The sequence below is a fragment of the Bradyrhizobium sp. SSBR45G genome, assembly GCF_030159255.1.
In the GTDB taxonomy this organism is placed as follows: Bacteria; Pseudomonadota; Alphaproteobacteria; order Rhizobiales; family Xanthobacteraceae; genus Bradyrhizobium.
Genome location: NZ_BSCT01000013.1, coordinates 1 through 115,343 on the forward strand (window position 1 = coordinate 1; position 115,343 = coordinate 115,343).

Here is a 115,343-nt window from a genome sequence, read left to right on the forward strand (position 1 = left end):
CCGCCTCACTGCGGAGGGGCGTTGCGCGCGATCGTCACGACACGCGAGGCGGGGATGCGATGGCCGCGAGAGATCGCAGCGTCCTCTCACGAGGGCGCCGACGAACGATATCTTGCGGACGTGAAGTCGCAGCGTCCTGACACCCCGACGCTGGTGTCAACTCATGACGAAGCTTCGCTTCGCGTGGGGATGGTGGCCAACAAGCCCGGCGCACCAGGGAGACTGCGTATAAGCGTGAAGACCGTCGCGCAGGGAATGCCGGCTACGGCAGCACCTGTGGTACCTGCCGCCTGCATTTTTTTCAGCAGGCGGGCCATGGGTGAGGCCTTCACCCGGCATTCCCTGCGCCCTCTGCACTCTCGCGAGGGACGAACTGATTGAGCCACTCGGGCGCGATGCGTCGCGAGAACGAGCTGGTATGCCTCTTGCTGTTTGAGCCGTGAATTCGCCCCCCACCCACCGCCGTAGTCCCGGGCAAGCCGTGACACGCGAAGCGCGTCGCGGCGCCGACCCGGGATCCATACTCCGCGGCGGAGGTGATGTGCGGGCTCCTCATGACGAGCCTGCCTCAAACTCCTCCGAATGGTTATGGGTCCCGGCGCCGCGTGCCACACCCGTCATTGCGAGCGCAGCGAAGCAATCCAGGGTGGTGTGCGGGACTCTGGATTGCTTCGCTGCGCTCGCAATGACGAAATCGGCAGACGAGTCCTGGCTACCAGCGTCGTCCATGGAGAAGTGTATCAGGCCTGATCCGACGGTACGTCGCCCGACCGCTTCCCCGCCTCGCGCTCTCCGGCCTCGCGCTCGGCGCGCTGGCGGTCGAGGCGGCGGCCCTGCCATTCCAGCACCTGCCAGACGGCGACGCACATCGCGACGATGACGAATTCGAGCAGGCCGCCCATCTCGCTCATGGCGTCTCACGCATGTCTGACCAATGGCACTCGCTCATCACATGGCATGTCGTGACGTTGGCGGTCGTGCCAACGCAGTCGTGACGTTGGCGATCTCCGCCATCGCCCTTCGGCCAGCGCGCGCGCGACGACTTGCCGCGCTACGACATCCGTCCCGGGCGCGACAGCTGGTCGCGCCGCTCCAGCCGCTCGAACAGGTCGATCACCCACAGCGCACGGTCGTGCATGGTCCGGCGCGGCGGCGCGATGGCGTGCGGGCGCTGCGCATCCGCCGTGGCAACGGCATCGATCAAAATACGGGCTTCGGGCCGCAGCGGCGCCAGCGACGGCTGCTGCTGCAGCAGAGACACCGCCGCCGCCTTGCCGAGCAGCTGCAGCTTGCGCGGCATCGAAACGAATGCACGCTGCGAAAGCGAATCGAATTCGGCGCGTGCGACCTCGCGGCCGATCTCGGCATAGATCAGCCGTGCCGCGTGAATGCCTGGACGGCAGGTCCATGGCAGGTCGGCGATGCCGGCGGCGGCACGCGCGTAGAACACGTCGGCGACCGCGAGCAGCCGCGCGGTGACGCGGCCGATCCGGTCGTCGAAGAACGGTGCGACCAGCCAGGTCTCGACGTCGAGCCCCGCCTCGCGCAGCCATTGCCGCGGCAGATAGAGCCGGCCGGCGCGGGCGTCCTCGCCGACATCGCGCGCGATGTTGGTGAGCTGCATGGCGATGCCGAGATCGCAGGCGCGCCCGATCGTCTCGGGATCACGCCGGTGCATCAGCAGCGACATCATGACGCCGACCGTGCCGGCGACGCGGACGGCATAGGCAAGCACGTCGCTCAAGGTCTCGTAGCGGCGGCCCTGGGCATCCCAGGCGAGGCCTTCGAGCAGCGCCTCCGGCAGCGCGCGCGGAATCGCGAAGTGGACCACCACGCCGGCGAGCGCGCGATCGACCGGACTGTCGTCCGGCGCACCGTCATAGATGCGGTCGAGCCGATCGTGCAGCACCTCGACCGCATCGACGCGGCGGCTGGGACCATCGATGGCGTCGTCGGCCTCGCGGCAGAACGCATAGAGCGCGACGGCGGGATCGCCGACCGCGCGCGGCAGGACTTTCGAGGCGGCGAAGAACGTCTTCGATCCGCCTCGCATCAACCGACGACAGATCGCGATGTCTTCCATCCAACTCATCGCCGCTCCAGCTCATGCGGCGCGGGCACGAGATCATCGAGCACGCGCGCCGAGGACAACACACCCGGCAGGCCGGCGCCGGGATGCGTTCCCGCCCCGACCAGATACAGCCGCTCGACCTCTTCGCTCTTGTTGTGCGGCCGGAACCAGGCGCTCTGCATCAACACCGGCTCGAGCCCGAAGGCCGCGCCGCGATAGGACGACAGGCGATGCTCGAAATCATCCGGCGTCAGCAGCCGCGAGGTCACGATCTCGCTGGCGAGATCCGGCAGCAGCGTCTGGCTCAGCTCCTGCTCGATCCGCTTGCGGAACGGCTCGGCCGCGGCCGACCAGTCGATGCCGCTTTCCTGATGCGGCACCGGCGACAGCACGTAGAAGGCATCGCAGCCCTCAGGCGCGAGCGACGGATCGGTCGCGGTGGGACGATGCAGATAGAGGCTGAAATCATCCGCCAGCACCTTGCGGCGGAAGATGTCGTCGAGCAGCTCGCGATAGCGCGGGCCGAGCAGGATGGTGTGATGCTCGACATCGTCGTAGCGGCGCTTCGTCCCGAAATACCAGACGAACAGGCTCATCGAATAGCGCGCGCGGTCGATGCGCGCATCGGTCCAGCGCCGCCGCGGCACTGATGGCAGCAGATGCTTGTAGGTCCAGGCGGCGCAGCCGTTGGAGACGACGACATCGGCGGCGATCGTCTCGCCGGATTGGAGTCGCACGCCGGTGGCCACGCCATTGCTGGTCGTGATTTCAGCGACGGGCGTCGAGCAGCGCACTGCGCCGCCGAGCCCTTCGATCAGGCTGACGAGGCCGGTCACCAGCGCGCCGGTGCCGCCCATCGCGAAATGCACGCCCCAGCGGCGTTCGAGATAGGCGATCAGGCAATAGATCGAGGTGGTCGTGAACGGATTGCCGCCGATCAGCAGCGGATGGAAGCTGAGGATCACGCGCAGCCGCTCGTCGCGGACGTGCTGCGAGACGAGGCCATAGACCGAGCGGAAGCTCTGCAGCTTGATCATCGCCGGCGCGATCTTGGCCATGTCGAGCAGCGACGAGAACGGCACGTCGCCGAGCTCCTCGAAGCCGATCTTGAAGATCGCCTCGCTCGCCTTCATGAAGCGCTCGTAGCCGTCGACATCGCCGGGCGAAATTCGCGCCACTTCGGCGCGCATCGCCGCCGGATCGGCCGAGCAGTCGAACACGGTGCCGTCGTCGAAGCGGATGCGATAGAACGGCGAGATCGGCTTCAGCGTGACGTCGTCGGACATCTTCCGTCCGCACAGCTGCCAGAGCTCCTCGAACAGGAACGGCGCGGTGACGATGGTCGGGCCGGCATCGAAGGTGAAGCCGTCCTGGCGATGCACATAGGCGCGGCCGCCGGGCGCATCGAGCTGTTCGAACACGGTGACGCGATAGCCGCGCGCACCGAGCCGGACCGCTGCGGCAAGGCCACCAAAACCGGAGCCGATCACGACCGCATGCGGCCGGTCTCCGAGCGCAGCCGGGACAGCGGCCTTGATGGTGGAGACGTCGAGCATGACCGAAAGCGTAAATCGGAATTGACGCTTTCGCCAGTCAAAAACGTCAACTCAACTGGACATTTCCTGCTGCACTGCGAGGAGGCCCACCCGTCCGGCGGCAGCAACGATCAGCTCCGCGATCCGCGCCGGCTGCTCCTCATGGGCCAAATGACCAAGGCCCTCAATGAGTTCGAGCTGCGCCTGCGGCACCAATTGGCGCACCCGACGGGCCACGTCCGGGGTGATGGCATGGTCGTGAGTCGCGGCAATGAGCAGCAGCGCGGTCTTCAGCCGCGGCAGGTCGCGCACCAGCGGATTGAGGTCCCAGTTCGCCATCATCTCCAGCGCGGCGCCGACATGGCCCGGGCTGCCGACGAGCCGGCGGTAGAGCCGCTCGCCATTGGAATCGAGCGTCGATCCGGTCGCCTTGAGCAGGCGGTGCACCGCCGCTGGATCGCGGCCGCGCCAGGCGAACAGCCGCGGCACCAGCGGGTTGAGCGCCATCATCTTGGCGAGCGGCGACAAGAACTGCGCCGCCACGCCGCCGAACGGCAGATAGGCGCCGTTGAGGCTGACGATCAGCTTCGGCGCGATCAGGCCGTCGAGCGTCATCCGGGTGAGGATCGCAGCCCCCGCCGAGTGGCCGATGACAATGTCCGGCGTGATCGCCAGCTGCTCGCACAGAGCTGCGAGATCGTGCGACATTCCCGGCAGCGACAGCCGCTGCCAGTTCGGCGTGGAGGTGAAGCCATGGCCGGACAGATCCGGCGCGACGATGGTGAAGTGCGTCGCCAGCAGCGGCGCGAGGTCGCGCCAGGAATGGGTGGCCGCGCCGGTGCCATGGGCCAGCAGGGCGACCGGCCCCTGCCCCATCACCTGGACGTGCCAGCGAATCCCGCCGGCGTCGACGAAGCGGCTCGCCTCGCGGTTCGGCCAAGTGCGGCCGTCGATGCTCCAGCTCGGCTTGTCGCTCATGCCGTCGACCACTGCAGATGGCGCTCGAGCCCGCGCCGAAACGGCTCACGCGCCGGCGGCGCGTGCCAGGAAATCATCGTAGCTGGCGACGACTTTATCAAGCTGCTCGAAATGCGGCATGGCCCCGGTCTGCATCACCTGGATGCGCCAGTTCGGCAGGCCTTCGACGGCATGCTTGCCGTTATAGTCGACGAAATCGCCGCGCACGCCATGCACCATCCACACCGGCATCGCCAGCGCCTGGTACAGCTTCAGCGCATGGACGCTGAACATGTAGCCGGACACGAAGGAGTACGGCGCATTCTCGGCGCCCGGCTGGTGGGTGGTGATGTAGTCGTATTCGAGAAGACCCTCGTCGATCTCCTTGCGGCCGAAGGTCTTGCGCAGGAAGAAACGGATGCTGGCCCGCGACGTCAGCAGCGAAAAGAAGCGGTGCTTCCACAGCGGCACGGTGAAGATGTTGCGCAGCCACGGCATCGCACGGGTCGCATTCCTGTCGCCGCCCGTCTTGGCCGCGGCTTCCGCACGGCGATCGAAGCCGGTCGGGCTGATCAGGCCGAGGGTCCGAAACAGGTTGGCGGCCTCGGCGCCGGCGCGTGCGGCGAATTCGCAGCCCAGCGACACGGCGATGGCGTCGATGCCGGCCCCGCCATGACGACGGCTGATCTCGTTGGCGGCAAGCAGGATCGCATCGGTCATCAGGCGCGGCGTGTAGATGCGGTCGGCGCGGTCCGACAGCCCGAAGCCGGGCAGATCCAGCGCGTAGACCTGCCGGGTCCGGCGATAGTGCTCGAACAGCGGCTTGATCTCATAGGCCGAGGCCGCCGCATTGACGCTGTGGATCAGCAGCAGCGGCGGCTGACCGGAGGGACCTGCCGGCCCGTCGGCATAGCAGGTAATGCGGCCGACCCGGGGGTCCGCGAGCTCGAAGCGCGGCGCCGACAGCGGCGGCGGCATCGTCGGCTCGCGCATCATCGCGTCACGATCGGTCGGTTCGGCGGTGGCGAGCTGCATGAATTGCTCCTTTGGGGACATCGCGTCGAACGGCCGAACAAGCGCGCAGCAGCGGACGGGCCACCATAACCGTGACGGCTCATCTTGTCAGGCACTCCTCGGAACGCGCTCCGACGGGCCCGGTTCCACGCATCTCAGTTGCGGCCGGCCTGGTCCATCACGGCCTGCGACAGCCGCGCGGCGTCGGCGTAAGGCAGCGCGACGTAGCGGGCCTGCATCGCGCCGGCGAGCTGCGCCGCCTTGTCCTGCGGCCGCGGCGAGGTGTCGACCAGCACGACGGGGATGCCGGTGAGCGCGAGCTGCCTGGCAGCGACCAGCGCCTCCGCCTCGGCCTCGCTGCGCCCGCCCAGGCCGTCGCGTGCGACGTTGGCGCGGCCGTCGGTCATCAGCACGATGGTCGGCGTCTGGCCCTTGGCGCGCACGGCGAGCGCGAGCTCGGTGGCAGCCCAGATCGCCGCCGACAGCGGCGTGCCGCCGCCGCCCGGCAAGCCAGCGAGGCTGCGCTTGGCCCGCGTCAGCGAACGCGTCGGCGGCAGCAGCAGCTCGGCGCTCCTGCCACGGAACGCGATCAGCGCCACCTCGTCGCGGCGGATGTAGCATTCGGCGAGCAGCAGCTCGACGGCGCCCTTCGCTTCGGCGAGCCGCTGCAGCGCCGAGGAGCCGGAGGCATCGACGACGAAGATCGTCGTGGTGCCCGAGCGCTGCTTGAAGCGCGTGATGCGGATGTCGTCCATGTGGACGATCAGCCGGCCGCTCTTGCCCGCGCGCTGCGTCCGCCGCCGCAGCGGCTGCCACGGCGCCGCCGCGCGCAAGGTTTCGAGCACGTTGAGCCGCGCACCCGCCCGCCATTCGCCACGGCGCGCACCGATCGGGCGGCCGCGCTTCGGCGCCTTCTGCGCCGTGCCCTGCTTGCTGGCGCTGCTGCTGCGGACGCGGGTGGCGCGCTCCTCCTGCAGCCGCTTCAGCAGGTCGAGTGGAATGGCCGCCTGCGCCGCGTCGAGCACGCGATCCTCGAGCGGACCGTCCTCGATCGGCTTGTCGCTCTCGTTCTGCTGATCGTCCCCCGGGGGCTCATCGGGCTGCGAGTCAGGCTCTGCATCCTCTGTGGCCGGCACACGGGTGGCACGCGGCGCCAGCACCAATCGCGCTGCGCAGGCGATGTGCGGCTCGTTCACCGTGCTTGCGCCATCGAGCGCCGCAGCGATGCGCGCGACGCGGCACGCCAGCAGCGGCGCCCGCAGCGAATCGATGCCGAGCGCGCACGCGGTCGCGGTCAGCGCCGTGATGGCTTCGTCGGACAGACGAACCTGCGGCAGCAGCGCACGCGCGGCCGCGATGTCTGACGATTTGAACAGGCTCTCGGCGAGATCGGCGCGCGCAACCCTCCCGAGATCGAGATGGCAGGCGAGCCGATCAGCCAGCGCGGCGGACACGTGCTCGTCACCAATGCCTTCGTCGAGCGCGATCAGGCCGAACCGCGCCGGAGCGCGCAGCGACAGGCCATCGCGCTCGATGCTGACCGTGCCAGTGTCGAGCGCGACGGATAAATGCGCCACGGTCGACGGCGCCATGCGCTCGGCCATCACGGCGATCAGCACGCCGCCATCGGCCTCGGCGAGCAGGCCGCGCTGCGCCGCCGGGCGGCCGGCCTGCAGAGTCGCCGCAAGATCGAGCCCGCCGAGCAGCCGGTCATCCGAGATCGACGCCGGAAGCTTGCGCAGCGGCGTCGATGGCGGCATCAGCTCGCGCAGCAGATCGAGCCACTGCTCGCGCACCGGCCCCGCTCCTGCGCGCAGCAGAATGGAAGCAGCAGGATCGATCGCCGCCAGCGCCGCCGCGATGACAGCATCGGTCCAGATCGCAGCGCCGCCGCTCACGATGCGAACAGCTCGTCGAGCGCGCGCTCGACCCGCACCGACGAGCCGGAATCGTCGAGCGGGTTACGCCTCAGACGGTGCCGCAACGCCATTGCAGCCACGGTCTTCAGATGCCCGTCACCGACCGCCTTGGCACCATCGAGCGCCGCCGCGGCGCGTGCCGCGCGCATCAGTGTGAGCTCGCCGCGCAGGCCGTCGGTGCCGAGCGCCATGCACAGCCGCGCCGTCTTCTCCAGTTCGCCATCGGAGACCTTCACCGAACCGATATGCTCGCGCGCGGCGAGGATGCGCTTGCGCGACTTCGCCTCCTCCTTCTCCCAATGCGCGACGAAGGCCGACGGATCGGTCTCGAACGCATCGCGCCGCTTGATCACCTCGATGCGCGTCGGCAGGTCCCCCGGCGTCTTGACCTCGACCGACAGGCCGAAACGATCGAGCAATTGCGGCCGCAGTTCGCCCTCCTCCGGGTTGCCGGTGCCGACCAGCACGACGCGCGCCGGATGACGAATGCTGAGGCCGTCGCGCTCGACCACGTTCTCGCCGGACGCCGCGACGTCGAGCAGGAGATCGACGAGATGATCCTCGAGCAGATTGACCTCGTCGATATAGAGAAAGCCTCTGTTGGCACGCGCCAGGAGACCCGGCTCGAACGACTTCTCGCCATGGGCCAGCGCGCGCTCGAGATCCAGCGCGCCGACGACGCGATCCTCGGTGGCGCCGAGCGGCAGATCGACGACGGGGACCGGTACCTGATGCGCCTTCAGCGCGGCCGGCTTCTTCGCCTTCCCGCTCGGCTTCGAGCGGGCGCGGCATTCGGCGCATTGCGCAGCCGCATCGGCAGGATCGCATTGATAGGGACAGCCGACCACGGCGCTCATCGGAGGCAGTAGTGCGGCGAGCGCCCGCACGGCGGTGGACTTGCCGGCGCCACGATCGCCGAAGGCCAGCACGCCGCCGACCTTCGGATCGACGGCCGCAATCATCAGTGCCAGCTTCATCTCGTCCTGACCGACGATGGCCGAGAACGGAAACGCGATTCCCATAGGCTTCCCTCTGCGCCGCGACGCGTACCGGTCGCGTTCGGCGCATGAGACCACAATCCGGGGGCGCTGTTCAACCCATCAACGTCAGCGCGCCAGACTCGGCAGGTCGAGCCCGTTGGCCTCAGCGCAGGCGATGGCGTCGTCATAGCCGGCATCGGCATGGCGCATCACGCCGGTCGCCGGATCGTTCCACAACACGCGCTCCAGCCGCCGCGCGGCGTCATCGGTGCCGTCGGCGACGATCACCATGCCGGCATGCTGCGAATAGCCGATGCCGACGCCGCCGCCATGATGCAGCGACACCCAGGTCGCGCCGCTCGCGCAATTCAACAACGCATTGAGCAGCGGCCAGTCCGACACCGCATCCGAGCCGTCCTTCATCGCCTCGGTCTCGCGGTTCGGGCTCGCGACCGAGCCGGAATCGAGATGATCGCGGCCGATCACGATCGGCGCCTTCACCTCGCCGCGCGCGACCATCTCGTTGAAGGCGAGACCCAGGCGATGGCGATCGCCGAGCCCGACCCAGCAGATGCGCGCGGGGAGGCCCTGGAACTTGATGCGCTGCCGGGCCATGTCGAGCCAGTTGTGGAGGTGCTTGTTGTCCGGCAGCAGCTCCTTCACCTTGGCGTCGGTCTTGTAGATGTCATCGGGATCACCCGACAGCGCCGCCCAGCGGAATGGGCCGATGCCACGACAGAACAGCGGGCGAATATAGGCCGGCACGAAGCCTGGGAAGTCGAAGGCATTGGCAAGGCCCATGTCCTTCGCCATCTGACGGATGTTGTTGCCGTAGTCGAGCGTCGGAATGCCCATGGCGTGGAAATCGAGCATCGCCTGGACGTGGCCGACCATCGAGGTCTTGGACGCCTGCTCGACCGCCTTCGGCTCCGACGCACGCTTCGTCTCCCATTCAGCAAGCGTCCAGCCTTTGGGCAGATAGCCGTTGATCGGATCATGCGCGCTGGTCTGGTCGGTGACGATGTCCGGCCGCACACCACGACGCACCAGTTCGGGAAAGATGTCGGCTGCGTTGCCGAGCAGGCCGACCGACACCGCCTTCTTCGTTGACGCGGCCTCCGCCATGACAGCCAGCGCCTCGTCGAGGGTGGCGGCCTGGCGGTCGAGATAGCCGGTGCGCAGCCGCATCTCGATGCGGCTCGGCTGGCATTCGACCGCGAGCATCGACGCGCCGGCCATCGTCGCGGCCAGCGGCTGCGCGCCGCCCATGCCGCCGAGGCCCGCGGTCAGGATCCACTTGCCGGCGAGACCGCCATTGTAGTGCCGGCGGCCGACCTCGACGAAGGTCTCGTAGGTGCCCTGCACGATGCCCTGGCTGCCGATATAGATCCAGGAGCCGGCCGTCATCTGGCCGTACATCATCAGGCCCATTTTATCGAGCGCATTGAAATGATCGAGCGTCGCCCAATGCGGCACGAGGTTGGAGTTGGCGATCAGCACGCGCGGCGCATCGGGATGGGTGCGGAAGATGCCGACCGGCTTGCCGGATTGAACAACCAGCGTCTGATCCGCTTCGAGCTTGCGCAGGGAGGCGACGATGCGATCAAAGCTGTCCCAGTCGCGCGCGGCGCGGCCGATGCCGCCATAGACGATCAGCTCGCTCGGTTTCTCCGCGACATCAGGATCGAGATTGTTCATCAGCATGCGCAGCGGCGCTTCGGTGAGCCAGCTCTTGGCGCTGATGTCGCTGCCGTGGGGGGCGCGGATCACCCGTTCGTTGTCGAGACGTCGGTTCATGGGTCCCTCTCATCCAAGCCTGGGAAACGGATCGCGTCCGAGTGCATCGGCGGCAGCGCGGGCCAGCACGCCGCCGGCCACCAGCGCGGCGGCCTTCGCGAGATCGTCGGCCATGTAGCGGTCGTCCTCCAGTGCCGGCACATGCATGCGCAGCGCGCCGATGACGGCCGAGAGCGCCGCGCTGGTGCCGTGCGGCACGCGCAGCTCGATGCCTTGCGCGGCGACTAATAGCTCGATGCCAATGATATGAGCGAGATTGTCCGCCATGTCGTGCAGCCGCCGCGCCGCATGCGCGGCCATCGAAACATGATCTTCCTGGTTGGCGCTGGTCGGCGTGGAGTCGATCGAGCACGGCAGCGCGCGCTGCTTGTTCTCGGCAAACAGCGCCGCGGCCGTCACTTCCGCAATCATGAAGCCGGAGTTCAGGCCCGGCTGCGGCGTGAGGAACGGCGGCAGGCCGAAATTCAGCGCGGGATCGACGAGCGTTGCGATGCGCCGCTCGCTGATCGCGCCGAGTTCGGACAGCGCCAGCGCGATCTGATCCGCAGCGAACGCCACCGGCTCGGCGTGGAAATTGCCGCCGGAGATGATCTCGCCGGTCTCGACCAGCACCAGCGGATTGTCGGTGACGGCATTGGCCTCGGTCACCAGCGTGCGCGCGGCCTGTGTCAGCAGGTCGAGCGCAGCGCCGGCGACCTGCGGCTGGCAGCGCAGGCAATACGGATCCTGCACCCGCTCGTCGCCGTCGAGATGCGACAGGCGAATCGCGCTGCCGTCGAGCAGTTCCGTCAGCACGCGACCGGCTTCGATCTGGCCGGGATGACCGCGCAGCGCCTGAATTTCGGGCCGGAACGGCGCGGTCGAGGCCATCGCGGCGTCGACCGACAGCGCGCCAGTGACAAGCGCAGCGTTGAGGAGATCATGCGCACGCAGCAGGCCGGCGAGCGCATAGGCGGTGGAAAATTGCGTGCCATTGATCAGCGCGAGTCCTTCCTTCGGCCCGAGCGTGACCGGCGTCAGACCTGCGCGGGCCAGCGCTTCGCGACCGGGCACCAGCCGGCCATCGAGAAACGCCTGGCCCTCGCCGATCATGACGGCCGTCATGTGCGCGAGCGGCGCGAGATCGCCGGACGCACCGACCGAGCCCTGCTGCGGCACGAACGGCGAGACACCCTGCGCCAGCATCGCCTGCAGCTGTTCGATGATCTCACTCCGCACGCCCGAGGCGCCGCGGCCGAGCGAAATGATCTTCAACGCCATCATCAGCCGCACGACGGGCTCTGGCGTCGCCGGACCGACGCCGCAGCAATGCGAGAGAATCAGATTGCGCTGGAGCTGCGTGGTCTGGTCCGGCGGGATGCGCTTCGAGGCCAGCTTGCCGAAACCGGTGTTGATGCCATAGACCGGTTCGGCGCCCTGCGCCGCCTTGGCGACGATCGCCGCCGCGGCGTCGACACGCGGCCAATAGGAAGGCTCGAGCGAGAGGGAGGCTCCGGCATAGACTTTTGCGAGATCATCCAGACTGACGCGGCCGGACGCTGCAATGATCGTGCTCATCGGCCTCTCCAGACGCGCTGATGCAAGGGATTGAAGCCCATGCGGTAGACGAGCTCCGCGGGACGGCCGATGTCCCAGATCGCGAGATCGCACCATTTGCCGGCATCGAGCGTGCCGGCCTCCGCCAAAACGCCGAGCGCGCGGGCGCCCTCGCGCGTCACCGCGGCCAGGCATTCATCAACGGTCAGGCGGAACAAGGTCGCGGCCATGTTCATGGTGAGAAGCAGCGAGGTCAGCGGCGACGAGCCGGGATTGCAGTCGGTCGCGAGGGCCAGCTTCACGCCATGCTTGCGAAACAGCTCGACCGGCGGCTTCTGCGTCTCGCGGATGAAGTAGAACGCGCCGGGCAGCAACACGGCCACCGTGCCAGACCGCGCCATCGCGACAGCGCCAGCCTCGTCGGTGTGCTCGAGATGATCGGCCGAGAGCGCGCCGAACTCGGCGGCGAGCGCAGCACCACCGAGATTGGAGAGCTGGTCGGCATGCAGCTTGACCGGCAGTCCGAGCGCCTTGGCCGCAGCAAACACGCGCGTCGTCTGCGCGGCCGAGAAGGCGATGTTTTCCATGAAGGCATCGACGGCATCGGCAAGACCTGCCTTGGCGACCGCCGGCAACATCTCGGTGCAGACGAGATCGACATAGCGGTCCTTGTTGCCCGCGGCTTCCACGGGCAGCGCATGCGCGCCGAGAAAGCTGGTGCGCACAATGACCGGCCGTTTGTTACCGAGGGCGCGGGCTGCGGACAATTGTCGCAGCTCCGTCGCCGTCTCCAGGCCGTAGCCGGACTTGATCTCGATCGTCGTGACGCCTTCGGCCATCAACGCATCGAGCCGCGGCAGCGCTGCAGCGATCAGCGCGTCCTCGCTGGCGGCGCGCGTCGCCGCGACGGTCGAGACGATGCCGCCGCCGGCACGTGCGATCTCCTCATAGCTCGCACCGGCCAGCCGCAACTCGAACTCGTGCGCGCGGTCGCCGCCATAGACCAGGTGGGTGTGACAGTCCACGAGGCCCGGCGTGATCCAGCGGCCCTCGCAATCGATGCGCTCAGCAGCATCGGCATCCCCCGGGAAATCCGCTTGCGGACCGGCAAAGGCAATGCGGCCGTCGCGCGCGGCGATCACCCCCTGCTCGATCACGCCGAGGCCCGGCTGTCCCTCGCGCAGGGTCGCGAGCTGCGCATTGTGCCAGATCCGGTCGAAACGCTGGGACATGCGGCCTCCCACCTTCACGAAAGCTTGACGGGCGATATGTCTATACATAAACTTAAGCTCGCCGTCCTGTCCAGCGGGCTGATCGATCATGGCGTCACTGCACTTCGCATCCGCGCTTCTGCCCACTGGCTGGGCCGAGGACGTGCAGGTCGTCATCAGCAGCGGCATGATCGCCTCAGTCTCCGCCGGCGTGCCTCCGACCTCCGACGACGAGCAACACGAAGTCGCAATCCCCGGCATCGCCAGCCTGCACAGCCACGCGTTCCAGCGCGGCATGGCAGGGCTTGCCGAGATCAGCGGCCCATCCACCGACACGTTCTGGACGTGGCGTGAGACAATGTATCGCTTCGCGCTGTCGATGAGTCCCGACGATGTCGAGGCGGTCGCGACGCTGCTCTATGTCGAGATGCTGGAACGCGGTTTTACGCGGGTCGGCGAATTCCATTATCTGCATCACGATCGCGATGGCACGCCTTACGCCGATATCGCCGAGATGGCGGTGCGCATCGCCAATGCCGCGCAGTCATCCGGCATCGGCCTGACGCTGCTGCCGAGCTTCTATGCGCATGGCGGGTTCGGCGGCGCCGCGCCGCATGAGGGACAGCGGCGCTTCATCTGCGATGTCGATCAGTTTGCCAAACTGCTGACGGCCTCCAGCAAGGCGATCAGCTCGCTTCCCGGCGCAAATCTCGGCATCGCGCCGCATAGCCTGCGCGCGGTGGCGCCGGACGAACTGAGCGCGCTGTTGCCGCTTGCGGACGGCGGCCCGGTCCACATTCACGCCGCCGAGCAGGTCAAGGAGGTCGAGGACTGCCTGGCCTGGTCGGGGCAGCGTCCCGTGCAATGGCTGCTCGATCATCATGCCGTCGACGCGCGCTGGTGCCTGATCCATGCGACGCATATGACGGCGGACGAAACGGCGGCACTCGCTGTGAGCGGCGCGACGGCCGGCCTTTGCCCGATCACCGAGGCCAGCCTCGGCGACGGCATCTTCGCGGCGCGCGACTATCTGCGCGCGCACGGCCATATCGGCATCGGCACCGACTCCAACATCCTCGTCGGCGTCAGCGACGAGTTGCGCCAGCTCGAATACGGCCAGCGGCTGACGCATCGCGAGCGCAACGTGCTGACGTCAGGAGCGAGTGCGTCGACAGGTCGCACGCTCTATGATGCCGCTCTCGCCGGCGGCGCGCAAGCGCTGGCACAGTCGCACGCGGGCCTTCAAGCCGGAGCCCGCGCCGACATCGTCACGCTCGATCTGACGCATCCATCGCTCGCGGGGCGGACGCAAGATGCGCTGCTCGACGGCTGGATCTTCGCGACGTCGCACGACGTGATCGACTGCGTCTGGGCCGGCGGCGCCAAGGTCGTCCAGGGCGGCCATCATCGGTCGCGCGAAGCGGCCCGGCGCGGCTTCAACAGGGCGGTGCGGAGGCTGCTCGCATGAGCCTCGCCGATGACAGCGCCAAGCAGGCAACCGGCACGCTCTACAAGACGATCCGGCAGGACATCGAGCGCCGCATCCTCACCGGCGAATGGCCCCCCGGCCATCGCATCCCGTTCGAGCACGAGATCATGGAGCACTATGGCTGCTCGCGCATGACCGTGAACAAGGCGCTGTCGGAGCTCGCCCAGGCCGATCTGATCGAGCGCCGGCGACGCGCGGGCAGCTTCGTGCGCCGGCCGCAATTCCTCTCGGCCGTGCTGAAGATTCCGGATATCCGCGCCGAGATCGGCGCGCTCGGCCGCGCCTATGGCTATGAGCTGATCTCATCGACGCGCCGCACCGCCAACGCGGCCGATCGCGAGCGCCTCGGCGTCAAGACGCCGTGCAAGGTGATCGCGATCCGCTGTCGGCACAGCGCCGACAATCTGCCGTTCGCCATCGAGGACCGCCTGATCGATCTCGATGCCGTGCCCGACGCGGCCAAGGCCAACTTCAAGGTCGATCCGCCCGGCTCCTGGCTGCTGCACCACGTGCCCTGGACCGAAGCGGAGCATGCGATCAGCGCCATCGTCGCCGACGAAGTGATTGCCGAAGCTCTCGACATTGCTGTCGGTGCGCCGTGCCTCGTGATCGAGCGGCACACCTGGCGCCAGAACCAGCCGCTCACGGCTGTCAGGCTGGTCTATCCCGGCGAGCAGCATCGGCTTGTGGCGCGGTTCAGGGGCAGCGAATGAAACGATCAAGCGCGCCCGATCTGAGCACGAGATTTGCAAGCAAGCTGCCAGCCCTTGCAGAGACATGTGGTCACCGCGGCAGACTGCGGAACCGCTCCGATACCTTCTTTCAACAGCAAAGGATGATGACGATGCGCCAATTGGGACTTCTCGCCGTAGCGGCCGCGCTGCTGGCCTCCACCACGGCTTTCGCCGATGACGTCAAGGTCGGCATCGGCATTTCCGGCTGGACCGGATTCGCGCCGCTGACGCTCGCCAAGGAAGCCGGCATCTTCAAGAAGAACGGCCTCGACGTCACCATCAAGAAGATCCCGCAGAAGGACCGTCACCTCGCGATCGCCGCCGGCGACGTGCAGTGCGCGGCGACCACGGTCGAGACCTGGATCTCCTGGAACGCCAATGGCGTCGCCACCAAGCAGATCTTCCAGCTCGACAAGAGTTTTGGCGCCGACGGCATGGCGGTGCGCAACGACGTTGCCTCCATCAAGGACCTGAAGGGCAAGACGGTCGCCGCGTCCGCGCCCGGTACCTCGCCCTATTTCGGGCTGGCCTGGATGCTCAAGAAGAACGGCCTGACGGTGAAGGACGTCACCATCGTGAACCTCGAGCCGGCCGCCGCCGCGCAGGCCTTCGTCGCCGGCCAGAACGATGCGGCGATGACCTACGAGCCGTATCTGTCGACAGTGCGCGCCGCGCCGGACAAGGGCAAGATCATCGCCACGACGCTGGATTATCCGATGGTGATGGACACCTTCGGCTGCACGCCGAAGTTCCTGACCGAGAACCCGAAGGCCGCCAAGGCGCTCGCTGACAGCTATTACGAGGCGCTGGAGATGATCGGCAAGGACCAGGCCAAGGCCTATGAGATCATGGGCGCCGACGTGAAGCAGAGCGGCGAGCAGTTCGGCAACTCGGCGAAGTATCTGCGCTGGCAGGACAAGGCCGCCAGCCAGAAGTTCTTCGAGACCGAGTTCAAGACCTTCAACAAGGAAGCGGCGGAGCTGCTGCTCGAGGTCGGCATCATCAAGCAGATCCCGAACGTCGAGGATCTGTATGATGCGAGCTTCATCAAGTAGCCGCGAAGTTTGCTCTTTGTAGAGTCGTCATTGCGAGCGAAGCGAAGCAATCCAGGGCTCAGTATGCGGCTCTGGATTGCTTCGTCGCTTCGCTCCTCGCAATGACGGTGTTGATACATTCTGCTCAAGACTGCGTCCGCCTGCTCTGAAGCAAGCCTGTTCGAACTGCCCGCACCAGCCCACGAAAGCCCTTTTCCGTGATGCGTCCCCTCGACCCCGTCAGCGCCAGATCGAGAACCGCGCTCGGCCTCGCCTTCTTCGTCGTGTTCGTCGCGGCGTGGTCGCTGGCGACGTTCGGCGGCTATGTGCCGAAGACGTTCCTGGCCGATCCGCTCACCATGCTGCGCGAGGGCTGGGACCTGCTGACCAAATTCGGCTTCCTCACCGACATCGGCATGACCGTCTGGCGCGTCGTCGGCGGCTTCGTGCTCGCTTCCGTGATCGCCGTGCCCCTCGGCCTGTTGATGGGCGCGTACAAGCCAGTCGAGGCGTTCCTCGAGCCGTTCGTCTCCTTCGCGCGCTATCTGCCCGCCTCCGCCTTCATTCCACTCTTGATCCTCTGGGCCGGCATCGGCGAGCTGCAGAAGCTCTTGATCATCTTCATCGGCTCGGTGTTCCAGATCATCCTGATGATCACGGTCACCGTCGGCAATACCAGGCGCGACCTCGTCGAGGCCGCCTATACGCTCGGCGCCAGCGATCGCGGCATCATCGGCCGGGTGCTGCTGCCGTCGGCGGCGCCAGACATTGCCGAGATCCTGCGGCTGGTGCTGGGCTGGGCTTGGACCTACGTCATCGTCGCCGAGCTGATCGGCTCGTCCTCGGGCATCGGCCACATGATCACCGACAGCCAGGCGCTGCTCAACACCGGGCAGATCATCTTCGGCATCATCGTCATCGGCCTGATCGGGCTGATCTCGGATTTCCTGTTCAAGGCATTCAACGCCTGGCTGTTCCCGTGGAAGCTGGCATGACCACGCTCGTCATCGACAAGGTCTCACGCACGTTCCCCGCCCGCCAGGGCCACGCGCCGACACGCGCGCTGGAGCCGGTCGCGCTGACCATCGGCACCAACGATTTCGTTACCATCCTGGGCCCCTCCGGCTGCGGCAAGTCGACCCTGCTGCGCATCGTCGCCGGCCTCGACCATCCGACCAGCGGCAAGGTGCAGCTCGACGGCCGCGAGGTGACAGGCCCCGGGGCCGACCGCGGCATGGTATTCCAGTCCTACACGCTGTTCCCCTGGCTCACCGTGCGCGAGAACATCGCCTTCGGCCTGCGCGAGCGCGGCGTATCGGAGGCCGAGCGCAACGCGGTCGCCGACCGCTTCATCAATCAGATCGGCCTGAAGGGCTTCGAGAACCACTGGCCCAAGCAGCTGTCCGGCGGCATGCAGCAGCGCTGCGCGATCGCGCGCGCGCTCGCCAATGATCCAAAGATCCTGCTGCTCGACGAGCCGTTCGGCGCGCTCGACAACCAGACCCGCGTGCTGATGCAGGAGATGCTGCTCGGCATCTGGGAGCGCGACCAGAAGACGGTGCTGTTCGTCACCCATGACATCGAGGAGGCGATCTTCCTCGGCAGCCGCGTGCTGGTGATGAGCGCCCGCCCCGGCCGCATCAAGGCCGACATCAAGATCGAGCTGCCGCATCCGCGCTCCTACAAGGTGAAGACGTCGCCGGAATTCGTCGCGCTGAAGGAGCGGCTGGTGGAGGAGATCCGCGCCGAAGCGCTGAAGGTGGCGGCGGAGGCGTGAACGCTCGCCGTTGGCTTTGCGCTGGTTCGGCTGTGTGCTCTCTCGGCAGTGGTGCACGCGGAAGCATACCCCTCACCCAAGCGAGTTAGACGCGCTGTCCTACATGCCCTCTCCCGCAAGGGGAGAGGGCGCAGTAACGACTACCGCGCTGGCTCAAACTATGCGTACGTCGAACAGCGCCGCAGCAAGACTGCCCGATACAGTGCCCTCGCCCCTTGCGGGAGAGGGCATCGCCGGCCCATCCGCGGGCTCGCTCGGGTGAGGGGTCTCTTTCCGCAAGCGATGCTCGTGGATACGTCACTAACTCTCCGGCTGCTGCTATCGAGCCTTGTTGGAACGCGCCCGCAGGACGTTCCACCGCATCCGCTTCAACCACGGCACCATGTGAAACGCACTCATCAGCAGATACATCACCGTCATGCTGCCCAGCGGTGCGCCGGCCGGCATGGTCGAGCAGATCAGGTCTGACCGGCCATCGCGGGCCATGGCGTTCAGGACCGCCATCAGCGCGAAGGTCGGCGCCGCAGCGAAGCGGAGAGCATCGGCAACGTCGGGCACCACGCGCCGTCTGGAAGCAAAGAACGCCATGGCCATGCTCCGGAGTGTCAGCGCGTGCCGTATTCGTCGCGGCGGCGCCACCACACGCCCTGCTCGTTGCGTCCCTTCGGCGCGCGATCGAGCCACTGATAGGCGCCCCACAGCCCGTCGAGGCCGCGGGCGTAGCTCGAATAGGTGTGGTAGACGATGCCGTCCTCAAGGATGAAGGCGCTCATGCCCGGGCGATCGCGCATGAAGGTCGCGCCGTCCGTGCCGGTACCGGCGGCGACCTCCGCCACCATGGCCGGGACGTCCGATGGCGTCATCGGCGGGCTGTTGCGATAGTTGTACTCCGTGCCACCCTGGCGCTGCTGCTCCTCGGTGATCGCGACGTTGAAGTCGAAGTTGAAGTCGCTGCTCGCTGACGACGCCCAGGGGAAGCTCCAGCCCATGCGCGTCTTGTAGGACTTCAGCTTTGCCAGCGGCGCGCGCGACACCGCCCACAGCATTACGTCGTGATTGGCGAGATGGACCTGGAACCCGTTGAAGCCGTCGGCGATCATCGAGCAGGACGGGCAGCCGGCCTGGAAGTCGGGCCCGAACATGAAGTGATAGACGAGCAGTTGCGAGCGGCCCTTGAACAGGTCGGGCAGCGTGGCAGGCCCCTCTTCGGTGTCGAAGCGATAGGCCTTGTCGACGCGCACCCAAGGCAGGGCCTGGCGTTGCTGCGCCAGCTCATCGCCGCGGCGGGTGAAATCCTTCTCGGCCTGCAGCAGGTCGAGCCGTGCCTTGAGCCAGTCTTCGCGAGTTCCGGTGAGATGCATGGTCATGTCTGTGTTCCCTTTGCGTGTTGACCGCGAGACAGACTAGGATCGGCGCGGGAGGAGCCGGGAGTGACAAGTGTGGCGGGATTGGCATGGACTCGCTGATATCAGCCGCAGCGCAGGCGCTCGCGGCGGGTGATCCGCTCGGCGCATTGAACCGCGTCGCGCTGCGCGATGATCCTCCGGCGCTGGCGTTGCGCGGCATCGCCATGGCTCGGCTCGGCGATGTCGTGCGCGCCAAGGCGCTGCTGCGGCGGGCGGCGCGGAGCTTCGGTCCCAAGGCGGCGCTGGCGCGCGCCCGCTGCGCCGTCGCCGAAGCGGAGATCGCGCTGGCGGCGCGGGATCTGTCGTGGCCGACAAAGGCGCTGATGGAGGCGCGCGAGACTCTCGAGCAGCATGGCGACCGCACCAATGCCGCCTATGCGCGCAGCCTCGAAATCCGCCGCATGGTGCTCATTGGTCATCTCGATGACGCCGAGCGCGGACTGGCCGATCTCGATCCCTCGCCGCTGCTGCCGGCGGCGCGCACGATCTACGAGCTGATCGTCGCGGGATTGGCGTTGCGCCGCCTGCAGACCAAGGCCGCGCAGGCCGCGCTGGAGCGTGCCGCGCGCACGGCCCGGCAGGCGCGCAGTCCGGAGCTGCATGCGGAGGTCGAGCGGCTCTCGACGGCGCTCTCCGCGCCGGCGGCGCGCCTGATCCAGGGACGCGAGGAACGGCTGCTGCAGCTCGATGAGGTCGAGGCGCTGCTCCGATCGGACAGGCTGATCGTCGATGCCTGCCGTCTCGTGGTCCGACAGGGCCACCGGATCGTGCCGTTGGCGCGGCGTCCGGTGCTGTTTGCTCTCGCCCGTAGATTGGCCGAGGAAGCCAGTCATGACGTGACGCGGTCGGAGCTGATCGCGGACGCGTTCCGCGGCAAGGAGGCCGACGAGTCGCATCGCGCGCGTCTGCGTGTCGAGATCGGACGGCTGCGCCATCTGCTGAAGGGCATGGCCGAAATCAATGCCACGCGCGACGGCTTTGCCTTGGTGCCGTGCGACGGCCGTGATGTCGTCGTGCTGGCGCAGCCGATCGAGGACGAGAACGCAGCCGTGCTCGCCTGCCTCGCCGACGGCGAGGCCTGGTCGAGCTCCGGCCTTGCGCTGGCGCTCGGCGCGAGCCAGCGCACGGTGCAGCGCGCACTCGACGCGCTGGCGTTGTCGGGCAAGGTCCAATCGTTCGGACGTGGGCGCGCGCAACGCTGGACCTGCCCAGTGGTGCCGGCATTCGCGACCAGCTTGTTACTCCCGGGCTGGTCCTCGCTCGACTAGCGTGACGCTGTCACAACCCAGAACATGGACGGCCCGCAATGACGAGAGCACCGGCAGAGATCATCCGCGAATACGGCCCCTTCGATGGCGCCGATCGCGTCAATGGGGTCAGCTATGACGGCAAGCAGGTCTGGATCGCGACCGGCGGCAGCATCAAGGCGTTCGATCCCGCCGACGGCGCGGTGCGAAAATCGATCGAGCTGCCCTCTCATGCCGGCACCGCTTTCGATGGGCAGCACCTGTACCAGATCGCCGAGGATCGCATTCACAAGGTCGATCCCGACAGCGGCCGCGTGCTGGCGACGATCCCGGCGCCCTCCGGCGGCGGCGATTCCGGGCTGGCCTGGGCAGAGGGCTCGCTCTGGGTCGGCGCCTATCGCGATCGCAAGATCCATCAGATCGATCCCGCGACGGGAGAGATCCTGCGCAGCATCCCCTGCACGCGCTTCGTCACCGGCGTGACCTGGGTCGACGGCGAACTCTGGCACGGCACCTGGGAGGACGATGTCAGCGACATCAGGCGGATCGATCCCGCGACCGGCGAGGTGCTCGATCAGCTCGACATGCCCGCGGGCACCGGCGTCTCCGGCATGGAATCCGATGGCGGCGACACGCTGTATTGCGGCGGCGGCGGCAGCGGCAAGGTGCGCGCGGTCCGGCGTCCGAAGCGAGCGCGGGGGTAAGCGACCCGTTTAGAAGAACTCATGACCCATACGATTGCGACCCGGTACAGCCAGTGCCGGACGACGATGCTGTGTACCGCGACGAACGCCGCCATTGATGAGTTACTCGTCATGACCGGGCTTGTCCCGGGCATCCACGTCCATCTCCAGCGCTTCAAGACGTGGATGGCCGGGACAAGCCCGGCGATGACGGCGTGATGAGCAGAGGTGGCCTATTTCCCAATCGACGTGTAGGCCGCCTTGCGGAAGTTGGCGTTGGCCTCTTCGCGGGTCTGCAATTGCTGGCCACCGCCGCCGCCGACCGGCTTGGTCGGCGTGATCACCGAGAACAGGATGAAGCCGCCAGTCTTGCGCGGGAAGATGAAGTACTCGGCGATGTCGGACTTCTCGCTGTCCTCGCAGGACGACATGCCGCGGAACACCACCGCGCTGTCGACCAGCTCGCTGTTGCGCGCCGAGATGAACTTGCCTTTGCAGTCGCGGGCGTCGTTGCCGATGATGGTGGCGGCGACCTCGAGGCCATCGACATTGCGCTGCGGCGGCACGATCCGGACGAAGCCGGTGGCATTGTCCGCTTTCCAGGCAACGCCGCCCGCCGTCAACCACACCGGCCGCTCGCCGCCGCCCAGGATCGCGGGATGCGCCAGCGCGGCCTTGAGAATGAAGTTGGAGGCGATCTGCATCGCTTCGAGCTGCAGCTCGGGCGAGTCCTCCGACGGGCGCGACGGCTGCACGCTGGCGGTCGAGGCCGGCGCGGCCGCTGCCGGCGGCGGGGCCGGACGCTGCGCCGAGGCGGCGCTTGGCTGCGCCGTGAAATTGGTCGCAGCAGCCAATCCGCCCGCATTGATCATGCGCACGCAATTGGCAAGCGACGGCAGCAGCACGGACGTGCCGTTCAGATCGAACTGGAACAGATTGCCTTGCGCAAAGGCCGACATCGTCCGCGCTGCCCTGAACGCCTTGATCAGGCTGGAGTCGTTCGGCATCGGCACGACGACCATGTTGGCCGACCAGACCGAACCCTCGACGTTGTAGGAATTGCGACCGTCGAAGCTCAGCACGATGGGAAACTTCTGCCCCTGCGAGAGCGACCAGCCGGGATGGATGAAGGCAAGAGCCCAGTTGAACGTCGGCAGCGCGAGCACGCCGAAATTGATGCCGCTCTTGTAGCTCGCGGACGCGATGCAGCTCGAGAATTTGCCGGTGCTGTCGTCAGTATAGGCGCCGCCCGACCAGCCGGCGACGGAGATGGACCCGTAAGGTCCCTTTGCATGCGCCGGCCCATTCAGCGCGGCGATTGTCAGCACCACGAGCGACAAGATCGTTCCAAGGATGGTACGCCGTACCGTCATCCCACTTCCCCTTCTTCGCCGCATTGTTGCAATTCCCGCGGCTACGTCAAGTAGAAGCGAGGGATGATCGGCGACCCCAGCGATACGACGGATGGCGGTGGCGACAGACGCCAGCCACGACATGTCGCGGCGACCATCCACAGCCCTTCATGGGGCCGTCATCGAACTCCGCTAGCGCTCACGAGGTCTCAAGAAGGGATCTCGCCATGTCCGCCACGCTGCCCGTCCTCGGTGCCGCCCTGTCCGTCAAATCCATTCCTGCCCACACTGACTGGCTGCTTGCGCGCCAGCGCGATCTCGAGATCCAGGATTTCTTCCGCGCCGACCTGCTGGACAGCGACTGGCGCGGCACCGCCCGGGAGATCAAGTCGATGCTGGACGGGCACACTGGCCGGCTCGGCATTCACGGCCCGTTCTGGGGCTTCACGATCGCCAGCCACGACCCGATGATCCGCCGCGCCGTCACCAAGCGGCTGCTGCAGGGCCTGGAAGTCGCCGAGTTCCTCGGCGCCACGCAGATGGTGATCCACTCGCCCTACACGACCTGGGACGCCAACAACATCGACATGCTCCCCGATGCCCGCGAGGCGCTGATCGAGCGCGTCCGGGCCACGCTGTCGGACGTCATCGCCTCGGCCGAGCAGGCCAATTGCGAGCTCGTGATCGAAAACATCGAAGACAAGAATCCGCAGGATCGCGTCGGCCTCGCCAAGGCGCTGGGCAGCAGCAAGCTGCGGGTGTCGCTCGATACAGGCCACGCCAACTACGCGCACCATTCCACCGGCGCGCCGCCGGTCGACTATTACGTCGACGCGGCCGGCGACATGCTGACCCATGTCCATCTGCAGGACACCGATGGCTATGCCGACCGCCACTGGGCGCCGGGCGAAGGCAATATCCGCTGGATCGCCGTGTTCCGCGCGCTGTCGAAGCTCACATCCAATCCGCGCCTGATCCTCGAATTGCGCAACCACGATCACGTCAAGCTCGGCGCGGCGCATCTCGCCTCGCTCGGCCTCGCCGAATAGGCACGTCCGTTTCCGTTTCGCATTCGTCGACAACCTCAAGAGAGATTGCCATGACCAAGCTCACCCGCCGCGGCCTGCTCGGCGCCGGCGCCGCCATCGGCGGCAGCTTCCTCCTGCCGCGCGTGTCGATCGCCCAAGCCGACAACCGTCCCTCGGTCACGATCGCCGTGCAGAAGATCACCAACTCGAACGTGCTCGACGTGCTGCGCGAGCAGTCCAATGTCGGCGAGCGCGTGTTCTACTCGTCGCTGTGGGAAAGCCTGATCTCGAAGAATTTCCGCGGCAATCTCGAAGCCGTGCCCGGGCTCGCCACCGAGTGGAAGCGCATCGACGACCAGACCGTCGAGCTGAAGCTGCGCCAGGGCGTCAAGTTCCACAATGGCGACGAGATGACGTCGGAAGACGTCGTATTCTCGTTCAGCCGCGAGCGCATGTTCGGCGACAGCGAGGCCAAGAGCCGCTCCACCATCAAGGCGTTCGAGAAGATCCCGACGCCGCGCCCCGGCAAGGAGCTGCCGCCGGACGTGATCGGCGTCGCCCGCCGGATGTGGCCGGATCTGGTCCGCGTCGATGCGGTCGACAAATACACCGTGCGCTTCGTCAACGCGACGCCGGACGTCACCATCGAAGGTCGCCTGATGCGCTACGGCTCCGACATCATGAGCCGGCGCGGCTGGGAGGAGGCGGCGAGCTATCTCGACTGGGCGCGCAAGCCGATCACCACAGGCCCCTACAAGATCGTCGAGTTCAAGCCCGACGTGTCGCTGACACTCGAAGCGCATGACGAATATTGGGGCGGCCGCCCGCCGCTGAAGCGCATCCGTTTCCTGGAGGTGCCGGAGGTCGCGAGCCGCATCAACGGACTGCTGTCCGGCGAATACCAGTTCGCCTGCGACATTCCGCCGGACCAGATCGCCGGCATCGAGAAGAACGCGGCGTTCGAGGTGCAGGGCGGCACGATCCTCAATCACCGACTCACGGTGTTCGACAAGAATCATCCGCAGCTCGCCAATCCGCTGGTGCGGCGCGCCTTCACGCACGCGATCGACCGCCAGGCGATCGTCGACAGCCTGTGGGCCGGCCGCACCCGCGTGCCGAAGGGCCTGCAGTGGGAATTTTACGGCGACATGTTCATCGCCGACTGGAGCGTGCCGGCGTTCGATCCGAAGCTGGCACAGGACCTGCTCAAGCAGGCCGGCTACAAGGGCGACCCGATCCCCTACCGCCTGCTCAACAACTACTACACCAACCAGGTCGCGACCGCGCAGGTGCTGGTCGAGATGTGGCAGGCTGTCGGCCTGAACGTGCAGATCGAGACCAAGGAGAACTGGTCGCAGATCCTGGAACGCGCGCCGACCCGCGCCGTGCGCGACTGGTCGAACTCGGCGGCGTTCAACGATCCGGTGTCGTCGCTGGTCGCCCAGCATGGCCCGAACGGTCAGCAGCAGCAGGTCGGCGAATGGAGCAATGCCGAGCTGAACACGCTGTCGGAGTTCCTGGAGACCTCGACCGATCGCGACGCGCGCAAGAAGGCGTTCCGCCGCATGCTGGAGATCGCCGAGCGCGAGGACCCGGCCTACACGGTGCTGCACCAGAACGCGACCTTCACCGCCAAGCCGAAGTCGATCAGGTGGAAGGCCTCGCCCGCGTTCGCCATGGACTTCCGCAACGGCAATTACGGAGCGTGATGCCGTGGCGCCGCTGGTCAGCATCTCCGGCCTCAAGGTCGCGTTCGACGGCACACCCGTGCTGCATGGCATCGATCTCGACATCGGCAAGGGCGAGGCCTTGGGCCTCGTCGGCGAGTCCGGATCCGGCAAGTCGGTGACCTGGCTCGCGGCGCTCGGCCTGTTGCCAGTCAAGGCGAAGGTCTCCGGCTCGGTCCAGCTCGAGGGGCGCGAACTGCTCGGCGCTCCCGGTACCGAGCTCGATTCCGTGCGCGGCCGGCGAATCGCCATGATCTTCCAGGATCCGGCGAGCGCGCTCAATCCAGTGCTGACGATCCGCCGCCAGCTGTGCGAAAGCCTCGCGCTGCATCGGGGCCTGCGTGGCGAGGCCGCGCGGGTCGAGGCGCTCAGGCTGCTCGATCTCGTCGGCATTCCCGATGCGAACAGGCGGCTGTCCGCCTATCCGCACGAATTCTCCGGCGGCCAGGTCCAGCGCATCATGATCGCGATGGCGCTGGCCGGCCAGCCTGACCTCCTGATCGCGGACGAGCCGACCACAGCGCTCGACGCCACCATCCAGGCGCAGATCCTCGATCTGTTGTCAGCCATCCGGCGCGAGTTCAACATGGCGATGGTGCTGATCAGCCACGACCTCGGCGTCGTCGCCGAGAATTGCGACCGCGTCTGCGTGATGTATGCCGGCCGCATCGTCGAGCGCGCGCCCGCGACGCGGCTGTTCGATGATCCCTGGCATCCTTACGCGCAGGGCCTGATCGGCGCGCTGCCGCCGCTCGATGGCGTCAGGCGGAAACTGCAGGCGATCCCTGGCACCGTGCCGGATCCGCGCGCGCTGCCGAGCGGCTGCGCGTTTGCGCCGCGCTGTATGTTCGCTGGCGATGGCTGCCATGCCGGCGTGCCGCCGCTCGCTCCGCTCGAGGACGATCGCGCGGTGGCCTGCCTGCGGCCGCAGCGGCTGCCGGTGGAGCTGGCCGCCGAATGACAGCCGCGCTCGTCGAGGTCCAGGGGATCTCGCGCACCTATCGGATGCGCTCCGGCCTGTTCGGGCGTCCGACATCCGTCCACGCCGTCGATGGCCTGAGCTTCTCGATTCTGAAAGGCGAGACGCTCGGCATCGTCGGCGAATCCGGCTCCGGCAAATCGACCACCGGCCGCATGGTGCTCGGGCTGGAGCCGCCGGACCAGGGCCACGTTCGCTTCGACGGTGCGCCGATTGCCCCGGTCGGCACGGCGGCGTGGCGCGCCCAGCGCGCGCGCATGCAGATGATCTTTCAGGATCCGCTCGGCGCGCTCGACCGCCGTCTTCCGGTTGCCGCGCAGATCCGCGAGCCGCTCGACATCCACGACATCGGCACCAAGGCCGAGCGCGACGCGCGTGTGCACGAGCTGTTGCAATCCGTCGATCTCAGCGACAGCCATGGCCGCCGCTATCCCGGCGCGCTGTCCGGCGGCCAGCGCCAGCGCATCGTGCTGGCGCGCGCATTGGCGACGAAGCCCGACTTCCTCGTTTGCGACGAGCCGGTCAGCGCGCTCGACGTCTCGATCCAGGCGCAGGTGGTGAATCTCCTGATCGATCTGCAGGCCCGGCTCGGATTGACCATGCTGTTCATCAGCCACGACCTGCGCGTCATCAGGCAGATCAGCAGCAAGGTCGCGGTGATGTATCTCGGCCGCATCGTCGAGCATGGCGATGCCGACGATCTGTTCGCGCGGCCGCAGCACCCTTATACGCAGGCCTTGGTGTCGGCCTCGCCGGCTCCCGGCCGCCGCAGCACGAACCGCATCGTGCTGACCGGCGATCCGCCGAACCCCGCTGCGCGCCCGTCGGGCTGCGCCTTTCATCCGCGCTGCCGCCATGCGATCGCGCGCTGCGCCGTCGAGGTGCCGCAGCTAGCAGCGCTCGACGATCGGCGTCAGGTCGCCTGCCATCTGGTGACCGGACCGCAATCGCAGACCCAGGACGCCGCGTGATGCTCCGCTTCTTCGCGATCCGCTTCGCGCGCGCGTCGCTGACGATCGCGCTCGTCGTCACCTTCGCCTTCATCGTGCTCAGGCTGTCGGGCGATCCCGCACTGATGATCATGGGGCCTGAAGCGCCGCCCGAGGTGATCGCCGCGTTCCGCAAGGCCTGGGGCCTCGATCATCCGATCTGGATGCAATATCTCGACTACTTCAAGGCGATCGGCCAGGGCGAGCTGGGACGCTCGATGCGCGACGGCCGCCCTGCCATCCAGCTCGTCATCGAACGCATCCCGGCGACCCTGGCGCTGACCATTCCCGCGTTCCTCGTCAAGGTGCTGCTCGGTATTCCCGCCGGTATCTATGCAGCTCTGCATCGGGGATCGGCGATCGACCGCGTCGTGATGATCACCGCCGTGGCCGGCTTCACCGTCCCAAGCTTCGTGCTCGCTTTGATCCTGGTGCTGATCTTCGCCGTCCAGCTCGGCTGGCTGCCGTCCGGCGGACAGGACTCGTGGCGCCACGCCATCCTGCCGATCGTCACGCTCGGCTTTGGTGGCGCCGCCGTGCTCGCCCGCTTCACGCGCAGCGCGATGCTGGAGATTCTCGGCCAGCCTTACATCCGCACGGCGTCGGCCAAGGGCGTGCCCTGGCGCAGAGTGATCACCGATCACGCGCTGCCCAATGCCGCCATCCCGACCGTCACCATCCTCGGCTTCATGGTCGGCAGCCTCATCGCCGGCGCCGTCGTGGTGGAGAGCGTGTTCTCCTGGCCCGGCGTCGGCCGGCTGCTCGTCGTTGCGGTGGCCAACCGCGACCTCGCGGTGGTGCAATGCATCCTGCTGCTGGTGGCGATGACCATGGTCACGTCGAACCTGATCGTCGATTTCCTCTATGGCCTGCTCGATCCGCGGCTGCGCAGCAAGCGAGCCGAGGCATGACCGATGTTGCAATGAAAGCGCCCGCAGCACGGCGGCTGCGCTGTCCCAATATTCCCGTCTCCGTCGTGATCGCGGCCGGCTGGATCGCGGCCATGCTGCTGCTGGCCATCTTCGCCGACCAGATCGCGCCGTACGGCTACACCAAGTTCGACCTGCGCAATCGCCTCTCTCTGCCGGGCAACCCGGCGCATTGGCTCGGCACCGACGAGCTCGGCCGCGACGTGCTGTCGCGCCTGATCGTCTCGATCCGGATCTCGCTCCTGATCGCGTTCGGCGCAACCGCGATCTCCGCGGTGGCCGGCACCACGCTCGGCTTCCTCGCCGCGCATTTCCGCGGCCTGGTCGAACAATCCGTGCTGATGCTCGCCGACTTCCAGGCCAGCATGCCGTTCCTGATCCTGGCGCTTGCCGTGCTCGCCTTCTTCGGCAACTCGCTGCCGTTGCTGATCGGGCTGATGGGGCTGTTCGGCTGGGAGCGCTACGCCCGCATCGCACGCGGACTTGCGATCTCAGCCAATGCGCAAGGCTATGCCGCAGCCGCGCGCCAGCTCGGCGCGACGCCGCAGCGCGTGTATCTCAAGCACATCCTGCCGAACATTGCCTCGACCCTGATCGTGTCGATGACGCTGGTGTTTCCCGAGGTGATCCTGCTGGAATCCGGTCTGTCGTTCCTCGGGCTCGGCGTGCAGCCGCCGATGACCAGCCTCGGCAACATGGTCGGCTATGGCCGGGAGTATCTCACCCGCGCGCCGTGGATCATGCTGGCGCCGGCCGTCACGATCGTGGTGACCACGCTTGCGGTGTCCGTCATCGGCGACTGGCTGCGCGACAGGCTCGACCCGACGCTGCAATAGGGCATGCTCTCAACGGCGGGCCCGCGCCTGGTAGTGACCCGCTGCCGCATCACAGCTGGGGATGTCGGCCGTGTCGCAGACGATCAAGGCCCGCCCCGCATGCTCGCACGCCAACGCCGCCCATTTGGAGGCTTCCCGCAGCCACAGCTCGCGGCGAGCCGGATCTCGCTCGGCCTCCTCGCGACAGCTCGACGCCGCCGTCAAACATGCCGATTTCCTGTCCATGCCGGACGGTCCATCATCTCAACGCAGGCGACACTAACATAGGATAAAACGATTTTGGGTTGTGATCACGTTTTGCGACGACATGCTCATGCGTGCGAGGATACGTAGTGCATCGGCAAGGAGTGATGGGCGTGGCAGGCGGCAACGGCCGCGTGGCCGAACGCGACCGAGATCTGGTGCAGATCGGTGACCACGTCACCGATGCCATAAAGCCCATCGACACCGCAGCGCTGCTTGGCATCGACCTCCAGAAAATCCTCGTCGGTGTGCCGCGCGCCCATCCGGATGGCGAGGTCCGAGCGGACCTCAGCGCCCATCGCGGGATACACGATTTCGAAGCGCTCGCTGCTGGCGCCGTCGGCAAACGCGACCTCAATGGTCCCGCTGCAGCGCTGCAGCGCTGCAGCGCATGCAGACGCGGCATCACGCGGACCCCGGCCTCGGCCAGCTTCTGTCGCGTTGCATCATCCTGCGCGTCATCCGTGGGGATCAGTGTGACATCGCGGCTGTAGACGCGCATGAACAGGGCCTTGCCGGCGGCATGACCGAGCGGGCCGATGATCGCGATCTTGCGGCCAGCAGCCTCGAAGGCGTCGCAGACGGGACAGTAGCGCAGCTCGCCCTCGTGCACCGCCTCGATCCAATCGGGCAGTGGAAACTGCTTGTCGACGATCCCCGTGGCCAAAATCACCCGTTGTGCCGCGACTTCACCCTCCGAGAATGACGCCAGGAGGTCGGCTCCGGATCTTACAAGCGATGTCACCTTGTCCCTGATGATGGGAACGCGGAGGTCCTCGACCTGACGCTCCATCCGCTCCAGCAATTCAGGTCCCGAAATGCCGCCGGGAAAACCCGGCAGATTGTGGCTGCGCGGAATCCAGGCAGCCCGGGACGCGCCACTATCGATGATCACGACGTCGCGCCGGAACCGGGCCAGGTAGATCGCGGCCATCAGGCCAGCCGGCCCACCGCCAACGATGAGAACCTCCGTGCGCATTGCCGCCACTCGCCCTTCCTGACACCTCAGCCAATCTGCTTTGGCGGTTCGATCGGAACAAAGCCGTCCCGTCGCATGACTCAGCGCTGCTGAGACCGAAGGCTCTACGCTGCCGATGCCGCCAAGTTCCTGGCGCAAGGCAAGAGGGAACAAATTTGCGCGCCGTAATCGGAACACGGATGGAACTTTTTTATGTCAATCCAGCTTAACTTATGTCGCTGCCATGTCGGCGACATCGTGCAAACTAATTGGGGACCAGAGGTTGTGTCGCGGGGAGCATCGATGCGATTTGTGAATTCGACTGATGAGAGTTTGTTGGCCTATTATGAAAGCGTGAGGAAGCAGGTCGCAGCCGACAGCCGGATCGGGGGACCTTATCGGCTCATCGGCGATCGGGCCAAGCAGTATGCCCAGGAGCTGCAGTCCGAGATGCAGCGGCGGCAGATGCGCTTCACGCCGATCGAGTGGCCGCACTGATCAGGCCGTTCCAACGCTGATCCAAGCACGCTGCGCATGATTTGAGGCGCCGCGGGGGGCTGCTTCTGCGCGCCTCTCCCGCAAGGGGAGAGGACGCCGTACCTGCCGGTCCCGCTACGAACCGTATCGAAGGATCGCCGCGATCATTCCCACGACCAGCTCGCAAAATCGTTCTCGAATTGCGGCACGTCCTTCCAGACGCCTTTCAGCTTCTTGTTGATGACCGTGATCCATTGCGGCTGGAACAGGAAGCCGGCGGCGGCGTCGGTGGCCAGCAGGCGCTGGGCGTCGCCGAGCAGCTTGGCACGGTCGGCCTCGGCCGGTGTATCGACGATCTGCTGATAGAGCTTGTTGAACGCCTCGGACTGGTAGCCGAAGTAATAATTCGGCTCGGTAAACTTCACGAGATCGAACGGCTCGACATGCGAGACGATGGTCAGGTCGAAATCATGCGGGCCGTTGAAGACCTGCGACAGCCACGCCGCCCATTCGAGATTCTCGATCTTGGCGACGATACCGACCTTGGCGAGCTGAGCTGCAACAACCTCGCCGCCCTGGCGCGCATAGGATGGGGGCGGCAGCCGCAGGCTGAGCTGCAGCGGCGTGGTGACGCCCGCTTCCGCGAGCAGCTTCTTGGCCTTCTCCGGATCGTAGGGGTTGATGCCGGTGGTGTCGACATAGCCGAGCGAGCCCGGCACGTAGAAGCTTCCGATCTCGCTGCCCAGCCCGTCGACGGCGCCCTCGATCAGCGCCTTGCGGTCGATCGCGGCGAGAATGGCGCGGCGGACGCGGACGTCGTCGAGCGGCTTCTTCTTGTTGTTGATGGTGAGAATGGTCTTCGCCTTGGAGCCACCGACCAGCACGGCAAAGCGCGGATCGGCCTTGAACTGCGCGATCGTGCGCGCCGAGGTGCCGCGCGGGAAGGCATCGACGTCGCCTGACAGCAGCGCTGCGACCTGGGCCGCCGGATCGGAGATGAAGCGGATCGTCACCTTGGACAGCTTGACGGAAGCGGCGTTGCGATAGTCGGGCCATTTGTTCAAGGTCAGCGACGAGCCCTTGGCCCAGGCGCCGAGCGTGTACGGTCCGGTGCCGACCGGCTGCGTCGCGTTGGTCGGCGCGCTCTTCGGCTCGACGATCGATGCCGTGGCCTGGCCGAGCAGGAACGGCAGGTTCGGCTCGGAATATTTGAGCTTGACCTCGATGGTCTCGGCGTCGGGCGCGTTGACCGCCTCCATCGCCTGGAACAGCGCCTTGTCCTTGTTGGTGCTGGTTGCAGCGCCGGCCTTGTCGAACGAGAACTTCACGGCGGCGGAATCGAACGCCTCGCCGTTCTGGAATTTGACGCCCTTGATGAGCTTGAACGTGTAGCTCTTCAGGTCGGACGAGGCCTGCCAGCTCGTGGCCAGCAGCGGCGACACCGAGCCGTCCTCGTTGATCTTGGTCAGCGTCTCATAGACGTTGTAGAGCGTGACCTCGGCGATGGCCGCGGCGGCCGCGCTGGTCGGGTCGAGCCCCGGCGGCTCCAAGGTCATGCCGACGACGACACTGTCCTTCTTGCTTTGTGCCGAGGCGGGCACAGCAGCAGCCGCGACGAGCGCGGTCAAAGCGATGATGGATAGTCTTTTCAACATTGTTCGTTTCTCCCGGACGGAACCAAATTACGCGTCAAAGCGGCGTCGAGACAAGAGGCGCGTGTTCTCCCGCGGCCAGCGGCGGCAGCGCCATCACGCTCTCCGCCTTGTGGCAGGCAGCAGAATGTTGCGGCGTGAGCGCGCGCAAAGCTGGGGCCGTCTCACGGCAATGCGCATCGGCGAGCGGACAGCGCGGCGCGTAGGCGCACCCCGTCGCTGCGACCGATTGCGACGCGATCACGGCGCCCTCGCGCCGGCGCCTGATCGCGCCGGCCTGCGCCCGCGGCACGGCATCCAGCAGCGCGCGCGTATAGGGATGGGCGCACTGGCCGAACAGATCCTCCGGCCGCCCGCGCTCGACGATGCGGCCGAGATACATCACCGCCACCTCGTCGCAGAGATAGTCGACGACCGCGAGATCATGGCTGATCAGGACGTAGCTCAGTCCGAACTGTTCCTGCAGGTCCTGCATCAGATTGAGCACCTGCGCCTGCACGGAGACGTCGAGCGCGCTGACCGGCTCGTCGGCGACGATCAGCTTCGGCTGGGTGATCAAGGCGCGTGCGATCGCGATGCGCTGGCGCTGCCCGCCGGAGAATTCGTGCGGATATTTGTCCATGTCGGCGTCGCGCAGCCCGACCTGCCGCAGCACGCTCGCAACCCGCGCCCGCAAGGACTCGCGATCCGGATTTTCCAGAACCGTGAGCGGCTCGGCGACGATGCGCGCGATGGTCTGGCGCGGATCGAGCGAGCCATAGGGGTCCTGGAACACCATCTGGAAATCGCGACGGGCCCGCCGCAGCTCATCCGCCGAGAGACGATCGAGGTCACGCCCCGACATGAGAACAGATCCCGAGGACGGCCGCTCCAGCGCCATGATCAGCCGCGCCAGGGTCGACTTGCCGGAGCCGGATTCGCCGACTATGCCGAGGCTCTTGCCCGGCATCAGCGTGAGCGACACGCCATTCAGCGCCAGCACTTGGCCGGGCGAACGCAGCAGGCTTTCGCGCGGCAACGTGTAGCGCTGCACGAGATCCCTGATCTCCAACAGCGGCGTCTCGGCCGACATCTGCGCTGAAGTGCTCACGCGACCACCCCCACCGGATCACGCGCGAGGGCAACGTCGGTCCGGATGCAGCGCACGCCGTGACCCGCGCCGATCTCGACCGCCGGTGGCAACGCCGTGCGGCAGGCGTCGATGACCAGCGTACAGCGCTCGGCGAACGGGCAGCCGGCCGGCAGGTCGGCAAGCTCCGGCACGGTGCCGGCGATGGTCGCGAGACGCGTGCCCTTGCGGGCGCCGAGCCGCGGCCGCGCCCGGAACAGGCCCTGCGTGTAGGGATGCCCCATGCGTGAGAACACGGCGTCGGTGGTGCCGCTCTCGACCACGGTGCCGCCATACATCACGATCATGCGCTGGACGTTCTCGGCGATGACCCCGAGATCATGCGAGATCAGGATCATCGCCATGCCCTGCTCCGCGACGAGATCGGCGATGAGGTCGAGGATCTGGCGCTGGATCGTGACGTCGAGCGCCGTGGTCGGCTCGTCCGCGATCAGCACGTCGGGCTTGCAGGCCAGCGCCATCGCGATGGTGACCCGCTGGCGCTGGCCGCCCGAGAACTGATGCGGATAGGCGTCGTAGCGCCTGGCGGCGTCGGGCAGTCCGACGCGGTCGAGCAGCGCGATCGCCTGCCGTTTCGCCTCCGCCACCGAGCAGCCGGTGTGCCGCAGCAGCGGCTCGGCGACCTGATGGCCGATCGTGTGCATCGGGTTCAGCGCCGTCATCGGCTCCTGGAAGATCATGCTGATGCGGTTGCCGCGCAGCTTGCAGTAGTCGGCATCATCCAGACCGACCAGCTCGCGGCCATCGAGCTTGATGCTGCCGCTGACGACCGCGCTGTCGGGCAGCAGCCCCAGCAGCGCCAGCGCCGTGATCGACTTGCCGCAGCCGGATTCGCCGACGATGCCGAGCGTCTCGCCGCGCCGGAGCGCGAACGACACTTCGCGCACGGCCTTGGCCGGGCCGCGGCTGGTGTTGAGCTGGATGCCGAGCCCCTGGACGTCGAGCAGAGTCTGGTCGCTCGCGCTCATCGCTGCCTCGCCAACCGTGGATCGAGCAGATCGCGCAAGCCGTCACCGAGCAGATTGAGCCCGAGCACGGCGAGCGCAATCGCGGCGCCCGGATAGACCGCAAGGCTCGGCGACTGGAACAGCAACGTCTGCGCGTCGTTCAGCATGCGCCCCCAGGACGGCTGCGGCGGCTGCGTGCCGAGGCCGAGATAGGACAGCGCTGCCTCCGCCAGGATCGCCAGCGCGAACTGGATCGTCGCCTGCACGATCAGGATCGACAGGATGTTCGGCAGCACGTGCTCGATCGTGATGCGGAAGCGGCCCTTGCCGGCGGCGCGCGCGGCGAGGATGAACTCGCGCGCCCAGATCGCACCGGCCGAGCCGCGAGTGACGCGGACGAATACCGGGATCTGGAAGATGCCGATCGCGGTGATCGATGTCACCATGCCTGGCCCCACGACCGCGGCCAGCATGATCGCCGACAGCACCGCGGGAAACGCAAAGGTGAAGTCGCTGAAGCGCATGATCAGCTCTTCCGTCCAGCCGCGCTGCGCCGCCGCGATCAGCCCGAGGCAGACGCCGCAGGTCAGGCCGATGCCGACCGCGATGATTCCGACCAGAATGGTTGCGCGCGCGCCGACCAGCAGCAGCGAGACGATGTCGCGGCCGAGCACGTCGGTACCGAGCCAATGCGCCGCCGACGGCGGCCGCAGCTTGGAGGCGACGTCGATCTCAGTGGCCGACCACGGCGTCCAGACCACCGACAGCAATGCGGCGCCGAGCACCACGAGGCAGAGCAGCGCACCGACGGCGAAGCTGCGATGACGCAGCGCGCGGCGCCAGAACACGTTCGGCGCAGGTGCGACGCCGGCCTGAATGGTCACGGACGAACTCACAGCTCATGCACCTTGATGCGCGGATCGATCACGGCATAGAGCACGTCGACCACGAAGTTGACGATGATGACCATCGCCGCGAGCAGCATCACGCAGTTGCGCACCACGATCAGGTCGCGATTGGCGATCGACTGGAAGATCAGCCGTCCCAGCCCCGGCAGATAGAACACGTTCTCGATCACGATGGTGCCGGCCAGGAGATTGGCGAATTGCAGACCCATCACGGTCAGCACCGGGATCATCGCGTTGCGCAGCACGTGCTGCCACAGCACCTCGCGCTTCGTGAGGCCCTTGGCGCGCGCGGTGCGGACGAAATCCTCGCGCAGCACGTCGAGCACGGCCGAGCGCGTCACCCGCGCCAGGATCGCCGCCTGCACCACCGCGAGCGCAACCGCCGGCAGCAGCAGCGAGCGCAGGCCGGGCCAGATGCCATCCTCCCAGCCGGGGAAGCCGCCGGCCGACAGCCATTGCAGCTTCACGGCGAACAACAGAATCAGCAGGATCGCGAACCAGAAATTCGGCAGCGCGATGCCGATCTGGGTCAGCGACATCACGCCGACATCGCCGATGCGATTGTGGTTCGCGGCCGTGTAGATGCCGGCCGCAAGCGCCAGCACCGTCGTGAGCGCCATGGCCATGATCGCAAGCGGAATGGTCATCATCAGCCGCTCGCGGATCAGTTCGGCTACCGGCGTACCATAGGCGTAGCTGTTGCCGAGATCGCCGACGAGAAGACCGCCGATCCAGCGCAGATAGCGCGTGACCAGCGGCTGATCGAGCCCGAGCTTGACCGTCAGCGCCCTGACCGCGTCAGGCGAGGCATCGGCGCCCATCAGCGTCTGGGCGGCGTTGCCCGGCAGGGCATCGAGCACCAGGAAAATGATCAGCGACGCACCGACCAGGGTCGCAAGCAGGGTCAGGCACCGCCGCAGCAGAAACACGCTCATTCAGGCCGGGGCTCCGTTTCTCGGCGGCGGCACGTTCCACAGCTTTCGCTTCCGATGCAAGCCCATTGCCTGCATGATGATCCCTGTCCCGCGCAGGACCGGGCTCGCCCGCCGCTTGATCCGGGTCAAGCCTCAGCCAGCGCGGCTCTGCATCATGTCGTCAGCGCAACCGAGCAGGCCGTCTCGCAGCATGACCATCCGTCCGGGCTTCCTCTGGGGCGCTTCGACATCCAGCTTCCAGATCGAAGGCGCGGCGCATCTGGGCGGCCGCGCCGACAGCATCTGGGACGTGTTTCTGCGCACGCCCGGCCGGGTCAGCCACAACGACACCGCGGAGGTGGCCTGCGACCACTACCATCGCTATGCCGAGGACGTCGCGCTGATGCGCAACCTCGGCCTCAACGCCTATCGTTTCTCGATCGCCTGGCCGCGGGTGCTGCCGCAGGGCCGCGGCGCCGCCAACGAGGCTGGCCTCGCCTTCTACGACCGCCTGATCGATGCACTGCTCGCCGCGGAGATAGAGCCCTGGCTGTGTCTCTACCACTGGGACCTGCCGCAGGCGCTCGCCGACCTCGGCGGCTGGCAGAACCGCGACATCGCCGGCTGGTTCGCCGACTATGCCGCGCTGGTGGCGCGGCGCTATGGCGACCGGGTCAAGCGCTTCGCCACCTTCAACGAGCCCTGCGTGTTCACGCTGTTCGGCTACGGCCTCGGCTGGCATGCGCCGGGCATTGCCGACAAGGCGGCCCTGCACAAGGCCATTCATCACGTCAATCTCAGCCACGGCCGCGCGGTCGACGTGCTGCGCAGGGACGTCGCCGGCGCCTCGATCGGCGCGATCCACAACCGCCAGCCCTGTTATCCCGCGACCAGCAGTCCGGCCGATGCCGCGGCGGCGCTGCGGCTCGCGGCCTATTGGAACGACGCCTTCCCGTTCCCGCAGGCCTTCGCCTGCTATCCGCCGGATCTGACGGACGCGGTCGCGCCGCATGTCCTGCCCGGCGACATGGCGCAGATCGCCCGCCCCGTCGACTGGTTCGGGCTGAACCACTACTCGCCGCATTACGTCAAGGCCGACACCAACATGATCGGCGCCAGCTTCGGCCCGGCGCCCGCCTCCGTGCCGCGCAGCGCGATCGGCTGGCCGGTCGTGCCCGATGCGTTCCGCGACACGCTGCTGGATATTCACAACCGGTTCCACCTGCCGATCTACGTGCTGGAGAACGGCACCGCGGCCAACGACGTGCTCGATGCCGCGGACCAGGTCCAGGACGGCGACCGGATCGCCTACCTCTCGGCCTATACCGCGGCGATGGAACAGGCGATGTCCCAAGGCGCCGACGTGCGCGGCTATTTCGTGTGGTCGCTGCTGGATAATTTTGAATGGGGCGCGGGCTATTCGCAGCGCTTCGGCATTGTCTATGTCGACCACGCCTCGCAGCGCCGCATTCCCAAGGCATCTGCGCGGTGGTATGCGAAGATGATTGCGGCACGGCGGAACTCCAACGATCCAGGCGCTGCGTAACCGGGCGGAAGACTGAGGCATGAGCGATCGCGTTCTTCTGGGCGACATCGGCGGCACCAATGCACGCTTCGCGCTGCTCGATGGTGGCGCGATCGGCGAGGTCGCACACCTGAAGGTCGCGGACTTTCCCACCATCGCTGACGCGATCACGGATTTCCTGGCGCGACACGCGGCCGGCGGGCCTCCCTCCGCAGCGGTGCTCGACATCGCCGGTCCCATCGAGCGCAATCGCGGCATGCTGACCAACTCGACCTGGGTCATCGACGGCGCCGCGCTGGCGGCGCAATTCAATCTCCGCTCGGCGAAATTGCTGAACGATTTCGAGGCGGTCGGCTGGTCGCTGCCGGCGCTGCATCCAGACGATTTGTTTTCGCTCGGTGGCAGCGCGACGGTCGACGGCGCGCCGATGCTGGTGATCGGCCCGGGCACCGGGTTCGGCGCGGCCTGCTATCTTCCCGGCGATGGCCGTCCCACGGTCGCGGTCACCGAAGCCGGCCACGCCACCTTGCCGGCGACGACGGCGCGCGAGGCCGCGGTGCTCGCCAGGATGCGCGAGCGCTTCGGCCACGTCTCGATCGAGCGCGCGCTGTCGGGCATGGGAATCGAGAACGTCTACGAGGCCATCGCCGCCGTCGACGGCGTCACCGTGCCGCCGCGCAATGCCGCGGCGATCACCAGCGCTGCGCTCGACAGCAGCTGCGCCACCAGCCGCGCAACGCTCGACATGTTCTGCGCCTGGTTAGGGGCGGTCGCCGGCAATCTGGCGCTGACCTTCTGCGCCCGCGGCGGCGTCTATATCGCCGGCGGCATCCCGCCGCGCTTTCCGGACTACTTTGCAAGATCCGATTTCCGGAGGCAGTTCGAGAGCAAGGGGCGCTATGACAGCTATCTGCGGCCGATCCCGGTGCACATCGTCACCAAGCCCGACATCAGCTTCCTCGGTCTCAAATCCTTCCACGATTCCGGCGTTAACACGAGCGGCTGATCTGCCGCCCACTGACCGATGAGCGACATCGTCACGATCACGCCGAACCCGGCCGTCGACGTCTCGACGGCCGTCGAGAAGATCGTGCCGATCGCCAAGCTGCGCGGCACGACGCAACGCCGCGATCCCGGCGGTGGCGGCATTAATGTGGCGCGCGTCATCACCCGCCTCGGCGGCGACGTCATTGCGCTCTATCCCGTGGGTGGACCGACGGGACTGCTGCTGCAGCAGCTCGTCGAGAAGGAAGGCGTTGCCAGCCAGACCTGGACCACCGCCGAGGACACCCGCGAAGACTTCTTCGTCCAGGAGCGCGCAACCGGCCAGCCCTATCGTTTCATTTTGCCGGGACCGACGCTCAGCGAGGCCGAGTGGCAGGCGGGACTCACATTGCTCGCGGGCCTCGATCCATTCCCGCGCTTCGTGATCGGCAGCGGCAGCCTGCCGCGCGGCGTGCCGACCGACTTCTACGCGCGCGTCGCCACGCTGGCACGATCGCGCGGCGCGCAATTCGTGCTCGACAGCTCGGGCCCGGCTTTGGCCGCGGCGGTCGACGGCGGCGTCGATCTGATCAAGCCGTCGCTGCACGAGATGCAGGAGCTCGTCGGCGGTGAACTGTCCGATGCTACGGCCTGGGAGGCCGCGGCGCGGGCGTTGGTCGCGAACGGCAAGGCTGAAACGGTCGCGCTGACGATGGGCCATCTCGGCGCGCTCGTGGTGACATCGGAGCGCGTGCTGCGCGCACAGCCGCTGACGATGGTGCCCGTCAACGCGGTCGGCGCCGGCGACAGTTTTCTCGGCGCGCTGGTGGCGAAGCTCGCCGCAAGCGAGTCGCTGGAAGACGCCTTCCGCTTCGCGGTAGCAGCCGGCGCGGCCGCCTTGTTGCGCACCGGCACCGCGCTGTGCGATCCCGCCGATGTCACCCGTCTGCTGGCTGACGTGCGGCTGGAGACGGCGTAGCTTTCAACGCGGCGTCGCCGTTGAGCCGATCGAGCGACAGCAGCAAGCCGCCGACGCGCTCGAGCGACGACATCCACTCGGCGAGGCGGCTGAAATTGTCCACCATCCAGTTGAACGAGCCCTGCACCAGCGTGAACGCCGCCGCCGCCTGGGTGAGCTCACCCAGCGTCATCTGATCGCCGAGGAACTTCGGCGCGCACAGCACCAGGCCGATGATCGGCGCGACCAGCGTGTTCAGGTGCGACACCAGGGTGTTCTGCATCAATTGCCAGCACAGCCGCTTCCATTGCTGGATGGTGCGGTCGAGCGCCTGCCAGATGCCGGCAATGACGCCGCGCTCCTCCTGCTTGGGCGTGATGCCTTCGCCGATGTCGCGCAAATGATGCGCCGCGGTGATCAGCTCCGACTCGGCCTGATTCTTGATCTGGATGACGCGGGTGAGCGGCGAGCCGACCCACAGCATGGCGCCGGTGACCAGCCCGGAATAGACGACCACGCTGACCACCAGATAGCCAGGAATCACCAAATGCTGGCCGGCCACGGCAACCTTGATGGACCCGCCGACCTGCCACAGCACCTGGACAAACACGACCGCCGTCAGCAGCGCGGAGATCACGCTGACCACGAAGTCGACCGGCGCATCGGTCGCGAGGCGGATGTCCTCGGCAATGCGGTACTCGGGAATCTTCTGGTCGCCCTGCACCGTCGCGAGCCGCGCATAGCGGTCGTTCTCGACCCAATAGTCGATCACCTTGGCGCTCAGCCATTGCCGCCAGTTGCGCTGCATCGCCATGCGCCCCCACACCGAGACGATCGCCAGCACGACACTGGACAGACACAGCGGGATGAGCAGAACGGCCTGCTGCCGCAGCCGCGCCGGATCGCGGCCTTCCAGCGCATCGAAGAAATCGCGGTTCCAATAGTTGAAGCGGAACTGCACATAGAGCTGCAGCACCACGAGAACGACCAGGGCGGCGCAGAGCAGCCAGACCCGCCACGCTGCCGGTCCCAGCCAGAATTGCCGTGCCGTGAGCCAGAATCGCGACCATTCGCGATTGCCGTCCTCATTCTCGTCGTCGGGCATCATCGTGCGTCCGGAGTCCTCCGGTTCATGGCTGGAACTTCTAGCATGAACTGATCTAAGTAGCTCCCGCGTCCTCACGCTTGATCTTCCGCAAGGCATCCGCCCCGCAACACGACAAACTCGGCGTCCACGCTGCGATGCGGGAGAGCACCGATGACGGCACCCGGGTACATCCGCTGGTTCAAGGATCTGCGCATCGAGGACGTCCCCGGCGTCGGCGGCAAGACCGCCTCGCTCGGCGAGCTGTATTCGGCACTGGCATCGCAGGGCGTGCGCGTCGCCAACGGCTTCGCACTGACGGCATCAGCCTATCGCGACGCGCTGCGCGCTGATGGCGCCGACGACGCGCTTCGCGAGCTGCTCGCCGGCCTCGACAAGCGGCGCATCGCCGATCTCGCCAAACGGGCGGCCAAGGCACGCGCGATCGTGTTCGCGGCGACCGATCGCGACGATCTGCGCCGCGAGGTCGCCGAGGCCTACAAGCAGCTGGAGCAGGAATATGGCCGCGGCGTCGCGGTCGCCGTGCGCAGCTCGGCCACCGCCGAGGATCTGCCGAATGCGAGCTTCGCCGGCCAGCACGAGAGCTTTCTCAACATCAGCGGGCCCAAGGAGCTGTTCGAGGCCTGCCGCCGCTGCTTCGCCTCGCTCTACACCGACCGCGCGATCTCCTACCGCATCGACAACGGCTTCGCGCACGACAAGGTCGCGCTGTCGGTCGCGGTCATGAAGATGGTGCGTTCGGACCGGGCCGCCAGCGGCGTGATGTTCTCGCTCGACACCGAAAGCGGCTTTCGCGACGTCGCATTCATCACCGGCGTCTATGGCCTCGGCGAGACCATCGTGCAGGGCACGGTCGACCCGGACGAATTCTACGTCCACAAGCCGACCTTTGCGGCAGGTTTTCGCAGCGTGCTGTCGCGCCGGCTCGGCGCCAAGGACAAGCGCATGGTCTATGCAAAAGCCGGCGCGCGCGGCGCCACCACGCGCACCGAATCGACGCCGCCGGCGGAGCGGGCCAAATTCTGCATCGGAGATGCCGACGTGCTCGAGCTAGCGCAGGCCACCATCGTCGTCGAGCGGCACTATTCTCAGAGGGCCGGACGGCCGACGCCGATGGACATCGAATGGGCCAAGGACGGCCGCGACGGCCCGCTCTATATCATCCAGGCGCGGCCCGAGACGGTGGCCTCGCAGCGCCGGCCCGAGGCGATCGAAACCCATATGCTGAAAAAGACCGGCAAGGTGCTGGCGACCGGCCGCGCCGTCGGCGAAAAAATTGCCGCCGGCAAGATCCGCCTGATCCGCTCGGCAAAGGACCTGCGCGCATTCAAGCCCGGCGAGGTGCTGGTCGCCGCATCGACCAGCCCGGACTGGGAGCCGGTCATGAAGACCGCGGCGGCGATCGTCACCGATCATGGCGGCCGCACCTGTCATGCCGCGATCATCGCCCGCGAGCTCGGCGTGCCCGCGGTGGTCGGCACGGAAGACTTCAGTCGGCGCGCGAAAACCGGAGCGAGCGTCACCGTCTGCTGCGCCGAGGGTGATGCCGGCCATGTCTATGACGGCGCCCTGCCCTTCGAGGTCCAGCGCCTCGCGATCGACAAGCTCGAACGGCCGCACACCGGGATTATGGTCAATCTCGGCAATCCCGAGCTCGCCTTCAAGACTGCGGCGCTCCCGAACGACGGCGTGGGCCTCGCCCGCATGGAGTTCATCATCAACCAGTCGATCGGCATCCATCCGATGGCGCTGGCCGCGCCGAACAAGGTGACGTCGGCCAGAGATCGCGCGACGATCAAGCGCCTCACCTCCAGCTACAAGAAGCCGGCCGATTTCTTCGTCGAGCGGCTGTCCGAAGGCGTCGGCACCATCGCTGCCGCGTTCTACCCACGCCCGGTGATCATCAGGCTGTCGGACTTCAAGACCAACGAATATGCCAGCCTGATCGGCGGCGCCGATTTCGAGCCGAAGGAAGAGAACCCGATGCTCGGCTTCCGCGGCGCCTCGCGCTATGCGCATCCGGCCTATGCCGCCGGCTTCGCGCTGGAATGCGCCGCCTTGAAGCGCGTGCGCGACGTGATGGGGCTCGCCAATCTCAAGATCATGGTCCCGTTCTGCCGCCGCGTGGAAGAGGCCCGCAAGGTGATCGCGGCGATGGCCGGCCACGGTCTCGTCCGCGGCGAGAACGGGCTCGAGATCTGCATGATGTGCGAGATCCCCAACAACGTCATCCTGATCGACGACTTCGCAAAACAGTTCGACGGCTTCTCGATCGGCTCCAACGACCTGACGCAACTCACCCTCGGCGTCGATCGCGATTCCGACATCGTCGCGTTCGATTTCGACGAGCGCGATCCCGGCCTGCTGGCGATGCTGAAGCTGGCAGTCGAAGGCGCGCATCGCAACCATCGCCATGTCGGCATCTGCGGCGAGGCGCCGGCCAACTATCCGGAGATCGCACGCTACCTCGCCGAGCTCGGCATCGACTCCATCAGCGTCAATCCGGCGAGCGTGGTGCGCACCATGGAGATCGTCCGGGCGGCGGAACAGGAGCTTAAAGCGCGTACGCCGCAGGCGCTGGCGAGCTAGGAGTGGCGCCGCTGCACGCTGGCAATGGCATGTTCGGCATCGGCGATCAGTTGGCGAATCTGACGTGACTGCTCGCCTTGAAGTCCAGCGCCGTTGAGCTCGGCGAAGCGATCGAGCTGGCGCAGGATCTGCCGCCACGATTCCAGCGTGATCGTGAGCTGCGCGAGCTGGATCTCGAGCGACGTCTCCGGCGCGATGTCCATCCGCTCGGCGCGAAGCGTCCTCGGGAATTCGATGATGTTGGCCAGGCGCTCATTCATGAAACGGCTCACCTGCCAATGCAGGCTGCACGACCATGGATCGCGTGCCGCGGATCGCCGTCGGCAGGTACATGTTCGCATTCTCCGTTGAAGCGGCCCCATGGCCAGAATGCGGCGCATTGTCGCGACGGACCTTAAAGAAGTTTATACTTTCGTTACCCGTGGAACTCCGGGCCGCTGCCTGTTCGGGACGCATTCCCCGTAGCTTCGCGGAGGCAGACCGCACAGTTCGTCATCGTGCGCTGCGCCGCGCGCGCCAAGCTCGGACCAGCTGATAGCAGACCATCGCGCACAGCACGGCGAAGACGAATCGCGACGCGTCGACGATCGGGAATGAGCAATCCGGCAAGTAGTCCGGACGGACCCACCACGCTGGATGAAAGACAACAAGCAACGAAGCGGCCACGAGCAGCAGAGAGAAACGTCGGCGGCGGATGTCAGCCACGACAATGGCGATCGCGAGCGCGGCACTCGCGATCCACCAGGCTTGCGCGACGCCGGCGGCCTCTGCAACCGAGCGCTGGACGTCGACCAGCGAGCAGGCCGACGCCGGGCGAGGCAGCAGGCCGCCGCACAGCAGGCACATGATGACAGTCCACGGCAGTCCGGAAGGTCTGCGTCCGCCGGTCATCGCCAAGCCCTACCGGCTCGCCTCACCGCGCCGCTTCGAAGCCAGCGAGCACCGCAGTCAGGTTCTGCCCGAGAATGTCGGAGAGATAGCCGCCCTCCTGCACGAACACCGTCGGCAGGCCGAGCCGCGCGATCGCGCCGCCGATGCGGCGGAAGCCGGGCGTGGTCACCGAGAGGCCCTTGAGCGGATCGTGCTCGGACGCGTCGAGGCCGAGCGCGACCACGAGCGCGCCGGGCGCAAAGGCGTGAATCGTCTTGGCCGCAGTCTCGAACGCCTTGAGATAGGTGTCGTCACCGCTCTTCAGCGGCAGCGGAATGTTGAGGTTGGCCCCGAGCCCGGAGCCGGCGCCACGCTCATGCGCATAGCCCCAGACGAACGGGTAGTAATGCGCGGGGTCGGCATGGATCGAGATCGTGAGCACGTCGGACCGCTCGTAGAAGATGCCCTGCGTGCCGTTGCCGTGATGGACGTCGACATCGAGGATCGCGACCCGCTCGTGGCGCTGGCGCAGATGCGCGGCCGCGATGGCGGAATTGTTCATGAAGCAGAAGCCCGAGGCGATGTCGCGATAGGCGTGGTGTCCCGGCGGCCGGCACAGCGCATACACCGCATCCTCGCCGTCGAGCAGCAGCTGCGCCGCCGATGCGGCGACATCCGTAGCCGCGCAGGCGCCGGCCCAGGTCCCCGGCCCGATCGGCGCCGAGGTGTCGGTCGTATGCCAGCCGAGCCGCCCGACGATGTGGCTCGGATAGGTCGCCGCGTTGCGCACGGGATGAATATTCGGGATCATTTCCGCGCCGGCATCGCCGAGCGCCGCCCAGGCATCCCAGGCCTCTTCCAGGAAGGTGAGATATTCCGGACTATGGACGCGCGCGCGAGCCTCCTGGCCGAACTGGATCGGCGCGACCAACTCGTGATTGCCGGCCTTCAATCCTGCAAGCAGACGATCCGCCCGTTCAGGCTGCTCGGTGGTGCGCTTGACGACGCCGCGCACCAGATAGAATTGCGGATCGTGGCTGCGATGCAGCTCGGTGTAGACGGCCTTCACGCGGACTTGCTCCTGTTCGCTTGCGCGAACGATTGTGCATGCAGCACCGGCCGATACAAGCACGGATGAATGGCACGCACACCGTTCTGTGCCGGCGGCGTCCACCCGGCGGAACGCCCGGCCGCGCGGACGCCGTTGTCAGCAGCGAGTCCGCCAGCATCAAGGCGATGCCGCGCGCTCGGCGCGGTGGATGTGAGGAGAGATCCGCCCGGCCTTCGCCGGCTCCATCGGCGTCGAGCCGGGATGTGCGCAGCAGCGCGCCAAACCTGCGCGTGCAAGCCTGAGCAGATCATGTTGCAACCATGGCGGCCGACGCGGGACGCGGGATTGGCAATCCGGCCTCGCCGGCATGGAGCCGGGGGGATCGATCCAAACTTTGCATCGATCAATTCAGGCTTCGGTTTGGACCCCGGCCCTCCATGTCCTCTAGGACAGTCCTTGAGGAACGTACAAGAGAGGTGGAGCGCATGAGCGCAATCGTATCCACGGCCGAATTGCGCCGATCGCGCGTGCGGCTGTTCATCGTGACCATGCTGTTCCTGGTCACGACCGTGAACTACGCCGATCGCGCGACGCTGTCGATCGCCGGGCCCGCCTTGTCCAAGGATCTGCATCTCGATTCCGTCGCGATGGGCTATGTGTTCTCGGCCTTCGGCTGGTCCTATGTGCTCGCGCAGGTGCCGGGCGGCTGGCTGCTCGACCGCTTCGGATCGCGCTGGGTCTATGCCTGCAGCATCGTCGTCTGGTCTGCTTTCACGATGATGCAAGGCTGGATCGGCTTCCTGTCCGGCGGCGCTGCGATCACTGCCTTGTTCGCGCTGCGCTTCCTGGTCGGCCTCGCCGAAGCCCCGAGCTTCCCCGCCAATGCCCGCATCGTCGCCTCCTGGTTTCCGAGCAACGAGCGCGGCACGGCGTCGGCCTTCTTCAACTCCGGGCAGTATTTCGCGACCGTGATCTTCGCGCCGCTGATGGGCTGGATCGCGCATGAATTCGGCTGGCGCCATGTCTTTACCGTCATGGGCGCACTCGGCATCCTGATGGGCCTGATCTGGATCAAGACCATGTACGGACCGAAGGAGCATCCGGGGGTCAACGAGGCCGAGCTCGACTACATCAAGGAAGGCGGCGCGCTCATCGACATGGAAGGCGCCAGAGACGGTGCGAAGGACGCCTCCGGCGGCCCGACCTGGTCGCATATCGGACAGTTGCTGTCGAACCGCATGATGCTCGGCGTCTATATCGGCCAGTACTGCATCAACACCTTGACCTACTTCTTCCTGACCTGGTTCCCGGTCTATCTCGTCAAGGAGCGCGGCCTGTCGATCCTGCAGGCAGGCTTCGTCGCAACCCTGCCGGCGCTGTGCGGCTTCATCGGCGGCGTGCTCGGCGGCTTCATCTCCGACGCCATCCTGCGCAAGACCGGCTCGCTGACCCTGGCCCGCAAGATCCCGATCGTCGGCGGCATGCTGCTGTCGATGGCGATCATCGGCTGCAACTATGTCGACGGCCAGGCGCTGGTGGTCGGCCTGATGGCGCTCGCCTTCTTCGGCAAGGGCATCGGCGCGCTCGGCTGGGCGGTCGTCTCCGACACCTCGCCCAAGGAGGCCGGCGGCGTCTCCGGCGGCCTGTTCAACACCTTCGGCAACCTCTCCAGCATCACGACCCCGATCGTGATCGGCTACATCCTGTCGGCCACCGGCTCCTTCAATGGTGCACTGGTGTTCGTCGGCATCAACGCCCTGGTCGCGGCCTTCGCCTATCTGTTCATCGTGGGCCGCATCCAGCGCGTCCAGCTTCGAGCCTCCTGAGCACCACGCCCCCTTGCGTGGTCTCAAACTCAAACGGCGGCCTCGGGCCGCCGTTTTTTTTTTTGCGCGCGCGTGATGCAAAGCCATCTGCAAAACCAGGGACGTTGCAACAAACACCGTCGTCATTCCGGGGTGACGCGCGCCAGCGCGGCGAGCCCGGAATCCATTTCGTCGCGCGTGATGCCGCACGATGGATTCCGGGCTCGCGCTGCGCGCGCCCCGGAATGACGGAGGAGAGCGCTCGACTATGACGCAGACCGCCAGCGCGTCCCCCGCCGCGGCTTCCGGCAAAAATAATCCTGTTGCTATTTTTCGGAAATCATGATTGTATGTGCCCATCCCGCCTCACTGCAGTAGGGGCGTAGCGCGCGATCGTCACGACACGCGAGGCGGGGATGCGATGGCCGCGTTGTTGCCGCAGCATGCTTTCGGGTGTGCGGACGAACGGCAGCGCGCGGACGTGAAGTCGCAGCGTCCTGATACCCCGACGCTGGTATCAACTCACGACGAGGCTTTGCTTCGCGTGGGGATGGTGGCCAACAAGCCCGGCGCACCAGGGAGACTGCGTATAAGCGTGAAGACCATCGCGCAGGGAATGCCGGCTACGGCAGCACCTGTGGTACCTGCCGCCTGCATTTTTTTCGCAGGCGGGCCATGGGTGAGGCCTTCACCCGGCATTCCCTGCGCCCTCTGCACTGTTTGCGAGAGGCGAACTGATCGCAAGCCTCGGGCGTGCTACGCCGCGAGACTACGCCCCCATGTCGTTCGCTGTTTGAGATGTAAATCAAATCCGAGCAACGCTGCAGTAGGGTGGGCAAAGCAGCCGCCCGCAGGGCGGTCGCGTGCCCACCGTGCATCGGCACGAGCGGAGAGAATGGTGGGCACGGCGCGCGATGGAGCGGAGCAAACAACTCACAGCTCGGCGCGCCTTTGCCCACCCTGCGGACCGTTTGAACCGCAGATCTCCAAGCTACCTCCGCTGTCGTCCCGGACAAGGCGCGACGCGCGCCAGCGCAGCACGGCGCCGATCCGGGATCCATACGCCGCAGCAGAGGTGATGGGCAAAATGCCAATGACCAGCGTGCCGCAAACCGCTCCCTGTGGGTATGGGTCCCGGCTCAAGGCCGGGACGACAGCGGTGTTTGTTGATGCGCTTGGGGATGGGATCGACTGCTCCGCAACGCGCTGCCGTAAGGTGGGCAAAATCGCACACGTGGCGATGCGCCACGTGTGCGACGTGCCCACCATCACCATCGAATTTGGGGCGCGGTGGGCACGGCGCGCGGACCTTCCTTGCGCGCGGATACAGCGTCGCCTGCGCGCCTTTGCCCACCCTACCGGCCAACATTCCCATCACATGCGATCAATGCTAATGATCCCTACCATCCGCCCGATCCATGCCGAGGAGGCATTGATGTTCGACCTCAACCAGTTGCGCTGCTTCGTGACCGTGGCCGAGGAGCTGCATTTCGGCCGGGCCGCCGTCCGGCTCAACATGACGCAGCCGCCGCTGTCGCGGCAGATCCAGGTGCTGGAGCACATCATCGATGCGGTCCTGCTCGAGCGGACCAGCCGGTCGGTGAAGCTGACGCCGGCGGGCCGCAGCTTTTTGCCGGAGGCGCGGCGCATCCTGAAGATGGCCGAGGACGCCGCCCAGGTGGCGCGCCGGATAGCAACCGGCAAGAGCGGTTCGCTGAAGATCGGCTTCACCGCAGCCGCCGCCTACGGCTTCCTGCCCGAGCTCGTCGCCGCCTGCCGCACCCAGCTTCCCGAGGCCGATCTGTCGCTCAGCGAGATGGTGACCGGCGACCAGATCGAGGCGCTGGCCTCCGGCCAGATCGATGCCGGCCTGCTGCGGCCGCCGATCGCGCGGCCCGAATTCGCCACCCGCCGCGTCGTGGCCGAGCCGCTCTGCGCGGCGCTGCCCCGCCGCCACCGGCTGGCCTCGGCCGAGACCGTATCGATCCGGGATTTCGACGGCCAGCCCTTCATCATGTATTCGCAGATCGAGGCGCGTTATTTCCACGACCTGCTGGTGTCGCAGTTCATGCGCGCCGAGGTGCTGCCGCGCTACGTGCAGCACCTCAGCCAGATCCACTCCATCCTCGCCATGGTGCGCGCCGGCCTCGGGCTGGCCATCGTGCCGGAGGCCGCCTCCAGCCTGAAGATCGCCGACGTCCGGCTGCGGCCGCTGAAGCTGCGCAACCCGACGCCGGCCGAGCTGTTCCTGGTCTGGCGGCGCGATCACGACAATCCGCTGCTGCCGGCGCTGGTCGAGATCGCCGCCCATCTCGCCGTGCAGCAGGCGGAAGATTGATGCCCGATCAACATCGATCAATACCGTCATTGGCTTGGACCAGCATCGAACTTGGTCCTACGACATCGCCGCGAGGAATGCGCACCGGTGCACGCGCCGCGTCCATTCCGCAAGGACATTCGTGAAGGACCCGCGCGATGAGCAAGATGACCCCGAAGGAAATGGCTGCGAAAATCGGCAGCGGCCTGCTCTCCTTCCCCGTGACGCCGTTCAAGGCCGACTATTCGTTCGACGAGGCCACCTATCGCGCCAACATGGACTGGCTGTGCGGCTATGAGGTCGCCGGCCTGTTCGCCGCCGGCGGCACTGGCGAGTTCTTCTCGCTCACGGCAGCCGAAGTCCCCGAGGTGGTGCGGGTCGCCGTCGAGGAGACCCGCGGCCGCGTGCCCGTGCTGGCCGGCACCGGCTACGGCACGGCGATCGCCCGCGAGATCGCCATCGGTGCCGAGAAGGCCGGCGCCGACGGCCTGCTGCTGCTGCCGCCCTATTTGATGCATGCTGAGCAAGAGGGCCTTGCGGCCCATGTCGAGGCGGTCTGCAAGTCGGTCAAGATCGGCGTCATCGTCTACAATCGCGACAACGCCATCCTGCAGCCCGACACTTTGGCGCGGCTGTGCGAGCGCTGCCCGAACCTGGTCGGCTACAAGGACGGCATCGGCGACATCGAGCTGATGACGCGCGTCTACACCAAAATGGGCGACCGCCTGACCTATATCGGCGGGCTTCCGACCGCTGAGACCTTCGCCTTGCCCTATCTCGACATGGGCGTGACCACCTACTCCTCGGCGGTGTTCAACTTCGTGCCGGAGTTCGCCACCAATTTCTATGCCGCGGTGCGCAAGCGCGACCACGCCACCATCCATGCCGGATTGAAGGATTTCATTTTGCCGCTGATCGCGATACGCAACCGCAAGAAGGGCTACGCGGTCTCGATCATCAAGGCCGGCATGAAGATCATCGGCCGCGATTCCGGCCCGGTCCGCCTGCCGCTGACCGACCTCGATGAGGCCGAGATGGCCGAGCTGACCGCGCTGGTGAAGGCGCTGCCGGGCGCCATTCCGGCGCAACAGGCGGCGGAGTAAGATTGAGGCTGCCGTCGCTGCGGCGACGGCCTGTCCCCTCATCCTGAGGAGCTTGCGAAGCAAGCGTCTCGAAGGATGAGGCCACTGCGGGGCCTCATGGTTCGAGACGGCGCTTCGCGCCTCCTCACCATGAGGGGAAGCGGCCGGGTAAGACGAGGCTGGGGCATATCCCCTCATCCTGAGGAGCCTGCGCAGCAGGCGTCTCGAAGGATGAGGCCACTGCGGGGCCTCATGGTTCGAGACGCCCGCCAATTGGCGGGCTCCTCACCATGAGGGGAACGGGCGCAGCAAGAACGACAGACGAAGGAGGAGCACATGAGTCACGAAGCCACCAGTACCGGGATCTCCGGCGCGCCGGTCGTTACCGGCATGGAGGTCATTCCGGTTGCCGGCCGTGACAGCATGCTGCTCAATCTCAGCGGCGCGCATGGGCCATTCTTCACCCGCAACCTCGTCATCCTCACCGACAATTCCGGCCATACCGGCGTCGGCGAGGTGCCGGGCGGCGAGAAGATCCGGCAGACGCTGGAGGATGCCAAGAGCCTGATCGTCGGCAAGAGCATCGGCGCCTGCAACACCATCCTGGCCTCGATGCGCACCGCCTTCGCCGACCGCGACGCCGGCGGCCGCGGCAAGCAGACGTTCGACCTCCGCGTGATGATCCACGCCGTGACGGCCGTGGAATCCGCTATTCTCGACCTGCTCGGCCAGCATCTTCAGCTGCCGGTGGCGGCGCTGCTCGGCGAGGGTCAGCAGCGCGCATCGGTCGAAGCGCTCGGCTATCTCTTCTTCATCGGCGACCGCAAGAAGACCGACCTGCCCTACGCGACCGGCGAAGGTGAGAAGGACGGCTGGTTCGCCCTGCGCCACCACGAGGCGATGACGCCCGAGGCCGTGGTGCGGCTCGCAGAGGCCACGCACGAGGCCTACGGCTTTGCCGACTTCAAGCTCAAGGGCGGCGTGCTCAAGGGCGAGGCCGAGATCGAGGCGGTGACCGCCATTGCAAAACGCTTCCCGCAGGCGCGCGTGACGCTCGACCCCAACGGCGCCTGGTCGCTTGATGAGGCCATTCGCCTCTGCAAGGACATGCACGGCATCCTCGCCTATGCCGAGGACCCGTGCGGCGCCGAGGCCGGCTTCTCCGGCCGCGAGATCATGGCCGAGTTCCGCCGCGCCACCGGCTTGCCGACCGCCACCAACATGATCGCCACCGACTGGCGGCAGCTCAGCCATGCGCTGCGACTGGGTGCGGTCGACATTCCCCTGGCCGATCCCCATTTCTGGACCTTGCAGGGCTCGGTGCGCGTCGCCCAGACCTGCCGCGACAACGGCCTCACCTGGGGTTCACACTCCAACAACCATTTCGACATTTCGCTGGCGATGTTCACCCATGTTGCCGCCGCGGCGCCGGGCAAGGTCACCGCGATCGACACCCACTGGATCTGGCAGGACGGCCAGGCGCTGACCAAGCAGCCGCTGCAGATCAAGGGCGGGCGGATCGCCGTGCCCGAGCAGCCCGGGCTTGGCATCACGGTCGATCGCGGCGCCATCGAAAAGGCTCATGCGCTCTACAAGAGCCACGGGCTCGGCGCACGCGACGACGCCGTCGCAATGCAGTATCTGATCCCCGGCTGGACTTTCGACGACAAGCGCCCCTGTCTCGTGCGATGACGGGGGCGATCGGTTAGATTGTCCGAGCAATCGCGCAAAAGTCTGGAGAACAACATGAACGCGATCCTCAAGAATTTCATCGCCGGCGAGTGGGTCGACGGCAGCGGGGTGACCCGCAACATCAACCCCTCGAACACCAACGACGTCGTCGGCGAATATGCCAAGGCCGACCGCGCGCAGACCGAGAAGGCGATCGCCGCCGCCAAGGCCGCATTCCCCGCCTGGTCGCGCTCGACGCCGCAGGAGCGCTATGACGCGCTGAACAAGATCTCGGCGGAGATCCTGTCGCGCAAGGAAGAGCTCGGCCGCCTGCTCGCCCGCGAGGAAGGCAAGACCTTGCCGGAGGGCATCGGCGAGGTCGCGCGTGCGGGGCAGATCTTTGCGTTCTTTGCCGGCGAGGCGCTGCGCCTGACCGGCGAGAAGGGCGCCTCGGTCCGTCCCGGCCTCGATGTCGAGATTACCCGCGAGGCAGTCGGCGTCATCGGCATGATCACGCCCTGGAACTTCCCGATCGCGATCCCCGCCTGGAAGATCGCGCCGGCGCTCTGCTACGGCAACACGGTGGTGTTCAAGCCGGCCGAGCTGGTGCCCGGCTCGGCACACGCACTCTCCGAGATCATCGCACGCTCAGGCCTTCCAGCCGGCGTGTTCAATCTCGTCGTCGGCTCCGGCTCGGTGGTCGGCCAGACCCTGCTCGAGCATCCGGATGTTCACGCGATCTCCTTCACCGGATCGGTCAGCACGGGGCGCAAGATCGCGCAGGCCTGCGTGCTGTCGAACCCGATGAAGAAGTTCCAGCTGGAGATGGGCGGCAAGAACCCGATGGTCGTGCTCGACGATGCCGACGTCAAGGTCGCGGTCGAAGCCTGTGTCAACGGCTCCTATTTCTCGACCGGCCAGCGCTGCACGGCCTCCTCGCGCCTGATCGTCACCGAGGGCATCCACGACAAGTTCGTCACGGCGATGACCGAGCGGCTGAAGGGCCTCGTGGTCGATGACGCCGTCAAGCAGGGCACCCATATCGGCCCGGTGGTCGACGCCAACCAGCTCGAGCAGGACCAGCGCTATCTCAAGATCGGCCAGGACGAAGGCGCCAAGCTCACCTGGGGCGGCAAGCTGCTGAACCGCGAGACACCCGGCTTCTACATGCAGCCGGCGCTGTTCACCGAGGCCACCAACGCGATGCGCATTGCCCGCGAGGAGATCTTCGGACCGGTCGCCTGCGTGATCCGCGCCAAGAACTACGACGAGGCGCTGGCGATCGCCAACGACACCGAATTCGGCCTTGCGGCCGGCGTCTGCACCACCAGCCTCAAATATGCGTCGCACTTCAAGCGCAACAGCGAGGCCGGCATGGTGATGGTCAATTTGCCGACCGCCGGCGTCGACTATCACGTCCCGTTCGGCGGCCGCAAAGGCTCGAGCTACGGCGCCCGCGAGCAGGGCTCGTATGCACGGGAGTTCTACACCACGGTCAAGACGGCCTACACCTTCCCGGTGTGAGCTGACGAGACACGATCACTAAACTCGTCATTGCGAGCGAAGCGAAGCAATCCAGGAGCCAGAAAAAAGATCTGGATTGCTTCGTCGCTTCGCTCCTCGCAATGACGACAATTGAGACCTGTAGGGTGGGCAAAGGCGCGCAAGCGCCGTGCCCACCGACAGTCGAGCGATAGGAAAGACGGTGGGCACGCTTCGCTTTGCCCACCCTACGGACGACGGAAGCCGAAAGCGGAACGGAGCCAGCATGAACCAGCAGGTCGTCGCGAACCAGGAACCGCGCACCATCAAGCTCAACGCGCGCGACAATGTCGCGATCGTGGTGAACGATTTCGGCCTGCCTGCCGGCACTAAATTTCCCGATGGCCTGACGCTGAAGACCTTCGTCCCGCAGGGCCACAAGACCGCGCTGGTCGACATCGCCGAGGGCGGCCCCATCATCCGCTACGGCGAGATCATCGGCACTGCCAAGTCGCCGATCGCAGCCGGCGAATGGGTGGACGAAGCCCGCATCGACATGCCCGAAGCCCCCGAGCTCGACAAGCTCGAGATCTCCACCGCCGTGCCGGCGCCGCTGCCGCCGCTCGAAGGCTACACCTTCGAAGGCTATCGCAACGCCGACGGCTCGGTCGGCACCCGCAACGTGCTGGGCATCTCGACCTCGGTGCAGTGCGTGAAGGGCACGCTGGAATTCGCGATCAAGCGCATCAAGTCCGAGCTGCTGCCGAAGTACCCCAATGTCGACGACGTCGTCGCGCTCACCCATGCCTATGGCTGCGGCGTCGCGATCTCGGCGCCCGATGCGGTGGTGCCGATCCGGACCTTGCAGAACCTCGCGCTCAACCCGAATTTCGGCGGCGAGATTCTCGTCGTCGGGCTCGGCTGCGAGAAGCTCGCGCCGGAGCGGCTGCTGCCGGAAGGCACCGAGGATTCCATCGTGCGCATGCAGGACGAGGCCTTCGACGGCTTCGGCGCGATCGTCGATGCGATCATGACCCAGGCCGATCGGCGTCTCGCCCAGCTCAACAAGCGCACGCGCGAGACCTGCCCGGCCGCCGACCTCGTCATAGGCCTGCAATGCGGCGGCAGCGACGCATTCTCGGGCGTGACCGCCAATCCGGCCGTCGGCTTCGCGGCGGACCTGCTGGTGCGGGCCGGCGCGACCGTGATGTTCTCCGAAGTCACTGAAGTTCGCGACGCGATCCAGCTGCTGACGCGACGCGCGATCAACGAGGACGTCGGCCGTGCGCTGATCCGCGAGATGGACTGGTATGACGCCTATCTCAAGCGCGGTGGCGCCGACCGCAGCGCCAACACCACCCCCGGCAACAAGAAGGGCGGCCTCGCCAACATCGTCGAGAAGTCCTTGGGCTCGATCGTGAAGTCCGGCTCCGGCCCGATCCATGGCGTGCTGGCGCCCGGCGAGAAGGCCAAGCAGAAGGGCATGCTGTTCGCGGCAACGCCGGCCTCCGACTTTATCTGCGGCACGCTGCAGCTCGCCTCCGGCATGACGCTGCAGGTGTTCACGACCGGCCGCGGCACGCCCTACGGCCTCGCCGCCGCCCCCGTCATCAAGGTCGCCACCCGCACCGAGCTGGCGCGGCGCTGGAAGGACCTGATCGATTTCGACGCCGGCCGCATCGCCACCGGCGAGATGACGATCGAGGAGACCGGCTGGGAGCTGTTCAAGCTGATCCTCGACGTCGCCTCCGGCCGCACCAAGCCCTGGTCGGACCGCTGGGGCATCCATAACGACCTGACGTTGTTCAACCCGGCGCCGGTGACCTGAGAAAGGATCTAGCTCACCCTGCCATGTTCGTTGCTCCACGCAGACCCCACCCCGTCATTGCGAGCGCAGCGAAGCAATCCAGAGTCCCGCCCACCATCCTGGATTGCTTCGCTTCGCTCGCAATGACGGGTATGTTGAGGCAACGAGCCTAGACAACGATGGGCCGGGAGGAAAAGCCAGATGTCCAGCTTCAGCCGCTTCGCAGCGATCGCCGTCACCGTCCTTCTCCTCTCCGTCGCCCCATCTCGTGCCGAGGACCCCATCCCCGGCGTGCCCCACGAACTGCTCGAAGACATCGCGACCGGCAGCCGCGTGCTCGCCGATCTCGGCGTCGTCGATGCCTTCGGCCATGTCAGTGCGCGCAGCCCGGCCAATCCGCGCCACTTCCTGATGGCGCGCTCGATCGCGCCGGCGCAGGTCACGGCCAATGACATCATGGAGTTCGACGAGAACGGCGAGCCCGTGGATGCGAAGAACCGCGCCGTCTTCCTCGAACGCTTCATCCACGCCGAGATCTACAAAGCGCGCCCGGACGTCAACGCCGTCGTGCACACGCACTCGCCCGGCGTCGTTCCGTTCAGCGTCAGCCGCACGCCGCTGAAGCCGCTCTATCACAACGCCGCGTTCCTCGGCGAAGGCGCTGCAGTCTGGGACATCGGCAAGGAGTTCGGCGCCACCGACATGCTGGTGCGCAACAACGCCATCGGCAAATCGCTCGCGTCAGCGCTCGGCGACAAGTCCGTGGTGCTGATGCGTGGCCATGGCGACGTCACCGTCGGTCCCGCGGTCCAGGCGGCCGTGTTCCGCGCCTACTACACCGACGTCAATGCAAGGCTGCAGGCCCAGGCGCTTGGCCTCGGCTCCGACGTGACCTATCTCAGCGCCGAGGAGGCCGCCAAAGCCGACGGCGTCAACATGGTGATCATGGACCGCGCCTGGGTGCTGTGGAAGCAGAAGGTGCAATCAACGAAGTAGCATGACGCTGCAGGCCTCGCGATATTCGGTCCATCAGGGGCAGCCCGGACGTGCTGCCCCTGAAGTCCGCCGCAGCGTCGACGGCGTCCTACACCGCGCCTTCCGTCTCGACATAGAGCGCGTACAGCGAATGCGACGCCGCCATGTAGAGCCGGTTGTTCTTCGGCCCGCCGAACGTCAGATTGGCGCACCGCTCCGGCAGCCGGATGAAGCCGATCGGCTTGCCCTGCGGATTGAACACCATGACGCCGTCGAGGTCCTCGGGCTTCGCCTTGAGCGGATAGACCTTGCGGCCGTTGACATCCACCGGCTCGGCGGCCAGCGCCCCGTTCGAGCCCCAGCCGCACCAGAGATTGCCGTCGCGATCGACGCGGAAGCCGTCGAGCGAGCCCTGGTCGGCGGCGTCGATCAGCTTCACCTTGTTGCCGACCGTGCCGTCGGCATTGACGTCGTAGCTCCAGATGCTGCGGTTGGGCGTCCCCTTCCACTCGACCACGTAGAGCTTCTTCTCGTCGGGCGAGAAGGCGAGCCCGTTCGGATTAACGAGATCGGTGATGACCGCGGTGAGCTTGCCGTCCGTCCCGATCCGGAACACGTTGGTGTTGGCCTGCTCCGACTTGGCCTTGAAGCCCTCCCAATTGCCGTTGATGCCGAACAGCGGATCGGTGAACCAGATCGTATCATCGGATTTCACGACGATGTCGTTCGGTGCGTTTAGCCGCTTGCCCTCGAAGCTGTCGGCAAGCACGGTCACCGTGCCATTCTTCTCGGTCCGGGTGATCCGGCGCGTCACCGAGTGCTCGCAGCTGACCAGGCGGCCCTGGCGGTCGCGGGTGTTGCCGTTGGCGTAGTTCGCCGGGCTGCGGAAGACGGTGAAGCTGCCGTCCTTCTCGCTGTACTTCATGATCCGGTTGTTGGGGATGTCGCTGAGCAGCAGATAGCCTTCCTCGGGAAAATAGACCGGCCCTTCCGCCCAGCGCATGCCGCTGGCGAGCTGCTCGACGGTCGAGCTGTAGAGGCGATACTTGGCGAAGCTGGGATCAAGGATCTCGATCGCGGGATCGGGATAGCGCTGGTTCGGCTTGAACGCGAAGGATTGCGCCCTCGCCTGGCCCGAGATCGCAAGCGCCGCCCCGCTGAGCGCGGCCGAAAGAATGCCGCGACGCGACAATGTCATCCGTTTCCTCCGTGTAGATCTTGTGTTGGGCCGTGGACCGGCCGTACCCTTCACTTAGAGGGTGCGCCCGGAACTTTCTATTGCTTTTGCGGGATCGATCGACGCCCGCGCGCGCTGCAGCGCACGGCGCCGGGCCGGATCAGGTATGCATTGCCCCGCCGGTGCCGGACCTCTTTTTGCCGCAAAGCTGACACATCGCTGAACCGCTGCGCAGTCATGATTCCCTCCAGGCTCACCCCGCGGATGCCCCTGCACTTGTCCCGCCTCGTTGCCATCGCGCTCGGCCTGAGCCTGGCTACGCCCTGCCTGGCGCAGGCGCCGCTGGCGACCGCGAGCACGGCGGAGGACAAGCCCGACATCGATCTCTACGCGCTGATGTCAGGCACCTGCCGCACCGCGAAGGTCGATGGCCGCGAGTTCCCCTGCAAGACGGTGGCGTTTTTCCACAGCGAGAAGGGCCGCGCCCATTTTACCGTGGCCCTCGACGATCCGGCCGACGAGAGCCACATCATCGCCTTCTCGGGCATCAATGGCCGCCGGTCGCTTCAGAACGTCTATGAGCTGCCGATCGACCGCATGCTGCTGAACTCGAAGTATCGCCCGAAGGTCGACGGCATCCCTGTGCCTGCGGCGCAGAGTTCGTCCGGGGTTTGCCGGCAGGTCGGCAATTTCGCGATGCTCAAGGTGACCAGCGTGACCTGCTCCGCCAAGGACGACACCGGCCGCGCCTACGAGTTGCAGTTCGTCTCCGACGGCACGCCGATCACGCTGCGCCGGGTGCGCCAGACCATGACCAACACCGAGCACGACCCCTACCAGTAGCTCTCCGGCTGGGGGGAGGACGTCACCTCCACCTGCGCGCCGCCACGCTCCAGATGTAAAAAAATATCCAATCCCGTTGAACGTGTGCCCGTCCACCCCGACCTATCGGCAAAGGGGAGGACCGCCATGCCGATCGAGCCGACCGATCTCGACGCAGCCAACACCCAGCATGAAGACGGCGTGACGCTGTCGCTGTCCGGCGGCGGCTACCGCGCCATGGTGTTCCACATCGGCGCGCTCTGGCGCCTCAACGAGGCCGGACTGCTCAGCCGGCTCAAGCGGATCTCCAGCGTGTCCGGCGGCTCGATCACATCAGCCTATCTCGGCCTGCGCTGGAAGGACCTGCAATTCAACGCCGCGGGCAAGGCGGAGAACTTCACCATCGTCGTCGACGGTCTTCGCAAGATGGCCGAGACCTCGGTCGATGTCGGCGCCGTGATCGGCGGGATATTCCTGCCGGGCACGATCAGCGACCGCGTGGCGTCCGCCTATGACGACGTTCTGTTCAAGGGCAGGAAGCTCGCGGATCTGCCCGATGACAGCGGCGGCAAGGCGCCGCGGTTCGTCATCAACGCGACCAACGTGCAATCTGCGGTGCTTTGGCGCTTCTCGCGGCCCTATATGGGCGACTATCGCGTCGGACTGGTCGACGCCCCCGACGTGACGCTTGCGACCGCAGTCGCGGCGTCCTCGGCCTTTCCTCCGATCCTCTCGCCGCTCACGCTGCCGATCCATCAGCCGGTCCGCAAGGTGGATGGCGCCGACCTCAACCATCCGCCCTACACCACGAGCGCGGTGCTCAGCGACGGCGGTGTCTATGACAATCTCGGCCTGGAGACGGTGAAGCGCTTTTCGACGCTGCTCGTCAGCGACGCCGGCCAGAACATCACAGCGGAAGACGATCCGCATCACGATTGGGCGCGCCACGCGGTGCGCATCCTCGGCATCATCGACAACCAGGTGCGGAGCCTGCGCAAGCGTCAGCTGATCGATGCCTACCAGCGCGGCGACCATACCGGCACCTATTGGGGCATCCGCACCAGCTTCGCCGACTACAAGCTTCCTGCGGATCCGCTCGACTGTCTGCACCGGAATCCGGCCGCGCTGGCGGCCATTCCGACCCGGCTCGAGAAGATGCCGCACGATGTCCAGAACAAGCTCATGAACTGGGGCTACGCGGTCTGCGACGCGGCATTGCGCGCGCATCTGGACGCAGGGCTGCAGCAGAAGCTCGGAATCCAGATTACCGCCCCGGGCGGCTTTCCATGTCCCGGCGGCTATTGAGCGAGCCCATCATGAGAGACGAGCGCTAGCCAGCGCAGGCCGAGGTCAGGATGCCGCATCGACAGCGCTTCACATGCGACGACGTCACGCCATCGGGCGCGGCGCCTGCCGCGCATCAGGAGGTGTCGGACGACATCTTCTCGACAGCAGAGATTCCGTTTCCATCGGAACGGCCGCTCAACGTCTACGCGTTCGATCCGAGCCTCGGCAAGTTCGTCGGCAACCAGATGGTCACGCATGTCCGCTACGAGAGCCTCGAGCCAGGCCCGATCGGCGAGCGGTTCGCGGTGCTCGACTACGACGGCAGCCAGAAGACGTTCTACAAGCCCGTCAATCTCGACGATCCGAAGCTGCTCATGACCAACGGGCTGCCGCCCTCGGAGGCGGATCCCCGGTTTCATCAGCAGATGGTCTACGCCGTGGCAAGCGAGACTCTGCAACGTTTCGAATTCGCACTCGGCCGGCGCGTGCGCTGGCGGACTCGTCTTGATCACAGCCATCCACCCGCGCCGCGAGGCGCCTCACGGCGCCTCAACCTGTTCCCGCACGCGATGTGCGAGGCGAACGCGTTCTACAGTCCGGACGCGCACGGAATCCTGTTCGGCTATTTCAAGGCCAGCCGCACCAACCCCGGCCGCAACCTGCCGGGCCAGACCGTGTTCACCTGTCTGTCGCACGACATCATCGTGCACGAGACCACACATGCGATCGTCGACGGCATCCGCGAGCACTTCATGGAGCCGACCAATGTCGACGTGGCAGCCTTCCACGAGGCGTTTGCCGATCTCGCCGCGCTGTTCCTGCACTTCTCGCACAAGGAAGTGCTGGTCGATACGCTGCAGAAGACGGGCGGCAAGCTGTTCGAGTTCAAGCTCAAGGGTGATGCCGAGCTTGCGCAGGGGGCCACGCCCGCGATCCAGTCACAGCTCAGCACCGAAAACCCACTGATCGTGCTGGCCACCCAGTTCGGCGAAGCGGCCGGGCGGCAATCCAGCCTGCGCAGCGCTTTGATGACTCCGGCGACATCGGACGGCGCCAAGGAGATCGCGACCAAGATCGAGCCTCACGAGCGCGGCTCGATTCTGGTCGCCGCTGTCTTCGACGCCTACTTCACCGTCTACGGCCGCAGGACTTTCGACCTGTTCCGGATCTTCCGCGCAGGCGGAGGAAACGTCGACAAGTCCGACCTGCCGGCACCGCTCGCGAACCGGCTGGCGATGGAGGCAAGCCGCACGGCCGAGGAGTTCTTCACCATCTGCGCCCGCGCGCTGGACTATTGTCCGCCCGTCGACATCACCTTCGGCGATTTCCTGCGCGCCCTGCTGACCGCGCATCTCGACTACACGCCCGACGATCCCGACCATATTCGCGATGCCTTGATGCAGGCCTTCCGGCTGCGCGGCATCGTGGCCGACAATGCGATCTCCTTCTCGGAGGATGCGCTGTTCTGGCCGAAGGTCGTGCGCGGAAGCCTTCGCGTGCCGGGCCTGATCTTCGGTGATCCCAATGGCCTGACCAAGGAGGAAAAGGATCACAATGGCGACGTGCTGCGCGCCTTCGCCGTCAAACATGCCGACAAGCTTGGCTTCGATAAAAAGGCCGGCGAGATTGCGGCTCCGTCCTTCCATCCAATGTTCTCGACCGGCAAGGACGGCAAGCTCTATGTCAGCATGGTCGTCGAGCTGGTGCAGACCATGCGGGTTCCGTTCGGACATGGCGTCCCCGGCACGTTCCCGCTGCGCAACGGCGTCACGCTGCTGATCGCGCAGGATCCGCCAGAGCATGACAAGCGGCCCGATCCACGCGTGCGCTTTGTCATTCCCAAGCTCTACCAGCCCGAGCGCGAGGAACGCGTGCGCAATTTCTATATCGGCAGCGGGCGCGCCACCACGACCTCCCCGGCCGGACATGATGGCGACAAGCGCTTCCGTCTCGATTTCGCGCTGCTCCATGCGGGAGTCTGACATGCCACGCAGCCGCTCGACATCCGCAACTTCGAGCTCCCCGCGTCAACGCAAGCCGGCCGGTTCGGGAACGGCGCGCAAGCAGCCCACGCGAGCAGCCGATGCTGCGCCCGCACCCGCGGGCGCTGCGGCAAAGGGCGCCAACGGACTGCGCGTGCGCATGTACCGCATCGGCTTCGGCGACTTCTTCCTGCTGAGCGTGCCCACCGGAAGCGGCGCCAGCCACATCCTGATCGATTGCGGGGTTCACGCCAAGGACCTCGGGAGCATGCGCGCGGCCGTGACCCAGATGGCGAAGGACTGCGGCAACCGGCTTGCGCTGGTGATCATGACTCACCGCCATGCCGACCACATTTCGGGCTTCGGCAGTTGCGCCGACATCTTCGCCCAGATCGAGGTCGAGCGGGTGTGGATGCCCTGGTTCGAAAACCCGGACAATCCGAAGGCCGCGGCATTTCAGGCCAGCCTGGTCGCGATGGCCGGCCAGCTCGGCCGCCAATTCCAGATGCGGCTGGCAGCCGGGCCGGATCCAGCATCCGAACAGCTGTTGAGCATGGCCGAGAACATCACCGGCGGCCTCGGCGTCGCGGGCATCGCCGCCAACCAGAAGGCGCTGAACGTCCTGCATGGCGGCTTCAAGGGCAGCCAGCCGAACCATGATTACTACAAGGCCGGCGACCCGCCGACGCTGCCCCCCGATCTCGCTGCGGCCGGCCTCACCGCTGACATCCTCGGCCCTCCGATTGACGACGCCCTGATCGGCCAGATGACCAACAAGAACCAGCAATATCTGGCGGGCGCCACCGAGAGCAGCGACCAGCCAGAGCGTTCGAAGCCGTTCGCGAACGCCTTCCGAGGCAAGCGCGACGACTACGGCGACAAGGCCTTCGCGCCCTACGGCTTTGACAAAATGCTGCGCATGCTCGAGGGCTCGCAGCCCGACATCCTGGCGGCCCAGGCCCAGGCGGCCGACAAGACGCTCAACAACCAGAGCCTCGTTGTCCTGTTCTGCTTCGGCGGCAAGAACCTGCTGTTCGCCGGCGATGCCCAATGGGGCAATTGGGAGAACTTCCTCTATGGCGGCGCCTATGGCACGCCGGGCCACACCCAGCTCACCGCGAGGGCGCAGGACATTCTGGGCAAGATCGACTTCTACAAGGTCGGTCATCACGGTAGTGCCAATGCGACGCCGAAGGACGCAGTCAAGGCGATGCGGCTCGGCTGTGTCGGCATGTGCTCGACTCAGGAGCATGCCTATAACGAGGTGCCGCGTGCGCCGCTCCTGGAGGCGCTGCGTCAGCGCATGAACGACCAGCTCGCCCGCAGCGATCAGATCGCGGCCGGCACGGACGCACCCGCAAATCCGGATGCCGGCCCGCTGCCGAAGGCTTTCAGCGCTCCGGCGCACCAGCTCTTCATCGACTATGATTTCTAGCCTCGAGGAGGCCGTGAGTCCCTCAAGACATCCTGCGCTGCGCGTCCGAGCCGCCTTGCGGCGTCGGCCAGGTCTTTCGCCGCGAACCCCGAATAGCCGAGGATGAAACCGTCCGGACCGCGCTGGACGATCCGCGCGTCCGACAGCAGGCGGCATTCGATGCCCGCGCGTTCGCGGATCAGTCGCGCGGCGCCCTTCGGCGCGCCCGGGGGCAGCGTCGCCAAGAGATGCAGCCCCTGCGCGGGCGCGGACAATTGCAGAGATCCCTTGGCATGCTTGACGAGCGCCTCGGCGACGACGTCGCGGGCCTGGCGATAGCGCGGGCGCATCCGCCGCATGTGGGCCGCGATCACGCCGTCAGCCATCAGATCGGCGAGGGCCTCCTGCATGAAGACAGGCGGAAAACGATCCTGCGCCGCGCGCGCCGCGACGACGCGCGCCACCAGTTCTGGCGGCACCACGAGATAGCCGAGCCGCAGCCCTGCGAACAGCGTCTTGCCGAAGGTGCCGAGATAGATCACGCGCTCACCGCCGATGCCGGCCAGCGCCGTGAGCGGCGGGCCGGCGAAGCGATACTCGCTGTCGTAGTCGTCCTCGAAGACATAGGCGCCGGCGCTGCGGGCCCAGTCGAGCAGCGCGATACGCCGCGCCATGCTCATGGGAACGCCGGTCGGAAACTGATGCGACGGCGTGACATAGGCGGCTCGAGCTCTCGCATCCGCCTTCTCCCCCGCAGTCACCACGATGCCTTCACCATCGACCGGCACCGGCACCAGCTTCGCTACCGTGGTGCTCAACGTATGGCGCGAGGCGACATAGCCGGGATCCTCGAACCAGACGGCGTCTCCGGGAGCCAGCAGCGCATCGATGCACAGCCGCAAACCATGCTGCGTGCCGCTCACGATCAGGATACAACTGGGATCACAGCGGACGCCGCGATTGGCGGCGAGATAATGCGCGACCTCGTTGCGCAGATGCAGGCTGCCGCGCGGATCGCCATAGCCGAGCTCATCGGGCGCGGCTTGCGCGATGCGGCGCCGGCTCGCCGCAGCGAGCCGCTTCAGCAGCGCCGGATCGACCAGGGTGAAGCCGAGCGCGAACGGCCGCCTGGGCGGAATACGGATGTCCAGTTCGGCAACCGGCGCGGCTGTCTCTGGTGCCGGCAGCGCCGCCGCGACATAGGTGCCGGCGCCGTGCCGCGCCTCGACCAGCCCGTCAGAGAGCAGCGCCTCATAGGCGGCCACGATCGCATTACGGCGGACGCCGAGCTGTTCGGCGAGCCCGCGCGTCGACGGCAGCCGCAGTCCGGGCGCGAGCAGGCCGTCGACGATCCCGGCGCGGAGCGCGCTGTGGACCTGCTGCGACTGGTTGCGGATGGCGCGATCGAGGCGGATCGGCAGCGCCAGGACATCATCCCTGCGTCGCGAAGTGGTTGCTATATTTGGCATCGAAGTGGATCTCCCGGCAACCACTTTGCCATGGCATGACGTCGCCGCAAACAGGAGATCGCGCAAATGTCCGAGCTAGCAGCGCCGAGCTATCCGATCGACGACACCAACCGCGTCAAGCGCCGGCACCAGCGCGCCCACTATGACCACGCGACGGTGCATGCGCTGCTCGACTCCGCCGCGTTATGCCATGTCTCCTATGTCATCGACGGCCAGCCCTATTGCACGCCGACACTGTATTGGCGCGAGGGCACCACGCTGTATTGGCACGGATCCAGCGCCAGCCGCATGCTGCGCAATCTGTCCGAGGGACAGCCGGCCTGTCTCACCGTCACCCATCTCGACAGCCTGGTGCTGGCGCGCAGCGCCTTTCACCACTCGGCTGATTATCGTTCGGTGATGGCATTCGGCCACGCCAGGCTGATCGAGGACGCCGCAGAGAAGGCGGGCGCGCTGACGATGATGGTCGACCGCCTGTTTCCCGGCCGCACGGCAGGCTTGCGCCCGACCACGGAGCAGGAGCTCAAGGCCACATCCGTCGTCACCATGGAGATCGAGAAGGCCTCCGCCAAGATCCGCGCGGCGGGCGTCATCGACGACGAGGAGGACTATGCATTGCCGGTCTATGCCGAGCGCATTCCGGTACGCACCGTGCTCGACGTGCCGGAGCCGGACGGCCGTCTGCTGCCGGGCGTCGCCCGTCCCGCGACGCTCTCAGGCTTCAGCTTCGGACGGAGGCTCGATGAGGTGCTGACGGAGGCATATGCAGCGAGCTATCCGATGGGGTAGCTTTGCGGGAGATGACGCGCATCTGTCTCGACAACCACCGCTGTCGTCCCGGCGAACGCCGGGACCCATAACCACAGGAAGCGGTTTGAGGCACGATAGTTGTTAGCAGCTCACCCCGCATGTCTGCTGCGGAGTATGGGTCCCGGATCGGCGCCCCGCCGCGCTCTCGCGCGTCGGGGCTTGTCCGGGACGACACCTGGGCAGATCCTCACCGATTACTCCTATGTCCCGGCGAAAGCCGGGATCAAGGATTACAGAGCGCGGTTTGAGGTACGTCGCGAGTTGCACGCCCCGCAGCAGCTTACCGCTCGATCATCCTGTTCCAGCGCGTGTTCCACTCGGCGCGCTTGGCGTTGATGACGTCCCAGTCCAGCGTCACAGCACTCTTCATGTAGTCGTGAAACGTCGCGAGCTTGTGATCGGCCCCCGGCGTCGTCGCCTTTGCGGCGGTGTTGGAGGGAACGATGTTGCCGGCCGCCAGCGCCTTGGCCTGGGCTTCCGGCGACAGCAGATAGGCGGCCAGCTTCTGCGAAAGCTCGGCCTCCGAATTGTTGGCGATCACGCATTCGGCGACCATCAGCACGACCGAGCCTTCCTTGGGCTGCGCGTATTCGACAGGGATGCCTTTGTCTTTCAGGATCGACACCGACGTGGGCGTCAGCGGAAAGATCGCGGCCTCGCCGGTCTGCGCCATCTCGGAGATCTTGGCGGAGTTCGGGATGTATTCGAGCACGTTCTTGCCGATCGTGTCAGGGAACGCCTTGAAGCCCGGCTCGACATTGGCCTCGCTGCCGCCCTTGATGCGGTTGAACATCAGGAAGGCGTGCAGGCCGAAGGTCGACACCGAAGCCGACTGGAAGACGACCTTGTCCTTGTATTTGGCATCGGCGAGGTCGAGCCATGAGGTTGGCGCCGACCAGCCTTTCTCGTCGAACAGCTTCTTGTTGTAGGCCAAGCCCGTCATGCCGATGTCGATGCCGGCGGCGATGTCGTCCTTGAGCCGTGCGAACGGCTCGAGCTGCGCCAGCCCATCGCTCGGCTTCAGCTTCTCGCACAGGCCAAGGCCGGCGGCGCGGATCATCACGCCGTCGTCGAGAAACATCACGTGCATCTGCGGCTTGTCCTTGGCCGCGATCGCCTTGGCGAGGATCTCCGAGGAGGTGCCGGGCACGACGACGATCTTGACGTCGTTGGCCTTCTCGAAGTCCGGAAACACCGCCTGCGTGTAGGTGCGCTCGAAATTGCCGCCGTTCATGCCGACATAGAGCGTCTTGGTCTCGGCATGCGCGGCTGATGTGGCGAGGATGAGTGCAAGGGCTGAGCCGAGCGCGGCGCGAGCATCGATCATGGCGAGGTCTCCTTCGATCCTGTCGTCATTGCTGCTTGAGAGGCATCGCCCGGCTGCGATGCGGGTGAGAAACGGGTGATCGCGAACGGCGCGATCGGCGTCGAGGTCTCGCCGTCGCGCACGAGTTCGGCCAGAACCTCGCCGACGCCCGGCGCGATCTGGAATCCGGCGCCGGAGAAGCCGAAGGCGTGAAAGAGGCCCGGCGTCGTGGCGCTCGGCCCGATCACCGGGTTGCGGTCGGGCATCGTCGCCTCGGTGCCGCTCCAGAACCGGATGGCCTGGGCGTGGCGCAGCGGGCCGAACAATTCACTGGCGCGCTGCATGATCGTCAGCACGCCGTCGCTGCGGGGCCGCGAGTAGTCGGGATCATCGAGCGGCGCGGCGCGCTCGCCGCCGACCACGACATTGCCGCGCGTCACCTGTCGCGCGTAAATGCCGCCGCCCTCGATGCCGATGTTGACGCCGAGAAACGGATCGAGCGGCTCGGTCACGATCATCGACGGGTAGGTGCGCTCCAGCGGCACCGGCTCGCCGAACACGCTGGCAAAGCTGTCGGCCCACGCGCCGGCGCTGTTGATGACGATGCGCGCGGTCACGCCCAAGCCTTCAGCCTCGAGCGCGAAGCCGCCGCTCAGCCTCGTCGCGCCCAAGACCTTGGTATTCTCCAGCACCTCCGCGCCGGCGCGGCGGGCCGCAGCCGCAAAGGCAGTCGCGACCAGCCGCGGATTGGCGTGACCGTCGCCGGGACAGAACGAGCCGCCGACGACATCACCGCCGATGCCGAAACGCTCACTGAGCTGATTGTGGCCGACCAGTTCGAGATCGAGCCCGAACGGCGCGACATCTGCCGCATATTGCTCCAGGCTCGCCAGGTCGGCCGCGCTGCGCGCGAGCTTGAGATGGCCGGAGCGCAGGAACTCGCCATCGATGCCGATCAGCTGTTGCAGCCGCGGCCAGATCGCATGCGAGCGCTGCGACAATGACAGTTGCTCGGGCGGACGGCCCTGCCGGCGCACGCCGCCATAGTTGACGCCACTTGCCTGCGCGCCGCAAAAGCCCTTGTCGAGCAGGGTCACGGTGAAGCCCATGCCGCGCAGGGCCAGCGCCGAGGAGCTGCCGACCAGGCCGCCGCCGATGATCGCGACATCGCAGTCAATGCGCCGGGTCATGCTGCCTCTCATCAACAGACAAGCTCATGGCCAGCGGGATCGGCTTGATCGGTGCTTGCGCGCGTAGGCGACCGACCGCGCCGATGTCGCGGCCCGTCTGCGCGGCCAATAGCTCCGCCGCGGCCGCGCCGCACATCCGGCCCTGGCAGCGGCCCATGCCGATGCGCGTGACAGCCTTGAGCCGGTTCACGTCGGTGAGCGAGAAATGGCCGATCGCGCGCCGCGCGTCGCCGGCGCTGATGTCCTCGCAGCGACACAGCAGCGTGTCGTCGGCGATATCAGCGCCCCAGTGCGCGGGAAACGGAAACGCAGCTTCGAGCGCGTCGCGCAGGCGGCCGATCCGCACGAGCCTGCGCTCGAGACTGGCGGCGCGTGCGGGGGCGTGCGGCAGGCCACGATCCTCCAGCAGCGCCAGTGCGGCGCGCTCGCCCGCAAGCTCGGCCGCATCGGCGCCCGCGATGCGGGCGCCGTCGCCAGCGAGATAGACGCCTGCGACGCTGCTGCGGCCGCTGGAATCGCGCACCGGCAGATGGGCACGATCGCGGGGGTCGAAGCGGAAGGCGCAGCCGGCGAGATCGGCGGCCTGCGTCTCCGAGCGCAGATTGAGGCCATAGCCGATGCCATCGCAGGCGATGGCGTGTCGGCGCCCGCCGGTCTGGTAGACGATCCGCGCCACCCTGCCCTCGCCCTCGATGCGAAGACCGGACACGCCGAGTTGAACCTGGGTACCGTGCAGCGCCAACTCTGCCGCCATTCGCAGGCCACGCAGCACGATATCGGGCGCCAGAGGCAGCGCGCGCAGCAGATGGAGCTTCGCCGACAGCGGCGCGGCGTCGAGCACGGCCGCGACCTCGACGCCGGCCTTCATGTATTGCCAGGCGACGAGATAGAGCAGCGGGCCGGAGCCCGCGAACACCACACGCTTGCCGATCGCGCAGCCTTGCGCCTTCAGCGCGATCTGCGCGCCGCCGAGCGTGAACACGCCGGGCAAGGTCCAGCCCGGCAACGGCAGCACGCGATCGGTTGCGCCGGTGGCCAGAATCAGTCCGTCATGGAGGATGCGCTGAGAAACGCCGTCTCGGAGACTATCAGCCGAAGCATCGCGCAGATTCCACAGCAGCGTATTCGGCCTGTAGTCCACTTGCGCACCGAGCGCGGCGAAGTCGCGCTGCAGCCGCGTCGCCTTCGCGGCCTCCGAGCCGTACCGCGCCTGGGCGTCGCGGCCATCGGGGCTCAGCGGCTGGCGATAGATCTGACCGCCGCAGGCGTAGCCCTCATCGATCACGATCGGCCGCAAGCCAGCCGCGACCAACGTCATCGCAGCGCGGATGCCGGCCGGGCCGGCGCCGACGATCAGCGGAGGTGCGCGCTCAGCCATGGCTGCGCCCCCGCGTGGTGACGATGTGCATGCCCTCAGCGAGCGGCGTCGTACAGGCGCGCAGCCGCTCGCCACTCGCGAGCTGCACCCAGCAATCCTGGCACGCCCCCATCTGGCAGAAGCCGGCGCGCGGTTCGCCGGAGAACTCGCTGTGGCGCAGCCGGTCGGTGTGGCAGAGCACTGCCGTCAGCACGGTGTCGCCGGCACGGCCCTCGCAGGGCACGCCGTCGATCGTGAAGAAGATCACAGCGCTGTCTGTGCGGACGAGGCGATGAAGCAGGGGCATGGTCATTCGCTCATCAGCCCTGCCCGACCAGGATCTTGTCGAGGCCGAAGATGCGATCGAGCAGCATCATCGCCGCCGCCGTCACCGCGATCATCAGCGCCGACACCGCGGCCATCATCGGATCGATCGACTCGGTCGCATACATGTACATGCGCACCGGCAGGGTGACGGTGGCGGGCGAGGTGATGAAGATGGACATCGTGAGCTCGTCGAAGGAGTTGATGAAGGCGAGCAGCCAGCCGCCGGTGATGCCGGGCAGGATCATCGGCACGGTGATGCGCCGGAACACGATCCAGCTGGACGCCCCGAGCGTCACAGCGGCCTGCTCGGCGCTGCGGTCGAGGCCGGACAAGGCGGCCAGAACCAGGCGGAGCACATAAGGCGTGACGACGACGATGTGGCCGGCCGTCAGCCAGAGCAGGCTGCCGGTGGCGCCGAGCAGCGCGAACAGCCGCAGCAGCGCGACACCGAGCACGAGATGCGGGATCATCAGCGGCGACAGGAACAGCGCGTTCAGCGCGGCGCGGCCGCGGAAATCGTAGCGATCGAGCGCAAGGCCGGCGGCGACCGCGAGCACCACCGCGATCGTCGCCGCAATCGCCGCAACCCACAGGCTGTTCAGGAAGGAGGCGACGAAATCCGGATGGCCGAACACGGCCGTGAACCAGCGCAGCGAGAATTGGGTCGTCGGCAGGGTCAGCGTGTTGGCCGGCGTGAACGCGACGAGGCAGATCACGACCAGCGGCGCCAGCACGAAGCCGACGACGAGCGTATGAAACAGCAGCGCGATCGGTCCATTGTGGCGCATGCCGCTCACCCCAAGGTCCGTTTGAAGCGAGCCTCGACCACGCGCTGATAGGCCAGCATGATGATGAGGTTGATGACCAGCACGAGGATCGCGATCGCCGCGCCGAGCGGCCAGTTCAATTCGTGCATGTATTCGTCATAGACCAGGGTCGCCGCCATCTTCAGCCGGCGGCCGCCGAGCAGCGCGGGGATCGCGAAGGCCGACGCCGACAGTCCGAATACGACCAGGCTGCCGGACAACAGGCCCATGGTCACCTGCGGCAGCACCACGCGGCGCAGCGCCGTGAAGCGCGAGGCGCCGAGGGTCCAGGCGGCGGCCTCGACCATCGGATCGAGCTTCTGCAGCGAGGTCCAGACCGGGATGACCATGAACGGCAGCATCACATGGACCAGCGCGACCACGATGGCGGTCTCGGTGTAGAGGATCTTCACGGTGCCGAGTCCGAGCGCGCGGAATGCTTCGTTCACGAGGCCCGTCGGACCAAGCAGCATGCTCCAGCCGAAGGCACGCACCACCACGGACACCAGCAGCGGGCCGATGATCGCGAGCAGGAACACCGAGCGCCAGGGCTCGCGCATGCGCGACAGGATGTAGGCCTCGGGCGCACCGATCAAGGCGCAGATCACCGTCGTCATCGCGGCGAGCCGCAGGGTGCGCCAGAAGATGTTGAGAAAGTAGCTGTCGGAGAGGATCGCGGCGTAATGCGCCAGCGTGGTTTCGTCCTTCACGCCGCTCGCGGCGTCATAGACGTGGAATGACAGGATCAGCGTGAGCGCGAGCGGAACGATCACGAGCGCCGCGAACAGCAGCGCGCCGGGCGCGGCCAGCAGCCAGGGTGTCGTGCCGGCGCGCGCGCTGCTCATGAGGACTGCGCTCCGTCCGGCTTCGACGCACGCGCGCTGGATGAGCTCCAATCGAGTCCCACCTGATCGCCCTCACGCGCCGGCTCCTCGCCCGCATTCGGCAGGGACACGCCGACCAGCCCGGCCGAAGTCTCCACGGTGAAGTACCAGACGCTGCCGAGAAAGAAGCGGCCCTTGACGCGGCCGTCGAGCACGCCAGCGCCATGCGCCTTCAAGCCGATCTTCTCCGGCCGGATCGCCAGCACGGCGGCCGCACCATCCGCAAGACCTGCGCCCTCGCACGGCAGCACGCGGCCGCCGATCTCGACGCCGGCCGCGCGCCAGACGCCGGACAGCCGGTTCATCTTGCCGACGAAGGAGGAGATGAAGGGCGTCGCCGGATTTTCGTAGAGGCGATACGGCGCGTCGACCTGCATGATCCGCCCCTGCTCCATCACGACGACGCGATCGCTCATCGACAGCGCCTCGCTCTGGTCGTGCGTCACCATGATCGTAGTGGTGCCGACGCGCTGCTGGATGCCGCGCAGCTCGAACTGCATCTCCTCGCGCAGCTTGGCGTCGAGATTGGACAGCGGCTCATCGAGCAGCAGCACCGGCGGATCGATCACGAGCGCGCGCGCCACCGCGACACGCTGGCGCTGGCCGCCGGAGAGCTGGCGCGGATAGCGGTCGGCAAGCGCTGCGAGCTGCACCAGCGCCAGCGCCTGTTTGACCCGTGCCTCGCGCTCGGGCCGTGCGACCTTGCGCATCTCGAGTCCGAACGCGACGTTCTGCGCCACCGTCATGTGCGGAAACAGCGCGTAGCTCTGGAACACGATGCCGAGGCCGCGGCGATCCGGCTTCTCATGAGTGATGTCACGGCCGTCGAGGGTGATGCGGCCGGAGGTCGGCTCGACGAGGCCTGCGATCATCTGCAGTGTCGTGGTCTTGCCGCAGCCGGAGGGGCCGAGCAGCGAGATGAACTCGCCCTTGGCGACGCTGAGACTGACGTCGCTGACCGCAGCGACATCGCCGTAGAGCCTCGTCAGACCGGCCAGCGTCAGGAAACCCATGCGTCCTCGCGCGGGAGACGCCCCCTGCACCATCAACGGGGATTGCCGCCCTGGGCGTCTTTCATGCGGGTGACGCTGGAGGTGGTCAATGATGAATTCCATTATCCTGAATTTATCTGCCTAGAATTTTGATATATGAAATCTTTCTCTTCGGCCTTCGTCCTTGATTCACAGAACCAGATGCCCGCACCTGACACCGATTCAGCCTCCAGCCTCCGCCGGGCGTTGAAACTCCTGCGCATCCTCAGCCAGGGAGACCCCGAGGGGCTGCGGCTGAAGGACATCGCCGAGACGGCCGGCTGCAGCCAGCCGACCGCGCACCGCATGCTGCAGGACCTCGCCGCCGAGGGCTTTGCCGAGCAGGCCGCCGGCAAGCGCTATCGCCTCGCGCTCGATTTCTACGTGCTTGCCGCGCGTGCCGGACAGGCCAGCGGCCTGCGCGATGCCGCGCGGCCGGCGCTGCTGCGGCTGTCCGCAACCTTGAGCGACACGATCTTCCTTTTGGTGCGCAACGGCTTCGATGCGGTCTGCCTCGATCGCGTCGAGGGCCCGTTTCCGATCCGATCATTCACCGGGGACATCGGCGGCAAGGTGCCGCTCGGGCTCGGCCAGGGCAGCCTCGCCATCCTCGCCAACCTGCCGGAGGACGAGCAGGAGGCGGTGATCCGCTTCAACATCCCTCGCCTGCTCGATCGCGGCTTCCTCGACGAAGCCTCGCTGCGCAGCGCCTTGGCGCTGGCGCGCGCGCAGGGCTGGGTCAACACCAGCACCGGACTCATTCCCGGCATGGCCGGCGTCGGCGTCCCCGTGCTCGACGCGCAGGGACGTGCGGTCGCCGCGCTCAGCGTCGGCACGCTGGCGGAGCGGCTGAATGCCGACCGCCTGCCGCATGTCGTGAAGATCCTGCAAAGCGAGGCGCAGGCGCTGGCGGGGAAGCTCAATCCGTTCGACGTGGCGCTGCGCTATCCGTCGCGGAGCTTGAGCACGATCGGGGGAAGCTAACGATGACGCGCGAGCGGGGCCTCATGGTTCGAGACGCGCCGCGCGCGGCGCTCCTCACCATGAGGGTTGAGAGTTGCGCGTCAACATTGCACAGCATTTCGCCGCACACACGATCCTCGTCCTGAGGAGCCCGCCGGAGGCGGGCGTCTCGAAGGACGGCCACAGGCGATGGCAGCCGCCGCGCATCGCGATCGTTCGACAGATCAGTTGTTGTTCAAGTCACCCACTCCGCGCGGATGCCGCGGGCGGGTTCAGCTCCTCTCGCGGGCTCACGCCATGAAAACGTGAACAACCCCGTCGGCTGGACCTGTTCGAGCTCGGCGCGGACGATGTCGCGCGCGATCACGACGATGAAGGGCGCGGGCGGCGTCGCGGTCGTCAGCTGCCGTGGCGGTGAGAACACCGTTCCGACGCTCTCGACCAGCAGCGGCCGCGGCGCCTCGTGCACCCGGACCAGCCCCTTGATGCGCAGCAGGCGCTCGCCGAGCCGGCCTGCGACATTGTCGAGCCAGCTGGCGAGATCGACGTAGGCGATCTCGGCCAGCGGCCGGACGAGGCAGAGCGCGAGGCGCGGGTGCGCCGCGGCCAAGTGGGGCGCGACATCGCGCAACGGCAGGGACGCCGTGAGCGGCGCGAAGGCCGCCGACACCACGGCGGCGCGATTCGCGTTGGCGACAGCCTCCGCGACTGGATTGAGCTGCGCAATCGCCACCGGCGCCTCGGTCAGCGCCTGCGGCGCGAGATCCGCCTTGGTCGCAACGATGCGATGTGCCGCGGCCCATTGCGCGGCGGCTTCCTCGAACGTCCCGACCTCCAAGCCGCGCGTGAGATCATAGGTCGCGATGACCGCGACGCGCATGCGATGCTCGGCGAGCGTCGCAAGCTGGCGCAGCACCGGGCCGGGCATCGACAGCCCTGACGTCTCCAGGATGATCCGGCGCAGCGGCGGCAGGCCGGCGGGCCGCGGCGTCATGATCAGGCGGTCGATGGTGAAGGCGAGATCGCTGCCGACCTGGCAGCAGACGCAGCCGTTCGACAGCATCGCCATCGGCACGTCGTCGCCGCTCTCGCGCAGCAGCACGCCGTCGAGCCCGACCTCGCCGGCCTCGTTGACGATCACGGCCGTGTCGGACGCGGTTTCCGCGCTCAGCACATCGCGCATCAGCGACGTCTTGCCCGAACCGAGGAAGCCGGTAAGGACGAAGAAGTCGATTGTGCCGACGCTCATGGCGCCGCGGCATCCTTGGCGGCGTATTTCTCCGGCACGTCGCTCTCCCAGCTCGCCTTGACCAGCTCGCGCACGTCGGCGAGCAGCTCTTCGGTGTCGTAGATGATGCCGTCCTTGATCGTGTATTTGAGGCCGCGATGCCATTCGACCGCATTGGTCGAATCGTTGAAGCGCATCGCGCCGGTGCCGTAGAGCAGCTTGAAATCGGTCAGCGGGTTGTGGTCGTGCACCAGCAGGTCGGCGCGCATCCCGACGTCGACAGTGCCGATCTCATTCTCCAGGCCGCAGAGTGCTGCGCCCTGAGACGTCGCCGAGCGGATCACTTCCAGCGGATGGAAGCCCGCCTCCTGCAACAGCTCCAGCTCGCGGACATAGCCGAAGCCGAAGATCTGGTAGATGAAGCCGGAATCCGAGCCGGTGCAGACCCGGCCGCCGCGGTTCTTGTACTCGTTGATGAAGGCCATCCAGAGCCGGTAGTTCTCCTTCCACTCGATCTCGTTCTGGGTCGACCAGCGATACCAGTACGAGCCGTGGCCGCCGCGCTGCGGCGTGAAGTAGTCCCACATCGACTTCCAGGTATATTCCTTGTGCCAATCGGCCTGGCGCGCCCGCATCAGGTCGCGGTTGGCGTCGTAGATCGTGAATGTCGGCACGAAGGTGAAACCGATCTCCAGGAACTGCTCCAGCACCTCGTTCCACTTGGCCGAGCCGGGCTCGGCGCCCTGCTTGAACATCTGGCCCGAGACCGAGAAGCGGAAATATTCGTCGGTGTAGTTGTAGTCGAGCGGGAAGTTCTGGATCACGCGATCTTCGAACAGCGCCTCCGGCAGGCCGTAATAATGCTCGGCGCTGGTCAGTCCCCACTTCGCCGTGGTCAGCGCATTCATGCGCGACACCGCCATCTGGGCGTGGTGGCAGCCGGTGCGCAGGCCGATCGTCTTGCACTCGTCGAGCGCGGCCTCCATGATCGCGGGCGGCGCGCCGAAGAACTTGATGCCATCGGCGCCGCGCTCCTTGACCTGACGCAGCCAGCTCCGCCCCTGCTCCGGCGTGTAGATCGTCTTGACCATGTCGTTGACGGCCGGGAAATAGGCATAGGCGAGCAGCCGCGGCGCGGCGATGCTGTTGTCGGCGGCGCGCTGTTTCTGGTCGAGCATCCAGGACAGGCCATTCATCGAGCCCATCTCGCGCACCGTGGTCACGCCGTGCGCAAGCCAGAGCTTGTAGACATAGTCGACCGGCGGCACCCAGCCATTGGCGGAGTGATAGGCGACGCCCGCATGGGCGTGGCAGTCGACGAAGCCCGGCGTCACCCATTTGCCGCGGCAGTCGATCTCGTGATCGGCCGGCTCGCCGGCGTTGCCGGCATAGCCATAGCCCACGACCTTCTTGATGCTGACGATGCGCCCGTTCTCGACGATGATGTCGACGGGCCCGATCGGCGGCGCGCCGGTGCCGTCGATCACGGTCGCGCTGCGCAGCGCCAGCCGCTTGAACGGCCCGATGCCGCGATCCCTGGTCGTCGCCTTCGGCACGATCGGCGCCGCGCCCTTGTTCCGGATGAAGGCGAGTTCATCGCCCGGGAGCATCTGTTCCGTCATGACGGCGTGTCCTCATTTGAGACCGTAGGGTGGGCAAAGCGTAGCGTGCCCACCACGCGTACTTTCCGTGCATCATGGTGGGCACGGCGCTGCGCGCCTTTGCCCACCCTACGATTCGTCTTTCCGTCATTGCGAGCGAAGCTAAGCAATCCAGGAGCGACAAGAAAAGTCTGGATTGCTTCGTCGCTGCGCTCCTCGCAATGACGGCGGTTTCGAAGCCCTACCCCGTCCTGTACCGCCGCGCGAATGCGACGCTGCCGAACACCGTGAAGGCCATGGTCACCGCCAGCAGCATGAAGGCGAGCGCGGCGCCCATCGGCCAGTTGTTGCCGCGCACGAACTGATCGTACACCGCAGGCGCCATCATCTTGAATCGCGGGCCGCCGAGAAGCACCGCCGTTGCATAGGTGTTCATGCACAAAACGAACACCAGGATCGAGCCGGCGGCGACGCCCGGGCCCGACAGCGGCAGGATCACCCGCCAGAACACGCGCGCGCCGGATGCGCCGAGATTGGCGGCGGCATATTCCAAATCGCGCGGAATGCTTTCGATGACCGCCGACAACGTCAGGATCATGTAGGGCAGCACCACGGCGATGATGCCGATGATGACGGCCTTGGTCGTGTACATGATCTCCAGCGGCGCGGAGACTACGCCGAGCTTCATCAGCACGGTATTCACGAGCCCGTCGCGCGCGAACAGCGCCATCCAGCCGGCCGAGCGCACGACGTTGCCGACCAGCAGCGGAAACAGCGTCGCTATAACGACGAGGCTCTTCCAGCGGCTTTCCATGCGCCCCAGCCAATAGGCTGCCGGAAAAGCCAGGATCAGCGTCAGCAGCGTGCACAGCAGCGCGATGCCCAGCGTCGCCAGGATGATCTGCTGGTAGTACGGATCGGTCGCGGCCTTGATGTAATTGTCCGGCGACAGCGCCTGCACCATCAGCTGGGTCGGGCTGAACTGGTTGAGCGAGATCCGGAACATCAGGATCATCGGCCCGATCAGGAGAGCCAGGACCAGCAGACAGGCAGGGACGACCAGCAGCGCCATCGCGCGAGCTCCGAGTGGGATTGTTTCGGCTGTTCAGCCGTAGCTCCTGCGGCGAGGCCGCAGGAGCAGATGGTCGAGCCGATAGTTCAAGGCTTACGCCTTGAACTCCTTGTTCCAGAAGTCGAGCGTGCGCTGCGACCGCCCGGCGGCGTAGGCGTAGTCCGGCTTCAACAGCCGCGCGCGCTCGGCCTCGGTGAGGCTGACCTGCTTGGCCAGATCCTCCGGCAGCACCGCATCGGTGACGGTCGGGACATAGCCCATCTTGTCGGCGAAGCCGCCTTGCGCCTTGGCGTCCAGCATTGCGTCGAGATAGGCGAAGCCGCCGGCCTTGTTCTTGGCGTTCTTGGCAACCGAGGCCTGGAACACGATCGCCGGCGTGCCTTCCTTCGGCACGACGTGCGCAAGCGGAATGCCCGACTTCTTCCACATGAAGCCGCGGGCGAGCCACATCGTGGTGATCCACACCTCCTCCGACTTCAGCGCCGCCGCCAAGGCCTCGTTCGAGGGATAGATCTTCACATCGAGCGAGCGCCAGTCCATCAGCTTCTTCTCGGCCGGATCGAGATTGCTGGGACTGCCGCCACCGGCCAACGCCGCTGCCAGTGTGTTGTTGGGATAGAGAATGTCGGACAGGCCGATGCGGCCGCGCCACTTTGGATCCCAGAGATCGGCGAACGACTGCGGCGGCGTCTTCACCTGGTTGGTGTTGTAGAGGATGACCTGCGCCGAATAGATGTGCGGGATCGCGATGTCGGAGCGCAGCTCCGGGAACACATTGTCGAGCCGCTTCACCTGGGCCGGATCGATCTTCTCGAACACGTCGGATTGCGACACGATGTAGGCGTCGTTGTCGGACAGGCAGGCCACGTCCATCGAGCCGCGGCGGCTCTGGCGCTCAGCGATCAGCTTCGTCTTGCGGGGATCGGCGTTGCCGACGTCCTGCACGATCTCAAATCCCTTCGGCGTCATGATCGGCTTGTCGATGATGTCGGACAGCAGCTGGCCGTAGTCGCCGCCCCAGGTGCCGACCACGACCTGCCCGCCTTCGGCACGGGCGGTAGGCATGCCGGAGGCCAGCGCGGCGACGCCGGCGCTGGCGGAGAGAAAGTGACGTCGCGAAATCATGGGGGAACCTCTCGCTTGGGATGATCAGGACAATGTTTGCGGCACGAGACGCGGGACCTTGCGATCCCACTGCAGGGATACGGAATCGTTGGCCTTGAGGGCGGCCAGCGGCTCGCCGGCATCGGGCGTCGGCCTGACGGCGACCAATGTCTCGTCGCCGATCGCCACCACATATTCGGTCTGTGCGCCCATATAGGTGATCGCCTGCACGCGGCCGCGCACCTCGCCGGACTCGCCGGGCACGATGGCAATCCGCTCCGGGCGCAGCGCGAACGCATCGGCATCGTCGCGCTCGCCGCTGCCGACATCGACCGGCAGCAGCAGGCCGCCGCTGGTGCGGAACTGGCGCTCATTCGCGCGCCGCCCCGACAGGATGTTGCAGCGGCCGACGAAGTCGGCGACGAAGGCATCATCCGGCGAATCGTACAGCTGCTGCGGCGTGCCGATCTGGCGCACGCGGCCGCCTTCCATCACCACGAGGCGGTCCGCCATGGTCAGCGCCTCCTCGCGGTCATGCGTCACCATCAAGGTGGTCAGGCCGAGCCGCTGCTGCAGCGCGCGGATCTCGAGCCGCACCTCGGCGCGCAGCTTGGCGTCGAGATTGGACAAGGGCTCATCGAGCAGGAAGATGCGCGGATTGATCACCAGCGCACGCGCCAGCGCCACGCGCTGCTGCTGTCCGCCCGACAATTGCCGCGGCAGCCGGTCGGCAAGATGCGACAGCCGCACCAGCTTCAGCGCGTCGGCGACCTTGATCTTGCGCTCGCTTGCATTGAGGCCGCGCATCTCCAGGCCGAAGCCGACATTATCGGCTGCGCTCATATGCGGAAACAGCGCGTAGGACTGGAACACCATGCCGGTGGCGCGCTTATAGGCCGGCAGATGCGTGACGTCCTCGCGGTCGAACAGCACGCGGCCGCTGGTCGGTGGCAGGAAGCCGGCGACCATGCGCAACGTCGTCGTCTTGCCGCAGCCGGACGGCCCGAGCAGCGCCACCAGCTCGCCCTCGTTGACAGCGAGATCGAGCCCTTCCACGCCGATGGAGGTGCCGAAGCGCTTGGTCAGCTTCTCGATCGTGAGCTGTGCCATCACACCACCCGCGACAGTTTGACGAAGCGGTCGGTCACCACCATCAGAATGCCGACCAGCGTGATCTGCACGGTGGCGACGGCGGCAAGTGTCGGGTCGATCCGGAATTCGAGATAGTTCAGCATGGCAACGGGAAGCGTGATCCGTCCAGGACCGACCAGCAGCATCGACAAATCGAGATTCTCGAAACTCTGGATGAAGGAGAACATCGCCGCGGCGACGATGCCCGAACGCATCATCGGCAACGTGATGCGGCGGAACACCGTGAACGGGCTGGCGCCGAGATTGGCGGCGGCCTCCTCGGCGGCGCGGTCGAGCCCCTGCAGGCTGGCGACCACGAGACGGACAGTCCACGGAATGGCGAGCAGCACGTGGGCAGCGACGAGGCCTTCCGTCGTCGCCTTGATGTCGCGATCGAGCAGATCCTCGGCCAGCACGTAGAACATGTAGAGGCCGGAGCCGGCGACGACGCCGGGCACGGCCAGCGGCGCCAGCAGGAAAGAGCTCAACGCCCCGCGGCCGCGGAACTCGCCGCGCACGATGGCGAGCGCCGCCGCGGTGCCAAGCGGCACGCCGATCGCGGTCGCGAGCAGCGCGACCTGGAAGCTCGTCATCAGGCCGCGCAAGAACTCCGGCTTGCTCAGCGCGTTCGCATACCACTTCAGCGACAGACCCGGCGGCGGGAAGCTCACGATCTCCTGCGCGAAGAAGCTCGTCACCACGATCATGACGACAGGCGCGAAAATCACGGCATAGGCTGTGACGATCAGAGTCCGCACTGCGAATTGGCCAAGTGATGATTGTCCCGTAAAACGGAACAGCATTGCAGACACCTCAACAAACAGATGCGCACGATGTGCTGACGCATCGTAGTCGTCAGCTCTGCTGCCGCCAAGCCTGGGAGCATGAGTTATCGCAATGCACATTTACATGGGCGAAGCGTCAAGCCGGAACGTCGATCTTGACGCGTGATGCGTCGCCATTTCCATCTTGGCGCGAACGCCGCGCGCGAGACTTGTCGCGCCGGAAAGTTTATTCTTATTTTCGGAATCCACGGAAACGACGCCGCAAATCGCGGCGCCTGCGGCGGGCCGTCGCAACGGCGCAGTTTTGGGCAAATCGTGCTCAATTCTTGCACCGCTGCGATCCAATATTTTGTGCGCCCACGGACAAGTCATCCGCGCGGGCGCGCACCTAAGCTTGCCTTCGAGCTTGGACCGGGGCGACGGCACCAACGCACCGCCGGACCAATGCGATCCTGATCGTTCAAGGAGCTGGCAACATGCAGACGAAGCTATTCACTGGAGCACGGCGCGCGTGGCTTGCCGCGCTCGGCGCCGTCATCGCGGCAGGACTTCTCGCCCCCATCGACGCGCACGCGGCGACCCCCGCAGGCTGCGCGGCGCTGCAGGCGAAATATCCGGACTGGAAGGGCAAGACGCTCGTCAACGCCATCAACCCGCATACCCCCGGCTATGAGGCGATCGACCCGAAGGATCCGAGCAAATATGTCGGCTTCGACATCGACCTCGGCGAAGCGATCGGCGACTGCCTCGGCTTCAAGCTGACCTACAAGCCGGTGACCTTCGCCGCGCTCTTGACGACGCTCGCGAGCGGCCAGGCCGACATTGTGATCTCCGACATCTACGCCACCAAGGAGCGCGCCAAGGCCGCCGACTTCATCACCTATTCGAAGGTGTTCGACGGCGTGCTGGTCGCCAAGGGCAACCCGAAGGGCATCACCGGCATCAACATGACGATGTGCGGCGCGGCCGCCGCCGAGAACACCGGCTATGTCGAGGTGCCGCTGATCCAGGACCTCGCGCCGAAGTGCAAGGCCGAAGGCAAGCCGGAGCCGACCCTGCAGCTCTACGACAACAACGCCAACTGCATCCAGGCCATTCTGGCCGGCCGCGCCGACACCTATGTCAACGACGTCAACACCGTCGACCAGGCAGTGAAGGCCTATCCGGACAAGCTGGAGAAGGCGATCGCGGTGACCATCCCCTATTCGGTCGGCATCGCCGTGCCGAAGGACAAGCCGACGTTCCGCGACGCCGTGCTCGCCGCGCTGATCGAGGTGCAGAAGGAAGGCATCCATCAGGAGCTGCTGAAGAAGTGGCAGCTCGATCCGGCGAACTTCAAGGAGCCGGACATTCTGACGGCGGACTAATTCACTGCCGGTCTCAAGACGAACTACAGCCGCAGCGACGGTGCGCTCCCTCTCCCCGTTCTTCACGGGGAGAGGGTTGGGGTGAGGGGCCGCCACAAGCACCGGACTCGCCGAGAGCCCCCTCACCCGGATTGCATCTTGGATGCAATCCGACCTCTCCCCGCAAGCGGGGCGAGGTGAAGACCACCGGCGCCGCGCCGCATGAGCTGAACTTCGTAGGGTGGGCAAAGCGCAGCGTGCCCACCGTCTTTCTTCCGCAACACCGCGGTGGGCACGGCGCTTCGCGCCTTTGCCCACCCTACGCAGCCGGGCTGATCACCGATGTCCCTCTTCCTGCACTATCTCAGCATGCCGTACATGATACAGGGCATCGAGCTGACCCTGCAGGTCACCGCGCTCGGGCTGATCGGCGGGGTGATCCTCGGCCTCATTCTCGCGGGCATGCAGCTCAGCCGGTTCTGGCTCTTGGCGGCGATCGCGCGCGGCTACACCGTGATCTTCCGCGGCACGCCGCTGATCCTGCAGATGGTGTTCGCCTACGACGCACTGCCGCATATCGGCATCAAGCTTCCGGCGGTGCTGGCGGCGGGCCTTGCGCTCGCCTGCAACGAGGCGCCGTTCATCGCCGAGATGCTGCGCTCCGGCGTGCTCGGCGTCGATCGTGGCCAGCTGCTGGCAGGGCAAGCGCTCGGCATGACACCGGGCGTTCTGATGCGCCGGATCATCGCGCCGCAGGCGATCCGCACCATGATCCCCGCCTTCGGCAACGAGGCGGTGAGCGCGCTAAAGAACTCCTCGCTCGCCTCGGTCATCGCCGTGCAGGAGCTGACGTTACGTTCGACGCAACTCGCCTCCTCCACGTTCGATTTCTTCTCGATCTTCTTCGCCTCGGGCCTCATCTATCTCGTGCTGACCGGCGCGATCAGCGTCATCCAGCTGGCGCTGGAATGGCTGTTTGATCTCGACCGCACGACGAAACAGCGCAAGCTTGCCGACTACCTGCCTTGGCGCCGCGTCGATCTCGCGGCAAAGCCGGAGCCGGCCAGCAAGGCCGCTCCGCCGGAGCCGGCCGAGCTGAAAGAAACGCCGCCGCTCGCGCTGACGATCGAAGATCGCGCCAGGCGTGCCGCCACCATCGCCCGCAACAATGTCGCGGTCGAGGTCAAGGATTTGCGCAAGGCCTATGACGGCAACATTGTGCTCGACGGCCTCGATCTCACGGTGCGGATCGGCGAGGTGATCGCGCTGCTCGGGCCCTCCGGTTCCGGCAAGAGCACCCTGCTCCGCTGCATCAATCATCTGGAGAACTGGGATGCCGGCGAGATCCGCGTCGGCGGCCGCAAGCTCGGCTTCGACGATTCCGGCCGCAAGCTGACGCCGCGCGCGATCGCCAATGAGCGCGCCAATGTCGGCGTCGGCATGGTGTTCCAGCAGTTCAATCTGTTCGGCCATCTGACCGCGAAGGAGAACATCGCCGGTCCGCTGCGCTGGGTGCACGGCCTCGGCCGTTTCGAGGCGGACCGCCGCGCCGCCGAGTTGCTGGAGCGCGTCGGCCTCTCGCACCGCGCCGATGCGCTGCCGCGGCATCTGTCCGGCGGCCAGCAGCAGCGCGTCGCCATTGCGCGGGCGCTGGCGCCGAACCCGAGCGTATTGCTCTTGGACGAGCCGACCTCGGCGCTCGATCCCGAGCTGGTGGGCGAAGTGCTGGAGGTGATCCGCCGGCTCGCCATCGACGACGGCCTCACCATGATCATCTCGACGCATCAGGTCCGCTTCGCCGACGAGGTCGCCGACCGCGTCGCCTTCCTCAATGGCGGCGTCATCCTCGAGCAGGGACCGGCGCATGAGGTGCTGACTAATCCGCGCCATCCGGTGACCGCGCGCTTCCTCTCGGTGATGGATTCCGAGCGGCCGAAGGACGCGGTGGCATGAGCTCACACCTCACGTCAGCAACCAGCGCGTGCCCTTGGCCATCCTTCGAGACGCCCGCCTGCGGCGGGCTCCTCAGGATGAGGTTCGTGGGTGTGGGGCGCGTGCTCCCAACCCTCTCCATGAACACGCCTCTCGGCGTGTTCATGGTCCGGTGTGCAGTGCCTCCGCTTTTGCCCCTCATGGTGAGGAGGCGCGCAGCGCCGTCTCGAACCATGAGGCCCCCGCCTCGCGACCGCGCCGGAACCCGCGTACGAGCCAACATTCTCTCGTTTCTCGATCTTTGAGCAAAGAGGCCCTTGCATGAAGCACCATCTCCTGCCGGTGTCCCAGAAGACCGTCCACTGGGGCTATTTCTCCAAGGTGGTGACACCGGCGCTCACCTTGCGCTCCGGTGATCGCGCCACGATCGAGACGCTGACGCACCACGCCAACGACGATTATGAGCGCATGATCAAGGACGATCCGGGCGCCGAGAGCGTGTTCAAATGGACCAAGGAGCACAAGGCGATCGCGCGGCGCGGCTCCGGCCCGACCGAAGGCCCGTTCATCCGCGGCTCCGGCGAAGGCATCGGCGTGCATCTGCTCACCGGCCCGGTCGCGATCGAAGGCGCCGAGCCCGGCGACGTGCTGCAGGTGCGCATCCTCGACATCAAGCCGCGGCCGAGCCAGTGCGGCTGCCACGCCGGCAAATGCTTCGGCTCCAACGCCGCCGCGAACTGGGGCTTTCACTATCACGATTTGATCGAGGAGCCGAAGCCGCGCGAGGTCATCACCATCTTCGAGCTGGACACCTCCGGCGAGCCGTTCGCCAAAGCCGTCTACAACTACGTCTGGACGCCGCAGACCGATCCCGACGGCATCGTGCATCCGACCATCGACTATCCCGGCGTGCCGGTCGACCACACCACGATCAAGAAGCGCGAGAACATCATGCCGGGCATCAAGGTGCCGGCGCGGCTGCATTTCGGCACCATGGGGCTGGCGCCGTCGGAGGCCGACTATGTCTCCTCGATTCCGCCGAGCTACACCGGCGGCAACATCGACGACTGGCGCATCGGCAAGGGCGCGCGGATGTACTATCCGGTCGCGGTGCCCGGCGCCTATTTCTCGGTCGGCGATCCCCATGCCGCACAAGGCGACAGCGAGCTCGGCGGCACCGCGATCGAGACCTCGCTGACCGGCGACTTCGAGTTCATCCTGCACAAGAAGAGCGATCTCGGCGGCACTCCGCTCGAAGGCCTGACCCATCCGCTGCTGGAGACCGACCAGGCCTGGTCGGTCTATGGCTTCACCTACCCGAATTATCTCGCCGAGCTCGGCGCCAACGCCCAGACCGAGATCGCCAACCACTCCAGCCTCGACCGCGCCATGCGCGACGCCTTCCGAAAACTCCGCCGCTTCCTGATGACCGTGCATCACCTGAGCGAGGACGAGGCGATCTCGCTGCTGTCGGTCGGCGCCGACTTCGGCGTCACCCAGGTGGTCGACGCCAATTGGGGCGTCCACGGCACGATCCGGAAGAACGTGTTCCGATGTGATTGATGGGGCGTTGGTGACACAAACCCTCGCCCAGACAACGGTGCGCTCCCTCCCCCCTTGCGGGGGAGGGTCGGGGTGGGGGGTGCCCCAAGCGAAACTGCCGCCGTGGACCCCCACCCCTGACCCCTCTCCGCCAGGGGGAGGGGAACAGACCGCGAGTGTGGCGACACCGCCGATCGACATGAGTTCCGGAGCAGACGACTGAGCAACTCCGACACACGGATGGGGAAGCGACAGACCATGAGGCTCATCTGGCACGGGGGTTGCTTCGAATTCCCGGACCCGGATCGTGCCATGAGTTTTCGTCCGTTCACCAGTGAATCCTATGCGCGGGACGAACGTCCTGAGGCGTGGCGTGATGTCCTGAAGGCGGTCGGGCTGCAGCCGGCGGCGAAGACGGCGTTTTATGACGGCCACGCGACGGCCTCGCACCGCCATGCGCCTGGCATCGCGCTGTCGCGGCTGGCGGCGGGATCCCAGATCGTGGCGGCGGTGCCGCTGGCCCATGAGGATCTCCCGATCGCGCTGCTCGCGATCGAGGATGGCGCCGTGCTCCGCAGCGGCGACAGCCATCGCATCGTGCCGGCAGGGCATCTGATGCTGCTGCCGCGCGGCGATGACTGGAGTATCGCATTTCAGCGCGATCTGCGCGCGATCGTCCTCTCCGTGACATCGGACGCCCTGCACGGCCGGATCAGCGGCAAGCTGAAATTCGCCAAGCCGCAGGTGATCGCGCCAAGCGGACTCGCCGATGTCGTCTGCCGCACCATCGAGGCCACCGCGCGGGCGCTCGAAACCCTGAGCGATGCCGAATGGAGCACGGTGGCGCAGAGCCTCGTCGATCTCGCGCTGACGCTTGCGCATCAGCAGGCCGCCCTCACGTCCGAGGGCGGCAGCAGCGCCACCCAGGCCGCGATCCTGCACCGGATCTGCCAGACCATCGAGCGCGGTCTCGACGATGCCGAGCTGACGCCCGCGCGCGTCGCCCAGGCCGAGGGCATCTCCGAACGTTACCTGCAAAAACTGTTCGAGAGCGCCGGCGACAATTTCACGCATTACGTCAAGGAGCGGCGGCTGCAGCGGGCCTGGGCCGATCTGTCCAATCCGGCCGAGGCTCATCACTCGATCTCCGAGATTGCCTATCGCTACGGCTTTGCCGACTCGGCGCATTTCAGCCGCAGCTTCCGCGCCCGCTTCGGCCTGTCCCCGCGCGAGTTCCGGCAGCAGAAGGCCGAGCAGGCGGTAACATCAACGGCGCCGCGCGGCCAGCGCGGCTGGCCACAGGATGCGCTGGCGCTGCAGCGGACCTCTCAGTCGCCGGCCTCGTCCAGGAGCGACATCGCGCTGCCCGCACCGGCCAACGACCAGGACGCGCAGCGGCACCACCATCACCTCGCGGTCTCGGCCGAGCGCGTGCATTGGGGCTATTTCAGCCGCTCGCTGCCGCCGCAGCTGGAGATTTCCTCCGGCGACACGATTACGATCGAGACGCTGACGCAGCACGCCTCGGATGATCCGGAACTGATGATCGCAGGCGATGCCGGGGCGCAGAGCGTGTTCGGCTGGACCCGGGCGAAGAAGAACGTCGACCGCCGCGGCGCCGGACCGATGGACGCCAGCGTGTTCGGACGCGGTGCCGGCGAAGGCTTTGGCGTGCACATCTGCACCGGCCCCGTGACCATCAAGGACGCGCAGCCCGGCGATGTGCTCGAGGTGCGCATCCTCGACATCGTGCCGCGGCCGAGCCGCAATCCCACACATCAAGGCCGCGTGTTCGGCTCCAGCGTCGCCGCATGGTGGGGCTATCACTACAACGAGCTGATCGCAGCGCCGGCTCCGCGCGAGGCCGTGACGATCTACGAGATCTTCGCCGACGCGCCCGAGCCGCATGCGCGCGCGCTCTATTCCTACCGCTGGGAGCCGCAGACCGATCCAGCCGGAATCGTGCACGCGACCTACGACTATCCGGGCGTGCCGGTGGTGCCCGGCAGCATCAAGCGCCGCCATGGCGTGCTCGACAACATCCGCATTCCGCTGCGGCCGCATTTCGGCGTCATCGCCGTGGCGCCGCGCGAGGTCGATTTCGTCGACTCGATTCCGCCGTCCTATTTCGGCGGCAATCTCGACAATTGGCGGCTCGGCAAGGGCTCTGCGGTGTATCTGCCGGTCGCCGTTCCCGGCGCGCTGCTGTCGGTCGGCGACCCCCACGCGACGCAGGGCGACGGCGAACTCGGCGGCACCGCAATCGAATGCTCGATGACGGGCACGTTCCAGGTGATCCTGCACAAGAAGAGCCGGCTCGCCGGAAAACCGTTTGCGGATCTCAGCTATCCCCTGATCGAGACCGCGACCGACTGGGTGCTGACCGGCTTCAGTCATCCGAACTATCTCGCGGAGTTCGGCGCGCAGGGCCAGAGCGAGGTCTACAACACCTCCTCGCTCGACCTCGCGATGAAGGACGCGTTCCGCAAGATGCGGCGCTTCCTGATGCACGTCAAAGGGCTGAGCGAGGACGAGGCCGTCGCGCTGATGTCGGCCGCGGTCGACTTCGGCGTGACGCAGGTGGTCGACGGCAATTGGGGCGTCCACGCGATCCTGAGCAAGCGGCTGTTCGAGGATGCAGGCTGAGTTCACTTTGAATCGTCGGGTGGGCAAAGGCGCGCCCGCAGGCCCGCGAATCCAGACATGATCCATCCCGCGCCGTGCCCACCGCGGCTCACAATGGTGGGCACGCGTCGCCTGCGGCGCCGCTTTGCCCACCCTACTCATTCACTCACAGAAAGGACTCACCATGCAGTTCCACATGATCTCCGGCGCGACGAAGCCGGTGGCGCCGTTCAGCCACGCGGTCGAGACCGACGGCTTCGTGTTCGTCACCGGCCAGATGCCGGATTCACCGCAGGCGCCGGGCGTGCTGCCGGAGGGGATCGTGGAGCAGACGAAGGCGGTGATGCAGAACTTGAAGTACATCATCCAAGGTCTGAACCTTGGGCTCGAACACATTGTGATATCTCGGATTTACCTGACCGAATTCAAGCGCGATTACGCGGCAATGAATGAAACCTACCGTTCATTCTTCCCCGCAGACCGGCTGCCGGCCCGCACCTGCGTCGGCGTCACCGGCCTTGCCTATGACGCGCTGATCGAGATCGATCTGGTCTGCCGGAGACCTTAAGCTCCGAAAGGTAAATTTCTCCTCAACGCGCCGTTCCGTCATTCCCTCGGGGATGGGAGCTCCACGCTGTTGCCGATTGCGCGGCCTTCACAGCCGGTGTCAATTCGCCGGACAATTGCGGCGGATCTTCGGGGGAGTGCCATGCCGAACCAGTTTTCGAATCGCCAGGACATCCGCAAGCCGGCGGTGACCAGCAAGGGCGGCATCGTCGCGGCACAGTCGCGGCGCGCGGCCGAGATCGGCGCCGAGGTGCTCGCGGCTGGCGGCGATTGCATCGATGCCGTCATCGCGACCGGCTTTGCGCTCGGCGTGCTCGAGCCGTGGATGAGCGGGCTCGGCGGCGGCGGCGCCATGGTGCTGTACCGCGCCAAGGAAAACCGCGTCGAGGTGATCGACTACGGCATGCGCGCGCCGGACTCGCTTCGTCTCGAAGACTATCCGCTGGCGAATGACGGCACGGTCGCCCCCGACCTGTTCCCATGGGCGCGCGTCAAGAACGATCGCAATCTGCACGGCCCCGGCGCGATCGCGGTGCCCGGCGTCGTCGCCGGCATGGAGGCCGCGCACCGCCGCTACGCCCGGCTGCCATGGCAGGATCTCGTCACGCCCAGCGTGAAGCTCGCCGCCGAAGGACTGCTGGTCGACTGGTGGACCACCGTGATGATCTCGAGCTGCGCCGCCGATCTGCGCCGCTATCCGGCGAGCACGGCCGCCTATCTGAAGGATGGCCTGCCGCCGAACCCGCAATGGGGCGCCAAGGCTGTCGTGCGGATGCCGCAGGAGCAGCTGAAGGCGACGCTGTCGCATCTGGCTCATGCCGGTGCGCGCGACTTCTATCAGGGCGACATCGCACGCTCCCTCACGCGCGACATCCAGGCCGCCGGCGGCGCGCTCTCGGTCGAGGATCTCGCGGCATTCGAGGCCCATGTCCGGGAGGCGCTGGCCATTCCCTATCGCGGCGGCACCGTATTCGCGACGCCCGAGCTGACCGCCGGCCCAACGCTCGCACACGCCCTGCGGCTGATGCAGGCGAACATCACGGCCACGGGCAAGGCGCCTGACGCCGGCGCCTTCATCGCCTATGCGGAGGCGCTGCAATCGGCCTATCGCGAGCGGCTCAACGACATGGGCGATGCCGCGGGCAAGCGCGCCCTGGGCGCCGAATATCTCGCGCCGGCCTGCACCACGCACTATTCGGTGGTCGACCGCGACGGCAACATGGCCGCGGTCACGCAGACCCTGCTGTCGGGCTTCGGCTCGAAGTTCCAGGCGCCGCAGAGCGGCATCATGATGAACAACGGCATCATGTGGTTCGACCCGACGCCCGGCTCGACCAACTCGCTCGCGCCCGGCAAGCGCTGCCTCACCAACTACACGCCGGTGCTGGCACAGGCCGCCGATGGCAAGCGCCTCGCGCTCGGCGCCTCAGGCGGCCGCCGCATCCTGCCCGCCGTGGCGCAGATGCTGTCCTTCGTGATGGACTACGGCATGGACCTCGATGCCGCGATCCACCAGCCCCGCATCGACGCCAGCGAAGGCGAGGTGGTTGGGGCTGATACGCGGCTGCCGGCAGAGGTGATGAACGCCCTCACCGCGAAGTTCGAGACCGTGCCCGCTTCGGTCCAGACCATGCCGATGAAATTCGCCTGCCCCAGCATCGTGCTGCGCGACGGCGACATGAACAGCGGCGCGACGGAGATCTTCCATGCGTGGGGAGATGCCGTGGCGGAGGGGTGATGCGGCCGTAGTTGGATTCGGGCTATCACCGTACTGACGGTGAGCTCCCCTCCCCCTTGCGGGGAGGGGTCGGGGGTGGGGGTCCACGAGTCCCGCTGGATATGAGGAGCGTTGAAGCTCAGCAACGACCATCGTCATCGCCCACGCTTGGCGTCCTTCCGACATACCGTTACGAGCGAATATCCTGATCGGCGCTTCCAATATCCCTCGCATCCGGAGAGATATCAACAGCGCACTCAATTGAGTTCAGCGCCCGGAGACCCCCACCCCCGACCCCTCCCCGCAAGGGGGAGGGGAGATGAGATCGTGGCGCTGTCACCGCAGAACGCATGCACCGAACGAAGCGTTGCGCGGCCACGTTTCGATCTCCAGCAGACGGAGCGCCCTACCCCACCAGCGCCTGCACCAACCCGCTCTCCGGATCCCCCAGCTCGTCGATGACGTCGAAATGGTGCCGGTCGGGCGCCTCGACATAGGCGGTGGACGCACCGAGGCCGGTCCAGATGTTGGCGAGCAGCTGGGCCTGGCGGCGGAATTCGTTGCGCTCGGCGCCGCCGACCCAGGCGGTGAGCTTGGCGCCGTCGACTGGCACGAGCAACGCCGGGCTCTCGCGCAGCGCCGTCGCGTCGTCGATGTGGAGCGTGTCGTTCATCGCCGTCCGCTGCAGCGGGCGCAGATCATGCAGGCCGGAAATCGAGACCACGCTGGCAATGCGTGCCTGCCGTTCGGATGACAGCGGCGCACTGCGGCAGATCATGCGGCTGACGAGATGGCCGCCAGCGGAATGGCCGGTCAGCGCCACCGGTCCGGCGACCTCGTCCATCGCGCGGGCAATCGCCTGCGCGACATCGGCCGAAATGTCGGCAAGCCCGACCTCGGGGCACAGCCGGTAGGACGGCATCGCCACGGCATGGCCGCGCGCGATCGGGCCTGTTGCAAGGTGCGACCAGTAGCTCTTGTCGAGCCGCATCCAGTAGCCGCCATGCACGAACACGACGAGGCCCTTCGGCGTCCCCTCGGGCAGGAACAGATCGAGGCGCTGCCGCTCATGCGCGCCATAGGCGATGTCGAGCTTCGCGCGGCCCTGCCCCGTCAGCTCAGCGCGATACGCTTCCGCCGGCCCGACCCACAGGCCCGGCCAGCGCTCGCCGCCGGCAATGTTCGGGCCGTTAGCATAGGCGTTATCCCAGTCCTTGACGGCGTAGAGCATGACAATCTCCTGTTCGAATGAGCGCGCGACGGCTCTATAGCCCGGTGCGCAGCTTCCAGAGTTCGGGGAACAGCACGATCTCCAGCATGCGGCGCAGATAGTTGACGCCTGACGTGCCGCCGGTACCGGTCTTGAAGCCGATGATGCGCTCGACCGTGGTGACGTGGTTGAAGCGCCAGCGGCGGAAGTAGTCCTCGAGATCGACCAGCTTCTCGGCGAGCTCATACAACTCCCAATGCCGCTGCGGATCGCGGTAGACGCTGGTCCAGGCCGCAATGACCTCGGCGCTCTCGCTGCGCGAGCCGCGCCAGTCGGTGCGCTGCCCGTCGGCGCCGATGAAGAAGCCGCGCCGGGCCAGGAGCCGCAGCGCTTCGTCATACAGGCTGGGCTTCGCCAGGATCGCTTCCAGCTCGGCCGTCAGCTCGGGGTGATGCGCATGCGGGCGCAGCATCGCGAGGTTGCGGTTGCCGAGCAGGAATTCGATCGAGCGATACTGGAAAGACTGGAAGCCGGAGGATTCGCCGAGCTTGTCGCGGAACAGCGTGTACTCGCTGGGCGTCATCGTGCGCAGCACGTCCCAGGCGCCGTTGAGCTGCTCGAAGATGCGCGACACCCGCGCCAGCATCTTGAACGCCGGCTGCACATTGTCGCTGGCGATCGCCGCCAACGCGGCCTTGATCTCGTGGATCGCGAGCTTCATCCACAGCTCCGACGTCTGGTGCTGGATGATGAACAGCAGCTCGTCATGCGCCGCCGACAGCGGCGCTTGCGCATCGAGCAGCCGGTCGAGCTTCAGATAGTCGCCGTAGGACATGCGCTCGCGGAAATTCATCTGCGCGCCGTCGGCGGCAGGATCGTAGGGCGCGCCGCTCATGTCACGAGCTCCTTCTGGCGATATTCGGGCTTGTCCCACAGCTTCTCGACGAGGACCTTTTCAAGAATGTCGACCGCAGCACGTACCTCGGCCTCGCCGATGTACAGCGGCGTGAAGCCGAAGCGCAGCGCATCCGGCGCACGGAAATCGCCGATGACGCCGCGCGCGATCAGCGCGCGCATGATCGCATAGCCGTCCGCGTGGCGGAACGACACCTGGCTGCCGCGCCGCGACGACTCGCGCGGCGAGGCCAAGGTCAGCGACGGGCAGCGTTGCTCGACCTCGGCGATGAACAGCTCGGACAGCGCGACCGAGGCCTTGCGGACATCCTGCATCGACACGCCGTCCCAGGCGTCGAGCGCCGCATCGAGGGCGGCGAGCGCGATGATCGGCGGCGTGCCGATGCGCATGCGTTCGATGCCGCCGCCGGGACGATAATCCAGATCGAAGGCGAACGGCGCCTCGTGGCCCATCCAGCCCGACAGCGCCGGCGGCGCGACATCGGCATGGCGGGGCGCGACATAGATGAAGGCCGGCGCGCCGGGCCCGCCATTGAGATATTTGTAGGTGCAGCCGACGGCGAAATCGGCGTCGCACCCTGCGAGATCGACCGGCACCGCGCCGGCGGAATGCGCGAGGTCCCACACCGTGAGCGCGCCGGCGGCATGCGCCTTCTTCGTCAGCGCGGCCATGTCATGCATGCGGCCGGTGCGGTAGTCCACCTCGGTCAGCATCAGCACCGCGACGCTGTCGTCGATCGCCGCCTCGACCTGCTCGGGCTCGACCACCTTCAAGGCTGCGCGATCGCCGAGCATGCGGACCAGGCCCTGCGCCATGTAGAGATCGGACGGGAAGTTGCCGCTGTCGGACAGGATCACGCGGCGGCTCGGATTGAGCGACAGCGCCGCGGCGAGCGCCTGATACACCTTGATCGAGAGCGTATCGCCCATGACCACCGTGCCGGGCGCAGCGCCAATCAGCCGCGCGACGCGATCGCCGACGCGGCGCGGCTGCACCATCCAGCCGGCGCTGTTCCAGCCGCGGATCAGTTCGCCGCCCCACTCCGCCTCGATCATGCGGCTGACGCGCGCGGACACGGCTGACGACAGCGCACCGAGCGAGTTGCCGTCGAGATAGATCACGCCTTCGGGGATCGTGAAGAGCGATCGGGTCCTGGAAAAATCGGTCATGCTGCTCCTGCTTCCGTCGCGGCCCTGCATGCACGATTCGCGCCGCATCCTGCCAGTGAACCTTGGCTGCGCCGCGGCCCGCACCGCGCCGGATGCATGGCTCCTCCTCGCACGTGTCCGTGACTCCTCGACACATTCCGGACGGGCGATCGCCGCCAGCCCGCGACATTGCCGCGCCACGGAGGGCTTGTCACGCGCGCGCCACGGCGCATGATACGGCGTCGCGATCCACCTGGAGAACCCGACATGCGCTTCCTGCTGCCGCTCGCCTTGCTGATGGCGCTGCTGACCCAGCCCGCCGGCGCGGCCGACGATGCCGGCGCCGCACAGAGCGTCATTCGTGCCCAGGAGCAGGCGTTCGCCCGCGACGATGGTGCAGCCGCCTATGCCCAGGCGGCCCCCGAGATTCAGGCGATGTTTCCCAGCGCCGACATCTTCATGACGATGGTCAAGAGCGGCTACCCGCCGGTCTACCGTCACCGCAGCTTCGAATTCGGTCCGTCACAGGTCGAGAATGGCACCATCGCGCAGCGTGTCCAGATCATCGATGCCGAGGGCGAGGCCTGGGAGGCGCTCTACACGCTGCAGACGCAGCCCGACGGCAGCCTCAAGATCACCGGCTGCTCGCTGCTGAAGGCCGGCCAGGCGGTTTGAGCACGTGCGCATTCAGCGCGTCGGCGCCGGCGGCCCGCCGTGCTGCTGGCGCCATTGCAGGAACTGGCGGAACAGCGCGCTCCGCTCGGTCGGATCGTTGGACAGCTGCCCGCCGCTCTGGCGTACGAAGCTCTCGAACTGCGCCTGCTGCACGTCGGCGACTTGCGGCCGCGGCACGTCGGCGACCTGCGGCCTCGGCGTCATGTTGCGCGCGAGCAGCCAGTCGTCCGCGGCCTTGAAGCGCTTCCAGCCCGGAATGTTGGCGACGATGCTGGACTCCTTCCATTTCGGATGCCGCGGCGGCTTCATGAACTCGTCGTAGTTGGCAAAGAACGCCTCGACGAAGCGCGCCACCTTGCGATAGCGCTCGGTATTCTCCGGCCAGTTGTAGCTGACCAGCAGCATGCCGATCGCCACCGTCTCGATCGTCTCGCCGGGATTGAGCAGGTTGGGATATTCCTCCGACGCCAGCGTGGTCGGGAGATAGAGGTCCTGCAGCCGGCGGTCATAGGGGATCGTCACCAGATGCAGGGCGCGGTTCTCGTTGCGGATGTTGCGGGCGAGCTGGAACACCTTGCCGGTCGAGACGATGTAGGCGTCGGCCTCGCCGTCGATCAGCTTCTGGATCGATTTCGCATCATCCGTCGCATAGTCGAACGACGCGGTCATGCCGAGCCGGTTGAAGATCACGCGCGCGGAATAGAAGCCGACATCGGTCGGCGCGATCACGCGCTTGCCGTTGAGGTCGAAGATCGAGCGGATCGAGGACCGCGCGATGACGTGGATCTCGTTGTGATAGAGCCGCGCGATGTAGCGCAGCTGCGAGGTGATGTCCGGGATGCCGTATTGCAGGCGGTAGAATTCGGGCACGTCGGCGGCGACCGCGCCCATGTCGATGCTCTTCAGGAACAGGATGTCCGAGACGTTGCGCACCGGGCCCTTGCCGAGCACCGGCAACACGCGGACGTTGGTCTGGTCGTCCAGCACGCGCGCCATGTCCGAGCCGAACACCGAGGTCGCGCCGCCCGCGGGCGCCGTGATGATCGTGACGGTGCCGTCGTTGACGTCGTTCGGGTTCGGCAGCCGCCACACGTCAGGCCCGCTGCCGGGCGCCGGCGACAGCGACGCCGGCAGACCGGCAGGCCGCGGCGGCGCAGGAGGGATGGCGGCGGCGGTGGGCTTGGCCGGCGCCGGGGCCACCGGAACGATCAGGGAGCGGGTCGCCGCCGGACGTTGCGGCGGTGGGGTCTGCGGTTGTGGCCAGATCTGGGCTGCCGCATGGCTCGTCAGGAGCCCGATTGCGAGCGCCGCGAACGCCAATCGCGAAGCAGCATGTGAAACGATCGACATAGCGCAACGGCCTCCTGCACCATCGCGATGCCGCCGCAACGATCCCGACCATCCGGAGCTTTCACCTCGCCGCTTTGTGTCAGCCAGCGACGGGCGACCGCGGCCTCGGCTGAGACCTCGCGACAATCCACCTCGCGATGCGAAACGCGAGGTCCCAATGGCCCCCGGGCTCCGATCGAGATCATAGTTGCGTGATTTGATTCGATCGTTTTGCGGCGCCGACCGGGATTTTGTATGACGGCGTGCATATGACTCTCAGAAGGGAGTCTGACTGTGGCCGCCGCACAACACTCTTGGGTCTATCCTTGCGGTCAGGCCGCCAGCCTGTGTTGCCGCCGCGCCAGGATCAGCAGCGTCACCACGATCGCCAGATTGAGTCCGTTCCAGGCGATGCCATTGGCGAAGGCGGCGGAATAGGATCCTGTGGCGTCGAAGATCACCCCCGACACCCAGCCGCCGAACGACATGCCGAACACCGAGGCAAAGATGATGATGCCGACGCGGGTGGCCGCCTCGCGCGCCGGCATCGCCTCGCGCACGATGATGGCGTAGCTCGGCACGATGCCGCCCTGGAACAGGCCGAACATGCCGGAGATCAGATAGAGCGACGTCAGCCCGTCGAAGAACAGGTAGAACAGCAGCGCAAAGCCCTGCGCCAGCGAACCGATCAAGAGCGTGCGCATGCCGCCGACGCGGTCGGCGAGGAAGCCCGAGCCGATCCGGCTGACGATGCCGAGCGCCATCATCAGCGACAACATCTGGGCACCGACGGCGACGCCATAACCGAGATCGCCGCAATAGGCGACGATATGCACCTGCGGCATCGCCATCGCCACGCAGCAGGCGATGGCGGCGACGCTGAGCAGCACGGTCAGCGCATTGGTGGAGATCGGCACGCTCAGCTGCGGCGGCGCGGCCTGGCTATGGTCATGCGCGCCGGAACCGCCCATGCGGGCACGCAACACCAGTAGCAGCACGCTCATCGTCACCGCACAGAAGATGCCGAGCGCGACATGGGTGGCACGCCAGCCGATCTGCTGCACGCCGAAATTCACCAGCGGCGGCCACACCGTGCCGGCCACGTAATTGCCGGACGCCACGATGGTGACCGCAAGCCCGCGATAACGCTCGAACCAGTGCGAAGCCTCCGCCATCAGCGGCGCAAACGTCACGGACGAGCCGAGCCCGATCAGGAAATACACCGCCTGGAACTGCCACAACGTCACCGAGGCGCCGGCGAGCAGATAGGCGCACGCCGTGCAGGCGATGCTCAGCGCCATCGCGGTGACGATGCCGAACCGGTCGGTGATGCGGCCGACGATGACGCCGCCGAGGCCGAAGCCGAACATCGTCAGTGTGTAGGCCAGCGAGACCGCGCCGCGGCTCGCGGCAAACTCGGCCTGCACCGTCGGCAGCACGACGACGACGGTCCACATCCCGGCGCCGCCGATGGACCCGATGACGAGCGCGAGCACCAGCCGCGCCCAGGCTTGGCGCGAGTCCGGAACGAAGTGAGGCGCTTCCTCGAATCTTGTGTTGGGTCCGTGCACGATGGCAGCAACTTCGTTGCCGCATCCCATCCGGTCAAGCCACATTGCTGCAGCATTGGCCATGCAGAAGCAGCGCAACAGAGGGATTCGTGACAAATGCAGGCATGGCGAGACGGCAGCTGCTGCTCAGCCCTCTTTGCGGCGCAGCGCCTCCTGGGCTAGACTGCTCACCGAAACGGAGCGATTTGCGCGCGGATGTCACTGGGACTGACACGGAGAATGCGGGTTCTGGCGGGACGGCTGCTTGTCCTCGCCTACCTGTTCTGCGTGCTCAGCCCGGGCGTGGCGCTCGCGCTCGCCCACGGGGCTGCGCCGTGCCTCGACGAAGCGGTCGTTGCCGCCTCTCATCATCACGGCGCTGATCATGCGATGGCCGACGGCGTGATGCCGCAGATGCATACCGCTCACGCGCATCATCATGACCATGCAACGGCCGATGCCGGCCTTCATACCGGGCAGGTCCCTGCGCCCGCGCCCACGCATCACGATCACGGCAAGACGCCGGGGCCCTGCTGCGCGATGATGTGCGCTGTCGGACTCACGGCGGTGATGCCGGCCGTCACGCTGCCTTCGCCACTCGCCGCAGCCAGCGAAGCCGCCCGTGAAACCCGCCTGCCCGGGCGCATGCCAGCGCGGCTCGATCGTCCCCCCATCGTCCTGGTCTGAGCGAACGACGCGGGGCCGCGCGCGGCAAGCGCGCGTCCTGTCGCTGATCATCGACAGACCCAAGGACACCTCATGTTGTCGCATCCAAAGGCGACGCCTGCGGCCGGACATCCGGCGCGGCGCGGCCTGCCATTTCCAATGCTGTTGTGCGCGTCGGCGCTGCTGGTGACGCTGAGCGCCTGCCAGCCGCGCACGGTCGCGCTATCCGGCCCTGATCCGGCTGACCCTGCAGCCCGGGCGGCGCCCATGCGCGCCGCCTCGGCAACCGCGCCCTACACCTCGCTGCGCCCGGTCGCCCCCGCGGCATGGGGACCGCGCAGCGATCCCGGCGAGCCGCGCTCCGAACCGAGCCGTTAGGAGCAGACGCATGCCAGGACTCCTCAGGCGCGCGGCGCTCGCCGCGGCCCTCACGCTCGGCGGCTGCGCCTCGTTCTCGCCCGATGGCGGCATGAGCGTCGTCGCCGACATCACCGGCCGCACCATCGGCAAGGACGTCACCTCGGTCCGCAGCGCTGATGACGCCGAGCGCGTCGGTGCCGTGACCCGCACCCTGCTGGCACGGACGCTGTCGAGCGATGCGGCCGTGCAGCTCGCGCTGCTCAACAACAAGGGCCTGCAAGCCGCCTATCATGAGCTCGCGCTGAGCGACGCCGACCGGGTCGAGGCCAGCCTGCCGCCGAACCCGACCTTCTCGCTGATGCGCATCAGCGGCGATGGCGCGCTGGAGGCCGAGCGCCAGGTTGCCGGCGACATCCTCGCGCTCGCCACCCTGCCGCTGCGTTCGGAGATCGCGCGCGAGCGCTTTCGTCAGGCGCAGCTGAAGGCGGCGCTCGCCACCTTGCGGCTCGCCGCGGAGGTCCGCCGCGCCCATGTCCGCGTGGTGGCCGCCAACGAGCAAGTGGCGCTGCTGCTCGAGGCGCAATCGGCCGCGGAGGCGACGGCGAAGCTCGCCCAAAAGCTCGGCGAGACCGGTGCGCTCAACCGGCTCGACCAGGCGCGCGAACAGGTGTTCTACGCCGAGACCACCGCGGAGCTCGCCAGCGCCCGCCGCGCGGCCGGCAGCGCACGCGAGCGGCTGATCCGGCTGATCGGCCTGTGGGGCGACGATCTCAATTTCCGCCTGCCCGAGCGGCTGCCCGCGCTGCCGCGGCGGCCGCTGACGCAGCCCTTCGTCGAGCGCGACGCGGTCGCGCATCGCATCGATCTGCAGATCGCGCGGCTCGAGCTCACGGCGCTCGCAACCTCGCTGCAGCTCAACGAGGCGGCGCGCTTCGTCACCCTGCTGGATCTCGCCGGCCTCGACCGCAAGACCGTCGAGCCCGACGGCCGCGTCATCCGCGAGCGCGGCTATGATGTGCAGTTCCAGATCCCGATCTTCGACGGCGGCGAGGTCCGCGTGCGGCAGGCGGCGGAGACCTACAACATCGCCTTCAACCGCCTGACCGAGCGCGCCGTCACGGTGCGGTCCGAGGCGCGCGATGCCTATCGCCGCTATCGCGCGGCCTACGACATCGCCGGCCACTACGCCCGCGAGGTGCTGCCGCTGCGCCAGATCATCAGCGAAGAGATGCAGCTGCGCTACTCCAGCATGCAGGTCGACATCTTCGCGCTGCTGCTGGAGGCGCGGCAGCGCCTCGCGTCACGCCGCGCCGCGATCGACGCCGTCAGCGATTTCTTCCTCGCCGAAGCCGAGCTGTCCGCCGCGGTGAATGGCGGGGTCACGACGGCCGAGGACAGCGTACAGCAGACCGCGAGCACGCTCGCGCCCACCCATGACTGACAGGAGCGCACCGATGTTGTCACGCCGAACCCTGCTCGGCTCCGCGGCGCTGGCCAGCGCCACGGCCGTCTCCGGCCGCGTCCAGGCTGCTGCCATTCCCGAGGCCCCGACCATGGACAAAGCGGTGATGCAGCCGCCGCTGCGTCCCACCTCCGGCCCGGACTATCAGCCGGTGGTCACGCTCAACGGCTGGTCGCTGCCATCCCGCATGAACGGCGACTGGAAGGAATTCCATCTCGTCGCCGAGCCGGTGACGCGCGAGTTCGCGCCCGGCATGGCCACGCATCTGTGGGGCTATAACGGCCAGTCGCCGGGCCCGACCATCGAGGCCGTCGAGGGCGACAAGGTCCGGATCTTCGTCACCAACAAACTGCCGGAATACACCACCGTGCACTGGCACGGCGTGATCCTGCCCTGCGGCATGGATGGCGTCGGCGGCCTGACCCAGCCGCACATCAAGCCCGGCAAGACCTTCGTCTACGAGTTCGAGATGAAGCATGCCGGCACCTTCATGTATCACCCGCATGCCGACGAGATGGTGCAGATGGCGATGGGGATGATGGGCATGATCGTCGTCCACCCGCGCGCGCACCAGCCGCCGCCGGTCGACCGCGACTTCGTGTTCGTGATGTCGAGCTACCGCATCGAGCCCGGCAGCTATCTGCCGAAGGTCAACGAGATGACCGATTTCAACCTGTGGACCTGGAACGCGCGGGTGTTTCCCGGCATCGATCCCATGCCGGTGCGGCTTGGCGACAAAGTGCGCATCCGCATCGGCAATCTCACCATGACCAACCATCCGATCCATTTGCACGGCCACAAGTTCAAGGTCACAGGCACCGATGGCGGCTGGATTCCGGAGGTGGCGCAAGTCCCGGAGACGACCACCGATGTGCCGGTCGGCACGGTGCGCGTGCTCGACTTCACCGCCGACAATCCCGGCGACTGGGCGTTCCACTGCCACAAGTCGCATCACACGATGAACGCGATGGGCCACGACATGCGCAATTTGATCGGCGTATCCAGGGCCGAGCTGGCGCGGGCCGTCGGCAAGCTCGCGCCGGATGGCATGGTGATGGGCCACACCGGCATGGCGATGGGCAGCATGGAGATGCCGGCGCCCGACAACACGCTGCCGATGATGACGGGCACCGGGCAGTTCGGCCCGATCGAGATGGGCGGCATGTTCACGACGGTGAAGGTGCGCGACGGTCTCGCCCGCGACGACTATCGCGACCCCGGCGCCTATCAGTTTCCTCAAGGCAGCGTCGCCTATGAGGTCGCAAGCGCGCCGGAGCCGGTGCGCCGGAGCGAGAGCGCGACGACACAGACCCGTCCGCGGCGCTGAGGACAGCCAGCTGCGCATGGATCAACATACTCTCATCAAGGGGACCTCAATGAAGACTGGATCTGCGATCGGTGCAGCGGCTGCGGCCGCCCTGATGCTCATTGCGCCGACGCACGGCCATGAGCAGCACGGGCCATCAGGCTATTCCGCCGGCGAGCCCGGCGATGCCAAGCAGCCGTCGCGCACCATCGAGGTGCTGCTCAGCGAGATGGAGTTCGCGCCGGCGCGCATCGAGGTCAAGCGCGGCGAGCAGATCCGCTTCGTGCTGCGCAACACGGGCAAGGAAGACCACGAATTCCTGCTGGCCACCAAGGCCGAGAACCTGAAGCACGCCGCCGTCATGAAGAAGCATCCGCATATGGAGCACGACGAGCCGAACGGCGTGCGGCTCGCGCCGAACAAGACCGCCGAGCTGGTGTGGCGCTTCACCAAGGCCGGGACGTTCGAATATTCCTGCCTGATCCCCGACCATCGCACCTACGGCATGACCGGCCACGTCACCGTCAAGTGACGATGCTCGCTGCGTAGGATTAGAGCCCGGTAGGGCGGATTAGCGTTAGCGTAATCCGCCGCGGTCGCGCCGCTTGGCAATATGGCGGATGACGCTCCGACAATCCGCCCTACACCCCCCTTCCAACCAACCAGGAAAAGGAGACACATGATGCGAACTGATCATCACCTCGCAGCCGCCGCCGCGCTGGTCCTCGCCCTCATCACCCCCGCCGTCGCCGCCGACACGATCAGCGGTGACGTCAAGAAGGTCGACGAGGCCAACGCCAAGATCACCCTGCATCACGGCCCGGCCAAGAGCCTCGGCATGGACGAGGCCATGACCATGGTCTACCGCGTCAAGGACGCCGCGATGCTCAAGGGCCTCAAGGCCGGCGACAAGGTGAAGTTCGAAGCGGTCGAAGAGCCGTCAGGCTATACGGTGACGAAGATCGAGAAGGGGAAGTAGCAGGACACTTTGCGAGCCCCGCTATCTCCACTGTCATTCCAGGCTCATCCGTGGGTGCAGATGCGCCCATGGATGCCCCGGAATGACGCGCGGATGGATGGGCGAACCCGCGGCCGGATGTGTTTGCAGTCAAGTTCTGATCATATGATTGCAGCTCCCTTCACGGAGCACGCGATGAAAGCCTATCTCGTCCTCGACCTCGCCATTCGCGACCTCGCGGCGTTCAAAACCTATATCGCGGCGATCCCCGCCTTCATCGCCAGGCACGGCGGCCGCTACCTCGTCGAGGGCGCGGTGCCCACACCTGTTGAAGGCGACTGGACGCCGGAGCGCATCGTGATCCTGGAATTCCCCTCGCGCCAGAACGCGACGGATTTCCTCGCCGATCCCGACATCCAGGACCTGTTCGCAATCCGGCACCGCACCACGACGAGCCGGCTGGTGCTGGTCGACGGCTGCGTGGAGTGAACCCTATCGACAGGACTTCGCGCGCTTGATCCTCATAAAAGCATGTGCAACGGATGTCCCGCTCTCTGTCTTGGCGAGAGCAACCTGCACCTCCACCGAAGACCTCAGATGCAACTCACCTCACTCCGCCGTGCAGCGATGCTTACCCTCAGCTGCGCCGCCGCCTGGCCAGCGCTGGCGCCGCGCCCGGCCTCCGCGGGCGCCGGCTTCTATGACCTGCGCACACTCTGTCAGCCGCTCGAGATCCACGGTGGATCGCCAGAGGAGAGCGCCTGCCTGAAGGAGATGACAGGCGCCGTCCGGCGCGATGGTCGCAAGCTGACGCTGGGCCTCGCCAACGGCAAGACCAAGGTCATCACCGACGCCAAGGAATGCGAGCCCGAGGGGCCGGAGGCCGATTGCATCAGCTACCGGCTGATCGGCCGCCTCGGCGACTGGCATTACATGCTGCTGGTCAGGCCTTATGAGTGCCCTTACGTGATGCTGGTCAACCGTCGCACCGGCGCCGAGACACCAATCGGCAGCGGTCCTTTTCTGTCGCCAAACGGCAAGCGCTTTGTGACTATCGATCCCCGCGACGATGGAAATTGCGGCATCGACTATCGCATCGGGATGTTTGCCTATGGCGACACCCCGAAGCTGGAATGGAGCTACAAGCCGGAAGGCCTCGAACAATATCAGGTCGATACCTGGATCGGCGACACGCGCGTTCGCCTGCAGGCCTCCGGGGAAACCGACAAGGAAGCGCCGACGGACCTGACGCGCACGGCGCAAGGCTGGCAGCTGAAGCGGCCGAACGGGGAGATGAGCATGGGGACGGCAGCGGCGGCGGCGCAAACGCCCTCACCTCAGCCTGCGACAGCACAAGGCTCCTCTGGTAGCCGGTGAGTTTGTCGCAACAGGCGTCGCATGCCTAACTCGTACGGATCGTCAGATCGTTCGTAGAGTCGTCAATGGCTGAGCTGTACTGGTCGACGGCACCGGAAACCGCGCGCCACTCTCGTAATAGCCAACCGACTTTATCCACCTCTTTGCGTGGAATTGCTCACCGATTCCACTAAGGGCAGCCTGCTCCAAAGTATCGAAGGCGGGTATTGACCGCGTTATGAGCCAATCATGATGAATTCGGCGATCCGGGACAAATTCGGGACAAATGTTCTTTGGACCGTTTGCGGAGGCTGACTCAACGCCCTACGGAGGGTCCGCTACGAGCCCTTGTCGACATTCCATTCTCCCCCAATATGAAAGACGCTACGGGCTGAGGCCCGCCCTGGAGAAACGAGATGATCCCAATTCTTGGCGACCGGATCACCGCGACCCTTCGCTCCCGAACGATGTTGGTTCTGGCGCTGGTAAGTCTCTGTTGTAGCATCGTGGCCAGCCTGACTTGGGCATACGTCCTCTATAGTCGAGAGGTGCACAATCTCGACTCGAGGGTGACTGCCACCCTGGTCTTGACTTTGGCCTTGGCCGGCGCGTCCTTCCTTCTGGCACGGTTTGCCAAAACGCGGCTTCGGACAGTCGCGTCAGCAAACGACGGCACGTGAGCCGAGGTGAGCCATGGCGCTTTGGTCAGCTCGGAGGTCGAGCGGCGGCGCCGCGATCGTCGCACGAGGTCCGGTAGCCCGGAGACGGCCGGACATTGACCAACTGCCGTTGAATGCCCGTAAACCATCAAAGGCAAAAGCCGGGCTTGGACTCGACAACTCGTCATCGTCCATTATTCATTCCAAGCTTGCCTCAAGAGCCATCTATCCTCCGTTCAACTCACGCGAGCACGGGTTGGGCGCGGTCGCAGTCTATGGCGAGACAAGGTTTGACCCATGCCGCGATTGCCGAGCCTGTTTTCGTTCTGGGCTCTCATTGCCTTTGCCGCGCTTGGGCTGCTGCAGCTGTTTCCGTTGACCGGAATCATGCTGATGCTGCTTGGCGGAGCGCTATGGTGTGGGCTCGCGGTACATGCGTTCCTGATCGGCCTCGGCGTGGAAGCGGCGCTGGGCCGCGTGCCGCGCATCCTTTTGGTCGTGCCTCTCGCAGCCTATGCCGCCTACTACATGACGTATCTGCAAGAGACACGCGACATCCGTGACAAGGCCGAGCAGATCCGGGCGAGCAATCCGTCGCGCGCCCTGCCTTTCGACCCCGCACGATATTCGCTCGTGCTGCCGACCAATTCCGCCCAGACGATTGCCGGGCGCTATGACGTCCCCGTAACCTATGACGCCAACCCGAATTTCCAGCCGGAGGGCTTTCTCTCGCATCGCCTTCTGGCTCGCCAACAATGCTCTGACGCATCCGCCGCGCAGGCCCGACTGCGCGCCCAGGGATCCCGCGCTGCATTCGGCCTCGTTCTACCGTTGCGCGTGGATGACAATGCTCTCGTGGCGACCTTCATCAAAAATGTCTGTCTATTGAACTTTCCAGAAAAACCACCGCTGCAGCCAATCGTCGTGACACGCCGCGGGGACGACACCGTGTGGCGGCGCGACCGCGGTATCCTCGAGCAAACAACCGAATTCAGCCTCGACGGCAAGGTATTCGCCACCTACCGTACGGCATCGGTGTGGAGGCTCTCGCCGGTCCCTCTCCTTCTGATCGGCTGCGCCTTGAACTCGGGCGCCCCGTCGTGGGATTGCTTTGCCAACTTCAACCGCACCTTGGAGACGGTCGATACGACGCCCGCCAACGTCGACAAGATGCTCTACGACCTGCCCGAGAGCATCGTGCTCGGCCTGCGCAAACATCTCGCCAGCGACTATGCCGACGACAAGGGCGACGACCAGTGGCAGCCGCTTTTGCAGCGAATTGATGATTATCAGCAGCGGCAGACGCAATTCGATCGCGATCACAATGCGGACCTGTTCGCGCAGTTTGTCGACTTCGTTCACGATAGCGCCGTCGAGACAAGCGGGACGGGCGTGTTCATCAACATCGTTTACAAGGGATCGATCGCGCCGCCCGGCAACATGGAGCACGCCGTGCTCGCGGCGCCCGAGAAGCTGGCCCCTCTCAGGGATGCCATTGTGGAGCGTTTCATTCAATTGACGGGATCCTCCATCGGCGTGAACAACAAATGGTACAGGCTGCTGGACAAGAGCCTCGTTGCGCTGCCTCGCGAGGCCTATGCGAGCATGACAGATGATCAAGTCAATCGGTTGCTCGAGGCACTTGGGGCTTCCAGAGGCTGGGATTATTTCCGTGAACTCTACCTCAGAATGACCGATGCCGGATTGCGGACAGAGCCGTTTTTCGAGCGCGAATTGGCCAAGCTGCAAAACAGAGGCGCTTCCAAATCGTTGGTGCCGGAGCTGGCGATCTGCCGCCTCGGGCAGGCCGACGAGCACACCAGAGAGATTCTGCGCAAGGCGTTCGCGGATACGTCAAACACCGACCAGTTCGACGATCCGGTCGAGCACAACTCAGCTGTGTTCGTCACGTTGCTCCGGCTCGGCGACGCGGCGGCGGCGCATGGCGCGCCGGCCAGCTTCACGCGGGAAGATGTCGTCAGCTGGTACGACGCCGTTCGCCAGGGCAAGGGCCGGACGGATGTCGGTCCGAACAATTGTAATGGCTGGGGACGATCGGGCTTTCGCGATATGAACTGGTGGCGGCGCTTCCCTCAGCCGCTCCGCGCCAGCCTCGTCTATCAGGACAAGGCGTGGGTCGAGGCCAAAGCGAATTGACGGACACGGGATGTTGCGCGGGAGCAGAGGCATTCAGGATAGCAACGGTCCTTCTGCCGCCAGCCAAATTCGTCGTCCGTCCCGCCGGCGACACTTCAGTGAGAAGAACCGGCGCCGAATGTCGTGCCGGCGCACGGCTCATTCGGAGCGTGCCACGAGCTGACGTTCAGGAGGCTGCCCAGGCGCTCGCGTTAGAGCCTCCCTGTCTCCGTTCGTGCCGTGTTCGGCAGTCATAGAACTGAGGACTTGACCTGGACGGCGTTCCCTCGCACTGATCAGCTACACGTTCGCGCGCATGGTGATGCTGGTTGGTCGGTCGAATCCTTCGTGCGCAGTCTCACCGATCTTCACGAAGCCCATGCGGCCAAAGGCCCCGTGATTTTCCGTCAGCTCAATGCGGGTTTGCAGCTCGAGCGCTTTCAGGCCCAACCGGCGCGCTTCCTCGCCGGCGGCGTCCACCAGCCGTCGCCCGATCCCTGCGCCTTGCAGGCCCGGTCGAACGGCAAGCTTGCCCAGATAGAGCGCATCGCCCTTGGGTCGCACAAACACGCAGCCGACAAGATCGCCTGCATCATCCGCCAGCAGCAGGGCCCCCTTTTCAGCGTCTTCCTGCATTGACTGCGGCGTGATCCGCAATGCGGATGACGGAGGGTCGATCCGTGCGTCCATATAGGCGAATGCTTCAAGGATCAGCGCGCGAACCTGTTCCCAATCACTGAAATCGGGAGGGGCGCGGCGAATGATGATGACCCGCGCATCGGGATTTTCTGATCTCATGGCCGCAATGTAGCTCATTCGGAATGGCGGGTGCTTGGCAGGCAACCCAGCCGCCGCGAGGACTGCGGCTGCCGTGCCGACAACAAGGAAAGAGCTGCCTATTGGAAGATCTCACCGTAGAAGGGTCAAGACACGAGCTGGTGCAGCGATACGTTTCGAGACTCGCAATCTCAAGCGCGTCCCATATGTCCTGCAATTTTCCTCTTTCATTTTTTCCGAAACCATGTATATCTCTCCCCGTCCTGCTTCCGCCGGAGGGGCGTGTCGCGACCGTCACGAGACGTGGGAGGTGGGATGCGATGGGCGCAGCGGGTCGCAGCGTGGCTTCGTGCCGCGCCGACGAACGGTTCGTTGCGCACGGCGAAATCGTGCGGTCCTGACACCCCGACGCTGGTGTCCCGCGGCGGCGTGCGTAAGCGCATCGTCGCGCATGGTGGCCAAGAAGCCCGGTGCACCAGGGAGACCACGTATAAGCCGTTCCAACCATTGCGCAGGGAAGGCCGGACGTTTTCGGCCAGACCTGTGGTGACTGCCGCCTGCTTTTTGTCTGCAGGCGGGCCACGGGCGCGGTCGGCGCCCGGCCTTCCCTGCGCCCTCCATCTGCTTCGAGGGCGGATCTGATGCACAGCTCGGGCGCAAGGCGCTGCGAGAGCGTGGTCGCATGTCTGGAGATATATCCATAGAGACGCACTGTCGTGGCAGACGTGACGAGACGTGGAGATCGATCGATGCAGCGCCCGACTCTTGCGTGCTCTCCTGGCGCTCTCTCCCGCATGCGGGGCCGATGCTGATGGACTTGAGCTTGCGGTCAGCAGCGGATCACACGTCGTCATCCGGCTGTGTCATGGTCGCCTGCCAGCAGGGCCGCAGAGGGCATCGTTCGAACCCAGGCCCCGGTGAATAATTCGTGAAATCAGGTTTTTGCCTTCCTCGACCACAGAAGATGCCCATGAATTTGCCTTTCAACCGTGGAGGTTCCGTCACTATACTCTTCTACCGGACCCTGTAGGCACGATGACATGCATTGCTTGGTTTGCGGGACGGCAAACCCTGCCGAGAACCGCTACTGCCACAGTTGCGGTGTCCCATTCTCGACGCGCTGCACCCAGTGCAGCCACCAGAATTGGCCGACGGCACGGTTCTGCGGCGCGTGCGGCGCGACGCTGGAGGCGAGGCCGGTCCGGTCGCGGACCGGACGGCAGGCCTTCGGCGAACGCAAACAGGCCACGGTGCTGTTTGCCGACATCGTGAGCTCCACGGAGCTGGTCGTCGGCCTGGATCCGGAGCAAGCGATGGAGCGCCTGGCGCCGGCGGTGGCGACCATGTGCGAGGCCGTCGAGCGCTGCGGGGGCACCGTCATCCGCACATTGGGCGACGGCGTCATGGCGATGTTCGGCGCCCCGCTGGCGCTGGAGGGCCACGCACTCCTGGCCTGCGAGGCTGCGTTACGCATGCAGGAGGCATTTCCTCCCCATGACGGCGGGCTGCGGCTGCGGCTCGGCCTGCATTCGGGAGAGGTGGTCTCGGAGCTGTCGGCCGGCGAGCTGAGCACCGATCGCGGAGCCCACGGTTCGACCATTCACCTCGCCAGTCGCTTGCAGCAGATGGCCGAGCCAGGCGGCATCTGCATCACGGAGGACTGCTACCGTCTGGTCCGCTCCTACTGCGACGTACGGCCGCTGGGACGCCATGCCTTGAAGGGGTTTCCCGAACCCTTGGAGATCTACGGTCTGCTCAGCTTCAAGCCCGCGGTCGCCAGCCAGCACTTCCGCGGCGCGAATCTCACCTCGTTCCTCGGCCGCGATCCCGAGATCGCCATTCTGCAGCGCGCGCTTCGGCGCGCCGAGAGCGCCGACACGCGCGTGATCGGCATCTCGGGTCCGCCCGGTGCGGGCAAGAGCAGGCTCTGCTTCGAATTTGCGCAATGGTGCCGCAGTCGCCAGGTCCCCGTGTTCGAAGCTCGCGCGCTGCTCTACGGCCATGCCACTCCCCTCCAGCCGGTGCTCGAATTGCTGCGGCTGTTTTGCCGGATCGCGCCCACCGACGATGCGGTGATCGCGCGCGATCGCATCCGCGAACGGCTTTCGACGATCGGCGCGGCATTCGATGCCGACTTTCCGCTGGTCTGCGAGTTTCTCGGTGTCGCCGACGACGAAAGCGCTCCGGTCCTGTTGTCGCTTTCGCCCAAGGCCAGGCATGGACGGCTGCTCGACATCATGCGCCGCATGGTCCGCGACAGCGGCAAGACGACATCCGTCATCATCTTGGAAGACCTGCATTGGCTCGACGAGGCCAGCGAGGACTTCGTCGGCACGCTTGTCGACGCGATCCGCGGCAGCCGGACGATGATCGTCCTGACCTTCCGGCCGAGCTACGCGGCGTCATGGATGCAGTGCGGCTACCATCAGCAGATTTCGCTCGCCGACCTCACACCCACCGAAACCGACGATCTCGTCCGCGATTTGATCGGCGATCGCCCCGAGCTGAATGACGTTCGCCGGCGCGTCGCGGAGAGAAGCGGCGGCAACCCGTTCTTTGCCGAGGAGCTCGTGCGCTCGCTGGCCGAGAACGGCAGCATCTTCGGTGATCCCGGCGACTACTCGCTCGGCTTCATCGCAGTCGAGAGCGCTCTTCCGACCACGGTCCAGGCCGTCATCGGCGCGCGTATCGATCGCCTCGTCGAGGCCGACAAGGCGATCCTGCAGATTGCCGCCGTCATCGGTGCGGAATTTCCGTGGGACATGCTCGAGAGGCTTTCCTCGGCGCCGGCCAGCGAGATCGAGAGGAGCCTGGAGGCGCTTTGCGATGCCGAGCTGCTGCAGCGACAGGCTGCGCCGGATGGGCGCTGGTATTCGTTTCGGCATCCTCTCATCCAGGAGGTCGCCTATGCCGCGCAGCTCAAGACCCGACGCAGCGCGCTCCACGCGTCCGTCGCCGACGCGATGCAGCACTTCTACAAGGATCGGATCGACGAATTCTCCGGTCTGTTCGCCTATCATTACGAGGCCGCGGGTCAGCTCGGCGAAGCCGCGAACTACGCAGCCCGCGCAGCAACCTGGGTCGGCTCCACCCATTCCGCGCAGGCGATCAAGCACTGGCAGAAGGTGCGCACGCTGCTGCAGAAGCAGGCCCGGTCAAGGGCCACCGACGAGCTGAGGATCATGGCAAGCGGCCAGCTCGCCTGGCTCGGCTGGAGGGAAGGTCTGACGGCCGACGAAGGCAAGCCGTTCATCGACGAAGCCCTGGCATGGTCTCGGGAGACCGACAACGGGATGATCCCGCTGCTGCTGCTCGTCGACGGCCGGATCAAGGTGACGAGCGGCAGCCCTGCCGACGCCTATGTCGAGCTCGTCAAGGAGGGGCTCGCCCTGCTCCGGGACGACCGGCAGGCCGGTCGCATTGCCACGCTGAACGTCGCCCTGAGCCAGGCGTATGGGTGGGCGGGGCTGCTGAACGACGCGCTCGCGGCGAACAGCGCGGCGGTCGCTGGGATGTCGCGGATCGAGAAGTTCGACCATCGCTTCCTGGGATACAGCGTCGAGCACTGGGCCCTGGGCCTGCGCGGGCGCATTCTCGCCAGACTTGGCCGCTTGGAGGAGGCCGCCAGGAACTTTGACACGCTGCTGGCGATCGAGGAGGACCTCCAGGATCCGACGGCCCGGCTGATCCCGCATCTCGGCTATGTCGATCTCGCCTGGTGCCTGGGTGACGCCGCCCTGGCCAAACGGCACGCGCTGCGGGTTGCGCAGATCGCCGAGAAGCATGGGAGTCCTTACCTCAGGGTGTTTGCGCTGGCCTGCACCGGCACCGCCAGAAGCGTCGCCGGCGACGTCGCGACCGCCGCGCATGACCTCGTCACCGGGCTCGAATTCCTGCGCAAGACCAAAGCGGCGATGGAGTATGAGCCGGAAATTCTGGCGAGCCTTGCGGACTGCCATTTCCGGAACGGCGATGCGGCGCGAGCCCTGGACGTCGCGAAAGAGGCCATTCAGCTCGCGCAGCAGCGCAATGCGCGCCTCCCCGAATGCCGCGCCTGCATCACCTGCGGCATGGCGCTGGTCGCCGAACGCGGTGTCGGCGCGACCGCAGAGGCCAAGGCGCTGTTCGCACGCGCCGAGCAGCTCATCCGGTTGACCGGGGCCAGCATCTACGAACCGGTGCTGGCCCGGGCCCGCGAGCAGACCGCGCTCAACGGCCACCATCCGGTGTGCTGATCAGCAACGTGAACTCGCGCAGGCCATAGCCGGCGACGACCTTGGCCGATGACCGGAGCCGATCCCTGGCAAACTGGACCCAGGGCTCCGGCATCGTACAGTACAGACGCTCCGGATCGGCATTCACCGGATCGGGCGTCATGAAGTTGACGGCGAGACCGCGGCGGCTGTGCGCATGCATGTCGACGAGGGTCTGGCCGACATAGCGCTCCCAGGTTTCGACCGGATGATCGAGCCTGACGTTGAAGATGCCGCTCGCCACCGAATAGTCGGCGACGCGGGGACTGTGCGCGGCAACCCTGAATCCGGCCCGGCTCAGGTCGCGCTGCAGCCGGTCCGCCTGGGCGATCATGGCCGGTGAGAGATCGAAGCCGAGATAATCGATCTCCGTCTCCCCATGATATCGGGAGAGATAGGAGAGCAAGGCTCCATAGCCGCATCCCACGTCGTTCAGCGCAAGCGGAGCCGAGAAGTCGCAGATTCTCAGGAGCTGCAGGAAGCGCACGTCCTGGGTAATGATGGAGTCCCAATCGGCGCCCGCAGGCACCGGACCAAAGGCGATGATCTTCTCGCTGTAATAGGACTCGACGCTCGCATGAATCTCGTCGAGCACGCGCGCGTCGCATTCCCGGTCCGGAGCCGCGCGCATCACGGCTTCCCGGCGGCTCCGGCTCCTTGCGGAAGGAGCGCCGCGCGCCCCGTCCAGGGCGTCATCGGGAACGAGATGGTCAGATAGTCGTCCTCCATATAGAGCAGAGGCTTGCCGTGATAGGCGAGCACGCGGGGGTCGTCGCCCAGCTTGTGCGTGGTGAAGTAGACCGGCTGCGGAACATCCAGTTCGAAGTTCTTCCGCAAAGCGGTCACGACACCCCGGTCCCCCGCTTCTCCTGTGTCGGTGCCATCCATCGCGAAACGCTCGCGCGAAAGACCGTTGAGATACGCGTAAAACTTGTTCTTGAGCGCCGGATTCCAGAAGCCGCCGAGCCCGAGCAGAGCAAAACTGTCTGCCAGCGAATGCTCGTCCGAAAAGATCGCAAACGCCTGGTGAAGCGACTTGAGCTCATCGATTCCGTCCATCAGCGGCAGGCTGAGCGGCGGCGACGCGGCTTCCGTTACGACTCGGGAAAATCGCAAATTGGCGAGGTCCAGCAAGCTTGAAATGAGATGATCGTCTTGACGAAAAAATGGCCCCATCGCGCCCCTCCGACATGTAGTCGACTGTTTTTGCCCCCTGAGATTGTAACCAGATTCAGCTCAAAGGAAACTTCATTTTGTGAGCTGAGATGCGGTCCGGCGGCGCCATCAATCGTGCGCGTTTGAATCATCTCCGATGCCGTCGACCTGCGTCTCGTCCGCAAACAGGTTGCGCGCACGGGCTCCGGAGACCTGGCTCAGGAGAAGGAGCACCAGTCTGGCCATGGCCCAGCGGGACGCGGCTTTCGGCGCGTTGCCCCCCCCCCGCCGGCCGCCTGCGTTAACCTTTTGCTAACCATAGCGCGGGCAAGCTTTGCCGCGTCGCGCGGCGCGTGGCCCGGCAGCGGACGACGTGTCCGACAATGTCTGGCTGCCGCGGCCGTCGGCACCAATGCCGCGATCGGCTCGACCTGCGGCCCGGCGGGCGCTCCGCCACGCGGCGGCAGGCCGTTTCGTACGCGCCACCGCAAAGTTCGCCCGGAGAGAAGCCTTGAGCACCGTCGGTTCGCGCGCCTTCCAGAAGGCACGGCAGGAAAAGAAGCAGAAGAAGCTGATCGAGACGCAGCTGACGGCGGCCTACACGGCGTTCCGCGCCGGGCGCCAGACGGATACGCAGGCGCTGTGCGCGAAGCTGCTGCAGGAGGTGCCGGACTGTTTCGATGCCATGCATCTGCTCGGCGTGTCGCTGGTCTCGGCCGCACGTTTCGCGGAGGCTGTGACCTTCCTGGCGCAGGCCACGGCGCTCGAGCCGAACTCGGCCGACGCGCAGTCCAATCTCGGCTGGGCTCTGGTCAATTGCGAACGCTACGCCGAGGCCCGCACGGCGCTGGAGCGGTCGCTGGCGCTGAGGCCGAATGCACCGATCACCTTGCGCAATCTGACCATCGCCCTGCTGCGGCTGAAGCAGGGCGAGGCCGCGCTGGCCACGGCAACGCGGGCGCTTGAGCTGAAGCTGGATGACGTCGATTCCTGGTGCAACCGCAGCGTCGCCGAGCTGATGCTGCGGCGCTGGGACGCCGCCGCCGCCAGCGCCGAACGCGCGCTGACGTTCAACCCGACCCATTTCGAGGCCATGGTCAACAAGGGCCTCGCGCATCTCGAGCTGCATCATTTCGAGCTGGCGGAAGCGACCTTCAATGCAGCGCTCGCCGCGCGTCCTGTTCATGCAGAGCTCCGGGCGCATCGCGGCCGGTTGTACATGCTGTCGGGACATACCGACGCGGCCGAAGCGGATTTCGATGCCGCCGTCGCGCTGGATCCCGGCCTGCAGCTGGGCTGGCAGGGCAAGGCGCAGATCTCGATCCTCAAAGGCAATGTGGCGCAGGCGATGGCGGCGTGCCGGCGCGTGCTCGACGCCAATCCCGCCGCCCAGACCGCCCTCACTTTGCTCGGCGCCTGCCTCGGGCGGCTCGGCGACGTCGCCGGCGCGATCGCGCAGTTCGATCAGGCGCTGACGGTGCAGCCGGACTACGACGAGGCGATCACCAAGAAGATCTTCTATCTCGACTTCCTCTCCGGCGCCGACTTCGCCGTTCAGCAGGCGGCGCGGCAATATTGGTGGATGGCGGTCGGCTCGAAATTCCCGCGCCGCAAGCTTGCGCCCCGCTCGCTCGATCCCGATCGGCGCATCATCGTCGGCTACGTCTCGGCCGATTTCCGCATGCACTCGGCGGCCTTCGCCTTCCTGCCGGTGCTGCGCGGACACGACAAGACCCAGATGCAGGTCAACTGCTACTCGACGTCGCCGCGGCACGACGACTTCACTGCGCAATTCAAGTCGATCGCCGATGTCTGGGTCGAGGCGTCCAGCCTCTCCGACGACGAGCTCGCCGACCGCATCCAGGCCGATGGCGTCGACATCCTGGTCGATCTCTCCGGCTACACCACCGGCATGCGGATGCCGGTGTTCGCGCGCAAGCCGGCGCCGATCCAGGTCACGGCCTGGGGCAGCGGCACCGGCACCGGCCTTGCGACGATGGACTACTTCTTTGCCGATCCGGTCACCGTGCCCGAGAGCGTCCGGCCGCTGTTCGCCGAGCACGTCCACGATCTGCCGTCGGTGATCACGATCGATCCGCTGCTCGATGTTCCGCCGTCGCCATTGCCGATGCTGCAGAACGGTCATGTCAGCTTCGGCGTCTACAACCGTATCGACAAGATCTCCGACGAGGCGATCGCGCTGTGGGCGCGGCTGCTTGCCGAGGTGCCGGACGCCGTGCTCGTCATCAAGCATCTCGCGCTCAACGATCCCTTGGTGCGCGATGGTCTGATCGGCCGCTTCGTCAGCCGAGGCGTGCCCGAGGCGCGCCTCGTCTGCCTCGGCGCCAGCGAACGCAGCGAGCATCTGCGCTCCTACGGACGCATCGACATCTCGCTCGATCCGTTCCCGCAGAACGGCGGCGTCTCGACATTCGAGTCGCTTTACATGGGTGTACCGGTCGTCGCCAAGCTCGGCGCCGGCGCGGCCTCGCGCGCGGCAGGGGGCATCCTGACCGCGGCGGGGCTCGCCGACTGGGTCGCCGATGATGACGACGGCTACATCCGCATCGCCAAGAGCTTCGCCGCACAGCCGGAGCTGCTGGCGAAGCTGCGCGGCGAGCTGCCGGCCATGGTCGCGCGCTCGCCGGCCGGCGACGTCGCCAACTACACGCGCTGCGTCGAGGCGGGCTATCGGCAATTCTGGCGCACATATTGCGCAAAGGGAGGCGGCTGATCGAAGCGGCTCTCCGCACCCGCCCGCTCGGGCCCGAGCCGCGGGCTCAGATCGCACCGACGCGCGTCAAGTGCACAACCAGGAGATGCAGAAATTTCGACGATGCCATTTTGACCGGGTATATCCCCGCGGCCCCTGATCCCTGCATCGATGGGCCGGCCCCGTCCTCGATAGAGCGCAATCAAGGATATGGCTTTTTGGTGGCAACGATCGCCGCGGCCGCCGCCTGATCTACGACCAACCGGCGAGTAGTAGACCCCTCTCACCGACCGGGGAGATAATCAGGGAGAAAAAACGCCGGCTTTGCGATCGCAGTGCGGCCGGCAACGGAGGACGAGGGGAATGCGGGGCGCGGTGTTGAGTTGTGTTGTTGCGGCTGGCGTGGCTCTGGCGGCGCTGGCGCCGGTCGCCGCGCAGACCGTGCGAGCGCCGAAATCGGCGACGGCGGCCGCCGCCGGCGAAGGCGGCAAGCTGCAGGAGTCCAACGAATGGACGGTCGGCATCGCCGGCGGCCTGCTCGAAGGCACCAACATCCGTTT

At 66.4% G+C, this 115,343-nt stretch carries 97 protein-coding genes (1 of these 97 running past the window's edge); 51 read left to right on the top strand and 46 right to left on the bottom strand.

Annotated features, from left to right (window positions below; all coding sequences use genetic code 11):
- Positions 1-740: 740 nt before the first annotated feature.
- The 10 genes from QQL87_RS16885 to hutI all read right to left on the bottom strand — a co-directional run bounded on the left by QQL87_RS16885 (position 741) and on the right by hutI (position 13,041).
- Positions 741-911 (bottom strand): hypothetical protein, encoded by a 171-nt coding sequence (locus QQL87_RS16885; RefSeq protein WP_284420054.1) that lies wholly within the window; start codon positions 909-911, stop codon positions 741-743.
- 140 nt (positions 912-1,051) lie between these two features.
- On the bottom strand, positions 1,052-2,092 hold the full coding sequence (locus QQL87_RS16890; RefSeq protein ID WP_284420055.1) for a phytoene/squalene synthase family protein: 1,041 nt from the start codon (positions 2,090-2,092) through the stop codon (positions 1,052-1,054).
- Positions 2,089-3,627, bottom strand: a complete 1,539-nt coding sequence (locus QQL87_RS16895; RefSeq protein ID WP_284420056.1) for a phytoene desaturase — start codon at positions 3,625-3,627, stop codon at positions 2,089-2,091. Before QQL87_RS16895 ends, QQL87_RS16890 begins: the two co-directional genes overlap by 4 nt.
- A gap of 51 nt (positions 3,628-3,678) precedes the next feature.
- On the bottom strand, positions 3,679-4,584 hold the full coding sequence (bchO, locus tag QQL87_RS16900; protein ID WP_284420057.1) for an alpha/beta fold hydrolase BchO: 906 nt from the start codon (positions 4,582-4,584) through the stop codon (positions 3,679-3,681).
- 45 nt (positions 4,585-4,629) lie between these two features.
- On the bottom strand, positions 4,630-5,598 hold the full coding sequence (locus tag QQL87_RS16905) for an alpha/beta fold hydrolase (protein ID WP_284420058.1): 969 nt from the start codon (positions 5,596-5,598) through the stop codon (positions 4,630-4,632).
- Positions 5,599-5,732: 134 nt separating this feature from the next.
- Complete coding sequence (locus QQL87_RS16910; protein ID WP_284420059.1) at positions 5,733-7,475, bottom strand: magnesium chelatase subunit D; 1,743 nt, start codon at positions 7,473-7,475, stop codon at positions 5,733-5,735.
- Entirely contained in the window at positions 7,472-8,518 is a 1,047-nt protein-coding gene (bchI, locus tag QQL87_RS16915) for a magnesium chelatase ATPase subunit I (protein ID WP_284420060.1), read from the bottom strand. The genes QQL87_RS16910 and bchI overlap by 4 nt, the downstream gene beginning before the upstream one ends.
- Before the next feature lie 84 nt (positions 8,519-8,602).
- Complete coding sequence (gene hutU / locus QQL87_RS16920; protein ID WP_284420062.1) at positions 8,603-10,273, bottom strand: urocanate hydratase; 1,671 nt, start codon at positions 10,271-10,273, stop codon at positions 8,603-8,605.
- Positions 10,274-10,282: 9 nt separating this feature from the next.
- The gene (gene hutH / locus QQL87_RS16925; protein WP_284420063.1) at positions 10,283-11,830 is read right to left on the bottom strand and encodes a histidine ammonia-lyase; all 1,548 of its coding nucleotides are present in this window, start codon (positions 11,828-11,830) and stop codon (positions 10,283-10,285) included.
- Positions 11,827-13,041 (bottom strand): imidazolonepropionase, encoded by a 1,215-nt coding sequence (hutI, locus tag QQL87_RS16930; protein ID WP_284420065.1) that lies wholly within the window; start codon positions 13,039-13,041, stop codon positions 11,827-11,829. The genes hutH and hutI overlap by 4 nt, the downstream gene beginning before the upstream one ends.
- Positions 13,042-13,129: 88 nt before the next feature.
- On the opposite strand from hutI, the gene QQL87_RS16935 reads away from it, so the two are divergent.
- The 5 genes from QQL87_RS16935 (at position 13,130) to QQL87_RS16955 (ending at position 18,054) form a co-directional block, all read left to right on the top strand.
- Positions 13,130-14,488 (top strand): formimidoylglutamate deiminase, encoded by a 1,359-nt coding sequence (locus QQL87_RS16935; protein ID WP_284420067.1) that lies wholly within the window; start codon positions 13,130-13,132, stop codon positions 14,486-14,488.
- The gene (gene hutC, locus QQL87_RS16940; RefSeq protein WP_284420068.1) at positions 14,485-15,222 is read left to right on the top strand and encodes a histidine utilization transcriptional repressor HutC; all 738 of its coding nucleotides are present in this window, start codon (positions 14,485-14,487) and stop codon (positions 15,220-15,222) included. The genes QQL87_RS16935 and hutC overlap by 4 nt, the downstream gene beginning before the upstream one ends.
- Before the next feature lie 131 nt (positions 15,223-15,353).
- Entirely contained in the window at positions 15,354-16,298 is a 945-nt protein-coding gene (locus tag QQL87_RS16945) for an ABC transporter substrate-binding protein (RefSeq protein ID WP_284420069.1), read from the top strand.
- A 200-nt stretch (positions 16,299-16,498) separates the two neighbouring features.
- Positions 16,499-17,272, top strand: a complete 774-nt coding sequence (locus tag QQL87_RS16950; RefSeq protein WP_284420208.1) for an ABC transporter permease — start codon at positions 16,499-16,501, stop codon at positions 17,270-17,272.
- Complete coding sequence (locus QQL87_RS16955; RefSeq protein ID WP_284420070.1) at positions 17,269-18,054, top strand: ABC transporter ATP-binding protein; 786 nt, start codon at positions 17,269-17,271, stop codon at positions 18,052-18,054. Before QQL87_RS16950 ends, QQL87_RS16955 begins: the two co-directional genes overlap by 4 nt.
- Before the next feature lie 318 nt (positions 18,055-18,372).
- Here the strand turns inward: QQL87_RS16955 and QQL87_RS16960 are convergent, their stop codons facing one another.
- Positions 18,373-18,648 carry a hypothetical protein gene (locus tag QQL87_RS16960; RefSeq protein ID WP_502871183.1) on the bottom strand — a complete coding sequence of 92 codons (276 nt, stop codon included), beginning with the start codon at positions 18,646-18,648 and terminating at the stop codon, positions 18,373-18,375.
- Between the two features lie 11 nt (positions 18,649-18,659).
- Positions 18,660-19,421 carry a DUF899 domain-containing protein gene (locus tag QQL87_RS16965; protein ID WP_284420071.1) on the bottom strand — a complete coding sequence of 254 codons (762 nt, stop codon included), beginning with the start codon at positions 19,419-19,421 and terminating at the stop codon, positions 18,660-18,662.
- A gap of 86 nt (positions 19,422-19,507) precedes the next feature.
- On the opposite strand from QQL87_RS16965, the gene QQL87_RS16970 reads away from it, so the two are divergent.
- From QQL87_RS16970 to QQL87_RS16980, 3 genes are read left to right on the top strand one after another with little or no spacing between them, the layout of a single operon-like run.
- A complete protein-coding gene (locus QQL87_RS16970) occupies positions 19,508-20,728 on the top strand; it encodes a helix-turn-helix domain-containing protein (protein ID WP_284420073.1) in 1,221 nt (406 codons plus the stop codon).
- Positions 20,729-20,766: 38 nt separating this feature from the next.
- On the top strand, positions 20,767-21,411 hold the full coding sequence (locus QQL87_RS16975; protein ID WP_284420075.1) for a Vgb family protein: 645 nt from the start codon (positions 20,767-20,769) through the stop codon (positions 21,409-21,411).
- Between the two features lie 21 nt (positions 21,412-21,432).
- Positions 21,433-21,609 (top strand): hypothetical protein, encoded by a 177-nt coding sequence (locus QQL87_RS16980; protein ID WP_284420076.1) that lies wholly within the window; start codon positions 21,433-21,435, stop codon positions 21,607-21,609.
- Positions 21,610-21,623: 14 nt separating this feature from the next.
- Here QQL87_RS16980 and QQL87_RS16985 read toward each other — a convergent pair whose 3' ends face one another.
- A complete protein-coding gene (locus QQL87_RS16985) occupies positions 21,624-22,763 on the bottom strand; it encodes a hypothetical protein (protein WP_284420077.1) in 1,140 nt (379 codons plus the stop codon).
- A 206-nt stretch (positions 22,764-22,969) separates the two neighbouring features.
- Here QQL87_RS16985 and QQL87_RS16990 point away from each other — a divergent pair, with 206 nt between their 5' ends.
- From QQL87_RS16990 to QQL87_RS17015, 6 genes are read left to right on the top strand one after another with little or no spacing between them, the layout of a single operon-like run.
- Positions 22,970-23,791 (top strand): sugar phosphate isomerase/epimerase family protein, encoded by an 822-nt coding sequence (locus tag QQL87_RS16990; RefSeq protein WP_284420078.1) that lies wholly within the window; start codon positions 22,970-22,972, stop codon positions 23,789-23,791.
- 50 nt (positions 23,792-23,841) lie between these two features.
- Positions 23,842-25,479, top strand: coding sequence for an ABC transporter substrate-binding protein (locus QQL87_RS16995; protein ID WP_284420079.1), 1,638 nt, complete (start codon positions 23,842-23,844; stop codon positions 25,477-25,479).
- Between the two features lie 4 nt (positions 25,480-25,483).
- A complete protein-coding gene (locus tag QQL87_RS17000; protein WP_284420080.1) occupies positions 25,484-26,458 on the top strand; it encodes an ABC transporter ATP-binding protein in 975 nt (324 codons plus the stop codon).
- The gene (locus QQL87_RS17005) at positions 26,455-27,447 is read left to right on the top strand and encodes an ABC transporter ATP-binding protein (protein WP_284420081.1); all 993 of its coding nucleotides are present in this window, start codon (positions 26,455-26,457) and stop codon (positions 27,445-27,447) included. The genes QQL87_RS17000 and QQL87_RS17005 overlap by 4 nt, the downstream gene beginning before the upstream one ends.
- Positions 27,447-28,376: an ABC transporter permease gene (locus QQL87_RS17010; RefSeq protein WP_284420082.1), complete on the top strand. Its 930-nt coding sequence runs from the start codon at positions 27,447-27,449 to the stop codon at positions 28,374-28,376. Before QQL87_RS17005 ends, QQL87_RS17010 begins: the two co-directional genes overlap by 1 nt.
- Before the next feature lie 11 nt (positions 28,377-28,387).
- Positions 28,388-29,230 carry an ABC transporter permease gene (locus QQL87_RS17015; RefSeq protein WP_502871185.1) on the top strand — a complete coding sequence of 281 codons (843 nt, stop codon included), beginning with the start codon at positions 28,388-28,390 and terminating at the stop codon, positions 29,228-29,230.
- Between the two features lie 238 nt (positions 29,231-29,468).
- Here the strand turns inward: QQL87_RS17015 and QQL87_RS17020 are convergent, their stop codons facing one another.
- Positions 29,469-30,407, bottom strand: coding sequence for an NAD(P)/FAD-dependent oxidoreductase (locus QQL87_RS17020; RefSeq protein WP_284420084.1), 939 nt, complete (start codon positions 30,405-30,407; stop codon positions 29,469-29,471).
- A gap of 327 nt (positions 30,408-30,734) precedes the next feature.
- Between QQL87_RS17020 and QQL87_RS17025 the strand changes: the two genes are divergently transcribed.
- Positions 30,735-30,929, top strand: coding sequence for a hypothetical protein (locus QQL87_RS17025; RefSeq protein WP_349817280.1), 195 nt, complete (start codon positions 30,735-30,737; stop codon positions 30,927-30,929).
- A 143-nt stretch (positions 30,930-31,072) separates the two neighbouring features.
- Here the strand turns inward: QQL87_RS17025 and QQL87_RS17030 are convergent, their stop codons facing one another.
- Genes QQL87_RS17030 through QQL87_RS17050 form a run of 5 tightly spaced genes read right to left on the bottom strand, consistent with a single transcriptional unit; the run spans position 31,073 to position 36,479 of the window.
- Positions 31,073-32,563, bottom strand: a complete 1,491-nt coding sequence (locus QQL87_RS17030) for an ABC transporter substrate-binding protein (protein ID WP_284420087.1) — start codon at positions 32,561-32,563, stop codon at positions 31,073-31,075.
- Positions 32,564-32,597: 34 nt separating this feature from the next.
- Positions 32,598-33,632, bottom strand: coding sequence for an ABC transporter ATP-binding protein (locus QQL87_RS17035; RefSeq protein ID WP_284420210.1), 1,035 nt, complete (start codon positions 33,630-33,632; stop codon positions 32,598-32,600).
- 14 nt (positions 33,633-33,646) lie between these two features.
- Entirely contained in the window at positions 33,647-34,657 is a 1,011-nt protein-coding gene (locus tag QQL87_RS17040; RefSeq protein ID WP_284420088.1) for an ABC transporter ATP-binding protein, read from the bottom strand.
- Complete coding sequence (locus QQL87_RS17045; RefSeq protein WP_284420089.1) at positions 34,654-35,520, bottom strand: ABC transporter permease; 867 nt, start codon at positions 35,518-35,520, stop codon at positions 34,654-34,656. The genes QQL87_RS17040 and QQL87_RS17045 overlap by 4 nt, the downstream gene beginning before the upstream one ends.
- A gap of 8 nt (positions 35,521-35,528) precedes the next feature.
- On the bottom strand, positions 35,529-36,479 hold the full coding sequence (locus QQL87_RS17050) for an ABC transporter permease (protein ID WP_284420091.1): 951 nt from the start codon (positions 36,477-36,479) through the stop codon (positions 35,529-35,531).
- Positions 36,480-36,669: 190 nt separating this feature from the next.
- On the opposite strand from QQL87_RS17050, the gene QQL87_RS17055 reads away from it, so the two are divergent.
- Genes QQL87_RS17055 through QQL87_RS17065 form a run of 3 tightly spaced genes read left to right on the top strand, consistent with a single transcriptional unit; the run spans position 36,670 to position 39,946 of the window.
- Positions 36,670-38,004 (top strand): GH1 family beta-glucosidase, encoded by a 1,335-nt coding sequence (locus tag QQL87_RS17055; protein WP_284420092.1) that lies wholly within the window; start codon positions 36,670-36,672, stop codon positions 38,002-38,004.
- A gap of 19 nt (positions 38,005-38,023) precedes the next feature.
- Positions 38,024-38,989 (top strand): glucokinase, encoded by a 966-nt coding sequence (glk, locus tag QQL87_RS17060; RefSeq protein WP_284420093.1) that lies wholly within the window; start codon positions 38,024-38,026, stop codon positions 38,987-38,989.
- 18 nt (positions 38,990-39,007) lie between these two features.
- Positions 39,008-39,946 (top strand): 1-phosphofructokinase family hexose kinase, encoded by a 939-nt coding sequence (locus QQL87_RS17065; protein WP_284420094.1) that lies wholly within the window; start codon positions 39,008-39,010, stop codon positions 39,944-39,946.
- Here QQL87_RS17065 and QQL87_RS17070 read toward each other — a convergent pair.
- Complete coding sequence (locus QQL87_RS17070) at positions 39,906-41,030, bottom strand: SbmA/BacA-like family transporter (protein WP_284420095.1); 1,125 nt, start codon at positions 41,028-41,030, stop codon at positions 39,906-39,908. The genes QQL87_RS17065 and QQL87_RS17070 overlap by 41 nt on opposite strands.
- A gap of 153 nt (positions 41,031-41,183) precedes the next feature.
- On the opposite strand from QQL87_RS17070, the gene ppsA reads away from it, so the two are divergent.
- Positions 41,184-43,619: a phosphoenolpyruvate synthase gene (gene ppsA, locus QQL87_RS17075; RefSeq protein WP_284420096.1), complete on the top strand. Its 2,436-nt coding sequence runs from the start codon at positions 41,184-41,186 to the stop codon at positions 43,617-43,619.
- On the opposite strand, the gene QQL87_RS17080 is transcribed toward ppsA, so the two are convergent.
- From QQL87_RS17080 to QQL87_RS17090, 3 genes are all read right to left on the bottom strand, one after another.
- The gene (locus QQL87_RS17080) at positions 43,616-43,879 is read right to left on the bottom strand and encodes a hypothetical protein (RefSeq protein ID WP_284420097.1); all 264 of its coding nucleotides are present in this window, start codon (positions 43,877-43,879) and stop codon (positions 43,616-43,618) included. The two genes, ppsA and QQL87_RS17080, sit on opposite strands and share 4 nt — an antisense overlap.
- A gap of 232 nt (positions 43,880-44,111) precedes the next feature.
- Positions 44,112-44,516, bottom strand: coding sequence for a hypothetical protein (locus QQL87_RS17085; RefSeq protein ID WP_284420098.1), 405 nt, complete (start codon positions 44,514-44,516; stop codon positions 44,112-44,114).
- A gap of 16 nt (positions 44,517-44,532) precedes the next feature.
- Positions 44,533-45,558 carry a histone deacetylase family protein gene (locus QQL87_RS17090; protein WP_284420099.1) on the bottom strand — a complete coding sequence of 342 codons (1,026 nt, stop codon included), beginning with the start codon at positions 45,556-45,558 and terminating at the stop codon, positions 44,533-44,535.
- Positions 45,559-46,025: 467 nt separating this feature from the next.
- On the opposite strand from QQL87_RS17090, the gene QQL87_RS17095 reads away from it, so the two are divergent.
- The 7 genes from QQL87_RS17095 (at position 46,026) to QQL87_RS17125 (ending at position 56,700) form a co-directional block, all read left to right on the top strand.
- Complete coding sequence (locus QQL87_RS17095; RefSeq protein WP_284420100.1) at positions 46,026-47,366, top strand: MFS transporter; 1,341 nt, start codon at positions 46,026-46,028, stop codon at positions 47,364-47,366.
- 1,414 nt (positions 47,367-48,780) lie between these two features.
- Positions 48,781-49,683 (top strand): LysR family transcriptional regulator, encoded by a 903-nt coding sequence (locus tag QQL87_RS17100; protein ID WP_284420101.1) that lies wholly within the window; start codon positions 48,781-48,783, stop codon positions 49,681-49,683.
- A gap of 137 nt (positions 49,684-49,820) precedes the next feature.
- The gene (kdgD, locus tag QQL87_RS17105) at positions 49,821-50,765 is read left to right on the top strand and encodes a 5-dehydro-4-deoxyglucarate dehydratase (RefSeq protein ID WP_284420102.1); all 945 of its coding nucleotides are present in this window, start codon (positions 49,821-49,823) and stop codon (positions 50,763-50,765) included.
- A gap of 315 nt (positions 50,766-51,080) precedes the next feature.
- Complete coding sequence (gene gudD / locus QQL87_RS17110) at positions 51,081-52,436, top strand: glucarate dehydratase (protein WP_284420103.1); 1,356 nt, start codon at positions 51,081-51,083, stop codon at positions 52,434-52,436.
- A 54-nt stretch (positions 52,437-52,490) separates the two neighbouring features.
- Positions 52,491-53,939 (top strand): aldehyde dehydrogenase family protein, encoded by a 1,449-nt coding sequence (locus QQL87_RS17115; RefSeq protein WP_284420104.1) that lies wholly within the window; start codon positions 52,491-52,493, stop codon positions 53,937-53,939.
- Between the two features lie 244 nt (positions 53,940-54,183).
- Entirely contained in the window at positions 54,184-55,725 is a 1,542-nt protein-coding gene (garD, locus tag QQL87_RS17120) for a galactarate dehydratase (protein ID WP_284420105.1), read from the top strand.
- Between the two features lie 180 nt (positions 55,726-55,905).
- Entirely contained in the window at positions 55,906-56,700 is a 795-nt protein-coding gene (locus QQL87_RS17125; RefSeq protein WP_284420106.1) for a class II aldolase/adducin family protein, read from the top strand.
- 88 nt (positions 56,701-56,788) lie between these two features.
- Here the strand turns inward: QQL87_RS17125 and QQL87_RS17130 are convergent, their stop codons facing one another.
- A complete protein-coding gene (locus QQL87_RS17130; RefSeq protein WP_284420107.1) occupies positions 56,789-57,877 on the bottom strand; it encodes an SMP-30/gluconolactonase/LRE family protein in 1,089 nt (362 codons plus the stop codon).
- A 243-nt stretch (positions 57,878-58,120) separates the two neighbouring features.
- On the opposite strand from QQL87_RS17130, the gene QQL87_RS17135 reads away from it, so the two are divergent.
- The 4 genes from QQL87_RS17135 to QQL87_RS17150 all read left to right on the top strand — a co-directional run bounded on the left by QQL87_RS17135 (position 58,121) and on the right by QQL87_RS17150 (position 63,382).
- Positions 58,121-58,699 carry a hypothetical protein gene (locus QQL87_RS17135; RefSeq protein WP_284420109.1) on the top strand — a complete coding sequence of 193 codons (579 nt, stop codon included), beginning with the start codon at positions 58,121-58,123 and terminating at the stop codon, positions 58,697-58,699.
- Positions 58,700-58,825: 126 nt separating this feature from the next.
- Positions 58,826-59,983 carry a patatin-like phospholipase family protein gene (locus QQL87_RS17140; protein ID WP_284420110.1) on the top strand — a complete coding sequence of 386 codons (1,158 nt, stop codon included), beginning with the start codon at positions 58,826-58,828 and terminating at the stop codon, positions 59,981-59,983.
- A 50-nt stretch (positions 59,984-60,033) separates the two neighbouring features.
- Positions 60,034-61,947 carry a gluzincin family metallopeptidase gene (locus tag QQL87_RS17145; RefSeq protein ID WP_284420111.1) on the top strand — a complete coding sequence of 638 codons (1,914 nt, stop codon included), beginning with the start codon at positions 60,034-60,036 and terminating at the stop codon, positions 61,945-61,947.
- Positions 61,948-62,107: 160 nt separating this feature from the next.
- Entirely contained in the window at positions 62,108-63,382 is a 1,275-nt protein-coding gene (locus tag QQL87_RS17150) for a ComEC/Rec2 family competence protein (protein WP_349817282.1), read from the top strand.
- On the opposite strand, the gene pdxR is transcribed toward QQL87_RS17150, so the two are convergent.
- The gene (pdxR, locus tag QQL87_RS17155; RefSeq protein ID WP_284420113.1) at positions 63,379-64,830 is read right to left on the bottom strand and encodes a MocR-like pyridoxine biosynthesis transcription factor PdxR; all 1,452 of its coding nucleotides are present in this window, start codon (positions 64,828-64,830) and stop codon (positions 63,379-63,381) included. The two genes, QQL87_RS17150 and pdxR, sit on opposite strands and share 4 nt — an antisense overlap.
- A gap of 66 nt (positions 64,831-64,896) precedes the next feature.
- Between pdxR and QQL87_RS17160 the strand changes: the two genes are divergently transcribed.
- Positions 64,897-65,619 carry a pyridoxamine 5'-phosphate oxidase family protein gene (locus QQL87_RS17160; RefSeq protein ID WP_284420114.1) on the top strand — a complete coding sequence of 241 codons (723 nt, stop codon included), beginning with the start codon at positions 64,897-64,899 and terminating at the stop codon, positions 65,617-65,619.
- Positions 65,620-65,920: 301 nt separating this feature from the next.
- On the opposite strand, the gene QQL87_RS17165 is transcribed toward QQL87_RS17160, so the two are convergent.
- The 7 genes from QQL87_RS17165 to QQL87_RS17195 are packed head-to-tail and all read right to left on the bottom strand — an operon-like array spanning position 65,921 to position 72,523.
- A complete protein-coding gene (locus tag QQL87_RS17165) occupies positions 65,921-66,967 on the bottom strand; it encodes an ABC transporter substrate-binding protein (RefSeq protein ID WP_284420115.1) in 1,047 nt (348 codons plus the stop codon).
- On the bottom strand, positions 66,964-68,136 hold the full coding sequence (locus QQL87_RS17170) for an NAD(P)/FAD-dependent oxidoreductase (protein ID WP_284420116.1): 1,173 nt from the start codon (positions 68,134-68,136) through the stop codon (positions 66,964-66,966). Before QQL87_RS17170 ends, QQL87_RS17165 begins: the two co-directional genes overlap by 4 nt.
- The gene (locus QQL87_RS17175; protein WP_284420118.1) at positions 68,120-69,514 is read right to left on the bottom strand and encodes an FAD/NAD(P)-dependent oxidoreductase; all 1,395 of its coding nucleotides are present in this window, start codon (positions 69,512-69,514) and stop codon (positions 68,120-68,122) included. The genes QQL87_RS17170 and QQL87_RS17175 overlap by 17 nt, the downstream gene beginning before the upstream one ends.
- Complete coding sequence (locus QQL87_RS17180) at positions 69,507-69,800, bottom strand: (2Fe-2S)-binding protein (protein WP_284420119.1); 294 nt, start codon at positions 69,798-69,800, stop codon at positions 69,507-69,509. The genes QQL87_RS17175 and QQL87_RS17180 overlap by 8 nt, the downstream gene beginning before the upstream one ends.
- A gap of 13 nt (positions 69,801-69,813) precedes the next feature.
- Positions 69,814-70,608: an ABC transporter permease gene (locus QQL87_RS17185; RefSeq protein WP_284420120.1), complete on the bottom strand. Its 795-nt coding sequence runs from the start codon at positions 70,606-70,608 to the stop codon at positions 69,814-69,816.
- A gap of 5 nt (positions 70,609-70,613) precedes the next feature.
- Positions 70,614-71,471, bottom strand: a complete 858-nt coding sequence (locus tag QQL87_RS17190; protein ID WP_284420121.1) for an ABC transporter permease — start codon at positions 71,469-71,471, stop codon at positions 70,614-70,616.
- The gene (locus QQL87_RS17195) at positions 71,468-72,523 is read right to left on the bottom strand and encodes an ABC transporter ATP-binding protein (protein WP_284420122.1); all 1,056 of its coding nucleotides are present in this window, start codon (positions 72,521-72,523) and stop codon (positions 71,468-71,470) included. Before QQL87_RS17195 ends, QQL87_RS17190 begins: the two co-directional genes overlap by 4 nt.
- Positions 72,524-72,703: 180 nt before the next feature.
- On the opposite strand from QQL87_RS17195, the gene QQL87_RS17200 reads away from it, so the two are divergent.
- On the top strand, positions 72,704-73,525 hold the full coding sequence (locus QQL87_RS17200) for an IclR family transcriptional regulator (RefSeq protein ID WP_284420123.1): 822 nt from the start codon (positions 72,704-72,706) through the stop codon (positions 73,523-73,525).
- 214 nt (positions 73,526-73,739) lie between these two features.
- Here the strand turns inward: QQL87_RS17200 and QQL87_RS17205 are convergent, their stop codons facing one another.
- The 6 genes from QQL87_RS17205 to QQL87_RS17230 all read right to left on the bottom strand — a co-directional run bounded on the left by QQL87_RS17205 (position 73,740) and on the right by QQL87_RS17230 (position 80,443).
- Positions 73,740-74,753, bottom strand: a complete 1,014-nt coding sequence (locus QQL87_RS17205) for a CobW family GTP-binding protein (protein ID WP_284420124.1) — start codon at positions 74,751-74,753, stop codon at positions 73,740-73,742.
- Positions 74,750-76,354, bottom strand: a complete 1,605-nt coding sequence (locus QQL87_RS17210) for an amidohydrolase family protein (protein ID WP_284420125.1) — start codon at positions 76,352-76,354, stop codon at positions 74,750-74,752. The genes QQL87_RS17205 and QQL87_RS17210 overlap by 4 nt, the downstream gene beginning before the upstream one ends.
- 220 nt (positions 76,355-76,574) lie before the next feature.
- Entirely contained in the window at positions 76,575-77,405 is an 831-nt protein-coding gene (locus tag QQL87_RS17215) for an ABC transporter permease (protein WP_284420126.1), read from the bottom strand.
- A gap of 93 nt (positions 77,406-77,498) precedes the next feature.
- Positions 77,499-78,530 (bottom strand): ABC transporter substrate-binding protein, encoded by a 1,032-nt coding sequence (locus tag QQL87_RS17220; protein ID WP_284420127.1) that lies wholly within the window; start codon positions 78,528-78,530, stop codon positions 77,499-77,501.
- A gap of 24 nt (positions 78,531-78,554) precedes the next feature.
- Entirely contained in the window at positions 78,555-79,619 is a 1,065-nt protein-coding gene (locus QQL87_RS17225) for an ABC transporter ATP-binding protein (RefSeq protein WP_284420128.1), read from the bottom strand.
- Positions 79,619-80,443 (bottom strand): ABC transporter permease, encoded by an 825-nt coding sequence (locus tag QQL87_RS17230; protein ID WP_284420129.1) that lies wholly within the window; start codon positions 80,441-80,443, stop codon positions 79,619-79,621. Before QQL87_RS17230 ends, QQL87_RS17225 begins: the two co-directional genes overlap by 1 nt.
- Before the next feature lie 458 nt (positions 80,444-80,901).
- Between QQL87_RS17230 and QQL87_RS17235 the strand changes: the two genes are divergently transcribed.
- The 6 genes from QQL87_RS17235 (at position 80,902) to QQL87_RS17260 (ending at position 90,175) form a co-directional block, all read left to right on the top strand.
- Entirely contained in the window at positions 80,902-81,792 is an 891-nt protein-coding gene (locus tag QQL87_RS17235; protein WP_284420130.1) for an ABC transporter substrate-binding protein, read from the top strand.
- A 321-nt stretch (positions 81,793-82,113) separates the two neighbouring features.
- The gene (locus QQL87_RS17240) at positions 82,114-83,724 is read left to right on the top strand and encodes an amino acid ABC transporter permease/ATP-binding protein (RefSeq protein ID WP_284420131.1); all 1,611 of its coding nucleotides are present in this window, start codon (positions 82,114-82,116) and stop codon (positions 83,722-83,724) included.
- A gap of 300 nt (positions 83,725-84,024) precedes the next feature.
- Positions 84,025-85,266 (top strand): acetamidase/formamidase family protein, encoded by a 1,242-nt coding sequence (locus tag QQL87_RS17245; protein WP_284420132.1) that lies wholly within the window; start codon positions 84,025-84,027, stop codon positions 85,264-85,266.
- A 291-nt stretch (positions 85,267-85,557) separates the two neighbouring features.
- Positions 85,558-87,891 (top strand): acetamidase/formamidase family protein, encoded by a 2,334-nt coding sequence (locus QQL87_RS17250; RefSeq protein ID WP_284420133.1) that lies wholly within the window; start codon positions 85,558-85,560, stop codon positions 87,889-87,891.
- Between the two features lie 163 nt (positions 87,892-88,054).
- The gene (locus QQL87_RS17255) at positions 88,055-88,438 is read left to right on the top strand and encodes a RidA family protein (protein WP_284420134.1); all 384 of its coding nucleotides are present in this window, start codon (positions 88,055-88,057) and stop codon (positions 88,436-88,438) included.
- 141 nt (positions 88,439-88,579) lie between these two features.
- Entirely contained in the window at positions 88,580-90,175 is a 1,596-nt protein-coding gene (locus QQL87_RS17260) for a gamma-glutamyltransferase family protein (protein WP_284420135.1), read from the top strand.
- Positions 90,176-90,560: 385 nt separating this feature from the next.
- Here the strand turns inward: QQL87_RS17260 and QQL87_RS17265 are convergent, their stop codons facing one another.
- Genes QQL87_RS17265 through kynU form a run of 3 tightly spaced genes read right to left on the bottom strand, consistent with a single transcriptional unit; the run spans position 90,561 to position 93,449 of the window.
- Complete coding sequence (locus QQL87_RS17265) at positions 90,561-91,385, bottom strand: hormone-sensitive lipase (RefSeq protein WP_284420136.1); 825 nt, start codon at positions 91,383-91,385, stop codon at positions 90,561-90,563.
- A gap of 34 nt (positions 91,386-91,419) precedes the next feature.
- Complete coding sequence (gene kynA / locus QQL87_RS17270; RefSeq protein WP_284420137.1) at positions 91,420-92,259, bottom strand: tryptophan 2,3-dioxygenase; 840 nt, start codon at positions 92,257-92,259, stop codon at positions 91,420-91,422.
- Positions 92,256-93,449 carry a kynureninase gene (gene kynU, locus QQL87_RS17275; RefSeq protein WP_284420138.1) on the bottom strand — a complete coding sequence of 398 codons (1,194 nt, stop codon included), beginning with the start codon at positions 93,447-93,449 and terminating at the stop codon, positions 92,256-92,258. Before kynU ends, kynA begins: the two co-directional genes overlap by 4 nt.
- 246 nt (positions 93,450-93,695) lie before the next feature.
- On the opposite strand from kynU, the gene QQL87_RS17280 reads away from it, so the two are divergent.
- The gene (locus QQL87_RS17280) at positions 93,696-94,103 is read left to right on the top strand and encodes a DUF4864 domain-containing protein (protein WP_284420139.1); all 408 of its coding nucleotides are present in this window, start codon (positions 93,696-93,698) and stop codon (positions 94,101-94,103) included.
- 12 nt (positions 94,104-94,115) lie between these two features.
- Here QQL87_RS17280 and QQL87_RS17285 read toward each other — a convergent pair whose 3' ends face one another.
- On the bottom strand, positions 94,116-95,453 hold the full coding sequence (locus QQL87_RS17285; protein ID WP_284420140.1) for a TAXI family TRAP transporter solute-binding subunit: 1,338 nt from the start codon (positions 95,451-95,453) through the stop codon (positions 94,116-94,118).
- A 311-nt stretch (positions 95,454-95,764) separates the two neighbouring features.
- Positions 95,765-97,003, bottom strand: a complete 1,239-nt coding sequence (locus tag QQL87_RS17290; protein ID WP_284420141.1) for an MFS transporter — start codon at positions 97,001-97,003, stop codon at positions 95,765-95,767.
- 219 nt (positions 97,004-97,222) lie between these two features.
- Here QQL87_RS17290 and QQL87_RS17295 point away from each other — a divergent pair, with 219 nt between their 5' ends.
- From QQL87_RS17295 to QQL87_RS17335, 9 genes are all read left to right on the top strand, one after another.
- On the top strand, positions 97,223-97,669 hold the full coding sequence (locus QQL87_RS17295) for a hypothetical protein (RefSeq protein ID WP_284420142.1): 447 nt from the start codon (positions 97,223-97,225) through the stop codon (positions 97,667-97,669).
- Positions 97,670-97,741: 72 nt separating this feature from the next.
- Positions 97,742-98,026: a hypothetical protein gene (locus tag QQL87_RS17300; RefSeq protein ID WP_284420143.1), complete on the top strand. Its 285-nt coding sequence runs from the start codon at positions 97,742-97,744 to the stop codon at positions 98,024-98,026.
- Between the two features lie 10 nt (positions 98,027-98,036).
- The gene (locus QQL87_RS17305) at positions 98,037-99,449 is read left to right on the top strand and encodes a TolC family protein (RefSeq protein WP_284420144.1); all 1,413 of its coding nucleotides are present in this window, start codon (positions 98,037-98,039) and stop codon (positions 99,447-99,449) included.
- A 13-nt stretch (positions 99,450-99,462) separates the two neighbouring features.
- Positions 99,463-100,797, top strand: a complete 1,335-nt coding sequence (locus QQL87_RS17310; protein WP_284420145.1) for a multicopper oxidase family protein — start codon at positions 99,463-99,465, stop codon at positions 100,795-100,797.
- Positions 100,798-100,846: 49 nt separating this feature from the next.
- A complete protein-coding gene (locus QQL87_RS17315; protein WP_284420146.1) occupies positions 100,847-101,308 on the top strand; it encodes a cupredoxin domain-containing protein in 462 nt (153 codons plus the stop codon).
- A 150-nt stretch (positions 101,309-101,458) separates the two neighbouring features.
- Complete coding sequence (locus QQL87_RS17320) at positions 101,459-101,755, top strand: copper-binding protein (RefSeq protein WP_284420211.1); 297 nt, start codon at positions 101,459-101,461, stop codon at positions 101,753-101,755.
- Positions 101,756-101,929: 174 nt separating this feature from the next.
- On the top strand, positions 101,930-102,223 hold the full coding sequence (locus tag QQL87_RS17325) for a DUF1330 domain-containing protein (RefSeq protein WP_284420147.1): 294 nt from the start codon (positions 101,930-101,932) through the stop codon (positions 102,221-102,223).
- 138 nt (positions 102,224-102,361) lie between these two features.
- A complete protein-coding gene (locus QQL87_RS17330) occupies positions 102,362-103,111 on the top strand; it encodes a hypothetical protein (RefSeq protein ID WP_284420148.1) in 750 nt (249 codons plus the stop codon).
- Positions 103,112-104,046: 935 nt separating this feature from the next.
- Positions 104,047-105,906: a hypothetical protein gene (locus QQL87_RS17335; RefSeq protein ID WP_284420149.1), complete on the top strand. Its 1,860-nt coding sequence runs from the start codon at positions 104,047-104,049 to the stop codon at positions 105,904-105,906.
- A gap of 279 nt (positions 105,907-106,185) precedes the next feature.
- Here QQL87_RS17335 and QQL87_RS17340 read toward each other — a convergent pair whose 3' ends face one another.
- Positions 106,186-106,683: a GNAT family N-acetyltransferase gene (locus QQL87_RS17340; protein WP_284420212.1), complete on the bottom strand. Its 498-nt coding sequence runs from the start codon at positions 106,681-106,683 to the stop codon at positions 106,186-106,188.
- Between the two features lie 1,019 nt (positions 106,684-107,702).
- Here QQL87_RS17340 and QQL87_RS17345 point away from each other — a divergent pair.
- Positions 107,703-110,897 (top strand): AAA family ATPase, encoded by a 3,195-nt coding sequence (locus QQL87_RS17345; RefSeq protein ID WP_284420150.1) that lies wholly within the window; start codon positions 107,703-107,705, stop codon positions 110,895-110,897.
- On the opposite strand, the gene QQL87_RS17350 is transcribed toward QQL87_RS17345, so the two are convergent.
- Positions 110,872-111,546 carry a methyltransferase gene (locus QQL87_RS17350; protein ID WP_284420151.1) on the bottom strand — a complete coding sequence of 225 codons (675 nt, stop codon included), beginning with the start codon at positions 111,544-111,546 and terminating at the stop codon, positions 110,872-110,874. The two genes, QQL87_RS17345 and QQL87_RS17350, sit on opposite strands and share 26 nt — an antisense overlap.
- Entirely contained in the window at positions 111,546-112,091 is a 546-nt protein-coding gene (locus QQL87_RS17355) for a hypothetical protein (RefSeq protein ID WP_284420152.1), read from the bottom strand. The genes QQL87_RS17350 and QQL87_RS17355 overlap by 1 nt, the downstream gene beginning before the upstream one ends.
- Positions 112,092-112,581: 490 nt before the next feature.
- Between QQL87_RS17355 and QQL87_RS17360 the strand changes: the two genes are divergently transcribed.
- Together QQL87_RS17360 and QQL87_RS17365 are read left to right on the top strand one after the other, a co-directional pair.
- A complete protein-coding gene (locus QQL87_RS17360; protein WP_284420154.1) occupies positions 112,582-114,804 on the top strand; it encodes an O-linked N-acetylglucosamine transferase family protein in 2,223 nt (740 codons plus the stop codon).
- Between the two features lie 342 nt (positions 114,805-115,146).
- On the top strand, positions 115,147-115,343 hold the 5' portion of the coding sequence (locus QQL87_RS17365; RefSeq protein WP_284420155.1) for a TAXI family TRAP transporter solute-binding subunit. It continues 961 nt past the right edge of the window; only the first 197 of its 1,158 coding nucleotides appear in the window; the start codon lies at positions 115,147-115,149; its stop codon lies beyond the right edge, outside the window.

Bases quoted from the DNA above. Each gene is read 5' to 3' on its own strand.
- QQL87_RS17050 (WP_284420091.1), bottom strand. From the start codon at position 36,479: ATGAGCGTGTTTCTGCTGCGGCGGTGCCTGACCCTGCTTGCGACCCTG.
- QQL87_RS16960 (WP_502871183.1), bottom strand. From the start codon at position 18,648: ATGGCCATGGCGTTCTTTGCTTCCAGACGGCGCGTGGTGCCCGACGTT.
- QQL87_RS16950 (WP_284420208.1), top strand. From the start codon at position 16,499: ATGCGTCCCCTCGACCCCGTCAGCGCCAGATCGAGAACCGCGCTCGGC.
- QQL87_RS16970 (WP_284420073.1), top strand. From the start codon at position 19,508: ATGGACTCGCTGATATCAGCCGCAGCGCAGGCGCTCGCGGCGGGTGAT.
- QQL87_RS17315 (WP_284420146.1), top strand. From the start codon at position 100,847: ATGAAGACTGGATCTGCGATCGGTGCAGCGGCTGCGGCCGCCCTGATG.
- QQL87_RS17180 (WP_284420119.1), bottom strand. From the start codon at position 69,800: ATGCCCCTGCTTCATCGCCTCGTCCGCACAGACAGCGCTGTGATCTTC.
- garD (WP_284420105.1), top strand. From the start codon at position 54,184: ATGAACCAGCAGGTCGTCGCGAACCAGGAACCGCGCACCATCAAGCTC.
- QQL87_RS16935 (WP_284420067.1), top strand. From the start codon at position 13,130: ATGGCGTCACTGCACTTCGCATCCGCGCTTCTGCCCACTGGCTGGGCC.
- QQL87_RS17175 (WP_284420118.1), bottom strand. From the start codon at position 69,514: ATGGCTGAGCGCGCACCTCCGCTGATCGTCGGCGCCGGCCCGGCCGGC.
- QQL87_RS17205 (WP_284420124.1), bottom strand. From the start codon at position 74,753: ATGAGCGTCGGCACAATCGACTTCTTCGTCCTTACCGGCTTCCTCGGT.
- QQL87_RS17255 (WP_284420134.1), top strand. From the start codon at position 88,055: ATGCAGTTCCACATGATCTCCGGCGCGACGAAGCCGGTGGCGCCGTTC.
- QQL87_RS17200 (WP_284420123.1), top strand. From the start codon at position 72,704: ATGCCCGCACCTGACACCGATTCAGCCTCCAGCCTCCGCCGGGCGTTG.
- QQL87_RS17305 (WP_284420144.1), top strand. From the start codon at position 98,037: ATGCCAGGACTCCTCAGGCGCGCGGCGCTCGCCGCGGCCCTCACGCTC.
- QQL87_RS17225 (WP_284420128.1), bottom strand. From the start codon at position 79,619: ATGGCACAGCTCACGATCGAGAAGCTGACCAAGCGCTTCGGCACCTCC.
- QQL87_RS17235 (WP_284420130.1), top strand. From the start codon at position 80,902: ATGCAGACGAAGCTATTCACTGGAGCACGGCGCGCGTGGCTTGCCGCG.
- QQL87_RS16895 (WP_284420056.1), bottom strand. From the start codon at position 3,627: ATGCTCGACGTCTCCACCATCAAGGCCGCTGTCCCGGCTGCGCTCGGA.
- QQL87_RS17335 (WP_284420149.1), top strand. From the start codon at position 104,047: ATGCCGCGATTGCCGAGCCTGTTTTCGTTCTGGGCTCTCATTGCCTTT.
- QQL87_RS17295 (WP_284420142.1), top strand. From the start codon at position 97,223: ATGCGGGTTCTGGCGGGACGGCTGCTTGTCCTCGCCTACCTGTTCTGC.
- QQL87_RS17010 (WP_284420082.1), top strand. From the start codon at position 27,447: ATGCTCCGCTTCTTCGCGATCCGCTTCGCGCGCGCGTCGCTGACGATC.
- QQL87_RS16945 (WP_284420069.1), top strand. From the start codon at position 15,354: ATGCGCCAATTGGGACTTCTCGCCGTAGCGGCCGCGCTGCTGGCCTCC.
- kynU (WP_284420138.1), bottom strand. From the start codon at position 93,449: ATGACCGATTTTTCCAGGACCCGATCGCTCTTCACGATCCCCGAAGGC.
- QQL87_RS17055 (WP_284420092.1), top strand. From the start codon at position 36,670: ATGACCATCCGTCCGGGCTTCCTCTGGGGCGCTTCGACATCCAGCTTC.
- QQL87_RS17350 (WP_284420151.1), bottom strand. From the start codon at position 111,546: ATGCGCGCGGCTCCGGACCGGGAATGCGACGCGCGCGTGCTCGACGAG.
- QQL87_RS17160 (WP_284420114.1), top strand. From the start codon at position 64,897: ATGTCCGAGCTAGCAGCGCCGAGCTATCCGATCGACGACACCAACCGC.
- kynA (WP_284420137.1), bottom strand. From the start codon at position 92,259: ATGAGCGGCGCGCCCTACGATCCTGCCGCCGACGGCGCGCAGATGAAT.
- QQL87_RS17265 (WP_284420136.1), bottom strand. From the start codon at position 91,385: ATGCTCTACGCCGTCAAGGACTGGGATAACGCCTATGCTAACGGCCCG.
- QQL87_RS17150 (WP_349817282.1), top strand. From the start codon at position 62,108: ATGTACCGCATCGGCTTCGGCGACTTCTTCCTGCTGAGCGTGCCCACC.
- bchO (WP_284420057.1), bottom strand. From the start codon at position 4,584: ATGAGCGACAAGCCGAGCTGGAGCATCGACGGCCGCACTTGGCCGAAC.
- QQL87_RS17070 (WP_284420095.1), bottom strand. From the start codon at position 41,030: ATGCCCGACGACGAGAATGAGGACGGCAATCGCGAATGGTCGCGATTC.
- QQL87_RS16885 (WP_284420054.1), bottom strand. From the start codon at position 911: ATGAGCGAGATGGGCGGCCTGCTCGAATTCGTCATCGTCGCGATGTGC.
- QQL87_RS17230 (WP_284420129.1), bottom strand. From the start codon at position 80,443: ATGCTGTTCCGTTTTACGGGACAATCATCACTTGGCCAATTCGCAGTG.
- QQL87_RS17135 (WP_284420109.1), top strand. From the start codon at position 58,121: ATGCCCCTGCACTTGTCCCGCCTCGTTGCCATCGCGCTCGGCCTGAGC.
- kdgD (WP_284420102.1), top strand. From the start codon at position 49,821: ATGAGCAAGATGACCCCGAAGGAAATGGCTGCGAAAATCGGCAGCGGC.
- QQL87_RS17260 (WP_284420135.1), top strand. From the start codon at position 88,580: ATGCCGAACCAGTTTTCGAATCGCCAGGACATCCGCAAGCCGGCGGTG.
- QQL87_RS16965 (WP_284420071.1), bottom strand. From the start codon at position 19,421: ATGACCATGCATCTCACCGGAACTCGCGAAGACTGGCTCAAGGCACGG.
- QQL87_RS17190 (WP_284420121.1), bottom strand. From the start codon at position 71,471: ATGAGCAGCGCGCGCGCCGGCACGACACCCTGGCTGCTGGCCGCGCCC.
- QQL87_RS17140 (WP_284420110.1), top strand. From the start codon at position 58,826: ATGCCGATCGAGCCGACCGATCTCGACGCAGCCAACACCCAGCATGAA.
- QQL87_RS17285 (WP_284420140.1), bottom strand. From the start codon at position 95,453: ATGTCGATCGTTTCACATGCTGCTTCGCGATTGGCGTTCGCGGCGCTC.
- QQL87_RS16975 (WP_284420075.1), top strand. From the start codon at position 20,767: ATGACGAGAGCACCGGCAGAGATCATCCGCGAATACGGCCCCTTCGAT.
- QQL87_RS17065 (WP_284420094.1), top strand. From the start codon at position 39,008: ATGAGCGACATCGTCACGATCACGCCGAACCCGGCCGTCGACGTCTCG.
- QQL87_RS17300 (WP_284420143.1), top strand. From the start codon at position 97,742: ATGTTGTCGCATCCAAAGGCGACGCCTGCGGCCGGACATCCGGCGCGG.
- QQL87_RS17240 (WP_284420131.1), top strand. From the start codon at position 82,114: ATGTCCCTCTTCCTGCACTATCTCAGCATGCCGTACATGATACAGGGC.
- QQL87_RS17145 (WP_284420111.1), top strand. From the start codon at position 60,034: ATGCCGCATCGACAGCGCTTCACATGCGACGACGTCACGCCATCGGGC.
- QQL87_RS17080 (WP_284420097.1), bottom strand. From the start codon at position 43,879: ATGAATGAGCGCCTGGCCAACATCATCGAATTCCCGAGGACGCTTCGC.
- QQL87_RS17100 (WP_284420101.1), top strand. From the start codon at position 48,781: ATGTTCGACCTCAACCAGTTGCGCTGCTTCGTGACCGTGGCCGAGGAG.
- QQL87_RS16990 (WP_284420078.1), top strand. From the start codon at position 22,970: ATGTCCGCCACGCTGCCCGTCCTCGGTGCCGCCCTGTCCGTCAAATCC.
- QQL87_RS17215 (WP_284420126.1), bottom strand. From the start codon at position 77,405: ATGGCGCTGCTGGTCGTCCCTGCCTGTCTGCTGGTCCTGGCTCTCCTG.
- glk (WP_284420093.1), top strand. From the start codon at position 38,024: ATGAGCGATCGCGTTCTTCTGGGCGACATCGGCGGCACCAATGCACGC.
- QQL87_RS16980 (WP_284420076.1), top strand. From the start codon at position 21,433: ATGACCCATACGATTGCGACCCGGTACAGCCAGTGCCGGACGACGATG.
- hutI (WP_284420065.1), bottom strand. From the start codon at position 13,041: ATGTCCCAGCGTTTCGACCGGATCTGGCACAATGCGCAGCTCGCGACC.
- QQL87_RS17280 (WP_284420139.1), top strand. From the start codon at position 93,696: ATGCGCTTCCTGCTGCCGCTCGCCTTGCTGATGGCGCTGCTGACCCAG.
- hutC (WP_284420068.1), top strand. From the start codon at position 14,485: ATGAGCCTCGCCGATGACAGCGCCAAGCAGGCAACCGGCACGCTCTAC.
- QQL87_RS17130 (WP_284420107.1), bottom strand. From the start codon at position 57,877: ATGACATTGTCGCGTCGCGGCATTCTTTCGGCCGCGCTCAGCGGGGCG.
- QQL87_RS17170 (WP_284420116.1), bottom strand. From the start codon at position 68,136: ATGACCCGGCGCATTGACTGCGATGTCGCGATCATCGGCGGCGGCCTG.
- QQL87_RS17005 (WP_284420081.1), top strand. From the start codon at position 26,455: ATGACAGCCGCGCTCGTCGAGGTCCAGGGGATCTCGCGCACCTATCGG.
- QQL87_RS17310 (WP_284420145.1), top strand. From the start codon at position 99,463: ATGTTGTCACGCCGAACCCTGCTCGGCTCCGCGGCGCTGGCCAGCGCC.
- QQL87_RS17345 (WP_284420150.1), top strand. From the start codon at position 107,703: ATGCATTGCTTGGTTTGCGGGACGGCAAACCCTGCCGAGAACCGCTAC.
- QQL87_RS17040 (WP_284420088.1), bottom strand. From the start codon at position 34,657: ATGAGCGCGAGCGACCAGACTCTGCTCGACGTCCAGGGGCTCGGCATC.
- hutU (WP_284420062.1), bottom strand. From the start codon at position 10,273: ATGAACCGACGTCTCGACAACGAACGGGTGATCCGCGCCCCCCACGGC.
- QQL87_RS16905 (WP_284420058.1), bottom strand. From the start codon at position 5,598: ATGCAGCTCGCCACCGCCGAACCGACCGATCGTGACGCGATGATGCGC.
- hutH (WP_284420063.1), bottom strand. From the start codon at position 11,830: ATGAGCACGATCATTGCAGCGTCCGGCCGCGTCAGTCTGGATGATCTC.
- QQL87_RS17115 (WP_284420104.1), top strand. From the start codon at position 52,491: ATGAACGCGATCCTCAAGAATTTCATCGCCGGCGAGTGGGTCGACGGC.
- QQL87_RS17245 (WP_284420132.1), top strand. From the start codon at position 84,025: ATGAAGCACCATCTCCTGCCGGTGTCCCAGAAGACCGTCCACTGGGGC.
- QQL87_RS17340 (WP_284420212.1), bottom strand. From the start codon at position 106,683: ATGAGATCAGAAAATCCCGATGCGCGGGTCATCATCATTCGCCGCGCC.
- gudD (WP_284420103.1), top strand. From the start codon at position 51,081: ATGAGTCACGAAGCCACCAGTACCGGGATCTCCGGCGCGCCGGTCGTT.
- QQL87_RS17095 (WP_284420100.1), top strand. From the start codon at position 46,026: ATGAGCGCAATCGTATCCACGGCCGAATTGCGCCGATCGCGCGTGCGG.
- QQL87_RS17195 (WP_284420122.1), bottom strand. From the start codon at position 72,523: ATGGGTTTCCTGACGCTGGCCGGTCTGACGAGGCTCTACGGCGATGTC.
- QQL87_RS17125 (WP_284420106.1), top strand. From the start codon at position 55,906: ATGTCCAGCTTCAGCCGCTTCGCAGCGATCGCCGTCACCGTCCTTCTC.
- QQL87_RS16985 (WP_284420077.1), bottom strand. From the start codon at position 22,763: ATGACGGTACGGCGTACCATCCTTGGAACGATCTTGTCGCTCGTGGTG.
- bchI (WP_284420060.1), bottom strand. From the start codon at position 8,518: ATGGGAATCGCGTTTCCGTTCTCGGCCATCGTCGGTCAGGACGAGATG.
- QQL87_RS17330 (WP_284420148.1), top strand. From the start codon at position 102,362: ATGCTTACCCTCAGCTGCGCCGCCGCCTGGCCAGCGCTGGCGCCGCGC.
- QQL87_RS17210 (WP_284420125.1), bottom strand. From the start codon at position 76,354: ATGACGGAACAGATGCTCCCGGGCGATGAACTCGCCTTCATCCGGAAC.
- QQL87_RS17320 (WP_284420211.1), top strand. From the start codon at position 101,459: ATGCGAACTGATCATCACCTCGCAGCCGCCGCCGCGCTGGTCCTCGCC.
- QQL87_RS16890 (WP_284420055.1), bottom strand. From the start codon at position 2,092: ATGAGTTGGATGGAAGACATCGCGATCTGTCGTCGGTTGATGCGAGGC.
- ppsA (WP_284420096.1), top strand. From the start codon at position 41,184: ATGACGGCACCCGGGTACATCCGCTGGTTCAAGGATCTGCGCATCGAG.
- pdxR (WP_284420113.1), bottom strand. From the start codon at position 64,830: ATGCCAAATATAGCAACCACTTCGCGACGCAGGGATGATGTCCTGGCG.
- QQL87_RS16995 (WP_284420079.1), top strand. From the start codon at position 23,842: ATGACCAAGCTCACCCGCCGCGGCCTGCTCGGCGCCGGCGCCGCCATC.
- QQL87_RS17185 (WP_284420120.1), bottom strand. From the start codon at position 70,608: ATGCGCCACAATGGACCGATCGCGCTGCTGTTTCATACGCTCGTCGTC.
- QQL87_RS17035 (WP_284420210.1), bottom strand. From the start codon at position 33,632: ATGTCGGCCGAGACGCCGCTGTTGGAGATCAGGGATCTCGTGCAGCGC.
- QQL87_RS17030 (WP_284420087.1), bottom strand. From the start codon at position 32,563: ATGTTGAAAAGACTATCCATCATCGCTTTGACCGCGCTCGTCGCGGCT.
- QQL87_RS17220 (WP_284420127.1), bottom strand. From the start codon at position 78,530: ATGATTTCGCGACGTCACTTTCTCTCCGCCAGCGCCGGCGTCGCCGCG.
- QQL87_RS17015 (WP_502871185.1), top strand. From the start codon at position 28,388: ATGAAAGCGCCCGCAGCACGGCGGCTGCGCTGTCCCAATATTCCCGTC.
- QQL87_RS16955 (WP_284420070.1), top strand. From the start codon at position 17,269: ATGACCACGCTCGTCATCGACAAGGTCTCACGCACGTTCCCCGCCCGC.
- QQL87_RS17165 (WP_284420115.1), bottom strand. From the start codon at position 66,967: ATGATCGATGCTCGCGCCGCGCTCGGCTCAGCCCTTGCACTCATCCTC.
- QQL87_RS17250 (WP_284420133.1), top strand. From the start codon at position 85,558: ATGAGTTTTCGTCCGTTCACCAGTGAATCCTATGCGCGGGACGAACGT.
- QQL87_RS17325 (WP_284420147.1), top strand. From the start codon at position 101,930: ATGAAAGCCTATCTCGTCCTCGACCTCGCCATTCGCGACCTCGCGGCG.
- QQL87_RS17025 (WP_349817280.1), top strand. From the start codon at position 30,735: ATGCGATTTGTGAATTCGACTGATGAGAGTTTGTTGGCCTATTATGAA.
- QQL87_RS17020 (WP_284420084.1), bottom strand. From the start codon at position 30,407: ATGGCCGCGATCTACCTGGCCCGGTTCCGGCGCGACGTCGTGATCATC.
- QQL87_RS17355 (WP_284420152.1), bottom strand. From the start codon at position 112,091: ATGGGGCCATTTTTTCGTCAAGACGATCATCTCATTTCAAGCTTGCTG.